At 72.5% G+C, this 114,844-nt stretch carries 105 protein-coding genes, 4 pseudogenes and 1 riboswitch; of the genes and pseudogenes, 76 read left to right on the forward strand and 33 right to left on the reverse strand.

Annotated elements, in window-relative coordinates; genetic code table 11:
• Positions 1-90 precede the first annotated feature (90 nt).
• The 12 genes from proS (at position 91) to ABZS42_RS13145 (ending at position 8,576) form a co-directional block, all read left to right on the forward strand.
• Positions 91-1,497 carry a proline--tRNA ligase gene (gene proS / locus ABZS42_RS13090; protein ID WP_355144762.1) on the forward strand — a complete coding sequence of 469 codons (1,407 nt, stop codon included), beginning with the start codon at positions 91-93 and terminating at the stop codon, positions 1,495-1,497.
• A 73-nt stretch (positions 1,498-1,570) separates the two neighbouring features.
• Complete coding sequence (locus ABZS42_RS13095; protein WP_355144764.1) at positions 1,571-2,218, forward strand: DUF402 domain-containing protein; 648 nt, start codon at positions 1,571-1,573, stop codon at positions 2,216-2,218.
• 244 nt (positions 2,219-2,462) lie between these two features.
• The gene (gene rpsP, locus ABZS42_RS13100) at positions 2,463-2,909 is read left to right on the forward strand and encodes a 30S ribosomal protein S16 (protein WP_355144766.1); all 447 of its coding nucleotides are present in this window, start codon (positions 2,463-2,465) and stop codon (positions 2,907-2,909) included.
• Positions 2,884-3,144, forward strand: coding sequence for an RNA-binding protein (locus tag ABZS42_RS13105; RefSeq protein ID WP_174242547.1), 261 nt, complete (start codon positions 2,884-2,886; stop codon positions 3,142-3,144). Before rpsP ends, ABZS42_RS13105 begins: the two co-directional genes overlap by 26 nt.
• A gap of 2 nt (positions 3,145-3,146) precedes the next feature.
• The gene (gene rimM / locus ABZS42_RS13110) at positions 3,147-3,701 is read left to right on the forward strand and encodes a ribosome maturation factor RimM (RefSeq protein ID WP_355144967.1); all 555 of its coding nucleotides are present in this window, start codon (positions 3,147-3,149) and stop codon (positions 3,699-3,701) included.
• A 41-nt stretch (positions 3,702-3,742) separates the two neighbouring features.
• Complete coding sequence (gene trmD / locus ABZS42_RS13115) at positions 3,743-4,516, forward strand: tRNA (guanosine(37)-N1)-methyltransferase TrmD (RefSeq protein WP_355144969.1); 774 nt, start codon at positions 3,743-3,745, stop codon at positions 4,514-4,516.
• 142 nt (positions 4,517-4,658) lie between these two features.
• Entirely contained in the window at positions 4,659-5,015 is a 357-nt protein-coding gene (gene rplS, locus ABZS42_RS13120; protein WP_076470520.1) for a 50S ribosomal protein L19, read from the forward strand.
• Positions 5,016-5,196: 181 nt separating this feature from the next.
• The gene (gene lepB, locus ABZS42_RS13125) at positions 5,197-6,069 is read left to right on the forward strand and encodes a signal peptidase I (RefSeq protein WP_355144769.1); all 873 of its coding nucleotides are present in this window, start codon (positions 5,197-5,199) and stop codon (positions 6,067-6,069) included.
• Positions 6,070-6,079: 10 nt separating this feature from the next.
• Positions 6,080-6,712 carry a signal peptidase I gene (gene lepB / locus ABZS42_RS13130; RefSeq protein ID WP_355144771.1) on the forward strand — a complete coding sequence of 211 codons (633 nt, stop codon included), beginning with the start codon at positions 6,080-6,082 and terminating at the stop codon, positions 6,710-6,712.
• A gap of 48 nt (positions 6,713-6,760) precedes the next feature.
• On the forward strand, positions 6,761-7,288 hold the full coding sequence (locus ABZS42_RS13135; protein WP_355144773.1) for an NUDIX domain-containing protein: 528 nt from the start codon (positions 6,761-6,763) through the stop codon (positions 7,286-7,288).
• Positions 7,282-8,256 (forward strand): ribonuclease HII, encoded by a 975-nt coding sequence (locus tag ABZS42_RS13140; RefSeq protein ID WP_355144775.1) that lies wholly within the window; start codon positions 7,282-7,284, stop codon positions 8,254-8,256. The genes ABZS42_RS13135 and ABZS42_RS13140 overlap by 7 nt, the downstream gene beginning before the upstream one ends.
• Positions 8,253-8,576 (forward strand): DUF2469 domain-containing protein, encoded by a 324-nt coding sequence (locus ABZS42_RS13145; protein WP_007075222.1) that lies wholly within the window; start codon positions 8,253-8,255, stop codon positions 8,574-8,576. Before ABZS42_RS13140 ends, ABZS42_RS13145 begins: the two co-directional genes overlap by 4 nt.
• Positions 8,577-8,734: 158 nt before the next feature.
• Here ABZS42_RS13145 and ABZS42_RS13150 read toward each other — a convergent pair whose 3' ends face one another.
• Together ABZS42_RS13150 and ABZS42_RS13155 are read right to left on the reverse strand one after the other, a co-directional pair.
• Positions 8,735-9,865, reverse strand: a complete 1,131-nt coding sequence (locus ABZS42_RS13150; RefSeq protein WP_355144777.1) for a sulfite oxidase — start codon at positions 9,863-9,865, stop codon at positions 8,735-8,737.
• A 184-nt stretch (positions 9,866-10,049) separates the two neighbouring features.
• Positions 10,050-10,685 (reverse strand): class I SAM-dependent methyltransferase, encoded by a 636-nt coding sequence (locus tag ABZS42_RS13155; protein WP_355144779.1) that lies wholly within the window; start codon positions 10,683-10,685, stop codon positions 10,050-10,052.
• A gap of 134 nt (positions 10,686-10,819) precedes the next feature.
• Between ABZS42_RS13155 and ABZS42_RS13160 the strand changes: the two genes are divergently transcribed.
• The gene (locus ABZS42_RS13160; protein ID WP_355144781.1) at positions 10,820-11,539 is read left to right on the forward strand and encodes a M23 family metallopeptidase; all 720 of its coding nucleotides are present in this window, start codon (positions 10,820-10,822) and stop codon (positions 11,537-11,539) included.
• Here ABZS42_RS13160 and ABZS42_RS13165 read toward each other — a convergent pair.
• From ABZS42_RS13165 to ABZS42_RS13185, 5 genes are all read right to left on the reverse strand, one after another.
• Positions 11,513-12,694 carry an aminotransferase class V-fold PLP-dependent enzyme gene (locus ABZS42_RS13165; protein WP_355144783.1) on the reverse strand — a complete coding sequence of 394 codons (1,182 nt, stop codon included), beginning with the start codon at positions 12,692-12,694 and terminating at the stop codon, positions 11,513-11,515. The genes ABZS42_RS13160 and ABZS42_RS13165 overlap by 27 nt on opposite strands.
• Positions 12,695-12,738: 44 nt before the next feature.
• Positions 12,739-13,758, reverse strand: coding sequence for a tyrosine recombinase XerC (locus tag ABZS42_RS13170; protein WP_355144785.1), 1,020 nt, complete (start codon positions 13,756-13,758; stop codon positions 12,739-12,741).
• A 10-nt stretch (positions 13,759-13,768) separates the two neighbouring features.
• Positions 13,769-15,040: a DNA-processing protein DprA gene (locus ABZS42_RS13175; protein ID WP_355144787.1), complete on the reverse strand. Its 1,272-nt coding sequence runs from the start codon at positions 15,038-15,040 to the stop codon at positions 13,769-13,771.
• A 67-nt stretch (positions 15,041-15,107) separates the two neighbouring features.
• Positions 15,108-16,628 (reverse strand): YifB family Mg chelatase-like AAA ATPase, encoded by a 1,521-nt coding sequence (locus ABZS42_RS13180; RefSeq protein WP_355144789.1) that lies wholly within the window; start codon positions 16,626-16,628, stop codon positions 15,108-15,110.
• A 36-nt stretch (positions 16,629-16,664) separates the two neighbouring features.
• Positions 16,665-17,024, reverse strand: coding sequence for a YraN family protein (locus tag ABZS42_RS13185; RefSeq protein WP_355144791.1), 360 nt, complete (start codon positions 17,022-17,024; stop codon positions 16,665-16,667).
• Positions 17,025-17,257: 233 nt separating this feature from the next.
• Between ABZS42_RS13185 and ABZS42_RS13190 the strand changes: the two genes are divergently transcribed.
• From ABZS42_RS13190 to frr, 5 genes are all read left to right on the forward strand, one after another.
• Complete coding sequence (locus tag ABZS42_RS13190) at positions 17,258-18,643, forward strand: hypothetical protein (RefSeq protein WP_355144793.1); 1,386 nt, start codon at positions 17,258-17,260, stop codon at positions 18,641-18,643.
• 258 nt (positions 18,644-18,901) lie between these two features.
• The gene (rpsB, locus tag ABZS42_RS13195) at positions 18,902-19,768 is read left to right on the forward strand and encodes a 30S ribosomal protein S2 (RefSeq protein ID WP_355144795.1); all 867 of its coding nucleotides are present in this window, start codon (positions 18,902-18,904) and stop codon (positions 19,766-19,768) included.
• Positions 19,769-19,903: 135 nt separating this feature from the next.
• Entirely contained in the window at positions 19,904-20,731 is an 828-nt protein-coding gene (gene tsf / locus ABZS42_RS13200) for a translation elongation factor Ts (RefSeq protein WP_355144797.1), read from the forward strand.
• Between the two features lie 161 nt (positions 20,732-20,892).
• Positions 20,893-21,660 (forward strand): UMP kinase, encoded by a 768-nt coding sequence (gene pyrH / locus ABZS42_RS13205; RefSeq protein WP_355144799.1) that lies wholly within the window; start codon positions 20,893-20,895, stop codon positions 21,658-21,660.
• Between the two features lie 82 nt (positions 21,661-21,742).
• A complete protein-coding gene (gene frr / locus ABZS42_RS13210; RefSeq protein WP_355144800.1) occupies positions 21,743-22,300 on the forward strand; it encodes a ribosome recycling factor in 558 nt (185 codons plus the stop codon).
• Between the two features lie 73 nt (positions 22,301-22,373).
• On the opposite strand, the gene ABZS42_RS13215 is transcribed toward frr, so the two are convergent.
• Positions 22,374-22,526 (reverse strand): hypothetical protein, encoded by a 153-nt coding sequence (locus ABZS42_RS13215; RefSeq protein ID WP_355144802.1) that lies wholly within the window; start codon positions 22,524-22,526, stop codon positions 22,374-22,376.
• Between the two features lie 503 nt (positions 22,527-23,029).
• Here ABZS42_RS13215 and ABZS42_RS13220 point away from each other — a divergent pair.
• From ABZS42_RS13220 to ABZS42_RS13230, 3 genes are all read left to right on the forward strand, one after another.
• The gene (locus ABZS42_RS13220; protein WP_355144804.1) at positions 23,030-24,538 is read left to right on the forward strand and encodes a phosphatidate cytidylyltransferase; all 1,509 of its coding nucleotides are present in this window, start codon (positions 23,030-23,032) and stop codon (positions 24,536-24,538) included.
• A gap of 145 nt (positions 24,539-24,683) precedes the next feature.
• Positions 24,684-25,832, forward strand: a complete 1,149-nt coding sequence (gene rlmN / locus ABZS42_RS13225; RefSeq protein WP_355144806.1) for a 23S rRNA (adenine(2503)-C(2))-methyltransferase RlmN — start codon at positions 24,684-24,686, stop codon at positions 25,830-25,832.
• A 31-nt stretch (positions 25,833-25,863) separates the two neighbouring features.
• Positions 25,864-27,216: a DivIVA domain-containing protein gene (locus ABZS42_RS13230; RefSeq protein ID WP_355144808.1), complete on the forward strand. Its 1,353-nt coding sequence runs from the start codon at positions 25,864-25,866 to the stop codon at positions 27,214-27,216.
• Positions 27,217-27,339: 123 nt separating this feature from the next.
• Here the strand turns inward: ABZS42_RS13230 and ABZS42_RS13235 are convergent, their stop codons facing one another.
• Positions 27,340-27,564 carry a DUF2631 domain-containing protein gene (locus ABZS42_RS13235; protein WP_355144810.1) on the reverse strand — a complete coding sequence of 75 codons (225 nt, stop codon included), beginning with the start codon at positions 27,562-27,564 and terminating at the stop codon, positions 27,340-27,342.
• 290 nt (positions 27,565-27,854) lie between these two features.
• On the opposite strand from ABZS42_RS13235, the gene ABZS42_RS13240 reads away from it, so the two are divergent.
• Complete coding sequence (locus ABZS42_RS13240; protein WP_355144812.1) at positions 27,855-29,426, forward strand: Rieske 2Fe-2S domain-containing protein; 1,572 nt, start codon at positions 27,855-27,857, stop codon at positions 29,424-29,426.
• A 145-nt stretch (positions 29,427-29,571) separates the two neighbouring features.
• Positions 29,572-30,191: pseudogene (locus tag ABZS42_RS13245) on the forward strand (TMEM175 family protein).
• 207 nt (positions 30,192-30,398) lie between these two features.
• Here the strand turns inward: ABZS42_RS13245 and ABZS42_RS13250 are convergent.
• Both ABZS42_RS13250 and ABZS42_RS13255 read right to left on the reverse strand, forming a co-directional pair.
• The gene (locus ABZS42_RS13250) at positions 30,399-31,994 is read right to left on the reverse strand and encodes an NAD(P)/FAD-dependent oxidoreductase (RefSeq protein ID WP_355144814.1); all 1,596 of its coding nucleotides are present in this window, start codon (positions 31,992-31,994) and stop codon (positions 30,399-30,401) included.
• Positions 31,995-32,010: 16 nt separating this feature from the next.
• Positions 32,011-32,424: a hypothetical protein gene (locus ABZS42_RS13255; protein ID WP_355144816.1), complete on the reverse strand. Its 414-nt coding sequence runs from the start codon at positions 32,422-32,424 to the stop codon at positions 32,011-32,013.
• Between the two features lie 133 nt (positions 32,425-32,557).
• On the opposite strand from ABZS42_RS13255, the gene ABZS42_RS13260 reads away from it, so the two are divergent.
• On the forward strand, positions 32,558-32,992 hold the full coding sequence (locus ABZS42_RS13260; RefSeq protein ID WP_355144818.1) for an MMPL family transporter: 435 nt from the start codon (positions 32,558-32,560) through the stop codon (positions 32,990-32,992).
• A 653-nt stretch (positions 32,993-33,645) separates the two neighbouring features.
• Here the strand turns inward: ABZS42_RS13260 and ABZS42_RS13265 are convergent.
• Positions 33,646-33,789, reverse strand: coding sequence for a hypothetical protein (locus tag ABZS42_RS13265; protein ID WP_355144820.1), 144 nt, complete (start codon positions 33,787-33,789; stop codon positions 33,646-33,648).
• A gap of 202 nt (positions 33,790-33,991) precedes the next feature.
• Here ABZS42_RS13265 and ABZS42_RS13270 point away from each other — a divergent pair, with 202 nt between their 5' ends.
• From ABZS42_RS13270 to ispG, 4 genes are all read left to right on the forward strand, one after another.
• Positions 33,992-34,492, forward strand: coding sequence for a YcxB family protein (locus ABZS42_RS13270; protein WP_355144971.1), 501 nt, complete (start codon positions 33,992-33,994; stop codon positions 34,490-34,492).
• 200 nt (positions 34,493-34,692) lie between these two features.
• A complete protein-coding gene (gene dxr, locus ABZS42_RS13275) occupies positions 34,693-35,904 on the forward strand; it encodes a 1-deoxy-D-xylulose-5-phosphate reductoisomerase (protein ID WP_355144822.1) in 1,212 nt (403 codons plus the stop codon).
• Entirely contained in the window at positions 35,904-37,154 is a 1,251-nt protein-coding gene (locus ABZS42_RS13280) for a site-2 protease family protein (protein ID WP_355144824.1), read from the forward strand. Before dxr ends, ABZS42_RS13280 begins: the two co-directional genes overlap by 1 nt.
• A 9-nt stretch (positions 37,155-37,163) precedes the next feature.
• The gene (gene ispG / locus ABZS42_RS13285; RefSeq protein ID WP_355144826.1) at positions 37,164-38,336 is read left to right on the forward strand and encodes a flavodoxin-dependent (E)-4-hydroxy-3-methylbut-2-enyl-diphosphate synthase; all 1,173 of its coding nucleotides are present in this window, start codon (positions 37,164-37,166) and stop codon (positions 38,334-38,336) included.
• A gap of 119 nt (positions 38,337-38,455) precedes the next feature.
• Here ispG and ABZS42_RS13290 read toward each other — a convergent pair whose 3' ends face one another.
• Positions 38,456-39,031 (reverse strand): PadR family transcriptional regulator, encoded by a 576-nt coding sequence (locus ABZS42_RS13290; protein WP_355144973.1) that lies wholly within the window; start codon positions 39,029-39,031, stop codon positions 38,456-38,458.
• A 160-nt stretch (positions 39,032-39,191) separates the two neighbouring features.
• Here ABZS42_RS13290 and ABZS42_RS13295 point away from each other — a divergent pair, with 160 nt between their 5' ends.
• From ABZS42_RS13295 to ABZS42_RS13305, 3 genes are all read left to right on the forward strand, one after another.
• Positions 39,192-40,403 carry an MFS transporter gene (locus ABZS42_RS13295; RefSeq protein WP_355144828.1) on the forward strand — a complete coding sequence of 404 codons (1,212 nt, stop codon included), beginning with the start codon at positions 39,192-39,194 and terminating at the stop codon, positions 40,401-40,403.
• A gap of 55 nt (positions 40,404-40,458) precedes the next feature.
• Entirely contained in the window at positions 40,459-41,298 is an 840-nt protein-coding gene (locus ABZS42_RS13300; protein ID WP_355144830.1) for a GNAT family N-acetyltransferase, read from the forward strand.
• Positions 41,299-41,507: 209 nt separating this feature from the next.
• Positions 41,508-45,014 carry an ABC transporter ATP-binding protein gene (locus ABZS42_RS13305; RefSeq protein WP_355144832.1) on the forward strand — a complete coding sequence of 1,169 codons (3,507 nt, stop codon included), beginning with the start codon at positions 41,508-41,510 and terminating at the stop codon, positions 45,012-45,014.
• Positions 45,015-45,109: 95 nt separating this feature from the next.
• Here the strand turns inward: ABZS42_RS13305 and ABZS42_RS13310 are convergent, their stop codons facing one another.
• The 4 genes from ABZS42_RS13310 to ABZS42_RS13325 all read right to left on the reverse strand — a co-directional run bounded on the left by ABZS42_RS13310 (position 45,110) and on the right by ABZS42_RS13325 (position 49,442).
• Positions 45,110-46,177 (reverse strand): NADH:flavin oxidoreductase/NADH oxidase, encoded by a 1,068-nt coding sequence (locus tag ABZS42_RS13310; RefSeq protein WP_355144834.1) that lies wholly within the window; start codon positions 46,175-46,177, stop codon positions 45,110-45,112.
• Positions 46,178-46,282: 105 nt separating this feature from the next.
• Entirely contained in the window at positions 46,283-47,578 is a 1,296-nt protein-coding gene (locus tag ABZS42_RS13315) for a dicarboxylate/amino acid:cation symporter (RefSeq protein ID WP_355144975.1), read from the reverse strand.
• Positions 47,579-47,782: 204 nt separating this feature from the next.
• Positions 47,783-48,484, reverse strand: coding sequence for a DUF998 domain-containing protein (locus ABZS42_RS13320; protein WP_355144836.1), 702 nt, complete (start codon positions 48,482-48,484; stop codon positions 47,783-47,785).
• Positions 48,477-49,442 (reverse strand): glutathione S-transferase C-terminal domain-containing protein, encoded by a 966-nt coding sequence (locus tag ABZS42_RS13325; RefSeq protein ID WP_355144838.1) that lies wholly within the window; start codon positions 49,440-49,442, stop codon positions 48,477-48,479. The genes ABZS42_RS13320 and ABZS42_RS13325 overlap by 8 nt, the downstream gene beginning before the upstream one ends.
• 119 nt (positions 49,443-49,561) lie before the next feature.
• On the opposite strand from ABZS42_RS13325, the gene pcaF reads away from it, so the two are divergent.
• The 7 genes from pcaF to ABZS42_RS13360 all read left to right on the forward strand — a co-directional run bounded on the left by pcaF (position 49,562) and on the right by ABZS42_RS13360 (position 58,431).
• The gene (gene pcaF, locus ABZS42_RS13330) at positions 49,562-50,767 is read left to right on the forward strand and encodes a 3-oxoadipyl-CoA thiolase (RefSeq protein ID WP_355144840.1); all 1,206 of its coding nucleotides are present in this window, start codon (positions 49,562-49,564) and stop codon (positions 50,765-50,767) included.
• Positions 50,768-50,878: 111 nt separating this feature from the next.
• Positions 50,879-51,688 (forward strand): SAM-dependent methyltransferase, encoded by an 810-nt coding sequence (locus tag ABZS42_RS13335; RefSeq protein WP_355144842.1) that lies wholly within the window; start codon positions 50,879-50,881, stop codon positions 51,686-51,688.
• 5 nt (positions 51,689-51,693) lie between these two features.
• On the forward strand, positions 51,694-53,859 hold the full coding sequence (locus ABZS42_RS13340; protein WP_355144844.1) for an EAL domain-containing protein: 2,166 nt from the start codon (positions 51,694-51,696) through the stop codon (positions 53,857-53,859).
• Positions 53,860-54,048: 189 nt separating this feature from the next.
• A complete protein-coding gene (locus ABZS42_RS13345; RefSeq protein ID WP_355144846.1) occupies positions 54,049-54,555 on the forward strand; it encodes a DUF456 domain-containing protein in 507 nt (168 codons plus the stop codon).
• Positions 54,556-54,859: 304 nt separating this feature from the next.
• Entirely contained in the window at positions 54,860-56,221 is a 1,362-nt protein-coding gene (locus ABZS42_RS13350) for a glutamine synthetase family protein (protein WP_355144848.1), read from the forward strand.
• An 81-nt stretch (positions 56,222-56,302) separates the two neighbouring features.
• Positions 56,303-57,658, forward strand: a complete 1,356-nt coding sequence (locus ABZS42_RS13355) for an aldehyde dehydrogenase family protein (RefSeq protein ID WP_355144977.1) — start codon at positions 56,303-56,305, stop codon at positions 57,656-57,658.
• A gap of 5 nt (positions 57,659-57,663) precedes the next feature.
• Positions 57,664-58,431 (forward strand): 3-oxoacyl-ACP reductase, encoded by a 768-nt coding sequence (locus ABZS42_RS13360; RefSeq protein ID WP_355144850.1) that lies wholly within the window; start codon positions 57,664-57,666, stop codon positions 58,429-58,431.
• Positions 58,432-58,580: 149 nt separating this feature from the next.
• On the opposite strand, the gene ABZS42_RS13365 is transcribed toward ABZS42_RS13360, so the two are convergent.
• Positions 58,581-58,895: an STAS domain-containing protein gene (locus ABZS42_RS13365; RefSeq protein ID WP_355144851.1), complete on the reverse strand. Its 315-nt coding sequence runs from the start codon at positions 58,893-58,895 to the stop codon at positions 58,581-58,583.
• 94 nt (positions 58,896-58,989) lie between these two features.
• Between ABZS42_RS13365 and map the strand changes: the two genes are divergently transcribed.
• Complete coding sequence (gene map / locus ABZS42_RS13370) at positions 58,990-59,847, forward strand: type I methionyl aminopeptidase (RefSeq protein ID WP_355144853.1); 858 nt, start codon at positions 58,990-58,992, stop codon at positions 59,845-59,847.
• Complete coding sequence (locus tag ABZS42_RS13375; RefSeq protein ID WP_355144855.1) at positions 59,844-60,557, forward strand: VIT1/CCC1 transporter family protein; 714 nt, start codon at positions 59,844-59,846, stop codon at positions 60,555-60,557. Before map ends, ABZS42_RS13375 begins: the two co-directional genes overlap by 4 nt.
• A 34-nt stretch (positions 60,558-60,591) precedes the next feature.
• Here ABZS42_RS13375 and ABZS42_RS13380 read toward each other — a convergent pair whose 3' ends face one another.
• From ABZS42_RS13380 to ABZS42_RS13410, 7 genes are all read right to left on the reverse strand, one after another.
• Complete coding sequence (locus tag ABZS42_RS13380; protein WP_355144857.1) at positions 60,592-61,329, reverse strand: nucleotidyltransferase domain-containing protein; 738 nt, start codon at positions 61,327-61,329, stop codon at positions 60,592-60,594.
• Between the two features lie 123 nt (positions 61,330-61,452).
• Positions 61,453-61,959, reverse strand: a complete 507-nt coding sequence (locus tag ABZS42_RS13385) for a nitroreductase/quinone reductase family protein (RefSeq protein WP_355144859.1) — start codon at positions 61,957-61,959, stop codon at positions 61,453-61,455.
• 104 nt (positions 61,960-62,063) lie between these two features.
• A complete protein-coding gene (locus ABZS42_RS13390) occupies positions 62,064-64,853 on the reverse strand; it encodes an FtsX-like permease family protein (RefSeq protein WP_355144861.1) in 2,790 nt (929 codons plus the stop codon).
• On the reverse strand, positions 64,850-65,575 hold the full coding sequence (locus ABZS42_RS13395) for an ABC transporter ATP-binding protein (RefSeq protein ID WP_355144979.1): 726 nt from the start codon (positions 65,573-65,575) through the stop codon (positions 64,850-64,852). The genes ABZS42_RS13390 and ABZS42_RS13395 overlap by 4 nt, the downstream gene beginning before the upstream one ends.
• A gap of 5 nt (positions 65,576-65,580) precedes the next feature.
• Entirely contained in the window at positions 65,581-66,180 is a 600-nt protein-coding gene (locus ABZS42_RS13400; protein ID WP_355144863.1) for a PadR family transcriptional regulator, read from the reverse strand.
• Between the two features lie 70 nt (positions 66,181-66,250).
• Positions 66,251-66,700, reverse strand: coding sequence for a ferritin-like domain-containing protein (locus ABZS42_RS13405; RefSeq protein ID WP_355144865.1), 450 nt, complete (start codon positions 66,698-66,700; stop codon positions 66,251-66,253).
• Positions 66,697-67,146, reverse strand: a complete 450-nt coding sequence (locus ABZS42_RS13410; RefSeq protein ID WP_355144981.1) for a hypothetical protein — start codon at positions 67,144-67,146, stop codon at positions 66,697-66,699. The genes ABZS42_RS13405 and ABZS42_RS13410 overlap by 4 nt, the downstream gene beginning before the upstream one ends.
• Positions 67,147-67,376: 230 nt before the next feature.
• Between ABZS42_RS13410 and rimP the strand changes: the two genes are divergently transcribed.
• From rimP to ABZS42_RS13510, 20 genes are all read left to right on the forward strand, one after another.
• Complete coding sequence (rimP, locus tag ABZS42_RS13415; protein ID WP_355144867.1) at positions 67,377-68,051, forward strand: ribosome maturation factor RimP; 675 nt, start codon at positions 67,377-67,379, stop codon at positions 68,049-68,051.
• Positions 68,048-69,091, forward strand: a complete 1,044-nt coding sequence (gene nusA / locus ABZS42_RS13420; RefSeq protein WP_355144869.1) for a transcription termination factor NusA — start codon at positions 68,048-68,050, stop codon at positions 69,089-69,091. The genes rimP and nusA overlap by 4 nt, the downstream gene beginning before the upstream one ends.
• A gap of 15 nt (positions 69,092-69,106) precedes the next feature.
• Entirely contained in the window at positions 69,107-69,439 is a 333-nt protein-coding gene (locus tag ABZS42_RS13425; protein ID WP_355144871.1) for a YlxR family protein, read from the forward strand.
• Between the two features lie 93 nt (positions 69,440-69,532).
• Entirely contained in the window at positions 69,533-72,556 is a 3,024-nt protein-coding gene (infB, locus tag ABZS42_RS13430; RefSeq protein WP_355144872.1) for a translation initiation factor IF-2, read from the forward strand.
• A 90-nt stretch (positions 72,557-72,646) separates the two neighbouring features.
• Positions 72,647-72,940: a DUF503 domain-containing protein gene (locus ABZS42_RS13435; RefSeq protein WP_355144874.1), complete on the forward strand. Its 294-nt coding sequence runs from the start codon at positions 72,647-72,649 to the stop codon at positions 72,938-72,940.
• A 161-nt stretch (positions 72,941-73,101) separates the two neighbouring features.
• On the forward strand, positions 73,102-73,611 hold the full coding sequence (gene rbfA, locus ABZS42_RS13440) for a 30S ribosome-binding factor RbfA (protein WP_355144875.1): 510 nt from the start codon (positions 73,102-73,104) through the stop codon (positions 73,609-73,611).
• Between the two features lie 86 nt (positions 73,612-73,697).
• The gene (locus tag ABZS42_RS13445; RefSeq protein WP_355144983.1) at positions 73,698-74,678 is read left to right on the forward strand and encodes a bifunctional oligoribonuclease/PAP phosphatase NrnA; all 981 of its coding nucleotides are present in this window, start codon (positions 73,698-73,700) and stop codon (positions 74,676-74,678) included.
• A gap of 100 nt (positions 74,679-74,778) precedes the next feature.
• Positions 74,779-75,186 (forward strand): hypothetical protein, encoded by a 408-nt coding sequence (locus tag ABZS42_RS13450; RefSeq protein ID WP_355144877.1) that lies wholly within the window; start codon positions 74,779-74,781, stop codon positions 75,184-75,186.
• On the forward strand, positions 75,186-75,395 hold the full coding sequence (locus ABZS42_RS13455; protein WP_355144985.1) for a DUF6186 family protein: 210 nt from the start codon (positions 75,186-75,188) through the stop codon (positions 75,393-75,395). The genes ABZS42_RS13450 and ABZS42_RS13455 overlap by 1 nt, the downstream gene beginning before the upstream one ends.
• 621 nt (positions 75,396-76,016) lie before the next feature.
• Positions 76,017-77,336, forward strand: coding sequence for an MATE family efflux transporter (locus ABZS42_RS13460; RefSeq protein ID WP_355144879.1), 1,320 nt, complete (start codon positions 76,017-76,019; stop codon positions 77,334-77,336).
• A 126-nt stretch (positions 77,337-77,462) separates the two neighbouring features.
• Positions 77,463-78,347: a tRNA pseudouridine(55) synthase TruB gene (truB, locus tag ABZS42_RS13465; protein ID WP_355144881.1), complete on the forward strand. Its 885-nt coding sequence runs from the start codon at positions 77,463-77,465 to the stop codon at positions 78,345-78,347.
• Between the two features lie 82 nt (positions 78,348-78,429).
• A complete protein-coding gene (locus ABZS42_RS13470; RefSeq protein ID WP_355144883.1) occupies positions 78,430-79,359 on the forward strand; it encodes a bifunctional riboflavin kinase/FAD synthetase in 930 nt (309 codons plus the stop codon).
• 247 nt (positions 79,360-79,606) lie between these two features.
• A complete protein-coding gene (gene rpsO / locus ABZS42_RS13475) occupies positions 79,607-79,876 on the forward strand; it encodes a 30S ribosomal protein S15 (RefSeq protein WP_043962418.1) in 270 nt (89 codons plus the stop codon).
• A gap of 227 nt (positions 79,877-80,103) precedes the next feature.
• Positions 80,104-82,455, forward strand: a complete 2,352-nt coding sequence (locus ABZS42_RS13480) for a polyribonucleotide nucleotidyltransferase (RefSeq protein WP_355144886.1) — start codon at positions 80,104-80,106, stop codon at positions 82,453-82,455.
• A 93-nt stretch (positions 82,456-82,548) separates the two neighbouring features.
• Positions 82,549-83,940: a pitrilysin family protein gene (locus ABZS42_RS13485; protein WP_355144888.1), complete on the forward strand. Its 1,392-nt coding sequence runs from the start codon at positions 82,549-82,551 to the stop codon at positions 83,938-83,940.
• Between the two features lie 79 nt (positions 83,941-84,019).
• Positions 84,020-84,793, forward strand: a complete 774-nt coding sequence (dapB, locus tag ABZS42_RS13490) for a 4-hydroxy-tetrahydrodipicolinate reductase (protein ID WP_355144890.1) — start codon at positions 84,020-84,022, stop codon at positions 84,791-84,793.
• Between the two features lie 135 nt (positions 84,794-84,928).
• Positions 84,929-85,342, forward strand: coding sequence for a GNAT family N-acetyltransferase (locus ABZS42_RS13495; RefSeq protein ID WP_355144987.1), 414 nt, complete (start codon positions 84,929-84,931; stop codon positions 85,340-85,342).
• A gap of 480 nt (positions 85,343-85,822) precedes the next feature.
• A complete protein-coding gene (locus tag ABZS42_RS13500) occupies positions 85,823-86,245 on the forward strand; it encodes a hypothetical protein (protein ID WP_355144892.1) in 423 nt (140 codons plus the stop codon).
• Between the two features lie 63 nt (positions 86,246-86,308).
• On the forward strand, positions 86,309-86,530 hold the full coding sequence (locus tag ABZS42_RS13505; RefSeq protein WP_355144894.1) for a hypothetical protein: 222 nt from the start codon (positions 86,309-86,311) through the stop codon (positions 86,528-86,530).
• 346 nt (positions 86,531-86,876) lie between these two features.
• Positions 86,877-87,419, forward strand: coding sequence for a carbohydrate ABC transporter permease (locus ABZS42_RS13510; RefSeq protein ID WP_355144896.1), 543 nt, complete (start codon positions 86,877-86,879; stop codon positions 87,417-87,419).
• A gap of 31 nt (positions 87,420-87,450) precedes the next feature.
• Here the strand turns inward: ABZS42_RS13510 and ABZS42_RS13515 are convergent, their stop codons facing one another.
• Positions 87,451-88,056 (reverse strand): GNAT family N-acetyltransferase, encoded by a 606-nt coding sequence (locus ABZS42_RS13515; RefSeq protein ID WP_355144898.1) that lies wholly within the window; start codon positions 88,054-88,056, stop codon positions 87,451-87,453.
• Between the two features lie 35 nt (positions 88,057-88,091).
• On the opposite strand from ABZS42_RS13515, the gene ABZS42_RS13520 reads away from it, so the two are divergent.
• Complete coding sequence (locus tag ABZS42_RS13520) at positions 88,092-89,369, forward strand: glycosyltransferase 87 family protein (protein ID WP_355144989.1); 1,278 nt, start codon at positions 88,092-88,094, stop codon at positions 89,367-89,369.
• On the opposite strand, the gene ABZS42_RS13525 is transcribed toward ABZS42_RS13520, so the two are convergent.
• Complete coding sequence (locus tag ABZS42_RS13525) at positions 89,268-89,822, reverse strand: GNAT family N-acetyltransferase (RefSeq protein WP_355144900.1); 555 nt, start codon at positions 89,820-89,822, stop codon at positions 89,268-89,270. The two genes, ABZS42_RS13520 and ABZS42_RS13525, sit on opposite strands and share 102 nt — an antisense overlap.
• Before the next feature lie 80 nt (positions 89,823-89,902).
• On the opposite strand from ABZS42_RS13525, the gene ABZS42_RS13530 reads away from it, so the two are divergent.
• The 4 genes from ABZS42_RS13530 to ABZS42_RS13545 all read left to right on the forward strand — a co-directional run bounded on the left by ABZS42_RS13530 (position 89,903) and on the right by ABZS42_RS13545 (position 94,617).
• The gene (locus ABZS42_RS13530) at positions 89,903-91,132 is read left to right on the forward strand and encodes a crosslink repair DNA glycosylase YcaQ family protein (RefSeq protein ID WP_355144902.1); all 1,230 of its coding nucleotides are present in this window, start codon (positions 89,903-89,905) and stop codon (positions 91,130-91,132) included.
• A gap of 101 nt (positions 91,133-91,233) precedes the next feature.
• On the forward strand, positions 91,234-91,746 hold the full coding sequence (locus tag ABZS42_RS13535; RefSeq protein ID WP_355144991.1) for a DUF2752 domain-containing protein: 513 nt from the start codon (positions 91,234-91,236) through the stop codon (positions 91,744-91,746).
• A 203-nt stretch (positions 91,747-91,949) separates the two neighbouring features.
• Positions 91,950-92,876, forward strand: a complete 927-nt coding sequence (gene dapA, locus ABZS42_RS13540; protein ID WP_355144904.1) for a 4-hydroxy-tetrahydrodipicolinate synthase — start codon at positions 91,950-91,952, stop codon at positions 92,874-92,876.
• Between the two features lie 52 nt (positions 92,877-92,928).
• Positions 92,929-94,617, forward strand: coding sequence for a ribonuclease J (locus ABZS42_RS13545; RefSeq protein WP_355144906.1), 1,689 nt, complete (start codon positions 92,929-92,931; stop codon positions 94,615-94,617).
• 51 nt (positions 94,618-94,668) lie between these two features.
• Here the strand turns inward: ABZS42_RS13545 and ABZS42_RS13550 are convergent, their stop codons facing one another.
• A complete protein-coding gene (locus ABZS42_RS13550) occupies positions 94,669-96,363 on the reverse strand; it encodes a YbjN domain-containing protein (RefSeq protein ID WP_355144908.1) in 1,695 nt (564 codons plus the stop codon).
• Between the two features lie 29 nt (positions 96,364-96,392).
• Entirely contained in the window at positions 96,393-96,872 is a 480-nt protein-coding gene (locus ABZS42_RS13555; RefSeq protein WP_355144910.1) for a YbjN domain-containing protein, read from the reverse strand.
• A gap of 113 nt (positions 96,873-96,985) precedes the next feature.
• Here ABZS42_RS13555 and ABZS42_RS13560 point away from each other — a divergent pair.
• The 3 pseudogenes from ABZS42_RS13560 to ABZS42_RS13570 all read left to right on the forward strand — a co-directional run.
• Positions 96,986-98,467, forward strand: a pseudogene (locus tag ABZS42_RS13560) (DNA translocase FtsK 4TM domain-containing protein); the annotation flags it as partial.
• A gap of 279 nt (positions 98,468-98,746) precedes the next feature.
• Positions 98,747-99,733: pseudogene (locus ABZS42_RS13565) on the forward strand (LAGLIDADG family homing endonuclease); the annotation flags it as partial.
• 135 nt (positions 99,734-99,868) lie between these two features.
• Positions 99,869-100,930 (forward strand): annotated as a pseudogene (locus ABZS42_RS13570) (FtsK/SpoIIIE domain-containing protein); the annotation flags it as partial.
• Between the two features lie 130 nt (positions 100,931-101,060).
• On the opposite strand, the gene ABZS42_RS13575 reads toward ABZS42_RS13570, so the two are convergent.
• A complete protein-coding gene (locus tag ABZS42_RS13575) occupies positions 101,061-101,306 on the reverse strand; it encodes a hypothetical protein (RefSeq protein WP_355144912.1) in 246 nt (81 codons plus the stop codon).
• A gap of 168 nt (positions 101,307-101,474) precedes the next feature.
• Positions 101,475-101,789, reverse strand: coding sequence for a multidrug efflux SMR transporter (locus ABZS42_RS13580; RefSeq protein ID WP_355144914.1), 315 nt, complete (start codon positions 101,787-101,789; stop codon positions 101,475-101,477).
• 58 nt (positions 101,790-101,847) lie between these two features.
• Positions 101,848-101,912: riboswitch (guanidine-III (ykkC-III) riboswitch) on the reverse strand.
• Between the two features lie 126 nt (positions 101,913-102,038).
• Here ABZS42_RS13580 and ABZS42_RS13585 point away from each other — a divergent pair.
• The 7 genes from ABZS42_RS13585 to ABZS42_RS13615 all read left to right on the forward strand — a co-directional run bounded on the left by ABZS42_RS13585 (position 102,039) and on the right by ABZS42_RS13615 (position 108,516).
• Positions 102,039-102,962, forward strand: a complete 924-nt coding sequence (locus ABZS42_RS13585) for an ornithine cyclodeaminase family protein (protein WP_355144916.1) — start codon at positions 102,039-102,041, stop codon at positions 102,960-102,962.
• Between the two features lie 113 nt (positions 102,963-103,075).
• Positions 103,076-104,623 carry a 30S ribosomal protein S12 methylthiotransferase RimO gene (gene rimO / locus ABZS42_RS13590; RefSeq protein ID WP_355144918.1) on the forward strand — a complete coding sequence of 516 codons (1,548 nt, stop codon included), beginning with the start codon at positions 103,076-103,078 and terminating at the stop codon, positions 104,621-104,623.
• 77 nt (positions 104,624-104,700) lie between these two features.
• The gene (gene pgsA / locus ABZS42_RS13595) at positions 104,701-105,300 is read left to right on the forward strand and encodes a CDP-diacylglycerol--glycerol-3-phosphate 3-phosphatidyltransferase (RefSeq protein WP_355144920.1); all 600 of its coding nucleotides are present in this window, start codon (positions 104,701-104,703) and stop codon (positions 105,298-105,300) included.
• Positions 105,301-105,448: 148 nt separating this feature from the next.
• Positions 105,449-105,979, forward strand: a complete 531-nt coding sequence (locus tag ABZS42_RS13600; RefSeq protein ID WP_355144922.1) for a CinA family protein — start codon at positions 105,449-105,451, stop codon at positions 105,977-105,979.
• A gap of 230 nt (positions 105,980-106,209) precedes the next feature.
• A complete protein-coding gene (locus ABZS42_RS13605; RefSeq protein ID WP_355144924.1) occupies positions 106,210-106,665 on the forward strand; it encodes a helix-turn-helix transcriptional regulator in 456 nt (151 codons plus the stop codon).
• Between the two features lie 194 nt (positions 106,666-106,859).
• Positions 106,860-107,723 (forward strand): PspA/IM30 family protein, encoded by an 864-nt coding sequence (locus ABZS42_RS13610; RefSeq protein WP_355144926.1) that lies wholly within the window; start codon positions 106,860-106,862, stop codon positions 107,721-107,723.
• 22 nt (positions 107,724-107,745) lie between these two features.
• Positions 107,746-108,516 (forward strand): hypothetical protein, encoded by a 771-nt coding sequence (locus ABZS42_RS13615; RefSeq protein ID WP_355144928.1) that lies wholly within the window; start codon positions 107,746-107,748, stop codon positions 108,514-108,516.
• A gap of 107 nt (positions 108,517-108,623) precedes the next feature.
• Here ABZS42_RS13615 and ABZS42_RS13620 read toward each other — a convergent pair whose 3' ends face one another.
• Positions 108,624-112,265, reverse strand: coding sequence for a hypothetical protein (locus ABZS42_RS13620; protein WP_355144930.1), 3,642 nt, complete (start codon positions 112,263-112,265; stop codon positions 108,624-108,626).
• Positions 112,266-112,527: 262 nt separating this feature from the next.
• Complete coding sequence (locus ABZS42_RS13625) at positions 112,528-113,406, reverse strand: zinc finger domain-containing protein (protein ID WP_355144931.1); 879 nt, start codon at positions 113,404-113,406, stop codon at positions 112,528-112,530.
• Between the two features lie 110 nt (positions 113,407-113,516).
• On the opposite strand from ABZS42_RS13625, the gene ABZS42_RS13630 reads away from it, so the two are divergent.
• The gene (locus ABZS42_RS13630) at positions 113,517-114,770 is read left to right on the forward strand and encodes a hypothetical protein (protein ID WP_355144933.1); all 1,254 of its coding nucleotides are present in this window, start codon (positions 113,517-113,519) and stop codon (positions 114,768-114,770) included.
• The last annotated feature ends 74 nt before the right edge of the window (positions 114,771-114,844 follow it).

Genomic DNA, 114,844 nt, shown 5'->3' on the forward strand with positions numbered 1-114,844 from the left:
GGGTGGGGGTGGGGCGGTGGAGGGGGACGCGGGGGGTGGTGGGGCTCCCGGGGGCAGTTGCGCGGCGGGTGGCGCATAGGATGTGCGGTCATGGCACGCGTGCTCACTCCCCGTGCGGAGGACTTTCCCCGCTGGTACCAGGACCTGATCGCCAAGGCGAAGCTGGCCGACAACGGCCCGGTCCGGGGGACCATGGTGATCCGACCGGCCGGCTACGCCATCTGGGAGCGGATGCAGGCCGAGATGGACGCTCGGATCAAGGCGGCCGGCGCGGAGAACGCGTACTTCCCGCTCTTCATCCCGGAGAACTACCTCAAGCGCGAGGCCGAGCACGTCGAGGGCTTCTCGCCGGAGCTGGCGGTGGTCACCCACGGCGGTGGAAAGCAGCTCGCCGAGCCGGTCGTGGTGCGCCCCACCAGCGAGACGGTGATCGGCGAGTTCATGGCCAAGTGGGTCGACTCGTACCGGGACCTGCCGCTGCTGCTCAACCAGTGGGCCAACGTGGTCCGCTGGGAGCTGCGCCCCCGGATCTTCCTGCGTACCAGCGAGTTCCTCTGGCAGGAGGGCCACACGGCGCACGCGACGCGGGAGGACGCGCGCGCGTACGCCCGGCGGATCCTACACGAGGCGTACGAGGACCTGATGGTCAACGTGCTGGGCATCCCGGTCGTCGTCGGGCTCAAGACCACCCGGGAGCGGTTCGCCGGGGCCATCGCCACCTACACCTGCGAAGGCATGATGGGTGACGGCAAGGCCCTCCAGATGGGTACCAGCCACGAGCTGGGGCAGAACTTCGCCAAGGCCTTCGACATCAGCTACTCCTCCGCCGAGGGCGGCCGGGAGCACGCCTGGACGACCTCCTGGGGCACCTCCACCCGGATGCTCGGCGGCCTGATCATGGCTCACGGCGACGACAACGGGCTGCGGGTGCCGCCGAAGCTGGCTCCGGTGCAGGCGTACGTCATGGTGGTCAAGGACGGCGAGGGCGTGGGTGAGACGGCGGCCAAGCTGCGCGACGCGCTGCGTGACGCCGGCGTGCGGGTGGCGTTGGACGATCGCACCGACACCCCGTTCGGCCGCCGCGCGGTGGATGCCGAGCTGCGTGGCTACCCGGTACGCGTCGAGGTCGGCCCGCGCGACCTGGCCGCGGGCAACGCGGTGGTGGTCCGCCGTACCGACGGCTCCAAGTCGCCGACGCCGGTGTCCGACGTGGTCGGCGCCGTGCTGGCCGCGCTCGCGGCCGACCAGCAGGCGCTGCACGACCAGGCACTGGCCTACCGGGAGTCGCACACCACCGAGGTGAGCACCCTCGCCGAGGCGATCGAGGCGGCCGGCACCGGCTGGGCCCGGGTGCCGTGGTCCGCGGTGGGTGTCGAGGGTGAGGCCGAGGCGAACGGTCAGGGCGTCACCGTGCGCTGCCTGCTGCGGGCCGACGGCTCGGTTCCCGACACGCAGGACGAACCCGACCTCCACGCCATCCTCGCCCGCTCCTACTGAGGTTTCACCGAGGGCCCTTCCCGATGCCTGTGGTAGCGGGAAGGGCCCCTGTCAATGCCGGGGGTTGAGCGACGTGCGTTTCGAGACCGGGCGGCTGATCATGCACCGCAACGTGCGACGGGGCCGGATCGGCTGGGTACGACCGGGACGCGTGGTCAGCGACGACGAACGGGGCCTGCTGGTCTGGGTCGCCCCGGACTCGCCGGTGGCGCACGAGGTCACCGAGGCGGGGCGGGACATGCGGGCGATGCCGTTCGCCGAGTGGGTCACCTCGTCGTACCGGCTGAAGCTCGGCCGGTGGAACGGGCCGGGGCTGCTGAAGTTCCTGCCCGCAGGTGCCGCCCACTCGGTCTGGTGGTTCTCGGACGCGCAGGGCCGGTTCGCCCACTGGTACGTGAACCTGGAGGAACCGGGCGTGCGCTGGGACGACGGCGCCGTCGCCGGAGTGGACGTGATCGACCAGGACCTGGACGTGGTGGTCCGCCCGGACCGCAGCTGGCAGTGGAAGGACGAGGACGAGTTCGTCGAGCGGCTCGCCTATCCGGACGACTACTGGGTGGCCGATGAGGCGGCCGTGCGGGCCGAGGGCAAACGCGTGATCGCCATCGCCGAGGCCGGAGAGTTCCCGTTCGACGGCACCTGGTGCGACTTCACCCCGCCCGCCGAGTGGGTCGCGCCGGAGGCGCTGCCGGTCGGCTGGGACCGGCCTCCGGTGCGCTGACCGTGGCATGGCTCACCCGTTTCGGCGGCGCGAGCGGGCTCGTGACGCCTCCGGTGTGAGCGATCGGTATCGGATCTGGCAGAATGGGGCGCTGGTATCCGGCGCGCGCTCCGGCGCCCTCTAACCCGGGCGCGTCGCCAGTCCACCGAGTAGTCTCCGGCCCAACCCCACTGTGCCGGTCGGCGCTCACCCGTGCACACCGCCCCACCGGGGCCGGTGAGATCGCAACAGGAGCGAAACAACCGTGGCCGTAAAGATCCGGCTTCTGCGGATGGGCAAGATCCGCAACCCGCAGTACCGCATCGTCGTCGCCGACTCGCGCACCAAGCGTGACGGGCGGGCGATCGAGTTCGTCGGGATCTACCAGCCGAAGGAAGACCCTTCGGTGATCGAGGTCAAGTCGGAACGGGTCCAGTACTGGCTGTCCGTCGGCGCCCAGCCGAGCGAGGCGGTGCAGCGGCTGCTGGAGCTGACCGGTGACTGGCAGAAGTTCAAGGGCCTCCCCGCGCCGCCGCCGCTGAAGGTGGCTGCCGAGAAGGCTGACCGGACGGCGGCCTACGAGGCTGAGGCGAGGGCCGCGGCCGGGCTGGGCACGACCGAGGCGAAGCCGGCGAAGAAGGCGGCCAAGGCCGCCGAGGCGCCGGCCCAGACCGAGGAGCAGGCCGGTGCGGACTCCGGCGAGCAGGCCTGACGTGGCACTGCGTCCCGCGTTGGAGCACCTCGTCAAGGGGATCGTCGACCACCCGGACGACGTGCGCGTCCGGCTGGTCGACTCTCGTCGAGGTAAGCGGCTCGAGGTCCGCGTGCACCCTGAGGACCTCGGCACGGTGATCGGGCGGTCCGGCCGGACGGCCAAGGCGCTGCGCCAGGTCATCGGCTCCATCGGCGGGCGCGGCGTACGTGTCGACATCGTCGATTCGTACTGATGCTGCTCATCGTCGGCAGGATCGGTAAGCCGCACGGGATCCGCGGTGAGGTCACCGTGGAGGTGCGGACCGACGAACCGGATGTGCGGTTCGCCCCAGGCGCGGTGCTGCGCACCGAGCCTGGGGCGACGCCCCGTGCGCCGGCCGAGCCCGGCCCGGGTGTGCCGTTCCGGGTCCCGGCCGAGTTGGTCGTCGAGTCGGTGCGTTGGCACCAGGGGCGGCTCCTGGTCGCCTTCGAGGGTGTTCTCGACCGTGATGTCGCCGAGGCGCTGCGCGGCACCCTCGTCGCGGTGGAGCGTTCCGAGATCGCTCCGCCGGAGGACCCGGAGGAGTTCCACGACCATCAGCTCGTGGGGCTGAGCGTGGTCACCCCGACCGGCGAGCGGCTGGGCGAGGTCGCCCGGATCGACCACGCCCCCGCCTCCGACCTGCTGGTGCTGCGTCGCCCCGAGGGGAAGACGGCGCTGATCCCGTTCGTCAAGGCGATCGTTCCCCAGGTCGATCTCGCCGGGGGTCGCGTCGTCGTCGACCCGCCCGGCGGGCTGCTCGACCTGTAAGGGCCGTGAAGCAGGCCCTGGACCCGCTGGAGCACCCCGTCATGCGCGTCGACATCGTGTCGATCTTCCCGGAGTACTTCTCGCCGCTGGAGCTGTCGCTCATCGGCAGGGCCCGGACCAACGGCACGTTGCGGCTGGCCGTGCACGACCTGCGCACCTGGACCCACGACGTGCACCGCACGGTCGACGACACGCCGTACGGCGGCGGGCCGGGCATGGTGATGCGACCGGAACCGTGGGGTGAGGCGCTGGATGCCCTCGTGCCGCCGGAGGCGACCCCGCCCCGGCTCCTGGTGCCCTCGCCCGCGGGCGCGCCCTTCACCCAGGCGATGGCGCACGAGCTGGCCGCCGAGCAACACCTGCTCTTCGCCTGCGGGCGGTACGAGGGCATCGACCAGCGGGTGCTCGACCACGCCGCGACACGGATGCCGGTCACCGAGGTCTCCCTCGGCGACTACGTGCTCTTCGGCGGCGAGGTCGCGGTGCTGGTGATCCTGGAGGCGGTGACCCGGCTGCTGCCCGGGGTACTCGGCAACGCGGGCTCGCTGGACGAGGAGTCGCACGCCCACGGGCTGCTGGAAGCGCCGGTCTACACGAAGCCGCCGAGCTGGCGGGGGCACGACGTGCCCGACGTGCTCCGCTCCGGCGACCACGGCCGGATCGCCCGCTGGCGGCGCGAGGAGGGGCTGCTGCGTACCGCTTCGCGCCGCCCGGACATGCTCGACGCGATCGACCCGGAAAACCTGGACAAACGGGACTGCGCCGCGTTGGATCGGGCCGGATTTCAGCTGCCCCCGGGGGATGTGGCAAAGTAGAGGGGTTGCCGCAGCCGGCCGCGCCGCGGAGGGCTGCGAGGATCCTCGACCGGGGTCGGCTCGATGACCGCCATCCGGGGATCAGAATCACCCATTCGCGCACCGACTGACGGTGCGCCGTGAGCCTTACGAGGACGCAGCGATGAACATCCTGGACGCCCTTGACGCCCAGTCGAAGCGGGTCGACCTTCCTGACTTCCGCGCCGGTGACACCGTGAAGGTGCACGCGCGAGTCGTCGAGGGCAACCGGTCCCGTGTCCAGATCTTCCAGGGCGTGGTCATCCGCCGCCAGGGTGACGGGCTCCGCGAGACCTTCTCGGTCCGCAAGATCAGCTTCGGTGTCGGTGTCGAGCGGACCTACCCGCTGAACAGCCCGGCGATCGACCGGATCGAGATCGTGACCCGCGGTGACGTCCGGCGGGCCAAGCTCTACTACCTCCGCGAGCTGCGGGGCAAGAAGGCCAAGATCAAGGAGAAGCGGGAGAAGCAGCCGAGCTGACTTCCCGCTCGCCACGCCTGAGCTGCACCTATGCCGCGCCGGACCCATCGCACTACCCTGGGCGGCGCGGGCGCAGCGAGGCTATCGCCCCGCGACGCCGCGGGGAGCCGTCCACTGCCGCCCGTGGAGCCTCACCGAGGCTCCCGGGCGGTGGTGTCGTTTCTGCGGACTGGGGAGTGGCGTGGCGCAGCCGATTGACGAGGACGGCACCGTCGACCCCTGGCGCCGCCGGGTCCGCCGTAGCCGCCGCCAGATGCCGCTCTGGCAGGAGTTGCCGCTGCTGCTCGTCGTCGCGTTCTGCCTCGCGGTGCTGATCCGCACCTTCCTGCTCCAAGCCTTCTTCATCCCCTCCGGCTCCATGGAGGACACGCTGCTCGTCGGCGACCGGGTGCTGGTCAACAAGGTCGTCTACGACGTACGCGACCCGGTACGCGGCGAGGTGGTGGTCTTCCGGGGCACCGACCGCTGGGCGCCGCAGGTCGACGGGGAGCAGCAGATCGGCTTCGTGAGCAAGCTCGGCCGCACCGTGGGTGACCTGGTCGGGGTGAGCCGCCCCGGCGAGAAGGACTTCATCAAACGGGTCATCGGCGTGCCGGGGGACCGGGTGCGGTGCTGCGACGAGCAGGGCCGGGTCACGGTCAACGGCACCCCGTTGGACGAGACGTACGTCATCCAGGACTCTCCGCTGGACGTCCCGCCCAACCCCAAGGAGTGCCGGTCGCGGCGCTTCGACGAGGTGGTGGTCCCGCCGGGCCAGATCTTCGTGATGGGCGACCACCGACTGGTGTCCCAGGACGCCCGCTGCCAGGGGCCGGTGCCGATCGACAACGTGATCGGACGGGCCTTTTTGGTGGTCTGGCCGTCGTCGCGGTGGAGCACCCTTTCCGTCCCGGCGACGTTCGGCCACGTCTCGGGGCCGGTCGTCGCATCCCCGTCCGGGCCGCCTCCCGTACGGCCGACTCCGGACGGCGGCGCGCTGCTGATCCTGCCGCTCACGGTCGTGCTGGGCCGTTCTCGCGCGTTCCGGTCGGTGCCGTTCAGCCGAGGGACGTAGGCTCCTTGGCGTGATTGACGAGCAGACCGACAAGCCGCGCAGCTCCTTCTGGAAGGAACTGCCGATTCTGCTGGGTGTGGCCATCCTGGTCGCGGTGCTGGTGCGCTTCTTCGTGCTGCAGACCTTCTTCATCCCCTCCCAGTCCATGGAGAACACACTCCAGATCGATGATCGGGTGCTGGTCAACAAGCTGGTGTACGACTTCCGGTCACCGCACCGTGGCGAGGTGGTGGTCTTCAAGGCGCCGGTCGAGTGGAGCGGCCGGGAAGGTGAGGACTTCATCAAGCGGGTCATCGGCGTCGGCGGCGACCACGTCGTCTGTTGCGACGAGGACGACCACCTGGTGATCAACGGTCAGCCGCTGGTCGAGCCGTACATCTTCTCCAAGGACGGGCAGCAGGACCGGCCCGCGGACCAGGAGTTCGACGTCACCGTGCCCGAGGGGCGGCTCTGGGTGATGGGCGACCACCGGTCGGCCTCGGGAGACTCGCTCGAACACTGGCAGCAGTCCGGTCAGGACATCACCGAGGCCACCATCGACGAGGACGAGGTCGTCGGGCGGGCGTTCACCATCTTCTGGCCCGTCGACCGGGCCCGGTGGTTGAGCGTGCCGGACCAGTACGACTCGATCCCGAATTCCTGAGCCCGGGCGGGCGTGGGCGATGGGCGGCCGGTCTGGCAGGCTGGGGCGGTGACCGTCTACACCCCTCGACGTGCGGCCCGGGTGCTTCTGGTCGACACGGACGACCGGGTGCTGCTCTTCGCCGGCTTCGATCCGGCTCGCCCCGAGCACCGTTACTGGTTCACCCCGGGCGGCGGGCTCGACCCGGACGAGTCCCCGGCCGCCGGCGCGGCGCGCGAGCTGGCCGAGGAGACCGGGCTTCGGCTGACCCCGGCCGAGCTGGGTGAGCCGGTCTGGCAGGACAAGATCGAATACCCCTTCGACGGGGTCTGGTACCGCCAGGAACAGGAGTTCTTCCTGGTCCGGGTGCCGTCGTGGGAGGTGGACACGGCGGGCTTCAGCGACGTCGAGCAGGCCAGCGTCACCGGGCACCGCTGGTGGTCGGCCGCGGAGCTGGCGGCGAGCGACGAGCTGCACTACCCGGTGGAGCTCGTCGCCATCCTGTCCCGCGTGCTCGCGGCCCCGGCCCAGCCGGCGGGTCCGATCGCCGGGGGCGCCGTCTCCACGGGCGGACCGGTGGACGGCGCGCCGTGCTGACCCCGCCACGCACGATCGTGCGCCGGGAGGCCGGGCTGTACGCGCTGGAGCGGGCGCTGCAGCGACGTGGCTTCCAGCACGTCGCCGGAGCCGACGAGGCCGGCCGGGGAGCCTGTGCCGGCCCGCTGGTCGCCGCCGCGGCGATCCTTCCGGAGGGCCGGCGTGGCGAGATCGAGGGTCTGGCCGACTCGAAGCTGCTCACCCCGGCGAGCCGGGAGCGGGTCTACGACGAGGTGGTCGCTCGGGCGCTCGCGTACGCCGTGGTGATCATCCCGGCCGAGGAAGTCGACGCCCGGGGGCTGCACGTGTGCAACGTCGCCGCGATGCGCCGCGCGCTCGCGTCGCTCGCCACCCGACCGGAGTACGTGCTGACCGACGGGTTCGGGGTGGACGGGCTGGACGTGCCGGGCCTGGCGGTCTGGAAGGGTGACCGGGTGGCGGCCTGCGTGGCAGCGGCCAGCGTGCTCGCCAAGGTCACCCGGGACCGGATCATGGTGGAGTTGGACGGGACGTACCCGGCGTACGGCTTCGCGGAGCACAAGGGTTACATCACGCCGGAGCACACCGCGGCGCTGCGCGAGCACGGCCCGTGCCGCGAGCACCGCTTTTCGTATGTGAACGTGGCGAGCGTGTCGGGTCGGGACGGCAGTCCCCCACGGGCCCGCCGCCCGGTGGCTGCCGGCCGCCGCGCGCCCACCGGCGAAGCTCCGGAGACACTCTTCGGCGACGACGGTGGCCCGCTCCTCGGCGGCGCCGCGGTAGTGCTCGACGAGGCGCCGGGAGCGCTTCTGGGCGACGATTCGGGAGCACCTTCGGGGGAGGGACCGGCCGCGCTCGCCGATGGGGCGGACGAGCCGATGGAGCGCTCCTGCCCGGCAGGGAGTACCGTCGGCGTGGCGTTGGGCGAGCGGCCTCGACCGTCGGCGCCGGTGGGGGAAGATGTGGTCATGGAAGGCGGAGAGCGATGAGCGCGGAAGATCTCGAGAAGTACGAAACCGAGATGGAGCTGCAGCTCTACCGGGAGTACCGCGACATTGTCCGCCAGTTCTCCTACGTCGTGGAGACCGAGCGCCGCTTCTACCTGGCGAATCAGGTCGACCTGCACGTGCGCAACTCCGACGGCGAGGTCTACTTCGAGGTCGAGATGCACGACGCCTGGGTGTGGGACATGTACCGCCCCGCCCGGTTTGTCAAGAACGTCCGGGTCATGACGTTCAAGGATGTGAACGTCGAGGAGCTTGAGAAGCCGGACATCTCGCTCCCCGCAGACTCGGGCTTCGGCGGCTGACCCGCAGATCCCCTACCGGCGGGCGCCGCCGGGCATCGTAGCGTCGGAGTCCCCACCCGCCGCCGCACACTGCGGACCGACCAGCTCGCCTGGCACCGCCGGTCTCCGAGATCCACGGTCGTCCCGGCCGGACCCGGGTCTTCGACGGTCGGGAGCGGTTACTCCGGGACCACCGCCACCTCGACGCGCTGAACCATGTTGTTGGCGAAACCGCCCCGGTTCCACGGCTGCTCCACCGGCTGGGTACGCCCCGACGCGTCCGTCGCCCGCGCACTCAGGACGTAACGGCCCGGCTGGGGCGACCACTCGTAGTGCCAACGCCGCCAGGCGAAATCCCCGTCGGTCGACTCGTCCAGAGTGGCCGGTGCCCAGGTCGCACCGTCGTCCGTGCTCACCTCGACCGACACCACCGGCGCGTGACCCGACCAGGCCCGACCGTCCACCGTGCATGGTCCCGGCCGGACCACCCGGGTGCGGGACATGAAGTCGGGGAAACCGGGCGGGCGCACCAGGGCGCGCGGCTCGATCCGGGTCACCGGCACCCCCGGGTCGTCCGGGTTCTGCCGCAGCCGGTACGCCTGCGCGTTCTGGTAACCCTGGAACGGTTCGGTCGACACGCTGATCGAACGGAGCCACTTGACGTGTGCCATCCCGTACCAGCCGGGCACGATCAGCCGCAGCGGGGCGCCGTGCTGCGGCAGCAGCGGAACGCCGTTCATCTCGTACGCCAGCAGCACCTCCTCACGCAGCGCGTCCGCGATCGGCAGCGCCCGCTGGAAGTCCTGCTCGACACCGCGCTCGATGCCGTGGTCCGCACCGGTGAACACCACGTCGACCGCGTCCGCGGCGACGCCCGCCTCGCGCAGCAGCGGAGCCAACGGCGTACCGGTCCATTCCGCGTTCCCGACCGCCTCCACCAACCAGGGCTGGCTCACCGGCCGGGGCTCGAGCAGCGCGCGCCCGTTGCCGGCGCACTCCAGGGTGACCCGCCGGGTGACCCGGGGACGCTCACGCAGTTCGGCCAGGGTCAGGGTCAGCGGCCGGTCCACCGCGCCGTCGACGGTGAGCGCGTGCGTCGCCGGATCCAGCTCCGGGATGTCGTAGTGGATCAGCAGGTAGTGCAGCCCGGCCGGAGTGACGTCGTAGCGCAACGCCTCCAGCGGGATGCCGTGGTTGCGGGCCGCCAACTGGAGCTCCTCGGCGCTGATCCCCGCGCCGGGCTCGGAAAGCCGGGAAGGGCCGCTGACCTCGGTCGCAGCCGGCAGATCCGGGTCGTCAACGGCCGTCACGGTGATACCCCCGTCCCCACGGCGGCTACTCCACCGTGCCCGCCCCAGCTTAGGACGGGTCGCCGCGCCGCAGTACACCCGCAGCAGTGCGGGGTGTGGTGGACGACACAACCGTGCGGCCGCCCGGTCCACGTTCGCGCCGTCGACGACCTCGGGCGCAGCGCCGTGCCCGGCTCGACCCCGCTCAGGTGCGCTCGACGAACTCGAACATCCGCTCGCCGACGGGGAGCGGCCGGGGCGCACCGAGGAAGCGGTGCACGCCCACCCCGACCCGGTCGGCCGGGGAGGTCACCGCGATCGAGGTGAACCCCTCCGCCACGAACCAGTCACAGATCGTGGGCACCAGGTCGGGCGTGCGACGGTGCCGGGTCCAGAAGACCGTCCCGCCGGTCCTACAGAGTGCCGCGCAGTGCCGGACGGTGGCGCGGATGTCCGCGTCGGAGATGTTGCCGAAGACGCCGCACACGAGCACGAGGTCGGCCGGAGCGAGGTCCGCGTACGCGTCGGTGCGTGCGGCGTCGTCCACCACCACCTGCACCCCGGTCAGGCCGGCGGCCCGTGCCGCGGCGGCGGCGATCTCGGCGTTGCGGGGATCCAGCTCGACCAGGCGGGCCGTCACGTCGTCCCGGCGTGCATGGGTGGCGAGCACGGGGATCAGGTCCCGGCCCTGACCGGCGCAGAGACTGACGGCGCGCAGCGGGCCGGCGGGTGCCTGGTCCAGCGCGTCGTGGAGCTGCCGTCGCACCTGCGCCAGTCGCCGGGCGAGTGCCGAACCGGGTCGGTCGTAGTCGTCGTGCCAGGCGTACCAGTCCCGAGTCACCGCGCCAGCCTAGGCGAGCGCGACACCTAGCACAGCGACCACGGGAGCTGGGCGCTGTCCACAGGGCGTCCCGTTGTCCACAGCGGAGTCACGAGCCGAGGCGCTGCTCGCCGACACCGGGCAGACTGCGATATATGCGACTGCCTCCACCACCCTGTAGCGCCTCGTCCGGTCGTGCCGCCTCGCCGGGTTTCGCCGCCTCGCAACAGCACCGTCCCCGCCTGTTGCGCCGCCGCACCGCGCGACGCTGGCTGCCGGTTCCGGTGAGCGTCGTGCTCCTCCTGGTCACGCAGCCGGCCGCGGCGGCCCCGTCCGCGGTTCTCGACGGCCCGCCGGACGGCGGACCGGTCCGGGCGACGCCGGCGAGCCGTACGCCGATGTCGGCCGCGGACGGGTTCCGGTGGCCGGTCGACGCGCCGCCCCGGCCGGTGCGCCGCTTCGACCCGCCGCCGCTGCCGTGGCTGCCGGGGCACCGCGGCGTCGACCTCGCTGTCGCGGTCGGTGCGCCGGTGCGCGCCGCCGGCCCCGGCACCGTGCTGTTCGCCGGGATGGTGGCCGGGCGGCCGGTGGTCACCGTCGGGCACGCCGACGGTTTGCGGACCACCTACGAGCCGGTGCGGCCGACGGTCGCCGCCGGCGACCCGGTTCCCGCCGGGGCGCCGCTCGGCGTCCTGCAGGCCGGTCACGCGGGCTGCCCGGCGGCCGCCTGCCTGCACTGGGGGCTGCGCCGGGGCGAGGAGTACCTCGACCCACTCGCGTTGCTCGGCCTCGGGCCGGTCCGGCTGCTCCCGCTCGACGGGTCACGGTCGCCGGCCGGCACGGCCGCCTCAACGCTGGGCGAGCAGCGGTGGTAGCCGGACAGCCAGACGTTCGTACTCGTCGGCCCGGTTGTAAACCTGCCCGCAGAGGCGCAGCCAGCCCCGACCGTTCCAGGACATCACCGCCACCTCGGTGGCGAGCCGCTCGGCGATGTGCTGCTGCAACGCGCGGGCCGCGTCGATGGTGGTGGCCAGGGCGGGCGGCAGCGGGATGAGCCGCATGGCGACCTCAGGTCCGCCGGGCTCCGGCAGCAGGTCCGGCGCCACCCCGAGGGCGTCCCCGACCACCCGCTGGCCGTACGCGGCCAGCCGGGCGTTGTGAGCGCGTACCCGCTCGACGCCGAGACTGCGCAGCGTGAATGCGCCCACCGGGGCGGCCAGCCACGCGGTGTAGTCCTGGGTCGCCTGCCACTCCAGCCGGTCCGGGAAGCCGGCCTCCTGCTCCCAGGAGACCACCAGCGGCTCGATCCGGTCCCGCCACTGAGGCGTCACGACCAGCACGGCGGTGGCGCGTGGTGCGAACGCCCACTTGTGCAGGTTGCCCACCCAGAAGTCGGCGCCGATGCTCGCCACGGTGGTGGGCAGCATCCCGGGCACGTGCGCCGCGTCCACCAGCACCGGCACCCCGCGCTCGTGCGCGACCGCGACGATCGCGGCGGCCGGGAAGAGGCGGGCGGTCGACGAGGTGAGCTGGTCGATGACGAGCAGGCGCGTCCGGCCGGGGCGCAGCGCGTCCCGCACGGCCTGGACGATCTCCTCGTTGGTCGCGGCCAGCGGAACCGGCAACACCCGGCTCGTCGCCCCGGTACGCCGGCACTCCCGCTGGATGGAGAGCGCGACGGCGCCGTAGCCGTGGTCGGTGCTCAGGATCTCGTCGTCGGGGCGCAGCCCGAGCGACTGGAGCACCACGGCGACGCCGGTCGTGGCGTTGCTGACCAGCGCCGTGCCGTCGGGGTCCGCGCCGATGAAGGACGCCAGGTGCCGGCGGGTGTGCGCCACCCGATCAACGAGTCCCTGGGTGAAGAAGCGCAGCGGGTTGGCTTCCATCTCGTCGCGCAGTCGCTGCTGGGCGCGCTGCACGCTGATCGGTACCGCGCCGAACGAGCCGTGGTTGAGGTGACTGACCGCCGGATCCAGGGAGAAGAGCAGGCGGGCACCCGGAATCGGCTCCGGTGGCTGCGGGACGCTCACCCCGTGATCGTAACGGTGGGTGGATCATCGACGGCGGCGATCGGTCAGGCGCGCGGGTGGGCCTGGCGGTAGGCGGAGCGCAGCCGCTCCACCGAGACGTGCGTGTAGATCTGTGTGCTGGCCAGCGAGGAGTGACCGAGCAGCTCCTGCACCGCACGCAGATCCGCACCGCCCTCCAACAGATGGGTGGCCGCCGAGTGGCGCAGCCCGTGCGGACTGGTCCGGGGAAGGTCCGCCGCGTCCGCGTAGCCGCCGACGATCCGGCGCGCCGTCGTCGGGTTGAGCCGACCGCCGCGCGCGCCGAGGAACAGCGCGTCCTGCGAGTGCGGTGCGGCCAGCGCCGGGCGGCCGTGGCGTACCCACTCGTCGAGCGCGCGTTGGGCAGGCACCCCGTACGGCACGGCCCGTTCCCGGCCGCCCTTGCCGAGCACCCGGATCACCCGCCGCCCGTGGTCGATGTCGGCGAGGTCCAGTCCGCACGCCTCGCTGACCCGTACGCCGGTGCCGTAGAGCAGCTCCAGCAGCGCCCGGTCCCGAGACAGCAGAGGATCATCGACGCCGTCACCGCCAGCGACTCGACCTGGGGCCTCGACCAGCGCGGCCGCCTGATCGGCGCGGAGCACGCCGGGTAGCTCCCGGTGCGCCCGCGGGCTGGCCAGCATGGCGCCCACGTCGGCCGGTAGCAGGCCGGACCGGTGCGCCCAGGCACTGAACACCCGGGCTGAAGCGGCCCGCCGTGCCAGCGAGGTGCGGGCGGCACCGGCCGTCCGCAGCCGCGCCAACCAACTGCGCAGCACGGCCAGGTCCACGGTCGCGACGTCGACGCAACCCATCCGCGCGGCGTGGTCGAGGAGCGACACCACGTCGGTGACGTACGCCCGCACGGTGTGCGCGGAGCGGTTACGGACCTGGGCCAGGTGATCGGCGAAGTCGTCGACGGCGTCGCGTAGCGGAGGAGGCAGCGCCTGGTGGACCGCCCGGGTGCCTCGTGCCGCACGGCTCGCCGCCGCACCACCTCGGCGCGGGGCACCACCGCTCGCCGCGGGCCGGTCGTCGGCTGGCATGGCGCACAGCCTACGGGCCCGCGGGACGCTCGGCCGTTGACCGGGGCGGGCGAGCCAGCGCGTAGCCGTCCTCGCGGCGGACCACCATGGCGAGTTCTTCGAGCAGGGACAGCTTTCGCATCGCCGTCCGGACGTCCACGCCGGCCCGAGCCGCCAGTCGCTCCAAACCCACCGTGCCGCGGCGGGGCATCGCCTCCAGCACCGATCCGGCGTCGTCGTCGAGCGTGTCGAGGGGGCGGCCCGGCCCGCGTGCTGGAGGGGCCAGGTCCACGCCGATCCGACCGACCTCCTCCAAGACGTGCGCCACGCCGGTGACCAGGCGCGTCTTCGAGTGCTCCCGCAGCAGCTCGTGGGCGCCGACGGACATCGCCGACGTGACCGGACCCGGCACCGCCATGGTCGGACGATCGATGGCGAGGGCCCGGTGCGCGGTCTGGGTCGCGCCGCTGCGCGCCGACGCCTCCACGACCACCGTCCCGACCGTCCCGGCGGCGATGACCCGATTGCGGATGAGGAACCGGGGCCGCAGCGGCTCGGAGCCGGGTGCCCACTCGCTCACCAGCAGTCCGGTGTCGGCGATCCGCTCGAAGAGCGCCGCGTTGCCCATCGGGTACGGCCGGTCCACGCCGCAGGCGAGCACCGCCACGGTGAGGCCGCCGGCGTTGAGCGATCCCCGGTGCGCGGCGGCATCGATACCGAACGCGCCGCCGGAGACCACCGTCCAGCCCCGGTCCGCCAACCCGTAGCCGAGCTCGGTGGCGACGTACGTGCCGTAGCCGGTGGCGGCCCGGGCACCCACCACGGCCACCGAACGCTCCAGCGCCTCGGCCAGCGGCCACGAGCCACGTACCCAGAAGCAGAGCGGCGGTGCCGTCTCCGTGTCCACCCGGCGCTGAGCTTCGGCCAGGTGGAGGCGGCGCAGGTCGACCAGGCGCGCCGGCCACTCCTCGTGCTCCGGCGTGACGATGCGCGCGCCGAGTCGCGCCGTGCGTTGCACCGCCTCGGCCGCGAAGGCGCGCGGGTCGTCCCCGGCGACCCGGGCGGCCACTGCGGCGCGCAGCTTCCGGTCCGGCGCGCCACCATCGAGAAGCAGCTCCAGCGCGGCCACCGGGCCGAGCTCGTTCACCAGTTGATACACCGACCGGGTGCCCGGCTCGGTGAGCCAGGCCAGCGCGATCCGGGCCAGCGTCCGTTCCTCACGTTCGCTCGTGCCGGCACTCCGCTCCGCCGCCGCGCCGGTATGAGGCACGTCCGGACCGAGCTTGGCGATTCGCTCGCTCATGCCCGTACTCCGCTGCACCGCGTGCCCGTGTGAGGCACGTCCGCACCGAACTCGATGATTCGCTGGCTCATGTCGCATCTCCCGTCCGCAGTTGAATGGCCTCGAGCACGTCGTCCCGGACCGGCCGAGACCGCCCGTCCAGGTCCGCGATGGTCCAGGCCAGCCGGATGACCCGGTCGAAGCCCCGCGCCGAGAGCGAGCCGGAGTCGAGCCGGGCGCGTAACTCCGCCGTGTCGGACCCGGGCAGCCGCCACGGTGGCCGGCGCAGGTCCGGCCCGGGGACCTGCCCGTTGAGTCGGTGACCGAGCCCGGCCCACCGCTCGGCGGCCGCGTCTCGGGCGGTCGCCACGCGGCGTGCCACCGCCGCCGACGACTCCCGGTCTCCCTCACCGGCCATCAGCTCGGCGGCTCGTACCGCCGGCAACTGCACCTGCACGTCGATCCGGTCCAGCAGCGGCCCGGAGAGCCGGCCGAGGTATCGCCGGCGGGCGAGCGGGCTGCACTCGCAGTACGCGTCGCCGGCCGGCTTCGCGCACGGGCAGGGATTGGCGGCCAGCACCAGTTGCGTCAGCGCCGGGTACTCGGTGCCGCCCCGGCTGCGCGCGAGTTGGACCCGGCCGTGCTCCAGCGGCTGGCGCAGCGCCTCCAGGGCGCCCTTGCTGAACTCCGGTGCCTCGTCGAGGAAGAGCACCCCGCGATGGGCCAGCGACACCGCGCCCGGACGGGCGAGCCCGGAGCCCCCGCCGACCAGCGACGGCACGGTCGCCGTGTGATGCGGTGCCTGGAACGGGGGACGGCGCAGCAGCCGACCCCCGGGCGGGAGCAGCCCGGCGATGGAGTGCAGCGCGGTGACCTCCAACGCGGCGTCGTCGTCCAGCTCGGGCAGGATCGACGGAAGGCGCTCGGCGAGCATGGTCTTGCCGGCGCCCGGCGGCCCGAGCAGCGCCAGGTGGTGCCCGCCGGCGGCGGCGACCTCGAGGGCTCGTCTGCCCAGCTGCTGCCCGGCCACGTCGGCCAGATCGGGCCCGTCGCCGACCGGCGGCTGGTCGGCGACGGGCGGCTCGATCAACGGGGACCCGTCGCGTACGAAGGAGACCAGCCGGTGCAGCGTGTCGACGGCGCGTACCCGCACGCCGGGGATGACGGCCGCCTCGGCCGCGTTCCCCACCGGGACGATCACCCGCTCGATCCCGGCCCGGGCCGCCGCGGCGACCATCGGCAGCACCCCGCGCACCGGTCGGACGGTCCCGTCCAGACCCAGCTCGCCGAGGACCACCATCCGCTCCAGGGGGAGCAGCGGAAGCTCACCCGATCCGCCGAGCAGAGCCGCCGCGATAGCCAGGTCGAACGCCGAGCCGAACTTCGGCAGAGTGGCCGGTAGCAGGTTCAACGTGATTCGCCGGTTGGGCCAGCGCTGACCCGAGTTGACCACCGCCGCGCGTACTCGGTCGCGGGCCTCGTGCAGCGCGGTGTCCGGTAGCCCGGAGATCACCACCGCCGGCAGTCCGGCGGCCAGGTCGGCCTCCACCTCCACGAGGTGACCGGCCATCCCGACCAGCCCCACGCAGAGCACCTTCGCGTAACTCACCGGGCAGCACCCGTCCGTACGGCACGACCGGCCATCTCAGAACGCGCCCTTCAGGTGCTCGACGCGAGCCGGGCCGGCGTCGGCGAGCCGTACCGAGAGCACGTCGAAGCGGATCTCGTCGGCCGTCGTGCCGGTCTGCGCCAGCCAGCGGGCGGCGAGGCCACGCAGCCGACGGGCCTTGGCCGGTACGACCGCCTCCGCCGGGCTGCCGAACTTGCCGCCCCGTCGGGTCTTCACCTCACAGAAGGCGAGTACCGGGCCGTCCCAGGCGATGATGTCGATCTCACCGGCCGGGCAGCGCCAGTTTCGGGTGACCGGGCGTAGTCCCGCTCCGATCAGGTGCCGGAGGGCGCACCGCTCGCCGTACGCGCCGACCGCCTGGTTCCGCGTCGTCATGGGCCGGGACGATGCCGCCTCGCGACCGGGTTCGGCGACCCTTCGCCGGCCTGGCTGTGGACGACCCTGCCGCTGTGGACAGCCGGACGATCAAGCCGTCCCCGTGTTATGGCGACCGTCGGTCGAGCCGCTGCTGCCGGTGGCGAGTGGCAGCTGCCGATGGTGCACGTCGGCAAGTCGACGGACCGGGGTGGGCTGACGGCGGTCGAACCGGGTCGCATACGGTGCCGGACGTGGACGGACGACGGAGCTTCCCCGACGATCAGGAATTGCGCTGGTACGCCGACGAGCGCGACCGCGGCTACGAGCCGGAGTGGCCCGGCCCGGACGAGCGCCACCGGGACGAGGAGGTCCGCGTACCGGAGCAGCGCGGTGCCGCCGAGGAGCCCCGGTACGGCGACGGCGCCGGGTACCGCGAGCCGGCCCGTTTCGGTGCGGACACCGAGCCCGCCCGGTTCGGTGCATCCGACCGGCCGGGGCGGGGTAGCACGGCGGAGAGCGATTCCGGCCGGTTGGCGGCGGCCGAGTCGGAGACCGGCCGGTTCGGCTCGACCGGGTCCGAATCCCTGCGTTTCCCGGCGGTGGACGCCGACGGTGGTCGGGTCGACCAGGCCGACGCCCGGTTCGGGACGACGGACCCGGGGTTCGGCGTCACCGAGCGGGAACCCCGGCGACGGGCCGTTGTCGAGCCGGAGCGGTTCAGCGCCGCGGGCGAGCCGGTGCGGTTGCCGGTGGGTCAGCGCGAAAACGACGATCCGGCACGTTTCGGTGCGGCGGCGCGCGCGGACGACCAGTCCACCCGGTTCCCGGTCAACCCGCGCCTGCCCGACGAGCCGGGCCGGTTCGGCGAGGCCGTGCGGTCGGAGGACGAGGTGGCACCCTTCGGTGCGGCCGGTGCGGCCGGTGCGGCCGGTGCGGCCGGGGACGAACGGGTGGATTCCGCCGGCCGCCGGGCGGACCGCGTCGCGCGGGCCGGTACGGACACGGACGTCTCCGGTGAGCTGACCGGACGTCGGGCGGCGCGGGAGGCCGCCGCCGTGGACGTCTCCGGTGAGTCGACCGGACGGCGGGCCGCCCGGGAGAGTACGGGCTCGGACGTGGCGCGGGAGGCTGTGACGGCCGGCCCGGCCGAGTCCGCCGACCCGGTGCAGCCGTCTCCGTTGGGCGGCTATCCGATCGTGGATCCCAACCGGGCGGCGGAGCCGCCGCACCCGCTGGATATGCCGACGGGCGTGATGCCGCCCGTCGCGCCGCGAGCCGATTCTCCGGCGTACCCGTCGGGTGGCCTGCCGGACGCGGGGCGCCCGACCGGCGACGGGGTCTACCGGACGCGCCGTCCGGTTCTGGCCATCTTCTTCGCGCTGCTGGTCGTGGTCTTCGAGGCGCCGGCATTGCGGTTGCTCGCCGACGGAGTGACCGGAGACCCGGTCTCCGCCGGGAACGTGGTCGCGGGAACCTTCCTGGTGGCCGGCCTGCCGATCTTCGCGATCGGGCTGTACGGGCTCCGTACCGGTGGATTGTCCCTGGCCGAGGGGAGTCGGGGCTGGCTGCGGCCGCCGACGGCCTACCTGACCGTGGCCCTGGTGCTCTTCGTGGCGGCCGCGCTCGCGGCCGGCTGATCCGCCTCAGCGCATCGGACCTTCGCGCGGCTGCGGCCGCGCACCCGCGGGCCGTGGGGCGGGCAGGGGGCGTACACTGGTCGACTGGCGACCGCCTCGCGCGGTCGACCTCGCGTGCCCTCTCCACGGTTCGTCGTGGGGCGACGGCCTCCCTGGTCCCGATCTTGGTCGGGTCCACCATGGGCCGGCGACCAGGCGCCAGGACGCCCGGCCACCGGCCGGGCGTGACAACCAGGGACCTTGAGGAGTACCCCAACCATGGCCGTCGTGACCATGCGTCAGCTGCTGGAGAGCGGTGTCCACTTCGGGCACCAGACCCGCCGCTGGAACCCGAAGATGAAGCGCTTCATCATGACCGAGCGCAACGGCATCTACATCATCGACCTGCGCCAGACTCTCGACTACATCGAGAAGGCGTACGACTTCGTGCGCGGCACCGTCGCAGAGGGCGGCAGCATCCTCTTCGTCGGCACCAAGAAGCAGGCCCAGGAGGCGATCTCCGAGCAGGCGACCCGGGTCGGCCAGCCGTACGTGAACCACCGCTGGCTCGGTGGCATGCTGACCAACTTCCAGACCGTGTACAAGCGGCTGCAGCGGATGAAGGAGCTGGAGGCTCTCGGTGACCTGAGCGGCACCGCCGCCGGTTACACCAAGAAGGAGACCCTGCAGCTCTCCCGCGAGAAGGGGAAGCTGACCCGCACCCTGGGTGGTCTGCGGGACATGCAGAAGCTCCCGGCCGCGATCTGGGTGGTCGACACCAAGAAGGAGCACATCGCCGTCGACGAGGCCCGCAAGCTGGGCATCCCGGTGATCGCGGTGCTCGACACCAACTGCGACCCGGACGAGGTCGACTTCCCGATCCCGGGCAACGACGACGCGATCCGCTCGGCCGAGCTGCTGACCAAGGTCGTCGCCGCCGCCGTCGCGGACGGTCTGATCGCCCGCTCCGGCCGTCGCCGCGGCACCGACGAGAAGCCCGAGCCGGGTGTCGCCTCCGACGAGCCGCTGGCCGAGTGGGAGCGCGAGCTGCTCGAGCAGCCGAAGAAGGCCGACGAGCAGGAGCAGCCGGCGGCGGCCACCGCCGCCGAGCAGGAGCAGCCGGCGGCGGCCACCGCCGCCGAGTGACCGTACGTCGCTGCCTCGCCGTCGGTTCCGTATCGGCGGCGGGCAGCGGCCGCCCGGGCGGGCACATTCGGCCCGGATCCGGGTAATCGGCCCCTCCGACCATCCACACGTCGTCTCAACATCGAAGAGAGAGCCATGTCCCAATTCACCGCCGCGGACGTCAAGAAGCTCCGCGACCTCACCGGCGCCGGCATGATGGACAGCAAGAAGGCGCTGACCGAGGCCGAGGGCGACTTCGACAAGGCCGTCGAGATCCTGCGCGTCAAGGGCGCCAAGGACGTCGGCAAGCGGGCCGGTCGCACGGCCGCCAACGGTCTGATCGCGCACTCCGGCCAGGCGCTGCTCGAGCTCAACTGCGAGACCGACTTCGTGGCCAAGACCGAATCGTTCATCACGCTGGCCCAGCGGCTGGTCGAGCACGGTGTCCGGGCCGGTGTCAGCAACGCCGAGGAGCTGCTCGCCAGCGAGCTGGACGGTAAGACCGTCGCCGAACTGATCCAGGAGCAGTCGGCCAAGATCGGCGAGAAGCTGGTCCTCAAGCGGTTCGTCAAGCTCGACGGCACCACCGCCGTCTACCTGCACCGCAAGGCCCAGGACCTGCCCCCGGCGGTCGGCGTCCTGGTCCAGTACGCCGGCAAGACCGACGAGGCCGGCGACGCCGACGCGCGTGGCGTGGCCATGCAGATCGCCGCGATGCGGCCGCAGTACCTGACCCGTGACGAGGTGCCGGCCGACGTCGTCGATTCCGAGCGGCGCATCGCCGAGCAGACCGCCCGCGAGGAGAACAAGCCCGAGGCGGCTCTGCCGAAGATCGTGGAGGGCCGGGTGAACTCCTTCTTCAAGGACTTCGTCCTGCTGGAGCAGTCGTCGGTCACTGACAACAAGAAGTCGGTGAAGCAGGTGCTGGCCGAGGCCGGCATCGAGGTCACCCGCTTCGTGCGGTTCGAGGTCGGCCAGGCCTGAGCCGCCACCGGGCGCCTCGGCGCCCGTGGGTAGGGAACGTCGACGAGGAGGTCGCCGGTGTACGTGACAGGCACCGCGGCCTCCTCGTCCCATAGGGTCGGCAACGGCAGTTTCGGCGGTACGCGGCGCACGGCGCGCCGGTGTGGGAGAGGGCGGGTCGGATGACGCAGGTTGTGAATGACCGGACGCTGGCGGTGGAAGACCCCACCGCCCCGCCGCCTGGCCGGGCTCGTCGGGTGGTGCTCAAGCTCTCCGGCGAGGTCTTCGGCGGTGGCGCGATCGGGGTCGACCCGGACGTCGTCCAGGCCATCGCGCGACAGATCGCCACGGTGGTTCGTCGAGGCGTGCAGGTCTCGGTGGTGGTCGGTGGCGGCAACTTCTTCCGCGGCGCCGAGCTGCAGAAGCGCGGCATGGACCGGGCTCGCGCCGACTACATGGGCATGCTCGGCACGGTGATGAACTGTCTCGCTCTCCAGGACTTCCTGGAGAAGGAGGGGATCGAGACCCGGGTGCAGAGCGCCATCACCATGGCCCAGGTCGCCGAGCCGTACATCCCGCTGCGTGCCATCCGGCACCTGGAGAAGGGACGAGTGGTCATCTTCGGCGCCGGCGCCGGCATGCCGTACTTCTCCACCGACACGGTCGCCGCGCAGCGCGCGCTGGAGATCCACGCCGACGTGGTCCTGATGAGCAAGAACGGCGTCGACGGTGTGTACACCGCCGACCCGCGGATCGACGCCACCGCCAGCAAGTTCGACTCGATCACCTTCTCCGAGGTGCTGCGCCGCAACCTTCGCGTGGCGGACGCGGCGGCGTTCAGCCTCTGCATGGAGAACGGCCTGCCGATGCTGGTATTCGGCGCGCAGGGGGAGGACACCATCGTGCGCGCCGTCGGTGGCGACAAGATCGGCACCTTGATCACCGCCTGAGCGGTCGCCCTCCGGCGACGGCAGCGGTCCTCCGACACACAGCAGAGCCCACCACGAGCAACAGAAGGAGGCGAGGAGACCGGTGATCGACGACACCCTCCTCGAGGCCGAGGAGAAGATGGAGCGTGCGATCGAGCACGCGAAGGAGGAGTTCGGCGCGATCCGGACCGGCCGGGCGAATCCGGCCATGTTCTCCAAGGTGATCATCGACTACTACGGCACGCCCACTCCGCTGACCCAGATGGCCTCCGTCGCGATCCCCGAGCCGCGCATGGCCATCATCAAGCCGTACGACACCTCGCAGCTCAACGCCATGGAGAAGGCGATCCGCGACTCGGACCTCGGGGTGAACCCGAGCAACGAGGGCAGCCAGCTGCGCATCGTGCTCCCGCAGATGACCGAGGAGCGCCGCCGCGACATGATCAAGGTGGCCCGGCACAAGGGTGAGGAAGCCAAGGTGGCGATCCGCAACGTGCGCCGCCGCGGCAAGGAGGAGCTGGACCGGATCGTCAAGGATGGCGAGGCCGGCGAGGACGAGGGCCGCCGTGCCGAGAAGGAGCTGGACGACCTCACCCAGCGCTTCGTGGCGACCGTCGACGAACTGATCAAGCACAAGGAAACCGAGCTGCTCGAGGTGTGATCGCCCCACCCGCCGGGCACCGCAGGTGATCCGAGGCCCGTTCCCGACGTGGGAACGGGCCTCGTCGCGTACGTCAGCAGGGGATCCGGACGGTCCTCGTGGTCTCGGTCAACTGCTCGCTGGTGTACGCGTCGCGCAGGGCGAACTGTACGGTGGCCCGACCGGCGCGCAACACCGGATCGAGCCGGGTGAAGCCCATCGAGAGCTCGCCGTGCCGCCGTCGCACCGAACCTCGGCGGCGCCACGCCCCGAGGTGGCCCAGAGCGTCGGCAGACCGTGCTGCACCAGCGAAGCCGGCAGCAGGTAGTCGCCGGTGGGGCAGTTTCGGGCGGTGCCGATGACCGAGGTCGCCGGGTACGCCTCCTCTTGGAAAGGCGGCTGGAACAGGTACAGCGGACCATGGGACGGTGTCGGCGTCAGTACCTGATCGCGCACGCCAGGAGTCGGATCGGCGACTGCGGTGGCGGCCTGACGATGGTCCGGCGGGTCAGCCTCGCCCCTCCGCGGCGGCCATCGGCCCGGCGGCGACGCCAGGTCGGCCCGAGCCTCGTCCGCCGTGCCCGGGCGGCCGGTGCAGTAGGCTCGGCACGATTCCCGGCCACCTGACGGTGACCGTCGGGGATCGACCGCCCGTCGGGCCGGTCAATCCGAAGGAACAGTCGTACGTGTGTAGGGGATGCTTGTGGTCTTGCGTCATGTGGTGGTCCTCGTGCCGCGTCGCGGTGCGTGATGTCCCACCTCGACCCCTACGGCGGCGCTGAGCCCCGAGGCTGGGACCGGCCGGAACGGCCGGTGGCCCTGCCGTGGCCGGATCCGGAGATCGATCCGGGGCAGTGGGCGCGAAACCCCGGCGCCGGTTCGGAGCTGCACGCCGAGCCGCGCTCCCGCTCCCGGCCGCACGCTGACCCGTACGACGACCGTGGCAGGCCGTACCCGCCGGATCCGTACGACGACGGGCAGCACCCGGGCCCGTCGCGCCCGGACCGAGGTGGACCGCAGCGCACCGGTGAGCGGGACCCGTACCAGGGCCGCCGGCCCGACCCGTACGGCGACGCCGACCCCTACCGGCCCGACCCCTACCGGGAGCGGTACGGCGAGGATCCGCACCCTGACCGGTACGACGATCCGCACCCTGACCGGTACGAGGACCGTGGCCGCGACCCGCACCGGGAGCGGTACGACGAACCCCGTCGTCCCGACGAGCGCGGGTATCCCGACGAACCGGCCGGACGGTACGACGTCGATCCGACTGGCGGCCCCGCCCGGTACGACGACGACTCCGGCTTCCCGACGGCGCAGCTCGAGCCGATCCGGGCGGAGATCACCGCCGACCCGGATCCCGAGCCGGAACCGCCCCGAGGCCGGCGGGGGCCCGGCAAGCGGCGGGCCAGCGCGGACCGTCCCGCCACCCAGCAGGCGTCCGGCCGGGCCGGCCGCAACCTGCCGGCCGCGATCGGCGTCGGCCTCGGGCTCGGCGCCGTCATCCTGCTGACGCTCTTCCTCTACCCGCCATCGTTCCTGGCGGTGATCGTCGCCGCCGTGTCCGTGGGTGTCTGGGAACTGGCCCGGGCGGTACGGCGCAGCGGCGCGAACCCGCCACTGGTGCCGCTGATCGCCGGCGGAGCGCTCACCGTGGGGCTGGCCTGGTTCGCCGGCCCGGACGCGCTCAGCCTGGGCCTGCTGGTCACCGTGCTCGGCACGATGATCTGGCGGCTGGGGGACGGTCCCGGTGGCTACCAGCGTGATCTGACCGCGGCCACCCTGGTCGCGGTCTACGTGCCGTTCCTCGGCGGGTTCGCGGCGTTGCTGGCGGCGGCGCCCGACGACGGTCCGTGGCGGATCCTGGCCACCCTGATCGCGGTGGTGCTCTCCGACACCGGCGGGTACGCCGCGGGCGTCTTCCTGGGTAAGCATCCGATGGCCCCCTCGGTCAGCCCGAAGAAGTCCTGGGAGGGCTTCGGTGGGTCTCTGACGGCCGCGGCGCTCGGCAGCGCGCTGCTGATCTGGCAGGTGTTCGACGTGGCCCCGTGGTGGGGCGCGCTCTTCGGTGTCGCCGTCTCCTGCGTCGCGGTCCTCGGCGATCTCGCCGAGTCGATGATCAAGCGGGACCTCGGAGTGAAGGACATGAGCAACCTCCTGCCCGGGCACGGCGGGCTGATGGACCGGCTCGACTCGATTCTCTTCGCGGTGCCGGTCGCGTATCTGCTGCTGGCCGTCCTGGTGCCGGTGGCCGGGTGAGTTCGCGGGGCGCCGGCGGGGTGCGTCGCCGTGCCGTCGGCGGGGTGCGCCGCCGTGCCGTCGGTGCCCTGACCAGAGGGTCGGGGTCGGTTCGGCACCTCCGGACAGGTGCGCACGCCGTTCGGCGTGACAGACTGGACCCGCCATGACGAGCCTGCCCTTGATCCCCACCGCGCCCGACAAGCCCGCGCGTCGCGCCGCCATGCCCCAGCAGCACCTCGCCGACCTCGACCTGGCGGGCCGCCAGGCGCTCGTCGCCGAGCTCGGCGAGCCGGCGTTCCGCGCGAAGCAGATCTCCAACCACTACTTCGGCCGGCTGGTCCGTGATCCGCAGCTGATGACCGACCTGCCCGCCGCCACCCGGGAACGGCTGGCCGACCGGCTGATGCCCCGGCTGCTCACCTCGGTTCGGGAGCTGACCTGCGACGACGGCGCAACCCGTAAGGCCTTGTGGCGGCTGCACGACGGATCGCTCGTGGAGAGCGTGCTGATGGGCTACCAGGACCGGGTGACCGTCTGCATCTCCAGCCAGGCCGGCTGCGGCATGGCCTGCCCGTTCTGCGCCACCGGCCAGGCGGGGTTGACTCGCAACCTCTCCACGGCGGAGATCGTCGACCAGGCCGTCTACCTCGCCGGCGTGGCCGCTTCCGGCGCGGTGGCCGGGTCCCCGGCCCGCCTGTCGCACGTGGTCTTCATGGGCATGGGCGAGCCGCTGGCCAACTACTCCCGGGTGGTCGCGGCGATCCGCCGGCTGGTTGCCCCGGCCCCGGAAGGGCTCGGCCTGTCCCAGCGGCACATCACCGTCTCCACGGTCGGTCTGGTGCCGGCCATCCGCCGACTGGCCAGCGAAGACCTCTCTGTGACCCTTGCGCTGTCGTTGCACGCCCCCGATGATGATCTGCGCGATGAACTGGTGCCGGTCAACCAGCGCTGGAAGGTAGCCGAGGTGCTGGACGCAGCGTGGGACTACGCCGCCCGGACGGGACGCCGCGTGTCGATCGAGTACGCAATGATCAAGGACGTGAACGACCAGCCGTGGCGTGCCGACCTGCTCGGGCGGCTGCTGGCCGGCAAGTTGGCCCATGTGAATCTCATTCCGCTCAACCCGACGCCGGGCAGCCGCTGGGACGCGAGCCCGAAGCCGGTCGAGCGTGAGTTCGTTCGGCGCCTGCGCGCCGCCGGGGTGTCCACCACGGTGCGGGACACCCGAGGGCGCGAGATCGACGGCGCGTGTGGGCAGCTCGCCGCCGCGGAGGACAGCGACATCGACCGCGCCGCAGCGGCATCGGCGTGACCAGGCGGGGCGAAGGAAACCAGGAGACATAGTGGCGAGTCAGGGTCAGCGCTTCCGGCGTAAGGCGGTCCGCCGGGGATACAAGGTCGACGAGGTGGACGCCTTCCTCGACCGGGTGGAGGCGACGCTCGCCGGCCAGCCGGTGGGCGCGCCCGTGGCCTCCCAGGAGGTCCACGACGTCGTCTTCCGGGTCCGCTTCAACGGCTACGACGAGTGGCAGGTCGACCTGCACCTCGACCGGGTCGAGCGCCAGCTGGCCGAGATGGAGGAGCGCGGCGGCGTACCGGGGCGCGGCGGGGACTCCGGCATGGGCGACCGGCTCGGCATGCCGGATCGGATGGGTCCGCCTGACCGGATGGGTCCCCCTGACCGGATGGGTCCCCCTGACCGGATGGGTCCCCCTGACCGGATGGGTCCCCCTGACCGGATGGGTCCGCCCGACCGGATGGGTCCGCCCGACCGGATGGGTCCGCCCGACCGGATGGGTCCCCCTGACCGGATGGGTCCGCCCGACCGGATGGCCCCCCCGGATCGGATGGGTCCGCCGATGCGTGACGAGCGGGGCATGCCTCCGGTCCCGCAGCCGCCCCGGCCGATGCCCGCGCAGGCCGGCCCGCCCACCGATCGTTACGGGCGCTACGACGAGCCGACCGGCGCCTTCTCCGGCGGGTACGACGCCCCACGCGGTGGGTACGACGGTCCGCGCCCACCGGCCGGCCCCGGCATGCCGATGGGCCCCGGTGGCCCGGGCGGTGCACCCCTTCCGCAGCGCGGCCTGCCCTCGGCTCCGAGCGGGTACGGCCCGGAGGAGCCACGCTTCGACGGCTTCGAGGCCGGCCGACGCGCCCGCCCCGACATGACCGCCGAGATCCGGATGCCCGAGCGGGATCCGCGCGAGATGATGCCCGAGCGGGATCCGCGCGAGATGATGCCCGAGCGGGATCCGCGCGAGATGATGCCCGAGCGGGATCCCCGTGACATGCGTCGTGGTCCGGCCGGCCCGCCGATGCCTCAGCAGGGCTTCGGTGGAGCGCCGATGGGTGGCCCGCCGGCCGTGCCCGGTCCGCCGCCCATGGCCGGCCCCCCGGTCGGCGGCCCCCCGATGGGTGGTCCGCCGATGGCCGGTCCGCCCGGGAGCGACCTCTACCGGGTCGACCAGATCCGCCGCAGCTTCCAGGTGCGCCGCTTCGGCAGCGGGTACGACCCGGACCAGGTCGACCGGTTCTTCGAGAGCCTGCTCGGCGGGATGGCCGGCCGCAATCAGATGCCGGTGAACCCGAAGGACCTGGACACCCTGCGTTTCGGCCTGGTGCCCGGCGGCTACTTCGAGGCGGAGGTCGACGCCGCGCTCAAGGACGTGCAGGACATCCTCTTCGGCCGCTGACGCCCGCGAGCAGCAGGTGGCCCGAACGGCCACGCCGCGCACGACGAGGGCCCGCCCTACCCGATCGGGAAGGGCGGGCCCTCGCGCATGGTCACACCGGGTGGACCCGCCGCCGGCGCCGGGTCAGGACCGCAGGCCGGCGCGACGCAACACGGCGTCGCCGATGACGATGGCCAGAAGCAGTGCGGCCAGGCCGACCAGCCAGATCTCCTCGACCTTGCCCTCGTGGTTGCCGCAGAACGCCATGATCACCAACACCGCCGCCGACAGCACCGCCCCGATCCGTGCGGACTTGCGGTGCCCGGGCTTGTGCTGATCTGGCGCGGTTACCGGCTCACTTCCTGCCACTGTCGGTCCTTCCCTCGCGATCGGATCTCCGGTTAGTCTGGCACGCCCCGTACCGGCCGCGGCGCAGGGTCCGACCTGAACGGGGGCACGCGTGACCCGTGAGGGCCGCCGGACGTCACTCAAGGGTGCGTACGGAGCGGGGGGACCGACGACCGGCGGCCGGCCGAGAGTGACCGGAGCGTCCAGCCGGCGGACGGCACGGCACTACCGGCGTCGCGGACCGGGGGCCGCAGTCACTCCGGTAGCGTTTGGCGTACACCTTGATACGTCTTTTTGAGGGGGAAACTGCGGTGCGAGTGACCGGTACCGGGCACGCCAGCATGCGGATCGACACGGCCGCGGGCAGCATCCTGTGCGACCCGTGGGTCAATCCGGCCTACTTCGCCTCCTGGTTCCCGTTCCCCGACAACTCGCAGCTCGACTGGGAGACCCTCGGCCAGGTCGACTACCTGTACGTCTCCCACCTGCACCGGGACCACTTCGACGCGAAGCACCTGCGTGACTTCGTCTCGAAGGACGCGACCGTGCTGCTCCCCGAGTTCCCCACCTCGGAGATGGAGGACGAGTTCCGGGCGCTGGGCTTCACCAAGTTCATCAAAGCCCCGAACGAGCAGGTCGTCGAGCTGCCCGGTGGCCTCAAGGTCATGATCCAGGCGTTGACCAGCCCGACCGACGGGCCGATCGGTGACTCGTCCCTCTGGGTCGAGTACGACGGGGTGCGGCTGCTCAACCAGAACGACGCCCGACCCACCGACCTGAGCGTCTTCGCGAAGCTGGGTCACGTGCACGCGCACCTGCTCCAGTTCTCCGGCGCGATCTGGTACCCGATGGTCTACGAGCTGCCCCAGGCGGCCAAGACCGCGTTCGGCAAGCAGAAGCGGGACCGGCAGTTCGACCGCACCTGGCGTTACATCGACGACCTGAAGGCCGACCACGTCTTCCCGATCGCCGGCCCGCCGTGCTTCCTCGACGACGAGCTGTGGCAGTTCAACGACATCTTCGGCGACGAGGGGAACATCTTCCCCGACCAGTCGGTGTTCCTGGCCGAGTACGCCAAGGTCGGCGGCACCAACGGCATCGTGTTGCTGCCGGGCAGCGTCGCCGAGGTCACCACCGAGGACGCGACCACGACCCACCCGGTTCCGGTCGAGGAGTTCTTCGCGAACAAGGTCGCCCACCTGGAGGAGATGCGGGAGCGCAAGCGCCCGATCATCGAGGCGGAGAAGGCGTCCTGGCGGCACCCCGAGGTCGACGTGCTCGGTGAGATGAAGCGTCGCATCGAGCCGTTGCTGGACGAGTCGATCTACCTGGCGAAGGGGGTCGGCGGCCCGGTCCGCTTCGACCTGGTGGGCTACGACGGCACCAGCGTCGAGTCGATCGTGGTGGACTTCCCGGGCAAGGAGGTCCGGCCGTACGCGGACGAGAAGGTCCGCTACCGGTTCCGGACCGAGCGGGCGCTGATCGAGCAGCTGCTGCACAGCGGCGAGGTGGACTGGGTCAACTCGCTCTTCCTGTCGTGCCGCTTCTCGGCGGCGCGGATCGGGCAGTACAACGAGTTCGTCTACGCGTTCTTCAAGTGCCTCTCGGAGGAGCGGCTCCAGTACGCCGAAGGCTGGTACGACGAGCACGAGCGGGCCGTCGACGCGGAGGACATCACCATCGGCGACTGGGTCGTGCAGCGGCGCTGCCCGCACCTGAAGGCGGACCTGAGCCGGTTCGGCATCGTCGAGGGGGATCAGCTCACCTGCCAGCTGCACGGTTGGCGGTTCGACCTGGCCAGCGGCCGTTGCCTCACCAGCGTCGGCCACAAGATCCGTGCGCATCGCGCAGACGCTGCCCCGACCCCCGAAGCCGCGAGCTGATTCCGGTCCCGTCGCGCCCTGTCCGGGCGAACATGGACATGTGGTGAGCCGTTCGTAGCGGACGCCACAACTTCATGATCGGCGGGAGCGGGGCGTGACCGAGGGGGACGACGAGTCACGGTACCGGTACGGACGGGACCGTGAGATGGCCCGGGACGCGTCCCGGGTGGAGGCGTTCAGCGACGCGGTCATCGCGATCGTGCTGACGCTGATGGCGGTCGACCTGCTCCAACTCGGCCCGGCCCGCAGCCACGGGTCGGGCCTGGTCGGGGCGCTCCGGCACGAATGGCCGGCCTACCTCGCGTACGTGATCACGTTTGCGATCGTCGGTCAGGTCTGGCTCACCCACCACAACATGTGGCGGTACGTGGTCCGGGTGACCAGGTGTTGCTCGTGTTCAACCTTGCCCTGCTGCTCTTCGTGGCGGCCATCCCGTTCGCCGCGGACCTGCTCGCGGACCACCTGCGCGGTAGCGCCGCCGACCAGCGGCTCAGCGCCGGGCTCTACGTCAGTGCGGTGCTCGGCGAGGCCCTCTTCTTCAACCTGAGCTGGTGGTGGGCTCGCCGCCGCGGCCTGCTGCACGCCGACCTCGATCCGCGGCTGGCCCAGGCGGTCGCCCGTCGATTCCTGCTCGGGCCGCTGCTCTACCTGATCGCGTTCGCCTTCGTCTTCGTCAACCCGATCCTCAGCCTGATCCTCTATCTGCTGCTGGTCGGCGTCTACCTGATCCGCGGCCCCGGCGACCTACCCTCCTACGCCCGCTGACCACCCCAACCGGACCCCGGACTCCCGCGTCGGAGCACCCCGGACTCCCGCGTCGGAGCACCCCGGACTCCCGCGTCGGAGCACCCCGGACTCCCGCGTCGGAGCACCCTGGACTCCCGCGTTGACCATGAAGTTGTTGTCGCGACGCGCCGTGACGGACGGCAACAACTTCACGATCACGCGGGTGAGTGAGGTTGGGGTGGGGGGTTAGCGGGTTAGGTCGTGGAGGATGCGGTGGGCGGCGTTGTGGCCGGCCGCGCCGATCACGCTGCCGGCCGGGTGGCAGCCGGCGCTGCCCGCGTACACGCCGTCGACACCTGTCGCGTAGGGCATCCGGTCGGTGAAGGAGACCGTGTTGTCCACGTGGTGGATATGACCGCCGGTGATGCCGAAGTGCTCCTCGATGCCGGGCGGCGGCAGCGGCACGGCGTCCGCGATCAGGTCGCCGGTGCCCGGCGCGTACCGCTCGCATATCGCGACGAGCTTCTCCACATAGCCGGGCAGCGCCGCCTCCCACGTCGTGCCCGCCAGGTCGTACGGCACCGACTGGACGAAGAGCGCCGACGAGTGGTGCCCCCCGGCGTCGGAGAGCGACGGGTCGACGGTGGTGTGCAGGTACCACTCGATGGTCGGCTCCTCCGGCAGCCGCCCCGCCCGTACGTCGTCCCACATGGCGCGCAGCGCCGCCATCGGCGGCTCGCCGCCCCCGCCGACCAGTGAGGCCGAGCCGGGCAGCAGGTGGATTGTCGAGCCGAACGGGCTGGGCGCGTCCGCCGGCAGGCAGGAGAAGCGCGGCAGCCCGGTCAACGCCAGGTTCAGCTTGAGCGTGCTCCCGGTGCGCCGGACCGCCGCCATCCGCTCGCCGAGCGGCGCTGGGAGCGCGCCGTCGGGGAGCAGGCCCATCAGCCGGTACGGATCGCAGGCGCCGAGCACCACCCGGGCGGCCACCTCCCGGCCGTCGGCCAGGACCACGCCGCTCGCCGCGCCGCCGTCGAGCGTGATCGCCTGGACCGGCGCGTCGGTCAGGATCCGCGCCCCGGCGGCCCGGGCAGCGTCGGCGAAGGTACGCGAGACGGTGCCCATGCCACCCTCGGCGATCATCCAGGTGCCGCCGGACCCGGGAAGCCGGCACATGTTGTGCACCAGGAAGTTGTGCCCGGTGCCGGGGTCGTCGGGCCCGGCGTTCAGCCCGGAGAGGCCGTCGGTGACCGCGTACATGCTGACCAGCAGCTCGGAGCGGAACTCGAAGCGGGCCAGGTAGTCGGCGACCGAGCCGCGGACCAGGTCCACGAAGACCTGCCGCAGCGCCGGTCGGACGTACCGCTCGGCGGTCTCCTCGACCGGTAGCGGCTCGGCCAGCCAGGCCGGCGCGAGATCGTCCCGCAGTGCGGCCAGTTCGGCCTGGAGGGCGTCGTCGGCGGCCACGTCGGCCGCGGAGAAGTGCTCGGTGAGCTGGGCGCGGGTGGCCGCGGTGTCGCTGCCGAAGAGCAGGTACGGCGACCCCAGCCCGCCCGGCGTGGGCAGGAAGTAGTGCGGGTCGCGGCGCAGCACCGGGATCCGCACGTCGAGGGTGGCGAGCAGCTCCGGAGGCATCAGCCCGAGCAGGTAGGAACCGGTGGAGTGGCGCAACCCGGGCACCTTCGGGAACGGGTTCTCGGTGCGGGTCGCGCCGCCGATCATGTCCGCCGCTTCTAGCACCAGCACGTCCAGCCCGGCGCGGGCCAGCAGGATGGCGGAGACCAGGCCGTTGTGCCCGGCACCGACGACCACGACGTCGGCGCGGGCGGGAAGTTCACTGCTCATGCCGCGGCAGCCTAACCTAGCGGGGGTCCGATTCCGCCCGCTCGGAACCGGTCGGCAGCCGGAGCGTGAAGGTCGAGCCCAGCGCCGGTGGCGCGACGTACGGCAGGAGTTGCTCCCGCCGGCTGCTCCCGACGCACGCCCGTACGGCGCGACTTTCCTCCTGGTCCAGCTCGGCGTCGGGCTTCGGGCCGGTGGGGCCGGGCGCCCACGGCCACGTCCAGTCGGGGGCGATCCGCACCTCGGGCAGGTGCCGGCGGGCCAGGCAGGTTTTCACCAGGGCGTTGAGCTGGGCCAGGGCCTTGCGCTCGATGGGCGTCGACGCCTCCAGCGCCGCACGGGAATCGGCACAGAGCGCGCTGCCGGTCAGGTCCGTTCCGGGGGTGTCGATCCGGGGCCGCCCACTCGGCCCGTCCACGACCGTGGCCTCCATCTTCGCCCTGGTCCGGAGGCAGCGCAGCGCCTCGTCCGCCCGGTGGCGCAGTGTTGCGCGTTCCGCCTCAGGCAACCGGTAGGGGCCGACCGCGCGGGGGTCGACGCGGTCGGTCGACGGGGTGCCCGCCCGCGTGCCCAGCCCCGGTGTCAGCGCGGCGTCGACACCGGTCCCCTGGTCCGATCCGCCGCCCTACGAGGTGTTCCTGCTCTCCCGGGTGCGCGAGGAGTGGGATCGCACCGGCGACAACACGGCCTCGGTGGCCGCGGGGCTTCAGCGAACCGGACGCATCATCACCGCTGCCGCGCTTCTGCTGATCGTCGTGGTGGCCGGCTTCGCGAGCGGCAGCATGGCGTACATCAAGCTGATCGGGGTCGGCATGATCGTGGCGATCGTGGTCGACGCGACGCTGGTCCGGGCGCCGCTGGTGCCGGCCACTATGCGGCTGCTCGGCCGGTGGAACTGGTGGGCCCCGGGCCCACTGGGCCGGGTCTACCGCCGTTACGGCCTGCGTGAGTCCGACGCTCCGACAGGCGGGGAGCGCCGCCGGTCCGCGTCCACCAGGTAGTGGCTTCCGCCGGCGAGCGCCGGTTGGCTCAGCCGAAGGACTTCCTGATCCTCCGGCCGTTCAGCTGTGGAACGCCATAGCTCAGTTCAAGGCGAGAATCGGCGGCATTACGGTTCGTACCGCGACCGGTCAGGACCACACGATTGTGGAGTCGGCGGAGTTGATTCGGCGCGGGGAGCCCGACGGCGTACGTGGTATTACGACGGAGCAGCTTTCTGAGATTCAGCAGGCATAGGGTGTTCCGGGGCTTCCGTCGGCTGTCGGTGCCGCCTCGAGGAAGACGCAGGGTGAGGCGATCAGGAAGATTTTTGGAGAGGCAGCGGCGGATATATGTCTAGAAGCTAATGAGTCGCAGTCCCGATTTCGTTACGACGAGCATCTGCTCTCGTTGATCCGGGAGCCGGCTGCCCGTTCCTACCTGTCGAACCAGGGTCTTCCTCGAACGAGTCCGCCGTTCCATCCCGTTGATGCGCGCTCATGTACTGCCGAGGGTCGTGACTTCATCATCATCGGTAGTGACGGTGATGACAATTTCGGTTCGTACTGTGTCGACGTCGACACGGGTGAGCTTGTGATCTTGACCCTTCGTGGGGACGACGGAATCGGGCATGTCAACGCGTCGCCGGAGGCGTTCACCGGCTGCATCTCAAAGTTCAGCCGGCGATGCCCGTACGGGGGATGGTGAGACGTCCCAGGAGGAACTCGAGCTGATCAGCGCGGAGCTGGGTCGCGCATTGCTCGATATTGATGACCCGGTTTTCGACGAAGATCCGGCATTCTGGTGCAATCTGCTGCACGATGTCGCGATCGGAGACTACGCAGAGGTGTGAGGTGCGAAGAAGCGACTGCCGCGCCCGGCAACTGTCATGGCATTGCGCGTGCGGGCTCGGCTTGCGGTGATCGCCGGGAGGGGCACCAGCGTGCGGTCCGATCCGTGGCCCGAGGCGGAGGCCTGCAGGGCGGTGGCGACGACGTGGCCCCGTATCGTCGGCGGCCGTGATGATCAGTTTTGAGACGCAGCCGGACCGGCGTCTGTTGGCGGTGGCGTTGCGCCGCACGATGCGCGCGGCCCTTCGCCTCTTCGCGGCCTGCGGCTTCATCCTGCTCCTGCCGGCCGCGGTCGCCCTGCTCCTCAGCGACGAGCCGGTGGTGGCGGTGGGTTGGCTGCTGGGAGCGGTCATCTTCTGGGCCGTGCCGTCGTTGCTCGTACGCGGCGGGGTCCGGGCGAGCTGGAAGCTGTACGGCATCCCGATCGCCTGGCAGTTCTCCGACGAAGGCGTGCGAATGGGTTCGGCGCTGATGGAGAGCCTGATCCGCTGGGAGGCGCTGGAGTCGGTCGAGCCGATCCCCGGCCAGCTGCTGCTCAAGGTCAATCGGCAGCAGGTCATTCCGGTTCCGATCGCCGGGCTGACCCCGTCCGACCTGGACACGCTCGTAGGTTTTCTGGGTGGCCGGGGCCTGCTTCCCGCCGGAGCCCTCCCGCCCGCTCGACTTCATTGAAGTCGCGGTGTCCCAAGGCCGCCGATGCCCCGACTTCCGTGACCTCGTGTCGATCATCGTCGCCGTGTCCGGCCGTGGGCCGTGTCGGGCCGTGGGCCGTGTCCGGCCGTGTCGGGTCGCGCCGACAGCTCCGGAGCAGGTCAGCAGGGAAGATTGAGGCTCTCAGCGGACGTACAGCGCGGCTGGGGAAGAATGGCCGGGTGACTTCCGCGCGAGAACTCGTCCTGCTCGGGTCGACCGGCTCGATCGGCACGCAGGCCATCGACATCGTCCGGCGCAATCCCGAGCGGTTCCGGGTGGTGGCACTCGGCGCGGGCGGCGGCAACGTCGAGCTGCTCGCCGCCCAGGCCCTCGAACTCGGTGTCGAGGCGGTCGGCGTGGCGAAGGCATCCGCCGCCCAGGATCTCCAGCTCGCCTTCTACTCCGAGGCCAGCCGGCGTGGCTGGGCCAGCGGCGACTTCAAGCTACCCAAGATCATCGCTGGGCCGGACTCGATGGCCGAGCTGGCCCAGTGGCCCTGTGACGTGGTTCTCAACGGCGTGGTCGGCTCGCTCGGGCTGGCGCCGACCCTCGCGGCGCTGCGCGCCGGCCGTACGCTCGCGCTCGCCAACAAGGAGTCGCTGGTGGCCGGCGGCCAGCTGGTCAAGGCCGCGGTGACCCGGGCGGGACAGATCGTGCCGGTCGACTCGGAGCACTCCGCGCTCGCCCAGTGCCTGCGCGGCGGTACCCGGGGCGAGGTGCGCCGGCTGGTCGTCACGGCGAGCGGCGGCCCGTTCCGGGGCAAGCGGCGCGACGAGTTGACCCGGGTCACACCCGAGCAGGCGCTGGCGCACCCGACCTGGAACATGGGACCGGTCGTCACGATCAACTCCGCGACGATGGTCAACAAGGCGCTCGAGGTGATCGAGGCGCACGAGCTGTTCGACGTCCCGTACGCCGACATCGCGGTGATGGTGCACCCGCAGTCGGTGATCCACTCGATGGTCGAGTTCGTCGACGGCTCCACCCTCGCGCAGGCGAGCCCGCCGGACATGCGGCTGCCGATCGCCCTGGGCCTCGGCTGGCCGGACCGGGTGCCCGACGCGGCCGCCGCGGTCGACTGGACGACCAGCCACACGTGGGAGTTCGCTCCGCTCGACGACGAGGCGTTCCCGGCGGTCGCCCTGGCCAAGGCGGCCGGCCAGGCCGGCTGCTGTCGCCCGGCCGTGTACAACGCGGCGAACGAGGAGTGTGTGGCCGCGTTCGTGGCCGGCCGGCTGCCCTTCCTCGGCATCGTGGACACCGTCGCGAGGGTGCTGGACGACGCTCCGGACTTCGGCGAACCAGGTACCGTCGAGGACGTGCTCGCGGCCGAGTCGTGGGCGCGTACGCATGCGCAGGAGATCATCGCCGCGGCGGTGGAAGGAGCTTGATGGCATACCTGCTCGGGGTGGTGCTCTTCGCCCTGGCGATCCTCATCTCGGTGAGCCTGCACGAGGCGGGGCACATGATCACCGCCAAGGCGTTCGGGATGAAGGTCACCAAGTACTTCGTCGGCTTCGGTCCCACCCTCTGGTCGTTCAAACGGGGCGAGACCGAGTACGGCGTCAAGGGTGTCCCGCTCGGCGGCTTCTGCAAGATCGTCGGGATGACCCCGCAGGACGACGACGTCGACCCGGCTGACGAGCCGCGGGCCATGTGGCGCTACCCGGTCTGGAAGCGGACGATCGTGATGTCCGCGGGCTCGATCACGCACTTCGCGCTCGCCCTGGTCACTCTCTGGATCCTGGCCGTCTCGGCGGGCCTGCCCAACCCGAACTTCCCGAGCACGGAGGAGCAGATCCGCCAGGAGCCGGCGATCGTCGCGCTCAGCGACTGCGTGGTGCCGGAGAACGCCGCCCGGGCCTGCGTGCCCGGCGACGCGGCCAGCCCCGCCGCCCAGGCCCAGCTCCACGACGGCGACCGGATCACCTCACTCAACGGCCAGCCGATCAACAACTACGGCGAGCTGCTCGTCGCGCTGCGGGGCGTCCAGCCCGGCAGCACCGCGACCATCGGCTACGTCCGTGACGGGCAGCCGGCCGAGACCCGGGCGACGCTCGCGCGCACCGAACGGCCGCCGCTGGACGACCCGAACGGCGCCGTCGGCCCGGTCGCCGCGCTCGGGGTCGGGCTCATCCCCAGCACGCCCACCCGGGTGACGTACGGGCCGGTCGAGGCGTTCGGCGCCACCGCCGACTTCACCGGGGACATGGCCGTCGGCACCCTGCAGGCGCTGCAACGGATCCCGCAGAAGGTCCCGGCGCTTTGGGACGCGATCACCGGCGGGGAGCGGGACGTCGACACCCCGATCAGCGTGGTCGGCGCGAGCCGGCTCGGCGGCGAGGCGGTGGAGAACAACGCCTGGCTGGTCTTCTTCATGCTTTTCGTGTCGCTGAACTTCTTCATCGGCGTGTTCAACCTGCTGCCGTTGCTCCCGCTCGACGGCGGCCACATCGCCATCAGCTGGTTCGAACGGGCCCGCTCCTGGATCTACGCCCGGGTCGGTCGCCGCGACCCCGGGCGGGTCGACTACCTCAAGCTCATGCCCTTCACGTACGCGGTGATCCTGATCGGTGGCGTGTTCACGCTGCTGACCATCACCGCGGACGTGGTCAACCCGATCACGCTCTTCTCAAGGTGAGTGTTTGAAGTGACCGCAGTCAGCCTCGGTATGCCTCCCGTGCCGCCTCCGCCGCTCGCACCGCGCCGGGCCAGCCGCCAGATCATGGTCGGCTCCGTACCGGTCGGTGGCGGCGCGCCGGTGTCGGTGCAGTCGATGACCACCACGCTCACCGCCGACGTCAACGCCACTCTGCAGCAGATCGCCGAGCTCACCGCCAGCGGCTGCCAGATCGTCCGGGTCGCGGTGCCGTCCCAGGACGACGTCGAGGCGCTGCCCGCGATCGCCAAGAAGTCGAAGATCCCGGTGATCGCGGACATCCACTTCCAGCCGAAGTACGTCTTCGCCGCGATCGACGCGGGCTGCGCGGCCGTCCGGGTCAACCCGGGCAACATCCGCCAGTTCGACGACAAGGTCAAGGAGATCGCGAAGGCGGCCGGCGACGCCGGGGTGCCGATCCGTATCGGCGTCAACGCCGGCTCGCTCGACAAGCGGCTGCTCAGCAAGTACGGCAAGGCCACCGCCGAGGCGCTGGTCGAGTCGGCGCTGTGGGAGTGCTCGCTCTTCGAGGAGCACGGCTTCCGCGACATCAAGATCTCGGTGAAGCACAACGACCCGGTGGTCATGATCCGGGCGTACCGGCAGCTCGCCGAGCAGTGCGACTACCCGCTGCACCTCGGCGTCACCGAGGCGGGCCCGGCCTTCCAGGGCACCATCAAGTCGGCGGTGGCGTTCGGCGCGCTGCTCGCCGAAGGCATCGGTGACACCATCCGGGTCTCCCTCTCCGCGCCGCCGGTGGAGGAGGTGAAGGTCGGCAGCCAGATCCTGGAGTCGCTCGGCCTGCGTGAGCGTGGCCTGGAGATCGTCTCCTGCCCGTCCTGCGGGCGCGCTCAGGTGGACGTCTACAAGCTCGCCGAGGAGGTCACCGCCGGCCTGGAGGGGCTGCCGGTGCCGCTGCGCGTCGCCGTCATGGGCTGCGTCGTCAACGGCCCGGGCGAGGCCCGGGAGGCCGACCTCGGCGTCGCCTCCGGCAACGGCAAGGGGCAGATCTTCGTGAAGGGGCAGGTCATCAAGACCGTGCCCGAGGGGCAGATCGTGGAGACGCTGATCGAGGAGGCGCTCCGGCTGGCCGAGGAGATGGGCGCCGAACTCCCCGAGGAGCTCCGCGGGCTCACCGCCACCCCCACCGTCACCGTCCACTGATCCCCACCCCCGCCGAGCGGGGCACACTTACCCGGAAAGAGTGGTCATTCCCGCGGGAATGACCACTCTTTCCGGGTATTCGGCCCCTCGCCCGTCGACGTGGCGGCGGACGCCTTGGGTCACTCGGATTCGGCGAGGATGGCGTAGAGCTTGCGGCGGGTCTCGGCGAGCACCTGGGCGGCCCGCTCGCGCTGGTCGTCGGTGCCGGTCATCATCACCTGCCGCAGCGCCTGCATAGCCTGTGCGCCGGCGTCGCGGATCTCGTGCCAGCTGTTCACCGTGTCCTGAGCCAGTTCCGCCCACGGCGGGTTCTGGGCGGCCTCGGCCGCCTCGGCGCGGCCGGTCTCCGTGACCGTGAACCGCTTCCGTCCACCGCCGGAGTCCTCGGCGGCGGCGATGACGCCCTCGTCCTCGAGCAGTTGGAGCGTCGGGTAGATCGAGCCCGGACTGGGCCGCCAGGCCCCGCCGGTGCGGGAGTCGATCTCCTGGATCATTTCGTAGCCGTGCATCGGACGCTCGGTGAGCAGCGCCAGCACGGCAGCGCGCACGTTCGGGCGGTGCCGCCTGCCGCCCCGGCCCCGCCCGCCCCAGCCGTGACCGCCGCCGTGACCGTGCGGCATGGGCGGGACGGGCGGGAAGCCGAATCCGCCCCGCATCCGGACCTCGTGCATGGCTCCGTGCATGGCTCCGTGCATCGCTTCGTGCATCGCTTCGTGCATCACGTGGTGCCGTCGATCGAATCGCATGCTTCCTCTTCCCATTGGCGTATCGCTGATGCATCGACGATATATCGGCAACGTGTCGTCGACAAGCGGAATCTACAAACCGTACGTACGTCTGGCTAGGCTGCGAATCGTGCGACTGCTTCCCGACCCGGGGCCGGCCCGGACCCTCGCCCTCTCCACCCTGATCAACACCGTCGGCCGTGGCACCTGGCTGACCGCGAGCGCGCTGTTCCTGACCCGCTCGGTCGGCCTGACGGTGGCCCAGGTCGGCCTCGGGCTCACCCTCACGGCGCTGGTCAGCCTGATCGCCAGTGCCCCGATGGGCTACCTCGCCGACCGGCACGGCCCGCGTGGCCTCCAACTCGCCGCGCTGCTCGCCTCCGCCGCGTGCACCGCCGCCCTGGTCGGCGTCCGGTCGTTCCCGACCTTCCTCGTGGTCGGCATGCTCATGGCGGTCGCCGACGCGGCCAACCGGGGCGCCCGGGGCGCGCTGATCGCCGGCGCCGTCCCCGCCGAGCAGCGCGTACGAACCCGCGCCTACCTGCGCGCCGTCACCAACGTGGGGATCTCGGTCGGTGCGGTGGTCGCCGGCGTCGGCCTCGCCGCCGACACCCGGCCCGCGTACGTGGCGCTGATCCTGCTGGACTGCGTGACCTACCTGGTCGCGGCGGCGATCCTGCTCCGGTTGCCGGTCGTCCCGCCGGTCCCGGCGCCCACCCACGGGCCACGGCTGATCGCCCTGCGGGACCGCCCGTTCCTCGCCTTCACCGTGCTCGACGGCCTGATGTCGATGCACTTCGGGCTGCTCAACATCGCCCTGCCGCTCTGGATCGCCGAACGCACCACCGCGCCGCACTGGCTGATCTCCGCCTGCATGCTGGTCAACACGGTGATGGTGGTGCTCTTCCAGGTCCGCGCCTCACGCGGCACCGAGGAACTGGCCGGGGCCGGCCGGGCCGCCCGTCGGGCCGGCGTGGTGATCGCGGCCGCCTGCCTGCTCTTCGCCGCCAGCGGCGGCGTACCCGGCCCGGTCGCCGTGGTGCTGCTGCTCGCCGGGGCACTGGTGCACGTGGTGGGGGAGCTGTGGCACTCCGCAGCCGGCTGGGGCATCTCGTTCGGCCTCGCCCCGGCCGACGCCCAGGGGCAGTACCAGGGCGCGTACGGGATGGGCATGCAGCTCGGGTCGATGGTGGCACCCGCGGTGGTGACCACGCTCGCCGTCGGGTGGGGCGTACCGGGCTGGTTGGTCCTCGGTGTGTTCTTCCTGCTCGTCGGTGCGCTGGTGCCCCCCGTGGTGCGATGGGCCGAGGGCACCCGGGTGGCCGTACCACTGGCCGCGTGACGCGGAGTCGGTACTCAGCCCGCGGGCCGGGGGGCGGATCTGGCACGCTGGAGGCGTGCTGACGGTGCCGGTACGGCAACTGGGGGAATCGGAACGACGCGCGGTCGAGCGCCTGCTCGACCTCGACCCGTACGCGGGCGCGCAGGTCGCCGAGCGGGTCGCCGCGCGCGGTCTCTCCTGGTGGCGGGCCGAGGGTCGGATCCTCGGCTACGGCACCCGCCGCAACCTGGAGTCGATCTGCTGGCTGGGCGGCAACCTGACCCCGGTGCTCGCCACCGAACCGGCCGTCGAGGCGTTCGCCGACCTGCTCGCCGGCGAGGAGCGGCTCTGCTCGTCGATCGTCGGCCGGGCCGACGCCGTACTCGGGCTCTGGGACCGCCTTTCCGAGGTGTGGGGACCTGCCCGGGACGTACGCCCGAACCAGCCGCTGCTGGCCACCGAGGCGCTGCCGGTGGTCCCCGCCGATCCCGAGGTGCGCCGCGTACGCGCGGGGGAGGTCGACCGCCTCTTCCCGGCCGCCGTGGCGATGTACACCGAGGAGGTCGGGGTCTCGCCCCTGGCCGAGGACGGCGGGCGCAGCTACCGGCGGCGGGTCAGCGAACTGGTACGCGCTGGCCGGGCGTACGCCCGCTTCGTCGACGGCCGGGTGATCTTCAAGGCCGAGCTGGCGGTGGTGACCCGGCGCACCGCGCAGATCCAGGGGGTCTGGGTGGCGCCCGAGTGGCGGGGCCGGGGCATCGCCACCGCGGCCATGGCCGCCGTGGTACGCGACGCACTGCTGCGCGTCGCGCCGACGGTCAGCCTCTACGTGAACGACTTCAACCTGCCCGCCCGCCGGGTCTACGAGCGCTGCGGGTTCCGCCCGGTCGGCACGCTCGCCACCGTGCTGTTCTGACCACGTGAGCCGGCCCGGCCTGACCGTGTGAGCCCGGCCGGACCTGACCCGGCGTGAGCCCGGCCGGACCTGACCCGGCGTGAGCGTTCGCCGTGACCGCGTGAGCCTGGTCCGAGCGGGACCGCCGCAGCGAAAATGCGTTGATCGCCGAGGCCAGTCGGGTGACGCTGGAGTCACCGCCCCACCCGACCAGAGTCCGGAGGACTTTCATGCGCCTGCTCCGAGACCTCTGGGCGACCGCACCACGCCGGATGACGGCGGTCCTCCTGCTCATCGTTGTCGGTGCCGGCGGTCAGGCGGCCGCCTCCGCGCTCGCCGGACCGGTGCTGGTGCACCACTCGACAGGCTGGTTCACCGCGCTGGCCGCCGCGCTGGTCGCCGCCGTCCTCACCGACCTCGTGGTGGGGCTGCTGATGGCCGGGCTGACCGCCGACTGGTCCGCCGACGTCCGGCGGCGGCTCTGCCGGGTGGCGCTCGGGCAGGATCTGCCGACCCTGGAGACCACCCCCGTCGGCGAGCTGCTCGACCGCATCGACAACGACGTCTACCAGGTCGCCGCCGAACTGCGGAACACCGGCGTACGGCTGATCCAGGGTCTCGCGGTGTGCCTGCTCGCGACGGCGAGCGCGCTGTTCGTCTGGTGGCCGGCCGGCGTGGGAATGGTCGTGCTGACCACGCTGCTCGCCGTCGTCCTGCGCCGGCCCGCCGGGCGCATCGCCCCGGCGCGGATGGCCGAGGAGGAGGCCTGGTCCGACCTGGCCGCCGTGATGGAGGAGGCGGTGCACGGCCAGGACGACGTCCGCACCAGCCTCGCCCGGCCTTACGTGCTGCGCCTCTACGCCCGGCGGGCCGCCGAGGTGATCGCCCGGGCCGGCCGGGTGTTCCGCATGTCGGCCCAGGTCACCGCGATCGCCGCCGGTGGCATCCGGGCCGGGATCGCCGCCGTGGTGCTCGCCGGGGCGTGGGCGCTGGCCAGCGGCCGCATCGACGGCGCCCGGCTGACCGCGATCTGGCTGCTCGCGATCGCCTTCGGGGCGACGGTCGAGCACATGGCCCGCTGGGTGCCGCACCTGCAGTACGCGCTCGGCGCCTGGGCCCGGGTGCTGCTGCTCTCCGCCGCGCCGCAGGAGCCGACCGGCGGGGTGGCGCCGACCGACGGCGACCTCACCGTCCGGGGATTGACCTTCCGGTACGCGTCCGACGACGAGCGCGGCCCGGCGCTGCGCGACGTCCGGCTGACCTTCGCCCGCGGGCGGTCGTACGCCCTGGTCGGACGTACCGGCTCGGGCAAGTCCACGTTGGCCAAGGTGCTCACCCGGGCCGTGGACGTGCCGCCGGGGACCGTCTTCCTCGGCGACACCGACCTCGTCGACCTGGACGTCGAGGAGTTGCGCCGGTGGATCGCGGTGGTGCCGCAGCGTACCGAGATCCTCGCCGGCACGCTGGCCGAGAACGTCGCGCTCTTCGACCCGGACCTGCTCGACGACGCGAGCCGGGCGCTGGCGGAGCTGGGGCTGGCCGGGTGGATCGCCGAGCTGCCCGACGGGGTGCACACCCGGCTCGGCGAGGGCGGTCACGTGCTCTCCGCCGGGCAGGAGCAACTGGTGGCGTTCGCCCGGATCCTGGTCCGCGATCCCCAGGTGGTGATCCTCGACGAGGCCACCGCCCGGCTGGACCCGGTCACCGAGACCCGGGTACGGCAGGCCACCGAGCGGCTGCTCACCGACCGCATCGGCATCGTGATCGCGCACCGGCTCTCGTCGGTGCGCCGGTGCGACGAGGTGGTGGTGCTCGCCGACGGCGAGGTGCTGGAGGCCGGGCCGCTGCAGGAGTCGGCGCGCTTCGCCGAGCTGCTGGCCACCGCGGGCGCGTACGCCGGCACGGGCGGGCGCGGCGGGGTGGACCTGCTGCCGGCGCCGGCCACGCTGTGGGAGCTCACCGAGTCGACGGAACCTGTCGAGCCGGCCGGACTCGTCGAGCCGGCGACGGCTGAGCGTCCGGCCGCCGTACCGAGGACCGACCCGCCGCCGGTGCCCCCGCCGCCACCCGCGCGGACCATGCGGCAGATCCTGCGGCTGGGTTTCAACGACCCGCGCTTCGGGCTGGCCTCCATCGCGATGTTCATGGTGCTGACCCTGCTCGGCCTGGACGGTTCGGTGCTGCCGTGGCTCTGGGCGGATGTGGTCGACGGTGGCGACCCGTGGCTGCCGGCGCTCGGCATCGCGGCCGCGCTGCTGGTCGTGCTGCCGCTGCCCTACCTGACCAACCTGCGGTTCCCGCAGTGGTGGATCCGGCAGATGCTGCGGATCAGCCTGCGCCTGGTGCACGGGCAGACCGGGCCGCGGCGGGTCAGCGGACACACCCCGGCCGAGGTGGTCGCCCAGGGCGGTGACACCGAGCGGGTGGTGCAGCTCGCCGACAACCTGATGGACCAGTTCATCTCGTTGGTGATCGTGGTCACGATGACCGTGGTGACCGGCAGTTTCGTGCCGGCGCTGTTCTTCGTGGGGACGATGCTGGTCTCCGGGCTGGCGGCGACGCTGTTCGCGCCACGGTTGGAACGCAGTGCCCGTGGCACCGTGAAGGCGCGCGCCGCGTTCGCCACCGCCCTGGTCTCCTCGCTGTCCGCCGCCCGTACGGTGAAGCTCGCCGGCGCGAGCGCGCCGGTGCTGGCCCATCTGGCGGCGCTGGACACGGTGCGCAGCGACCGGCAGCGCCGGGAGATCGCCATGCAGGTGTGGGCGAGGTCCACGCCGTCGGTGGTCAGCGGGCTGCTGCCGATCGGCGCGTGGGCGCTCTACCTGGCCGGCGGGCTCTCCGCCGGCGCCGTGCTGGTGGCGGTCTCCACGCTCGGGGCGGCCCGCTGGTTCGCCTGGACCACTGCCTCACTGGTCTCCCAGTACCCGTCGGCGCGCGTCTGGACCCGGCGGACGGTGGCGATGAGCGGGATCGCCGACTACGCGGCGGCGGTGCCCGCGGTGGACCTGGCCGCCGGGACGGCGCCCGCGCCGGAGCTGCCGCCGCGGCGGCCGCTGCACCGGTTGGAGCTCTGCCGCTTCGGGGCCCTGCACTCGGACGGGACGCTCGCCGTCCGAGACGTGGATCTCACCGTCGAGCGTGGGCAGCTGGTGCTGGTCGTGGGGCCGGTCGGCTCGGGCAAGTCGTCGCTGCTGCGTGCACTGGCCGGCATCGTGCACCACACCGGTCGGCTGAGCTGGAACGGGGAGCCGGTAACCGAGCCGGAGCTGTTCCTGCGACCCAACCAGGTCGGGTACGTGGGGCAGCTACCCCGGGTGCTCTCCGGCACGGTCGCGGAGAACATCGCCCTCGGGCACGAGGTCGACGCGTCGGCGGCCGTCTCCACCGCGCAGCTCGAGCACGACCTGTCCGCGGCCGGCGGTGGACTGGGACTGTTGATCGGGCACAAGGGCACCCGGCTCTCCGGTGGGCAGTTGCAGCGGCTCGCGCTGGCCCGGGCGTTGGCGCCGCGTACGGAGCTGCTGGTCGCCGATGACGTGTCGTCCGCGCTGGACGTCACCACCGAGCTGGCGCTCTGGGCGGCGCTGCGCGAGCACGGGGTCACGGTGGTCGGTTCGACCTCGAAGCGGGCGGCACTGGTCCGCGCCGACCACGTGGTGGTGCTGATCGGCGGCACCGTCGCGGCCCAGGGCCACTGGCGCGACCTTGAGCCCGACTGGTCCCACCTGGCCGGCTGACGCCCGGCGGCCCACTTCTGTTGATCAAGAGGTTGGCGTCGGATCGGGTCGTTCCGGTGACGCAAACCTCTTGATCAACACGTTGAGGTGGGGGGTCAGGCGGCGCGGAGGTATTGGGCCGGCCAGGTGGGGGTGGTGCCCAGCTTGGCGGCGGCGTGCAGCGGCCAGTACGGGTCGCGCAGCAGCTCCCGGCCGAGCAGCACCAGATCGGCTTCGCCGTCTGCCACGATCTGCTCGGCGTGCTCCGGTTCGACGATCAGCCCGACCGCACCGGTCGGCACGCCCGCCCCGCGGCGGATCCGTGCGGCCGCCGGCACCTGGTAGCCCGGGCCGAGCGGGATCTGCTGGGCCGGGCTGACCCCACCCGAGGAGGCGTCGACCAGGTCCACTCCGACGCCGGCCAGTTCCGCGGCGAGCGCCACGCTGTCGTCCACCGTCCAGCCGCCGGCCACCCAGTCGGTGCTGGAGATCCGGGTCAACACCGGCACGTCCTCACCCACCGCGGCCCGTACCGCCCGGGCCACCTCCAGGGTGAGCCGCATCCGTCCGGCCCGGTCACCGCCGTACTCGTCGGTGCGCTGGTTGCTGAGCGGGGAGAGGAACTCGTGCAGCAGGTAGCCGTGCGCCGCGTGGATCTCCACGGCGGCGAAGCCGGCGTCCACCGCCCGGGCGGCCCCGGCTGCGAACGCCTCGACGACGTCGGCGATGCCCGCCGTCCCCAGCTCCGCGGGCGTCCGGTAGTCCGGTGCGAACGGTGCCGTGCCCGGAGACACCGGCGTCCAGCCACCGTCGGCGTCCGGCACCCCGCCGTGCTCGGGAGCCCACGGCCGGTAGGTCGAGGCCTTGAACCCGGCGTGCGCCAGCTGCATCGCCGGTACCGCCCCGCGCGCGGTGAGGAAGGCCGTGATCGGACGCCACGCGTCCACGTGCGCCCCGGACCAGATGCCCGTGTCCTGCGGGCTGATCCGCCCCTCGGGCAGCACCGCGCTCGCTTCGCTGATCACCAGGCCGACCCCGCCGACGGCGCGGGCGCCCAGGTGCACCAGGTGCCAGTCGCTGGGCAGGCCGTCCGGGCCGGCCGTGTACTGGCACATCGGCGACATCGCGATGCGGTTCGGCAGGGTCACCGCGCGCAGGGCCAGCGGCGAGAAGAGAGTGCTCATCGCGTTCGTCCTCTCAGAGATGCGAAGGAGGGCCTCGGATGCGAGGCCCTCCTTCGGCTCACGGTTGTGGGTCCGTCATCGCCTCCGGCGACAGACGGCACCTGATCATGCCGGTACCGGGGTGAGCCCCTCCTTGCGGCTGCCCGCCACCGGCTCCGCGTCGATCAGCTCGCGGCGGCCCGCCGCGTCGTACGCGGTCCGGTCTAGGGTGCCCTCGCGGGCCGCGACGACGATCGGCACGAGCGCCTGACCGGCCACGTTGGTGGCGGTCCGCATCATGTCCAGGATCGGGTCGATGGCCAGCAGCAGACCGGCGCCGGCCAGCGGCAGACCCAGCGTGCTGAGGGTCAGGGTGAGCATCACGAGCGCGCCGGTCAGCCCGGCGGTGGCGGCCGAGCCGACCACCGAGACGAACGCGATCAGCAGGTAGTCGGTGACGCCGAGGTGCACACCGAAGACCTGTGCCACGAAGATCGCGGCGAGAGCCGGGTAGATCGCGGCGCAGCCGTCCATCTTCGTGGTCGCGCCGAACGGCACCGCGAACGAGGCGTACTCGCGGGGCACGCCGAGCCGCTCGACGGCCTTCTGGGTCACCGGCATGGTGCCCACCGAGGAACGGGAGACGAAGGCCAGCTGGATGGCGGGCCAGGCACCGGCGTAGAAGCGCAGCGGGTTGAGGCGACCGGCACCCACCAGCAGCAGCGGGTAGACCACCACCAGCACGATCGCGCAGCCGACGTAGACCGCCGTGGTGAACTTGGCGAGCGGGGCGAGCAGGTCCCAGCCGTAGGAGGCGACGGCGTTGCCGATCAGACCGAGGGTGCCGATCGGGGCGAGCCGGATCACCCACCAGAGCGCCTTCTGGACGATCTCCAGCAGGGCGCGGTTGAGCGCCACGAACGGCTCGGCCTTCTCGCCGACCAGCAGGGCGGCGGCGCCGACGACGATCGCCAGGAACACGATCTGGAGGACGTTGCCCTCGACGAACGCGCCGATCGGGTTCGTCGGCACGATCCCGGTGAGGAAGTCGGTCCAGGAGCCGGCGTTCTTCGGCTCGGTGGCGCCGGCGACGTCCAGCGTGACGCCCCGGCCCGGGTTGGTGAGCAGGCCGAGGCCGATGCCGACACCCACCGCGATCAGGGCGGTGATGCCGAACCAGAGCAGCGTCTTCAGCGCCAGCCGGGCGGCGTTGGCCACCCCGCGGAGGCTGACCACGCTGACGACGATCGCGGTGAAGACCAGCGGCGGTACGGCCAGCTTGAGCAGCTGGATGAAGAGGCCGCCGACGGTGTGCAGGGTGCTGGTCAGCCAGCTCAGGTCGTTGGAGCGGGCCACGAAGCCGAGCGCCACGCCGAGGACGAGGCCGAGCAGGATCTGTACGGAAAAGGGAATCTTGCGCAGGCCGATAGGCATAAGGATGTGTCCAAGGGTCTGGTGGGGTCGGTCAGAGCAGCGTCAGGAGACAGGCTGCCCTGGACAGACGCCGCTGGCCTGCAGTCGGAGATCGACGTACAGGCGCACGGTCAGGCACCAGATGTTGGTCATCGTTCTAGGACGATACGCCGGGAGTGCCGACGGCGGAAGTGTCGATGACGGTGACGATCCTTACAAAGGCGGCAGTCGATGGTCGGCACCTCGCGACGGGGGTGAACCCGCCGCGCGGGTCGGCTCCGCGTGGTACGCGAGCCCGACCGCGATGGCCGCGGCGAGCCCCCAGAGCACCGCGATCGCGAGCACCACCCGCTCCAGCACACCCACCAGCGTGCTGCGCCCCACCAGCAGCATCGCCAGACCGATCGCCGCGCAGAGCGGCAGCGCCAGCGCTGCCGCGACGGCGGAGAGCTGTCGCAGCCGCCCGCCTGCCGCGCGGCAGAGCGTGACCGCGACCATCGCGAGGACGACCGCGGCGGTGGCCGCGATGCTCGCTCCGCCGTGCACCAGGTCGGCCACGGTGGCGCGCTCGAACGGCGGTAACGGGCAGCCCGCGCTGCACGTGACCGCGCCGGAGAGCGCCGTGCTCGCGCTACCGGCGCCGAGCAGCACGGCGGCCGCCCGCAGTCGCGGGGGCAGCGCCACGGCGAGCAGCAGCAACCCGGCCGCCAGGGCGAACACCCCGATCCGGTACGTCGGCGCATGACCACTGCCGGCGATGCCGGCCTCGCTCACGTACCCGCCGAAACCCGGGCCGGGACCGGCCAGCACGGCGGTGGTGACCGCGCCCGCCCCGGCGAGCGTGCAGCCGGCGGCGGCCGCTGCGGCGGCGGTGCGGAGAGTGATCGGCGACCCGGGCCGGTCCGGCTCAGCCACGTCCGTGCGGCGTGGTCCAGCCGGAGTTGTCCGGGCCGACCGGAACGATCCCGGTCGGGTTGATCTCACGGTGGGTGGCGTAGTAGTGCCGCTTGATGTGGTCGAAGTCCACCGTCTCGCCGAACCCGGGCGTGGCGAACAGGTCCCGGGCGTACGCCCAGAGCACCGGCATCTCGGTGAGCTTCTGCCGATTGCACTTGAAGTGCCCGTGGTAGGCCACGTCGAAGCGGACCAGCGTGGTGAAGAGTCGGACGTCGGCCTCGGTGATCGAGTCGCCCATCAGGTAGCGCTGCCCGGTCAGCCGCTCGGACAGCACGTCCAGCCGGGCGAAGAGCGCCTCGTACGCCTCGTCGTACGTCTGTTGGGAGGTGGCGAAGCCACACCGGTAGACGCCGTTGTTCACGTCCCGGTGGATCTCCGCCATCAGCGCGTCCATCTCCGGCCGTAGCTGCACCGGGTAGAGCTCGGGTGCGTCCGGGGCGTGGAAGCGCCGCCACTCCGTGGAGAAGTCGAGGGTGAGCTGCGGGTAGTCGTTGGTGACCACCCGCTGGGTGACGGTGTCGACCAGCGCGGGCACGGTCACCCGACCGGAGTAGTCCGGGTCGGTGGCGAGGTACGCCTCGGAGAGGAAGCCGATGCCGAGCACCGGGTCGAACCCGTCCGGGTCGAGGGTGAACCGCCAGCCCCGCTCGTCGCGGATGGGGTCGACGGTGCCCAGCGAGATGACATCCTCCAGACCGAGCAGGCTCCGGACGATCCGGGCCCGGTGCGCCCATGGGCAGGCGCGGCACCAGATCAGCCGGTAGCGGCCGGCCTCCAGGGGCCACCGCCCCTGCTCGTCGGGCCCGCCGCCCGGTGGGGACGTCGAGTGCGGCGTGACCCGGTCGGTGAACCGGTTGGCCTGGCGGACGAACTCACCGCTCGCACCGACTTTCGCGTTGAACTGGGCCCGGGCCATGCCGTCAACCTATCCGGTCCCGCCGCCGATATCCTGGCTGCCGGGGCGTTCCCCCGCGACCCGGCGGACGCTCGCCCCCCGCCCGAGGACCCGCCTCTTCCACCCCCGGAGGACTCCCGATGACCGTGGCATACCTGGTGGCCGGTGTTCGTACCCCGATCGGCCGCTACGGCGGCGTCCTGGCCGGCGTACGACCGGACGATCTGGCCGCGCACGTGATCCGCGAACTGGTCGACCGCCACCGGACGGTGGACTGGGCGCGGGTGGACGACGTGATCCTCGGCTGCGCCAACCAGGCGGGCGAGGACAACCGCAACGTCGCCCGGATGGCCGCGCTGCTCGGCGGGCTGCCCGAGCAGGTGCCGGGCAGCACCGTCAACCGGCTCTGCGGCTCTGGCCTGGACGCACTGGCCACCGCCGCCCGGGCGATCGTGGCCGGCGAGGCCGAGCTGATCGTGGCCGGCGGAGTGGAGAGCATGAGCCGGGCGCCGTTCGTCATGCCGAAGGCCGGCACGGCGTACTCCCGGGCGGCGGAGATCTACGACACGACCATCGGCTGGCGGCTGGTCAACCCGCTGATGAAGAAGCAGTGGGGCATCGACTCGATGCCGGAGACGGCGGAGAACGTGGCCGCCGAGTTCGGTGTCGACCGGACGGCGCAGGACGAGTTCGCCCTCCGCTCGCAGCAGCGCGCGGCGAAGGCGCAGGCCGACGGCCGACTCGCCGAGGAGATCGTTCCGGTCACCGTGCCGGCCGGCAAGCGTGAGACGAAGCAGGTGGACGTCGACGAGCACCCGCGGGAGACGTCACTGGAGAAGCTCGCCGCGCTGCCCACGCCCTTCCGCGAGGGCGGCACGGTCACCGCCGGCAACTCCTCCGGCGTCAACGACGGCGCGGTCGCCCTGCTGGTCGCGTCCGAGGCGGCGGTCGACAGGTACGGCCTGACCCCGCTGGCCCGGGTCACCGGCGCCGCGGCGGCGGGCGTACCGCCCCGGATCATGGGCGTCGGGCCGGTGCCGGCAACCCGCAAGCTGTTGGACCGTCTCGGACTCGGACTCGGCGACGTCGACGTGATCGAGTTGAACGAGGCGTTCGCCGCCCAGTCCGTGGCCGTGCTGCGCGAACTCGGCCTGCCCGAGGACGCCGAACACGTCAACCCCAACGGTGGCGCCATCGCGCTCGGCCACCCCCTCGGTGCGAGCGGCGCCCGGTTGGCGCTCACCGCCGCGCTCGAGCTGCGCCGCCGTGGTGGGCGGCGGGCGCTGGCCACCATGTGCATCGGGGTCGGACAAGGCATCTCCCTGATGATGGAGTCCGCGGCCTAGAGTGTTCTTCACCACACCCTCCGCGGGTCGGTCGGTGGGCCGCGGGGTGCCGGCACGCATCCCGACGCCTGTGCCGACCCGCCCCAAGGCGAAGAACTGGGGAGCGCGCAGATGCCGGATGCAATCCCGACCGAGATCGACCTGACCCGGCCGAGCGCCGCCCGGGTGTACGACTACTTCCTGGGCGGCGCGCACAACTTCGAGATCGACCGGCGGCTCGCCGAGCAGATCGCGGCCATGACGCCACACCTGCCGGCCACCATGCGGGCGGGGCGGGAGTTCCTGCGCCGGGCCGTACGGGTCCTGCTGGACGCCGGCATCGACCAGTTCCTCGACATCGGCTCCGGCATCCCCACCGTGGGCAACGTGCACGAGGTGGCCCAGCAGGCCGATCCGAAGGCGCGGGTGGTCTATGTGGACATCGACCCGGTGGCGGTCGCGCACAGCCGCGAGCTGCTCGCCGGCAACGAGCTGACCACCGTGCTCCACGCGGACCTGCGGGAGCCGGAGCGGATCCTCACCGAGGCTCGCGGCCTGCTCGACCTCAGTCGTCCCGTCGGCATCCTGCTTGCCGGAGTGGTGCACTTCATCCCCGACGCGGACCACCCCGCGGAGCTCCTCGCCACCCTGCGGGCCGCCGCCGCACCCGGCAGCCACCTGGTCATCTCCCACTCGACCTTCGAGGACCAGCCGCAGGAGATGCTCGACGCGCAGCGGTTGTCGGCCCGTACCGACACCGAGATCACCCTGCGGTCCCGGGCCGAGATCACCGGCTTCTTCGGCGACTGGACCCTGCTCGAGCCGGGTGTGGTGCACATGCCGCTCTGGCGCCCCGACTCACCGTCCGACCCCGACGATCGCCCCGAGCGGTTCGGCGCGTTCTGCGGGGTGGCCCGCAACGACCGGCCGGCCGTCGGCTGACCGTGATGGCCGGCGTCCCGCACCCCTCCGGGGACGACGTCAGCCGGGCCGGCGCGCAGGAGTACGCCGCCGAGTGGGCTCGCGCCGTACGCCGCTTCGGTTTCGTGCCGCTCAGCGCGGCCGAGACCGAGCGGCTGCTGCTCGTGCACACCGTACGACTCGCGCGGGCGCTGCGCGCCGAGCCCTTCTCCGACCAGCCGGCCGAGGCTGTCGGACGGGCGCTGGTCGAGGCGCATCTGGCCGAGCCGCGGATGCTGGAGTGGTCGGTGCGCGCCCTCGGTGCGAACCTCGCGGCGCGGGTGGTTCCGAGCCGGGCGGCGACAGCGGACACGGGGGAGCGGGTCGCCGGGCTGCAGGGCGCGCTCGCGGCCGGCTTCGCCCGTGCGCTGCGCGACCGTACCTTCCTGCAGCAGGAGCGGATCGCCCGCTCGGCCTGGCAGGCACGTGACCAGGTGGAACGGGCGTTACGGGACAGCGAGGCGCGGTTCCGGGCGGTCTTCACCGGCGCGGCGATCGGGATCGGCGTCGCCGACCTCGACGGCCGGATCCTGGAGGTGAACCAGTCGTTCGCCGACATGCTCGGCTACTCGGTCGACGAACTGCGCCAGATCAACGTGACCTCGCTGTTCCACGCCGACGACGCCGCCGGGATGTGGGAGCTCTACCAGGGGCTGGTCGAGGGCGAGCACGATTCGATCCGCGTCGAGAAGCGTTACCACCGCAAGGACGGCAGCAGCCTCTGGACGGACCTGGCCGTCTCCCTGGTCCGGCAGGACGACGGCCGGCCGCGGTTCACCGTCGCGATGATCGAGGACATCACCGAGCGGTACGCCCTGCAGCAGCGGCTGCGTTTCCAGGCGCTGCACGATCCGCTCACCGGGCTGCCCAACCGGACCCTCTTCTTCGAGACGCTCGGCCGGCTCCTCGACACCGCCGGCCCGGAGCAGCGGATCGGCGTCTGCTTCCTCGACCTGGACGGGTTCAAGGCGATCAACGACAGCCTCGGGCACGACCTGGGCGACAAGCTGCTCGTGGTGATCGCCCGCCGGCTCGCCGACTGCGTCGCCGACCACGGACACCTCGTCGCCCGGATGGGTGGCGACGAATTCGTCATCCTGGTCGACGGTGGCGACGGGCTCGACGACGCGGTGGCCGTGGCGGACGCGGCGCTGGCCGCGGTCGCCACCCCGGTGCACATCGGCGACCAGCAGCTCACCGTCTCGGCCAGCGTCGGCATCGTCGAGTGCCCGGCCGGTGAGACCAGTGCGTCGGAGCTGATGAAGGCCGCGGACACCACCCTCTACTGGGCCAAGGCCGAAGGGCGGGGCCGGTGGGCGGTCTACGACCGGGAACGCAGTGCCCGCGACATCGCCCGCTCGGCGCTGGCCGCCAAGCTGCCCGCCGCCCTGGACCGGGGCGAGTTCGTCCTCCGCTACCAGCCGATCGTGTCGCTGCTCGAAGGGCGGATGCTCGCGGTCGAGGCGTTGGTCCGCTGGCAACACCCCGAACTGGGGTTGCTCGGCCCGGACCGGTTCATCGGGCTCGCCGAGGAGACCGGGTTGATCGTCCGGCTCGGCGAGTGGGTGCTTCGGCAGGCCTGCCACGACGCCGAACAGTGGCGGCGGCGGTTCCCGGACGCCCGCCTGGTGGTGAGCGTCAACCTGGCCGCCCGGCAGACCGACGACCCGGCCATCGTGGACACCGTCGCGGACGTGTTGGCCGCCAGCGGCCTGCCGGCCGAGCTGCTTCAGCTGGAACTGACCGAGAGTGCGGTGATGGGCACCGCCGGGGAGCCGCTGCGGGCGCTGCACCGGCTCGCGGCGTTGGGCGTACGGCTCGCCATCGACGACTTCGGCACCGGCTACTCGAACCTGGCGTACCTGCGCCGGCTGCCGATCCACTGCCTGAAACTGGCCGGCCCGTTCGTCGAGGGCATTCGGGGTGAGGACGCGGTGACGGCGGCCGACCATCGGGACGAGCGCATCGTGGACGCGCTGGTCCGGCTGGCGCACGCGCTGGAACTGTGGGTGACCGCCGAGGCGGTGGAGACGGGTGTGCAGGCCGAACGGCTCAGGGCGTTGCGCTGCGACACCGGGCAGGGGCGGCTCTTCGGTGCTCCGGTGCCGGCCGACCGGATCGCCGCCCGCCTGGCCGGTACGGAGGCGGCGTGAGCGGGCGGACCGTCCGGCACCGGGGACGCCGCCGCCGACAGGCGACGCCGCTCCGCGGGCGACGACCTGTTCGGGGGTGGGCGGTCGCCGGGCCGGACCCGGACATCCTTGGGCCGCTACCGGACGGTCGGCGGTGCCGGTGATGATCGAAGCCGTACAGCTCGCTGACGCGTACGAAGGGTGGCGCCGATGAGCCTGACGGACTCCGGGACGGCCGTCTCGGTCATCGCGGCCCTGGCGATCGTGGCCGGGCTGGCCGGCGTGATCGTGCCGGGCCTGCCGGCGCTGCCGCTCTGCTGGGGCGGGGTGCTGGTCTGGGCGATCTTCGGCGGCGCGGGCGCGGGCGCGGGCCGGTGGCTGGTGCTCGCCGCCGCGACGCTGGTCGCGATCGGTGGCACGGTGGTCAAGTACGCCTGGCCGGGGCGCAATCTGAAACGCAGTGGCGTGCCCACCTCGTCGCTGCTCGCCGGAGGGCTGCTCGGCCTGGTCGGATTCTTCGTCATCCCGGTGATCGGGCTGGTGCTCGGCTTCGTCGGTGGGGTGTGGGCGGCGGAGCGGCTGAGGCTCGGTGACTCGCGGCTCGCCTGGCCCGCCACGAAGCGCGCGGTCGCCGCAGCCGGACTGTCGATGCTGCTGGAGTTCCTCGCCGGCCTGGTGATCGCCGCGCTCTGGCTGGCCGGGCTGTTCCTGACCTGACTCCGGGCAGCGCCGGCGGTCGTCGTAGACCACGCCGGCCGGCAACGCCTCCGCAGTGCCCGGGACGGCGGCACGGGGCTTGTGTCGCGCACGGCGGATCGCCGTACGGGTGAGAGAGAGGTGACCGCCCCGCGCCGCCGCGCTGCCGGACGGTCCGAGCGCCCGGCGGTGGCCCGTCGCGATCGGGCCTGGTCACGGCTTCAAGGATGCGCCGCCGGTGGATCCGCGGCAACCACAATTCGCCCGGCCTGGGCATTGACCATCGTCGGGTTTGCCAGTAGACCTTGGGGATGGAGCCCCGCCGATGAGAGCGCCGCTGACGCTGGAGCAGCTCCGCGTCGCGGTCGCCGAGCGCGAGATCGACACAGTGGTGCTGGCGCTGGTCGACATGCAGGGCCGGTTGCAGGGCAAGCGGTTCCACGCCCCCTACTTCCTGGAGCACGTGGTCGCGCACGGCAGTGAGGGTTGCAACTACCTGCTCGCCGTGGACGTCGAGATGAACACCGTCGACGGGTACGCCATGTCGAGCTGGGAGCGGGGCTACGGCGACTTCGCGATGAAACCCGACCTGACGACGCTGCGCCGGGTGCCCTGGCAGCCGGGAACGGCGCTGCTCCTGGCCGACCTGGAGTGGCTGGACGGCTCCGGCCCGGTGGTCGCCTCACCCCGGCAGATCCTCCGTCACCAGCTCGACCGGCTGGCCCGGCACGGGCTGACCGCGTACGCCGGCACCGAGTTGGAGTTCGTGCTCTACCGCGACTCGTACGAGGACGCCTGGCGGCGTGGCTACCGGGAGCTGACGCCCGCCAACCAGTACAACGTGGACTATTCGCTGCTCGGCACGGCCAGGGTCGAGCCACTGCTGCGGCGCATCCGCACCGAGATGGCCGACGCGGGGCTGACGCCGGAGAGCGCGAAGGGCGAGTGCAACCTCGGCCAGCACGAGATCGCCTTCCGCTACGACGAGGCGGTCGCCTGCGCCGACCACCATGTCGTCTACAAGAACGGCGCGAAGGAGATCGCCGCCCAGGAGGGCATGGCGATCACCTTCATGGCCAAGCCGAACGCCCGGGAGGGCAACTCCTGTCACATCCATTTCTCGCTGCGTGACGTCGGCGGCGATCCGGCGCTGCTCGGCGACGGGCCGGCGAGGCTGAGCGTGACCGGTCGGCGGGTGCTCGCCGGGCTGCTCACCACGATGCGCGAGTTCAGCCTCTTCTTCGCGCCGAACGTCAACTCGTACAAGCGCTACCAGCCGGGGTCGTTCGCGCCGACCGCGCTGCGCTGGGGCACCGACAACCGCACCTGCGCGCTGCGGCTCGTCGGGCACGGCCCGGATCTGCGGGTGGAGAACCGGGTGCCCGGCGCGGACGTGAACCCTTACCTCGCGATCGCCGCGCTGGTCGCCGGGGCGGTGCACGGGATCGAGCAGGAGCTGGAGCTCGGCGAGGAGTGCACCGGAAACGCGTACGCAGACCCGTCCGTCGAGCGGGTGCCGGGCACGCTGCGGGACGCGCTCACCCTCTGGGAGCGCTCCGCGCCGGCCGCCGAGGCGTTCGGTGCCGAGGTGGTCGCCCACTACGCCAACCACGCCCGGGTCGAGCTCGCCGCCTTCGACGCCGCGGTCACCGACTGGGAGCTGTTCCGTGGCTTCGAACGCCTCTGAGCCGCCCACTCGCCCCGTCCGGTGTGGCCGTGCCGGCGTCCCCACCTGCGGCACCGGGTCGGCGGCGGTGGGACGGTGGGTGTGACGACGCTGGTGAACCCGGCCACCGGGGAGCAGATCGGCGAGGTCGCGGCCACCACGCCGGCGGAGGCCGACGCGGCGGTTGCGCGAGCCGCGAGGGCTTACGAGCGGTGGCGGTGGACGACGCCGGGGGAACGGGCGCGGCTGCTGCGCCGGTTCGCGGCCGTCGTCGACGCGCACCTGGCGGAGCTGGCGCAGCTGGAGGTACGCAACAGCGGGCACCCGATCGGCAACGCCCGCTGGGAGGCCGGCAACGTTCGGGACGTGCTCGACTACTACGCCGGCGCCCCCGAGCGGCTCACCGGCCGGCAGATACCGGTGCCCGGCGGGCTGGACGTCACCTTCCACGAGCCGCTCGGCGTGGTCGGGGTGATCGTGCCGTGGAACTTCCCGATGCCGATCGCCGCCTGGGGCTTCGTACCGGCGCTCGCCGCCGGCAACACCGTGGTGCTGAAACCGGCCGAGCTGACCCCGCTCACCGCGCTGCGCCTGGCCGAGCTGGGCCGCGAGGCGGGCCTGCCCGCGGACGTGCTCACCGTGCTACCCGGCGAGGGCGCGGTGGTGGGGGAGCGGCTCGTCACCCACCCGGCGGTACGCAAGATCTGCTTCACCGGCTCGACCACCGTCGGCACCCGGATCATGGCGGGCTGCGCGGCACAGGTGAAGCGGCTGACGCTGGAGTTGGGCGGGAAGTCCGCGAACGTGGTCTTCGCCGACGCCGACCTGGCGAAGGCGGCGGCCACCGCGCCGTACGCGGTCTTCGACAACGCCGGCCAGGACTGCTGCGCCCGCTCCCGGCTGCTCGTCCAGCGCTCGGTGTACGACCGGTTCCTGGAGCTGCTCGAACCGGCGGTGCGCGCCTTCCGGGTGGAGGACCCGGCCCGGGAGACGGCCGAGATGGGCCCGTTGATCTCGGCGGTCCAGCGGGAGCGGGTGGCCGGGTACGTCGACGCAGCGACGGTCGCGTTCACCGGAGTCCGGCCGGACGGCCCCGGCTTCTGGTACGCCCCGACGGTGCTGCTCGCCGACTCGCCGGCGGACCGGCACTGGCGGGAGGAGGTCTTCGGTCCGGTCGTGTCGGTGCTGCCGTTCGAGGACGAGGCGGACGCGATCCGCCTCGCCAACGACACCGACCACGGACTCTCCGGCTCGATCTGGACACGCGACGTCGGCCGGGCGTTGCGGGTGGCCCGGGCCGTCGAGTCCGGCAACCTCAGCGTCAATTCGCACTCCTCGGTGCGCTACTGGACTCCCTTCGGCGGGATGAAACGCTCCGGCCTCGGCCGCGAGTTGGGCCCCGACGCGCTGCACGCATTCACCGATGTGAAGAACGTCTTCATCGCGACGGAGGAGTGAACAGGGTGCGGGATCGGTTGCGGGACCGGGTGGCCGTGGTCACCGGCGCGGGCAGCGGGATCGGGCGGGCCACGGTGCGGCGGTTCGCCACCGAGGGCGCCCGCGTGGTCTGCGTGGACATCGACGCGGACGCGGGCGAGCGGGCCGCGGCCGAGGTGGGTGGCGAGTTCGTCGCCGCGGACGTCGCCGACGAGGCGGCCGTTCGGGCCCTGTTCGACGGGGTGGTCGAGCGGCACGGCCGGGTCGACGTGGCGTTCAACAACGCCGGTATCTCCCCGCCGGACGACGACTCCATCCTGGAGACCGGGCTCGACGCCTGGGAGCGGGTGCTGCGGGTCAACACCACGAGCGTCTACCTGTGCTGCAAGTACGTGATCCCGCACATGCGCCGGCAGGGCGGGGGCTCGATCATCAACACCGCTTCGTTCGTGGCGTTGATGGGCGCGGCCACCTCGCAGATCGCGTACACCGCGAGCAAGGGCGGCGTGCTGGCGATGACCCGGGAGTTGGGTGTGCAGTTCGCCCGGGAGGGGATCCGGGTGAACGCCCTCTGCCCCGGCCCGGTCGCGACCCCGCTGCTGCTCGAACTCTTCGCCGCCGACCCGGAGCGGGCCGCCCGCCGGCTGGTGCACGTGCCGATGGGCCGGTTCGGTGCCCCCGAGGAGATCGCCGCGGCGGTGGCGTTCCTGGCCAGCGACGACGCGTCCTTCATGACCGCCACGCAGTTCGTGGTGGACGGCGGAATCACCGGCGCGTACGTCACCCCGCTCTGACGCCGTCCTCTCCCCGCGGTGCGCGGGCGACAGCCCGTCCGGCCGCGCCGCGACCCGAAACAGCGCACCGCGGGTGACGCCGCGCCGCCGGTTGCAGGAGTGAGGGTGGAACCCCGCCGGCGTGGCCGGGCGGTGGGCCGCGCCGCCGGTCAGTCCGGTCGCAGCCAGCCCTGACCGCCGAGGCCGGAGATGTCGAGCACCCGGCGGACCTGCCGGGACGGCAGTACGGTGAGCGCGTCGGGGAGCTGCCGGGCGAGCCGGACCAGGGCGTGGATCGCGGCCGAGTCGAAGAACGTGACCGCACGTAGGTCGAGCGTCACCCGGGCGGCGGGTTCGCGCAACGCCGTCTGGAACATCGTGTCCGCGGTGGCCATGTCGACCTCGCCGGTCACCGTGACTCGGACGTGGTCGTCGGCGGCCTCGACGGTGGCCGAGAAGACGGGCGGCGGCGCCCCTAGATCCACCCCACAACCATGGCACAGCGGGGCAGACGGGGCAACAAGCGTCGGACCGCAACCGCGACGAGACCGGGCCGGATCGCGGCGATAGGCTTGTTCCATGAACGTCCGTGCGCCGCTGACCCCAGGCACGCTCTCCCCGATGCGAGCTGTTCCCGGCCGCATCACCCGCCCGGAGTACGTGGGCAAGAAGGCGCCCAAGGAGTGGCGTGGGTCGCACGTGCAGACCCCGGAGACGATCGAGAAGATGCGGGTCGCCGGCCGGCTGGCCGCGCAGGCGATCCAGCTCGCCGGGGAGCACTGCAAGCCTGGCGTCACCACCGACGAGATCGACCGGGTGGTGCACGAGTTCCTCTGCGACCACGGCGCGTACCCGTCGACGCTCGGTTACCGGGGCTTCCCGAAGTCGTGCTGCACCAGCCTCAACGAGGTCATCTGCCACGGCATCCCGGACTCGACCGTGCTGCAGGACGGCGACATCATCAACGTCGACGTCACGGCGTACCTCAACGGGGTGCACGGCGACACGAACGCCACCTTCTGCGTCGGCGAGGTGAGCGAGGAGTCCCGGCTGCTGGTCGAGCGGACCCACGAGGCGATGATGCGGGGCATCCGGGCGGTCGCCCCGGGGCGGCAGATCAACGTGATCGGCCGGGTCATCGAGTCGTACGCCAAGCGGTTCGGCTACGGCGTGGTACGCGACTTCACCGGCCACGGCATCGGCGAGTCCTTCCACAGCGGGCTCTACGTGCCGCACTACGACAGTCCCCGGCCGACCGAGGTCATCGAGCCGGGCATGACGTTCACCATCGAGCCGATGATCACCCTCGGCACGTACCAGTACGACATGTGGGACGACGGCTGGACCGTGGTCACCAAGGACCGGAAGTGGACGGCGCAGTTCGAGCACACCATCCTGGTGACCGAGGACGGCCACGAGATCCTGACCCTGCCGTGACCGATGGTCCGGCCGCGTTGCGTGAGGCGCACCACGCGGACGTCTCCGGTGGCTGGCTGCGGCCGGCCGTGTTCGGAGCGATGGACGGGCTGGTCACCAACATCGCCCTGATCGCCGGCGTCGGCGGCGGCGGGGTGTCGCCGCGCAGCATCGTGCTCACCGGCGCGGCCGGGCTGGTGGCCGGCGCGATCTCGATGGGGCTGGGCGAGTACACGAGCGTCCGGTCGGCCAACGAGCAGGTCGCCGCGGAGGTGGCCAAGGAGCGGCGGGAGCTGGAGCGGCACCCCGAGGCGGAGGCCCGGGAGTTGGCCGACGCGTGGGTGGCCCGAGGGCTGCCCTGGGACCTCGCCCAGCAGGTCGCCGAGGCGGTTCGCCGCAACCCGGAGGAGGCGCTGCGGGTGCACGTCCGGGAGGAGTTGGGCGTGGACCCGGACGACCAGCCCAGTCCCTGGGCGGCGGCGATCTCGTCGTTCTTCTTCTTCTCCGCCGGGGCGCTCGTGCCGTTGCTGACCTACCTGCTCGGCTTCACGAACCTCTGGCTCGCCCTGGGTGTCGGCGGGCTCGGCCTCTTCACCGCCGGGGCGGTGGTGGCCCGGTTCACCAACCGACCCTGGTGGTCCGGCGGGCTCCGTCAGCTCCTGCTGGGTGCCCTGGCCGCCGCCGCCACGTACGGCATCGGCACCCTGATAGGCACAAACGCCCTCGCCTGACCTCCGGTGGGCATGCCGGTCGGAAACCGGAAGGTCAGGGGGTGAGGAGTTCGTCGACAGTGCCGTCGACGGGCCGGCCGCGGGCGGCCAACTCCTCGGCCTGCCGGGTCAGCACCGCGCCCACCTCGGTCATGTCCGCACCGGCCAGGCCGGTACGCCGAACCGCGTCCCCCGGGTCACGGAAGTAGGTGCGGGCGAGCAGGCCGTTGACCGTCGCCGCCGCCAGCCGGGCCTCACCGAGCATGAGCAGGGCCTGGTCCGTCTCGTACCACTCGGCGAGCTTGGCGGCCCGGGCGTGCGCCGCGTACCCCCGGTACCAGGCATGGCGGGCGGCGGAGCTGAACTCGGCCGGCCGGGCGCGGGCCAACCGGCCGAGGTGCTCGTCGCGCAGGGTGCGCACCCAACCGGTCGGGTCGTGCAGCGGCCGGGTGGTGACGTACCGGTCGGCGGCCAGCGGCCAGCGTGAATCGATCACCCGGGCCTGCCGGAGGTAGTCGTCGGCGCCGGCCACGGTCAGGTCGACCAGCACCTTGTTCACCCGGCGGGTCGCCGGGACCGGCCCCGCACCCGACCGGTAGGTCACCACCAGCACCCCGACCTCGCCGTCACCGCCGCCGTCGTCGTCGCCGTGGGCCAGCGGACCGTGCACCGCGACGGCGAGCACATCGGCGGGAAAGCGGCGTTGCGCGGCCTGCGCCACCTGCTCGGCGACCGTCCACCGGGGGTCGGCCAGGTGCCGGTCTACCTCGACGTCCTCGCTGTCGGCATTCACGCCGGCCACTCCTGCGACGTTTGTGGACCATCGTCCGCTGCCCGGTCAGGGGTTGACTGCGGGCCCGCGCAGCCGGCCCCTGTCGACCGCAGGCGCCGCCGGCCGGTCACGCCCGCCCCGCTCTCACCACCCTAGTGCGGGGTCACCGTCGACCTGCGCGCCGCGCCCGGCCGGAACCAGCCGGAAGACGCGGATCTCCCGGCCACCGGCTCGCCGCTCGTACGTCCGGTACGCCGGCCACTCGGTGACCAGCAACTGCCAGAGACGGTCACGTTCGGCGCCGACGGCCAGTTCGGCACGTACCTGGATCCGGCGACCCTTCACGGCCACCTCCGCGGCCGGCTCGGCGAGCAGGTTCATCGACCAGCCGGGCTGGTGGGGCCGACCCCAGTTCGAGCCGACCACCACGTACGCGTCGCCGTCCGGCACGTAGAGCAGCGGGTTGCTCCGTGGCTTGCCGGAGCGGCGGCCGGTGGTGGTCAGGATCAGGGAGGGGACGAGCCCGAGTGCGACCACCCGACCTCGGGTGAGCCGCCCCACGGCCCGATCGGCCGGCACCAGGAGGCGGGCGGCGGCGCCGAACCAGCGGTGGTGGCCGATGCGGCGGGTGATGGCTCCGAGCACGGACACGCGGACAGTCTGCCGCCTGCCGGGTTCCGGCGACATCCCTCGGACGGCCGTCCCCTGGGCACGGCACGCGGTCACCGCGGGCCGAAGGCGGATGGAACCACGGCTCAGTCGAGGCGCCGCTCGATCGGCAGCCGGGACCGGGTGAACAGTCCCGCGCCGAGCATCGCCACCAGTGGCACCACCACGAGGACGCCGAGTGTCGCCCAGGGCGCGACGAGCGGGTACGGATCCTGGATCGGCCAGGTGTCCGCGTACTGCCGGTTCCGCGAGGCGAGGATGATGACGGCGGTGCCGAGGCCGGCCACGATGCCGAGCACCGAGCCGAGGCCGGCGATCACTCCGGCCTGGCAGAGCGCGAGCATCCGGCGTACCCGCGGACTGGCCCCGACCGCCCCGAGGGTGGACAGATCGGCGCGCCCCTCGGCGGCGGCGAGCCCCGTCGCGATCCCCGCCGCGCCCACGGTGATCATGCCTGCCGCGGCGACGAGCAGGAGCAGCCGCGGGTCGCCGAGGAACGGCCGGTCCCGGTTCACATCCAGGACGAACTCGCCGTACGGCCGCAGCGCGTCGACGAGCCGTTGCTGCTGTTCCTCGTCGGGCGCGTCCGGAACCGGGATCGCCCACGACCTGGTGTACCAGGTCAGGCCGAGCCGGGTGGCCGCCGCGGGGGAGAGCAGCAGCCGGGTGGGCCCGCCGGCGTCGGACAGCGCGTAGCCGGTCAGCACGCTCACCGTGCGGGCCGTGGGCTGTGTCCCCCCGGTCTGGAGGGTGCGGTCCACGGCGACCGCGAGGGAGCCCCGGTGCAGGTAGCGCGGATCGGTCACCACCGCGCCACCGGCCCGCAGTACGGCGGTGGCCGCCGCGGTCTGCTCCGCCGAGGCGCCGGTGAGCACCGGCAGCGTGGTGCCGTCGTCCACGAGCACCTGGAAGTACTCGCGGTCGAGGTCGGGGTCGGAGAGTTGGCAGCGGGGGTCGGCGCGGGCGAGGCGGCGCTGCTCCACGCTCAGCCCGTCGCCCGGCCGCCAGGGGCAGACCTGTTCCGGCGGGAGCACCGGTTCGACCGAGCAGGTTTCCAGCGGTCGGTGCGCCGGATCACATCCGGCGAAGTCCAGCGGCGCCACGGTGTCCGCGCCGAGGTGGGCGCGGGCCGCCGAGGCGACCTCGGCGAGCGGTGGTGGCCGACCGTCCTGCTCCGTCCAGAAGAGCTGCGCCGTCCCGTCGGGCACGCCGGGCTGAAAGTTCTCGGCGTCCCTGGCCGAGTCACTGGCCAGGTAGGTGCCGAGTGCGACGCTCGCGGCGACGGCGGCCATCACGGCGGAGATGGCGGGTGCGGCGGACGACCGGTTGCGGCTCGCGTCACGCAGTGCGATCCGCGGTGCCAACGGCAACGCCCGGCCGAGGCGGGCGAGCAGGCCGATCAGGGTGGGGGTGCAGAAGACCAGGCCCAGCTCGCCGAGGATCAGACCGATGAGGATCACCCAGCTGCGGGTCTGGGTGGCACCGAAAGCAGCGATCAGGGCGCCGCCGGCCGTCAGGGCCGATCCGAGCGCCAGCCACCGGCCGTGGCCGCGCGGCGGAGTACGCCGGCCGGCCAGTCCGGCCACCACGTCCTGCCGGGCCGCGGTCCAGGCCGGCGCCAGCGCGGCGAGCACTCCGGCGAGCACCGCGACCCCGCCGATCGTCACCAGGGCCACTGGCCAGCAGCGGTACCCGCCGAAGCGGGCGCCGAAGATGTACTGCTCGACGAGGGGACGGGCGGCGAACGCCGCCGCCACGCCGAGCAGCAGCCCTGCCGCGGCGCCCAGGACACCCAGCACCACCCCGTCGGCCAGCACCACCCGGCGCAGCTGTGCGGCATCGCCGCCGGCCACCGCGACCAGGGCGAGGTCGCGGCGCCTCCGGCGTACGCCGACCGCGAAGGCGGGTCCGACGAGCAGCACCACCTCCAGCAGGCCCAGCCCGCTGATCAGCCCGCCGGTGCCCAGGTCACTCATGTCCCCGGTGCCCGCGCCGGGCCAGGCGCGCAGGAACGGACGCTCGTCGCCGCCGGCATGTCCGACGACGACGAGGCCCCGCTCGTTGAGCCGCTGGACGAGGTCGGCGTCCAGCGGTTTCGGCAGGTCGACCAGCCAGCTCGTCTCGGTCGCCCCGGGCTCGGGAGGCGCGACCGCGGACGGGTGCAGGGCGATGAGCGGGCCCAGGTCGTCCGGGAACTCGACCACCCCGACGACGCGGTAGGTGTCGCCGCCGCCGAGCACCGTGTCCCCGAGCCGGGCGTGCAGGTCCCGTAGGCCGGCCCGGCTCGCCGCGATCTCGTCGGCAGCGAGCGGGGCCCGTCCCTGCTGTAGCCGCGCCGCGCCCCGGGCGAGCGGATCGGTGAGATCGAGCGCCCGGCCGACGAAGCTGTTCGTGCGGCCGTCCACCCGGAGGTCGACCGGAATCCATCCGCGCACCTCGGCGGCCCGGCTCCCCGGTCCGAGCAGCTGCGTGACCAGTTCGGTGGTGGGCGGTACGCCTGTGGTCAGTCCCTCGTCGTCACGGGGGAACCAGTGCTCGCCCCACTCGTCCTGGACGACCGGGGCGCCGCCGACCCAGTTGAGCTTGGCGTCGGCGATGCCGAGCTGGCGGGAGATCCGCTCGTCACGGGTCAGCTCCGACATGTCGTAGCTGGCCGCGATGAAGGTCAACACCAGCACCGGCAGTGTGATCATGGCCAGCACCAGTCCGGTGCGGCCGCGGGCCCGTCGCGTCTCCCGGCGGGCGATACGCAGCGCCGCCCGCCACGACCCGACCAGTTCGGCGCCGCGCCGTCGGCCGTCGACTACGGACGGCGGTGAGTCCGCCGGCCGTGCGCCGGCCCGGAGGCGGATCCGGCGGCCGGGGCGTACGGTCACCGGCCGCTGCCGCTCAACAGCTGCTCGACGCTGCCCAGCGGTGCCGTCGAGTCGACCAGCACCCCGTCGCGTAGGAAGATCACCCGGTCCGCCCAGCCGGCGTGCCGCGCCTCGTGGGTGACGAGCAGTCCGGCCGCGCCGGCGTCCACCCGGCGGCGCAGCAGATGCAGCACCGCCTCGCCGGTCTGCGAGTCCAACGCGCCGGTCGGCTCGTCGGCCAGGACCAGCCGCCGGTCACCGACCAGCGCCCGGGCGATCGCCACCCGTTGCTGCTGACCGCCGGAGAGCTGGTCCGGGAAACGGTCGCCCAGTTCGGGCAGGCCGACCTCGGCGAGCGCGGCCAGGGCCAGCGTGCGGGCGCGCCGTACCCCGGTGCCGTCGAGCTCCAGTGGCAGCGCCACGTTCTCCACCGCGTTCAAGCTGCCCAGCAGGTTGAGGTCCTGGAAGATGTAGCCGACCCGGCGTCGGCGCAGCTGGGCCAGGCCGCGACGGTCGAGTGCGGCGAGCGGTTGCCCGTCGACGTGTACCTCCCCCGCGGTCGGACTGTCGAGGCCGCCGGCCAGCGCCAGCAGGGTCGACTTGCCCGACCCGGACGGGCCCATCACGGCGACCAGTTCGCCGGGCCGCACGGCCAGACTCACCCCACGCAGGGCGGGTACGGCGGCCGGGCCGGTGCCGTGGGTGCGGTGGACGTCACGCAGCTCGAGGACGGCGTCGTCCACTCCGCTCACCGCCGCGCCTCCTCGTCGGTCGGTAGCACCGCCTCGGCGGAACCGTCCACTTCGACCGGCGGTCGCCGTCCGGGAACGCTCGGCCGGTAGCGCACCAGGCTGGTCTCGCAGTGGTCCAACCAGCGCACCTCGGCCTCCGCCTGGAACACCATGGCGTCCAGCACCAGCCGCCAGGGCAGCTCCTCCGGCTGGTCGCTGGCGTACTTCAACCGGGTCAACTCCTGCAACGTCCGCATGGTCGCGGCGCGCTGGGTCTGCACCACCGACCGTACGTCCACGCCGGGGGTGGTGAGTGCCAGGGCCAGCTTGATCGCCAGCTCGTCGCGGGGCCGGTCGGTCCGGCTCACCGGGGTGGCGAACCACAGCGTGAGGTCGGCCCGGCCGGCGTCGGTGATCTCGTACGGGCGCTGCCCGGCTTCACTTTCCGGCAGGGAGCGCACCAGCCCGTCCCGCTCGAGACGGGCGAGCGTGGTGTACACCTGCCCGATGTTCAGCGGCCAGGTCGAGCCGGTCGACTCCTCGAACGCGGCTCGCAGCTGGTAGCCGTACATCTGGCCGCGTTCGAGCAGGGCGAGCAGCCCGTGACGGATGGACATGGCCCGGAGTATGCATACCTGGTATGCGACCCGCAACCGATGGTGATCTGCACCGCTCCCGGCGGCCTGCTCAGGTGGGCCGGCCGGGGAACGGCACGGTCAGCGGGGTGATCTTCGCGGTCCGTCGCCAGCGGGTGGCCCGCACGGCGTAGTCGACCAGGGCGTCCAGCGCCTGGTCCCGGTCGCTGCCGCTGGTGGCGGCGAGCGCCGCCCGCCAGTGCGCCGCGGTGCGCTCCTCGACCTCGATCGCCAGCCGCAGCGCGCTCGCCCGGTCGGTGATCGGGAACGGCAGCGTGTATCCGGCCTGGTCCGGCGGGACGGTGGCGCCCGCCGTGCTGAGCTGCACCACCAGCGCGTCCCGGCGGCGCCGGTGCGCTGCCTCGGCCTGCCGGGCGGCCGTGCGAGCCGAGCCGGAGAGCCGTACGCCGATCGGACCGTACGCGAAGATGGCCGCGTACTCGGCGCTGAGCGCCGCGGCGAGCGCCTCGGCGGGCGTGGGCGGTGCGCTGTGCTCGCTCACTTCAGGGCCTCCAGGTGGGTGGCGCGGGCCGCCGCGATCGAGCCGACGAGCGCGGCACGTGCCGCGGGCGCGGCGGCGCAGGCCGTCACGGCGGCGTCCCGGCCGACGCGTTCCCGCTGTTGGAGCTCGGCGATGGCGGCGTCCGGGTCGGTGCCGGTGGTGCCGCTCGGTGTCGCGCCGGCCGACGGTAGGTCGACCCCCAGGACCCGGGCGAGTTCGGCGGCGTGCGCCTGGTGCGCCTCGGCGATCGGGGTGAGCCGTGCGGCGAGGTCGGCGTGTGCCGCGGCGGCGGCCCGGTACGCGGCGGCGAGCGCCAGCGACTCGTCGAGCAGCGGCCGCAGCGGGTCGGGCGGCCGGGGCGCCGCATCCTCGCGGCCGAAAGGGTCGCAGCCGGTCAGCGGCGCCGCCGCGGCACCGAGGGCCAGCAGCCCTCCGGCGCGCAGCAGATTGCGCCGGGAATGCCGGGATGCGTCGATGCGCTGTGCATTCATGCCTCTCACCACCGCACAAGTCAACACCATCCGCCGCAGTGGGTGGGGCATCGCTGTCGGTGCGCCGCCCGGCCGGGTGGCAGCCCGGCGCGTTACGCTCTGCGCAGCCACCGGGCGCGTCCGCCCCGGTGGCGTGCCGGCATGGGGCGGGACAAGGGTCACCGTCTGGTAGGAGAGGGTGCGAGATGACGCAGCGTGGCCGTGCGACCAGGTCGACGGGGCGGCCCCGCGGCGCGGAGCGCCCCCGCGGTGGCGACCTCGGCGCCCGGCGCAACCGGTTGCGGGACGTGATCGAGCCGGTGATCGCCGAGGCGGGCTACGACCTCGAGGACCTCTCCGTCTCCCGGGCCGGCCGACGGCACGTGGTGCGGGTGATCGTGGACGCCGACGGCGGGATCAACCTGGACGCCGTCGCGGATGTCTCCCGGGCGGTCTCCGCCGCGCTCGACTCCGCGGAGGAGACGGGTGGTGACATCGTCGCCGGCGAGTACCAGTTGGAGGTCAGCTCGCCGGGTGTGGACCGGCCGCTCACGCTGCCCCGACACTGGCGGCGCAACGTCGGCCGGCTGGTCAGGGTGACCACCCGGGCCGCGGTGGCGCTGCCGGAGCAGCGTGGCGAGCAGCCGGCCGGCGACCGGCAGGTGACCGGCAGGATCGTGGCGGCCGACGACGAGCGCGTGGTGTTGGAGACCGACACCGGCCGCGCCGAGTGGGCCTACGCCGAACTCGGCCCGGGGCGGGTGCAGGTGGAGTTCAGCCGCCTCGACGAGATCGATGAGGCGGACGAGTTCGGTGACACCGGCGAGACCGGTGATTCAGACGAGATCGACGACGAAGATGTGGAGGACGAGGAGAGGTGAACATCGACCTCGCGGCGCTGCGCGCACTCGAGCGCGAGCGGGAGATCCCGTTCGACACGATCCTCGCGGCGATTGAGACCGCGTTGCTCACCGCGTATCGGCACACCGAAGGCGCCGAGCCGCACGCACGAGTGGAGATCGACCGCAAGTCCGGCGCGGCCTCGGTGTACGCGCAGGAACTGGACGACGAGGGCGCGGTGGTGCGGGAGTGGGACGACACTCCGCACGACTTCGGCCGGATCGCCGCCATGACCGCCAAGCAGGTGATCCTCCAGCGGCTGCGGGAGGCCACCGACGAGGCCCACTTCGGTGAGTACGTCGGCCGGGACGGTGACCTGGTCACCGGCGTGGTGCAGGCGCACGAGGCGCGGGCCGAGAAGGGCATCGTCAGCGTCGACCTGGGCAAGCTGGAGGGTGTCCTGCCGCAGTCCGAGCAGGTGCCCGGCGAGCGTTACGTGCACGGCGAGCGCATCCGGTGCGTCGTGGTGCACGTCGCCAAGGGCATGCGCGGGCCGCAGATCACCCTGTCCCGGTCCCACCCGGGGCTGGTGAAGAAGCTCTTCGCGCTCGAGGTGCCGGAGATCGCCGACGGCACCGTGGAGATCGGTGCGATCGCGCGTGAGGCAGGTCACCGTACAAAGATCGCTGTTCGCTCCACCGCGCCGGGTGTCAACGCCAAGGGCGCCTGCATTGGCCCGATGGGTCAGCGGGTCCGGGCCGTGATGAGCGAGCTGCACGGCGAGAAGATCGACATCATCGACTGGTCGGACGACCCGGCCACCTTCGTCGGCAACGCGTTGTCGCCGGCCAAGGCGTTGCGGGTCGAGGTGGTCGACCTGGCCACCCGGACCGCCCGGGTGACGGTGCCGGACTTCCAGCTCTCGCTCGCGATCGGCCGGGAGGGGCAGAATGCCCGCCTGGCTGCCCGTCTGACCGGTTGGCGCATCGACATTCGTTCCGACGCGGAGCAGGCCGCACCGGCCAGTCGGAGCGGAGCTGATCACGTGCGGGAGCCGGGCAGCGCGATCTCCGGCAGCTAGGGGTAGACTTCCTCAGTGGCACGACGCGCGCAGCCGGAGCGCACCTGTGTGGGTTGTCGGCGGCGAGCGCCGGCCGGCGAACTGCTGCGGGTCGTGGCGGTCGGCGACGAGGCTGGTTACAGTCTCCGGCCCGATCCAGCCCGCAGACTGCCGGGTCGGGGAGCGAACATGCACCCGGATCCGGCCTGCTTCGCGCTGGCAGTACGGCGGCGCGCCTTCGGGCGGGCGCTGCGCATCGCCGAGGTCGTCGACCACGGTGAGCTTGCGGAGCACATCGATGCGCCAACCACGACGTCCGGTCATCCCGACCGGGCGCGGGTCGCTAGCAGGGTAGGACGACCGACATGAGCACACGATGAAGTCGCAGAAATGACCAGGCTTCAAGTGCACGAGTGAGGTCGCTGCGGGTGCTGCCCGCACGACCTCGGAGTGAGGAGTGCAGTGGCAGGTAAGGCCCGCGTACACGAGCTTGCAAAAGAGCTCGGGGTCGAAAGCAAGACCGTTCTCGCCAAGCTCAAGGAGATGGGCGAGTTCGTGAAGTCAGCGTCCAGCACCGTTGAGGCGCCTGTCGCCCGACGGCTGCGGGGCGCATTCGTCGCGTCCGCCGGTGGTTCGTCGGCGCCGTCCGCCCCGGCGGCGGCCGCCCCGAGCCCGGCCCCGACCCCGACCCCGACGCCATCCCCGACGCCGACGTCGGCGCCGACCCCGGGTACCCCGCGGGTCTCGGCCCGGCCCATGCCGCCCCGGCGGCCGGCGGCGGCTACCCCTGGACCGAAGCCCAAGGGCCCGGTCCCCGGCCCGCCGCAGCCGGCGACCCCGGTCGCCAAGCCGGCGAGCGCGCACGACATCGAGGTGGCGGCCGCCGAGGCGCGCGCCGCCGCTCTCAAGGCTGAGCAGGAGGCCGCGGTCAAGGCCGCGCAGGCCGCCCGCCAGCAGCAGCGGGAGAACGTCCGCCGGGAGCCTCCGGCCGAGGGCGGTCCCCGTCCGGGTCCGCGTCCGGGTCCGAACGCGGCACCGCCGCGTCCGGGTACCCCGGCCGCCGGTCGTCCCGGTGGCCCGACCCCGGGCCCGGGTCCCCGACCGGGTGGTCGTCCGCCGGCGCGCGGCGCCGGTAACAACCCGTTCGGCATCCAGGGCGGCCAGCAGCGGCCGCCGGCCGCTGGTGGCGGCGGTCCCCGGCCGAGTCCGGCCGGCATGCCGCCGCGGCCCAGCCCGGCCTCGATGCCGCCGCGGCCCAGCCCGGCCTCCATGCCGAGCCAGCGTCCCACCACCGGTCGCCCCGGCGGCCCCGGTGGCGGTCGTGGTGGCCCCGGTGGCGGCGCGGGTCGTCCCGGTGGTGGCGGCGGCTTCCGTGGCGGTCCCGGCGGTGGCGGCGGCGGTGGCGGTGGCTACCGCGGCGGTCCCGGTGGCGGCGGTGGCGGTGGCTACCGCGGCGGTCCGGGTGGCGGCGGCGGTGCTCCCGGCGGCGGTTTCCGTCCGGGTGCCCCGGCCGGTGGTGGCGGTCGCCCCGGTGGCGGCGGTCGTGGCCGTGGCGGTGGCGCCGCGGGTGCCTTCGGGCGTCCGGGTGGTCGGCCGACCCGTGGCCGCAAGTCCAAGAAGCAGCGCAGACAGGAGTTCGACAACCTGTCGGCCCCGACCATGAGCTCGGGTGCCCCCCGGGGTCAGGGTCAGGTCGTCCGGCTCTCCCGTGGCGCCTCGCTGTCGGACTTCGCCGACAGGATCAACGCCAACCCGGGCTCGCTGGTCCAGGAGATGTTCAACCTGGGCGAGATGGTGACGGCGACCCAGTCCTGCTCTGACGACACCCTGCTGTTGCTGGGTGAGCACCTTGGCTTCAACGTGCAGATCGTCAGCCCGGAGGACGAGGACCGTGAGCTGCTCGCGCAGTTCAACATCGACCTCGACGCCGAGGTCGCGGAGGACCGTCTGGTCAGCCGTGCGCCGGTGGTGACCGTCATGGGTCACGTCGACCACGGTAAGACCAAGCTGCTCGACGCGATCCGCAAGGCGAACGTGGTTGCCGGCGAGGCGGGTGGCATCACCCAGCACATCGGTGCCTACCAGGTCCACGTCCCGCACGACGGCGAGGATCGGGCGGTCACCTTCATCGACACCCCGGGTCACGAGGCGTTCACCGCCATGCGTGCCCGTGGTGCCCAGGTCACCGACATCGTGGTGCTGGTGGTCGCGGCCGACGACGGCGTAATGCCTCAGACGATCGAGGCGCTCAACCACGCCAAGGCGGCGGACGTGCCGATCGTGGTGGCGGTCAACAAGGTCGACAAGCCGGAGGCGAACCCGGACAAGGTCCGCCAGCAGCTGACCGAGTACGGCCTGGTCGCCGAGGAGTACGGCGGCGACACGATGTTCGTCAACGTGGCCGCCAAGCCGGGCATCGGCATCGAGGACCTGCTCGAGGCCGTCCTGCTGACCGCCGACGCGTCGCTGGAGCTGACCGCTCCGATCGACGGGCCGGCGCAGGGTGTGGCCATCGAGGCGCACCTGGACAAGGGCCGCGGTGCGGTGGCGACGGTGCTGGTGCAGAAGGGCACCCTGCGGGCGGGCGACTCGATCGTTGCCGGTGGGGCGCACGGCCGGGTCCGGGCGATGCTCGACGAGAACGGCAACGCGGTGGCCGAGGCGGGTCCGGCCCGTCCGGTGCTGGTGCTCGGTCTGACCGCGGTGCCCGGGGCGGGTGACACGTTCCTGGCGGCCGAGGACGATCGCACGGTGCGGCAGATCGCCGAGCAGCGGCAGGCACGGCGGCGGGCGGCGTCCTTCGCCAACTCGCGTGGCCGGGCCACTCTCGAGACGCTCATGGAGCAGCTCAAGGAGGGCGAGAAGACCTCGCTCAACCTGGTGCTCAAGGGCGATGTCTCCGGTTCCGTGGAGGCTCTCGAGGATGCGCTGTTCAACCTCGACATCCCCGAGGAGGTCCAGCTCAGGATCATCCACCGGGGCGTCGGTGCGATCACCGAGAGCGACGTCATGCTCGCGAGCGCCTCGACCGAGGCGGTCACGATCATCGGCTTCAACGTCCGGGCCGCCAACAAGGTCCGGGAGATCGCCGACCGCGAGGGCGTGGAGATTCGGTACTACACCGTCATCTACCAGGCCATCGAGGAGATCGACGCGGCGCTCAAGGGGCTGCTCAAGCCGGAGTACGAGGAGGTCGAGCTCGGCACCGCGGAGATCCGCGACGTGTTCCGCTCGTCCAAGATCGGCAACATCGCCGGTTGTATCGTCCGCTCCGGTCTCATCCGCCGCAACGCGAAGGCGCGTCTGTTGCGGGACGGGGCGGTCGTGGCCGAGAACCTCACGATCAACTCGTTGAAGCGGTTCAAGGAAGACGCCACGGAGGTCCGGGAGGGCTTCGAGTGTGGTCTGACCCTGGGGGGGTTCAACAACTTCCAGGTCGGCGACATCATCGAGACCTTCGAGATGCGGGAGAAGCCGCGGGTCTGATCCCGTGCTGACACGCTGATCAAGGGGTTTACGCCGCACGGCGTAAACCCCTTGATCATGCGGGGTGGACTGCGGGTATCGTCCGGGGCGATGTTCACCGGAACCGCGGTCTTCGACCTGCTGCTGCCCGGCGACTCCCGGTCGCTCAAGGCGAAGAGATCATACGTACGACCCATCGTCGCGGCACTGCGCCGCTTCGAGGTCTCCGCCGCCGAGGTGGGGGCGCTCGACCTGCACGGTCGGGCACAGGTGGCGGTGGCCGTGGTGGCCGCCGAGGCGTCGCACGTCCGCGAGGTGCTCGACTCGTGCGAGCGCCTGGTCGTCGGCCGCCCCGAGATTGAACTGCTGTCGGTCCGTCGTCGGCTCTACGGCGAGGACGACTGAACTGCGGCCACGGCCGGTGTCGTCCCCTCGGTGGCGCCGCCCCCGGCTCCGCGCGCCGGGGGAGACCGCGCGGGTAGTGTTCGAGATGTTGGCCGGTCGGGCCGGCGGCGCGTCAGGTGGCCGTGTCCCGGCCGGGAGCGGGACACCGTGGAGGTGGCGAGATGACGGATCCGGCCAAGGTACGCCGGCACGCGGAGCGGGTGCGCGAACTGGTCGCGTCGGTGGTGCGGAGCCAGATCAAGGACCCGCGGCTCGGCATGATCACCATCACCGATGCCCGGATCACTGCTGACCTGCGCGACGCCACGGTCTTCTACACCGTACTCGGCGACGCCGCCGCGCAGGCCGGCACGGCCGCCGCGCTGGAGAGCGCGAAGGGCATGCTGCGCAGCACGGTGGGCAAGGCTCTCGGGCTGCGGCACTCGCCGACCCTGACCTTCGTCCTCGACGACGTCCAGGACCAGGTGAAGCACATCGACGACCTGCTCGCGGCGGCCCGCAGCGCCGACGCCGAGGTGCAGCGGATCGCCGCCGGCGCCCAGTACGCCGGTGAGGCCCAGCCGTACCGGCTCGACGAGGACGACGAGGCGGGCGCCGAGGACACCGAGGACACCGAGGACACCGAGGACGCCGAGGCCGACAACCCGCCAGCCGGCGGGGAACGGCGGTGAGCGGGTCGTCCGGCACGGCCGCCGTCGTCGAGGCGACCCCGGTCGACTCCGGCCCGGGCGCGGGCGACTGGGCGGCTGCCGAGTCGCTGCTGCGGAACCTGTCGCCCGACGCGCGGGTACTGCTGATCTGCCACGTGAATCCGGACGGGGACGCCCTGGGCAGCATGCTCGGCTTCGCGCTGGGTCTGCGCCGGCTCGCCGTACGCGGAGTGCAGGCGACCTTCCCGGGCCCTCCGGAGGTGCCCGTGCCGTTCCAGGGCCTGCCGGGGCTCGACCTGCTGGTGCCGGCGACCGAGGCGTACCCGGATCCGGATCTGGTGATCTGCTTCGACGCGGCCAGTGAGTCGCGCCTGGGTGAGCTGGTCGACCGTCTGGACACCGCAGGTGCGTCGCTGGTGCTCGATCACCACGCTTCGAACACCCGCTTCGGCGGGGTGAACCTGGTCGACCCGCACGCGGCCGCCACCTCGGTGGTCGTCGAGCAGCTGCTGGCCCGGCTCGGCGTCGGGTTGGACGCCGGGATCGCCGAGTGCCTCTACGTCGCGCTCACCACCGACACCGGTTCGTTCCGCTTCGAGGCCACCACTCCGGCGGTGCACCACCTGGCCGCGCGACTGCTGGCCACCGGGATCCGTCCCGGCGACATCTCTCGGCGGGTCTTCGACACCCGCCCGTTCGGTGCGGTGCGGCTCTTCGGCGAGGTGCTCGGGCGGGCCCGGCTCGAGCCGGCCCCGGCCGGCGGCCGAGGGCTGGTCTGGACCTGGGCGACCCTCGACGATCTGGCCCGGCACGATCAGCGCCCGTACGTCCTCGAGGCGTTGATCGACTCGGTGCGCTGCACGGCCGAGGCGGACGTCAGCTGTGTGCTGAAGCAGACCGCGCCCGGCGAGTGGGCGGTCTCGCTGCGCAGCAAGGGCGGGGTGGACGTCAGCCGTGTGGCGCTCGCGTTGGGCGGCGGCGGGCACCGCTTCGCCGCCGGATTCACCGGACGGGGTACGGCCGAGGAGGTCGTCGAACGTATCCGCGGGCAGCTCGACGCCGCCGTGATCCGGTCCGCCGCTTCCTGATCCGGGTTCGGCCCGGGCGCATCGCCCTCGTCGGCCCGGCACCGCGTGTTGCGGTGCCGCCGGCCTTTGCGCGGGCGGCGGGCGCAGGGAGAATCATGGGATGGAGCAGCCCCGCGAGCTCACTGTCGAGGCGCCGCGCGCCTGGGACCGTCCCACCTTCTCCATACCGGTGCTGGCCTGCCTCTCACTGGTGGGTGGCCGGTTCGCCTCCTTCTCCACCGAGGCCAATCTCTACGTCCTCGGCACCGGCGGCCTACTGATCTGGCTCGGTCTGAGCAATCGGGTGCCACGTCGGCCCGCCCCGACCCGGCTCGGCTCGGGCGCCGTCTGGTGGGTGTTGCCGATCGTGGTGTTCGGGGTCTTCGAGGGCGTCACCTTCGTGGTCGCGGCGGGCGACGACTTCCCCACCTTCTCCCGGTTGGCCGATCCGCTGATCGAGGGCCAGTTGATCCGTTCGGTGGCCTGGTTCGCCTGGCTGGGCGCGTTCTGGGAACTGGTGCGGCGATGATGCGGGCGTTGGCCATCGGTGGTTTCCTCAGCGCGCTGGCGTTCTTCGCCGTCCTGGAGTGGCTGGCCCGCCGGGAGGGTTCCCGGATCCCGACCCTCGGCGAGCTGTGTGCGTACGTGATGCGCTACGAGGTGGGATCGGTGCCGGTGGGCCGGATCGGACTCTTCGGCTTCTGGTGGTGGCTGGGCTGGCACTTCCTGGCGCGTTGACGGCGCAGTCCTGACCGTCCGAATGTCGGGAACCGCACGCGACCCGGCTGACTGAACGCTAATTTGGGAAACGGCTCGCGTCGTGCCCATCGGCGCAGGCCGTGGGGGTGGTGCCGCACCCGGTCCCGCCTCCTTCCAGGGTCGACAGACCCGGGCCCGCGCCGCCCGACCGGCCGCTCCGGTGACCCCGGACCGCCGCAGCGGTGCTTCGCAGGATCGCCCCGTGCCGGCCGCCGCTCGCCGGTGGCTCACGCCCTGGAAGGGAGCACCACGATGCAGAGCAAGCCCAAGCCCGAGCCCAAGCCCGTCGACGAGGCCCGCGAGCAGGCCCGCCGCGCACTGCAGACGTCGATGGACACCCGTCAGTGACCCGTACCGGCCGGCGATGACGCTGCCGACGCCCCGCGCCGGCAGCGTCACCACCTTTTCCGGAGGCCGGCGAGCCCGTGCCCGACCTGTCGGCTTCGGTTGATCGACTCGAGGTCATGGAAGTCGGGGCAATACCTGGCAGGTGACACCCCGGCTTCGTGGAAGCGGAGTCGATCAACGCGGGCCGCGCGCGACTGGTAAGTGCCCACCGGTATTGCGATCCTTACGCCGCCCATGCCAGGATCGGCGGCGATGACACAGACCGCCCCCGCCCCGACCGTCGCCGCGCGACGGATCGCCGGACTCGCCCTCCCGGCGCTCGTCGTACTCGCCGCCGAGCCGCTCTACGTCCTGGTCGACACCGCGGTGGTCGGTCACCTCGGCCAGGAACCGCTCGCCGCGCTCGCCGTCGGCGGCACGGTCATGTCGCTCACCGTGTGGCTCGGCACCGTCATGGCGTACGGCACGACGGGGCGATCGGCCCGCCGGTTCGGCGCGGGGGATCGGGCCGCCGCAGTGGCCGAGGGCGTGCAGGCGTCCTGGCTCGCGTTCGGCGTCGGCGTGCTGGTCGCCGTGGCCATGCAGCTCGGCGGCGGGCCGTTGGCGCGTACCCTCGTCGGAGCTCCCGGCGAGGTGGCCGACGCCGCCGCGCAGTGGCTGCGGATCGCGGCGCTGGGCGCCCCGGGACTGCTGCTCGCCGCCGCTGGCAACGGCTGGCTGCGCGGCGTCCAGGACACCCGCCGCCCGCTGCTCTTCGTGCTCGGCCCCAACCTGCTCTCCGCGGTGCTCTGCCCGCTGCTGGTCTACCCGGCAGGGCTCGGCCTGGCGGGCTCGGCGATGGCCAACGTCCTCGCCCAGACCCTCGCCGGTGGGCTCTTCGCCGCCGCGCTGGCCCACGAGCGGGTCTCGCTGCGGCCCCGCCCCCGGCTGATCCGCCAGCAGTTGGCGCTCAGTCGGGACCTGCTGATCCGGGGTGCGGCCTTCCAGGCCAGCTTCCTCTCCGCGACCGCCGTTGCGTCCCGCTTCGGCACGGCGGCGGTGGGCGCGCACCAGATCGTCCTGCAGCTGTGGTTCTTCACCGCGCTGGTCCTCGACGCGCTGGCGATCGCCGCGCAGTCGTTGGTCGGCGCGGCGCTCGGCTCTGGCGACGAGGCCGGCGCCCGTGCGTTGGCCCGCCGGATCGGCCTGCTCGGCGGCGTCTGCGGGGTGGCCTTCGCGGTGTTGATCGGCGCGGGAGCCGGCATTGTGCCGTCCCTGTTCAGCTCCGACCCGTCGGTACGCGACCAGGCCATGGTGGCGTGGCCGTGGTTCGTCGCGATGCAGCCGCTGGCCGGGGTGGTCTTCGCCCTCGACGGCGTGCTGATCGGCGCGGGCGACGTGCGTTACCTGCGCAACCTCGCCGTGGTGGCGGCGCTGGGCGGGTTCCTCCCCGCGATCTGGCTCGCCTACGGGCTCGACCTCGGGCTGGGTGGGATCTGGGCGGGCCTCACCCTCTTCGTGGTGCTGCGCCTGGTCGCGCTGCTGCTCCGGCTGCGCTCCGGCGGCTGGGCGGTCGTCGGCGCGGTCCGCTGATCAGCGTTCGGTCACGGCCGGCGCCGACCAAACGGGACTCGGCTGGCCGGCGGTGGCGGTGACGTCCGCCGCCGACCACGGTGTCGACGCGTTGCCCGCCGGTGGCTTCTGGCAGGCTTGGCGGCCGTGAGCGCAGACGGCCTGATCGTGGTGGACAAGTCCGGCGGCATGACGTCGCACGACGTGGTGGCGCGGATCCGCCGCCTGGCCCGGACCCGGCGGGTGGGGCACGGCGGCACGCTCGACCCGATGGCGACCGGTGTGCTGGTCATCGGAGTGGGCCGGGCCACCCGGTTGCTCACCTACGTGATCGGTGCAGGTAAGAGCTACACCGCGACCATCCGGCTCGGGCAGGCGACAGTCACCGACGACGCCGAGGGCGAGGTCGTCCGCACCGTCCCCGCCGGTCAGGTCACCGACGAGGCCGTCCGGGACGCGCTCGCCGCGCTGACCGGCGAGATCGACCAGGTGCCCAGTGCGGTCAGCGCCATCAAGATCAACGGGCAGCGGGCGTACAAGCGGGTGCGCGAGGGGGAGACCGTCGAGCTGCCGGCCCGCCGGGTCACCGTCTCCCGGCTGGAACTGCTCGCCGTCCGGCGGGACCAGCCCGACGTGGTGGACGTGGACGTGGACGTCACCTGCTCGTCCGGCACGTACATCAGGGCCATCGCCCGGGACGCGGGCCTCGCGCTCGGGGTGGGCGGACACCTGACGGCGCTACGACGTACCGCGGTGGGGAGCTTCTCCCTCGCGGAGGCCGCCACCCTCGACGAGCTGGAGCAGCGGGCCCCCGACGTGGTCAACCTGCCGCTCGCCGCGGCGGCCGACCGGTTCTTCCCACGCCGGGACGCCACCGCCGCCGAGGCCGCGGTGCTCTCGCACGGCGGGCCGCTGGACCCGGCCGGCATCGCCGGTCCGTACGCCGTCTTCGATCCGGCCGGTGGCCTGATCGCTATCGTCAGCGAGCGGGAGGGCCGGGCGCGGGCGGAGATCGTGCTCGCTCCGGCCTGACGGGCGGCAGCCGGCCGACGCCGGCATTGATGGAGGCAGCGGGCGCCGGGGAACCGGTGCCGGAGGCAGGGGGAGGAGCGGCATGCAGCGGTGGCGGGGGTACGACGCGGCGCCCGGTGGATGGGGGCGGTCGGTCGTCACCATCGGCGTCTTCGACGGTGTGCACAGGGGGCACCAGGCGACCATCGGTCACACCGTCGCCCGGGCGCGGGAGTTGGGCGTGCAGTCGGTGGTGGTCACCTTCGACCCGCACCCGGCCGAGGTGGTCCGGCCCGGCTCGCACCCGGCGGTGCTGACCGAGCCGGCCCGTAAGGCCGAGTTGATCGAGGCGCTCGGCGTCGACGTGCTCTGCGTGGTGCCGTTCACGCCCGAGTTCTCCCGGCTCTCCGCGGACGCGTTCGTGCACGACGTGCTGGTCGAGCACCTGCACGCGGCGCGGGTCGTGGTCGGCGACAACTTCCGCTTCGGGCACCGGGCCGCCGGTGACGTTGCTTTGCTGGAGCGGCTGGGGCGGACCTTCGGCTTCGCGGTGGAGGGCGCGCCGCTGGTGTCCACGGACGGCACGGTCTTCTCCTCGACGTACATCCGCTCCTGCGTCGACGCCGGTGACGTCGGCGCGGCGGCGGCGGCGCTGGGCCGGCCGCACCGGGTGGAGGGCGTGGTGGTCCGTGGCGACCAGCGCGGGCGCGAGTTGGGCTTCCCCACGGCCAACCTGCTCTGCCACCGGTACGCGGCGATCCCCGCCGACGGGGTGTACGCGGCCCGGCTGATCCGCCGGGGCCAGCGGGAGCCGTTGATGTCGGCGGTGTCGGTCGGCACCAATCCCACCTTCTCCGGACGGGAGCGGCGGGTGGAGGCGTACGCCCTGGACTTCTCCGGTGATCTCTACGGCGAGCGGCTGGCGCTGGACTTCGTGGCGCACCTGCGCGGCCAGGTCCGCTACGACTCGATCGAGCCGCTGATCGCGCAGATGCGGCAGGACGTGGAGCGGACCCGCAAGGCGCTCGGCTGACTGCCCCGGCTCGGTCGGCGCACCGCTGGTCGGCGGGTCGCTCCGGTATCGGCGCGGCCGCCCGCGTGCCACCCCACCGCCCTTGCCGGGCGGACCGGGCCACGGCTGGTAGTCTGGCGGGGACGTCGGATGGCCGACGGGGCCTCGCGTGCCTGCTCGACGCCGCGGGTGCGAGGTGCCGGTCCGACTCCGGTCCATCGACCGGAGTCACGGACATCAGTGATCAACCCATCGAAACAGGGAGAACATGGCGCTCGACCAGGAAGCCAAGGCCAAGATCCGTGCGGAGTACGCGACCGCCGAGGGCGACACCGGTTCGCCCGAGGTGCAGGTCGCGGTCCTCACCAAGCGGATCGCCGAGCTCACCGAGCACCTGAAGGTGCACAAGCACGACCACCACAGCCGCCGTGGGCTGCTGCTGCTGGTCGGCCGTCGCCGCCGGCTGCTCAACTACGTCCAGAAGAAGGACATCAACCGCTACCGGTCGCTCATCGAGCGGCTCGGTCTGCGTCGGTGACGTGACGGGGGAGTGGCCATCCGGCCGCTCCCCCGCTCCGGTACCGCAGGAAGAGAACAGGGCAGCGCGACCAATCGAGTAGGGAGCCGGTCAGCGTACCGGTCTCCGGTAGTGGCCCCCGGGGTACCCGGCATTCCGCCGTGGCCCGGGCGCTTCGATCGAAGACCGGCCGTCTGATCAGCTTCCCGCGTCGCGAGCCCTCCGATGCGAAGGAGCATTACCGCACCATGACCGAGACCAACCTCGGCACCGAATCCCGCACCGCTGTGATCGACAACGGGTCCTTCGGCACCCGTGAGATCACCTTCTCGACCGGCCGCCTCGCCCGTCAGGCCGCCGGCTCGGTCATCGCCCAGCTGGGCGAGACCGTCGTCCTCTCCGCCACCACCGCCGGTAAGCACCCGAAGGAGCAGTTCGACTTCTTCCCGCTGACCGTCGACGTCGAGGAGCGGATGTACGCCGTGGGCCGGATCCCCGGCTCGTTCTTCCGCCGGGAGGGCCGGCCCAGCGAGGACGCGATCCTCACCTGCCGGTTGATCGACCGGCCGCTGCGCCCGTCGTTCGTCAAGGGCCTGCGTAACGAGGTCCAGGTCGTCGAGACCGTCCTCGCGCTCGACCCGCAGCACCCGTACGACGTGGTGGCCATCAACGCCGCCTCGATGTCGACCAAGCTCTCCGGCCTGCCGTTCTCCGGCCCGATCGGGGCGACCCGGGTTGCGCACATCGACGGCCAGTGGGTTGCCTTCCCGACCCTGGAGGAGCTGGCCCGGGCCACCTTCGACATGGTCGTGGCCGGCCGCACGCTGGAGGACGGCGACGTCGCGATCATGATGGTCGAGGCCGAGGCCACGCCGAACGCCGTCGCCCTGATCTCGGCCGGCGCCACCGCCCCGACCGAGGAGATCGTGGCCAGTGGTCTGGAGGCCGCGAAGCCGGCGATCCGCGAGCTGTGCCGCGCGCAGAGCGAGCTGGCCGAGGTCGCCGCCAAGCCGGTCACCGAGTTCCCGGTGTTCCTGGACTACCAGGACGACGTGTACGACGCGGTCGCCGAGCTGGTTCGTGACGAGGTCGCCGAGGCGATCACCATCGCCGGCAAGGCCGACCGCGAGGAGGCCCTGGACCGGGTCAAGGCCCGGGTCGCCGACGAGCTGGCCAGTCGGTTTGAGGGCCGGGAGAAGGAGCTCAGCGCCGCCTTCCGGTCGCTGACCAAGTCCGAGGTGCGCAACCGCGTACTGCGCGAGCAGGTCCGCATGGACGGCCGCGGCCCGCGCGACATCCGGCCGCTGACCGCCGAGGTGGGCGTGCTGCCGCGGGTGCACGGCTCGGCGCTGTTCGAGCGGGGCGAGACCCAGATCCTGGGCGTCACCACGCTGAACATGCTGCGCTTGGAGCAGACGCTGGACACGCTCTCCCCGGAGAAGTCCAAGCGCTACATGCACAACTACAACTTCCCGCCGTACTCCACCGGTGAGACCGGCCGGGTCGGCTCGCCGAAGCGGCGCGAGATCGGCCACGGCGCGCTCGCCGAGCGGGCACTGATCCCCGTGCTGCCCTCGCGCGAGGAGTTCCCGTACGCCATCCGGCAGGTCTCCGAGGCGCTCGGCTCCAACGGCTCCACCTCGATGGGTTCGGTCTGCGCCTCGACGCTGGGCCTGCTCAGCGCCGGTGTGCCGCTGAAGGCGCCGGTCGCCGGCATCGCCATGGGCCTCATCTCCGACGAGGTCGACGGCAAGACCCAGTACGTGACACTGACCGACATCCTCGGTGCCGAGGACGCGTTCGGTGACATGGACTTCAAGGTCGCCGGTACGCCGGACTTCGTCACCGCGCTCCAGCTCGACACCAAGCTCAACGGCATCCCGTCGGACGTGCTGGCCGCCGCGCTGCAGCAGGCGAACGAGGCCCGGCAGGTCATCCTCGGCGTGATGCGGGCGGCGATCGACGCTCCGGCCGAGATGTCGGACTATGCGCCTCGGGTCACGACCGTCAAGATCCCGGTCGACAAGATCGGCATGGTGATCGGCCCGAAGGGCCAGACCATCAACGCGATCCAGGACGAGACCGGCGCCGACATCTCCATCGAGGACGACGGCACGATCTACGTCGGCGCCACCAATGGCCCGTCGGCCCAGGCGGCGGTGGACCGGATCAACGCGATCGCCAACCCGACCCTGCCGAAGACCGGCGAGCGATTCCTCGGCACGGTGGTCAAGACCGCCGCGTTCGGCGCGTTCATCTCGCTGCTGCCCGGCCGGGACGGTCTGCTGCACATCTCCAAGGTGGGCGACGGCAAGCGGGTCGAGAAGGTGGAGGACTTCCTCAACGTGGGTGACCGCGTCGAGGTGGAGATCGCCGACATCGACCAGCGCGGCAAGATCTACCTCGACAAGGTGCGCCCCGAGGGCACCGAGGCGCCGACGGCCGCTCCGGAGGCCGTCGATGGCGAGCGTCCGGCCGGCCGCGAGCGGGCTCCGCGCGAGCGGGGTGACCGTGAGCGCGGTGGCCGCGGCTCGGAGCGCGGCGAAGGTGGCGAGGGCGGCGGCGAGTCGCGCCCGCGTCGTCGGACCCGGCACAGCTGATCACCGACCGGCCGGACGGTGCCCCCTGCGGGCGCCGTCCGGCCGGTTTTTTCTCGTTCCACCCACCCCTCGTCAAAGTGAGAGCAGGTTTGCGTGAGTCGGGCCCAGCGTGCGCCGTTCCCTGCGCGTCGACGGGAGGTGGCGGCGGCCGGGACACCGCGTTCCGGCGCCACCGGCCGGGCGGATACCCGGACCATCAGCGAGGACCCGCTGGGCGGCACGGTGCGACGTACCGTGCTCCCCAACGGGTTGCGCGTGCTGACCGAGGCGATCCCGGCGATGCGCAGCGTGTCGTTCGGGATCTGGGTGTCGGTCGGCTCGCGGGACGAGACCGGCCCGGACTCCGGTGCCGCGCACTTCCTGGAGCACCTGCTCTTCAAGGGCACCCGCAAGCGCAGCGCGCTGGAGATCTCCTCGGCGATCGAGGCGGTGGGCGGCGAGACGAACGCCTTCACCACCAAGGAGTACACCTGCTACTACGCCCGCGTGCTGGACGAGGACCTGCCGCTGGCGATCGACGTGATGTGCGACCTCGTGACCGACTCGGTGCTGGACGCGGCAGACGTGGAGACCGAGCGCGGCGTGATCCTCGAGGAGATCGCCATGCACGACGACGAGCCCGGTGACGAGGTGCACGACCTCTTCGCCCGCGCCGTCTACGGCGACCTCCCGCTGGGCCGGCTGATCTCCGGTACGGAGGAGACGGTCACCGCGATGACGCGCCCGCAGATCCAGGACTTCTACCGCCGGCACTACACCGCCCCGCAGATCGTCATCGCCGCCGCGGGCAACCTGGACCACACGGCGGTGGTGGACCTGGTCCGGCAGGCGCTGCAGGGCACGCCGCTGGACGCCGATCCGGGCACTCCGGCGCCGCACCGTCCGGCAACCCCGGCGGTACGCACCCGTCCCGCCGCCACGCTGGTGGAGACGAAGGAGACCGAGCAGGCGCACCTCATCCTCGGCTGCCCGGGCATCGACCGGATCGACGATCGACGGTTCGCCCTCGGCGTGCTCAACAACGTCCTCGGCGGCGGCATGTCGAGCCGCCTGTTCCAGGAGATCCGCGAACAGCGAGGGCTGGCCTACTCGGTCTACTCCTACGCCAGCCAGTACGCCGACAGCGGCCTGTTCGCCGTCTACGCCGGCTGCGCCCCGGGCAAGGTGGACGAGGTCCTGGAACTGACCCGCGCCGGACTGGCCCGAGTGGCCGCCGACGGACTGACCGAGGCGGAGATCGCCAGGGGCAAGGGCATGTCGAAGGGCTCGTTCGTGCTCGGCCTGGAGGACACCGGCTCGCGGATGAGCCGGCTGGCCAAGGGGGAGTTGCTCTATGGCGACCTGATGCCGGTGAACGAGTTGCTCGCCCGGGTGGACGCGGTGACCATCGAGGACGTCAACGCGCTCGCCGCCGACCTGCTCGCCCGGCCGATGTCGCTGGCGGTGGTCGGTCCGTTCGGTACCGGCGACTTCGCGATCGGCTGACCCGACGTGCGGGTTCGGGATGACCGCACCTGCCGCCCGCCGGGGTCGGTCGCGTCCCGATTGGGATAGGTTGTGCCCCGTGAGTGAAGAGCAGGAGACAAACCCGGCCGAGCCGCTGCGGGTCGGCGTCCTGGGTGCGCGCGGCCGGATGGGTGTCGAGGTGTGCAAGGCGGTCGACGCCGCCACCGACCTGGACCTCGTGGCGACGATCGACCAGGGCGACGGCCTCCAGGTCGTCGCCGACGCCGCCGCCCAGGTGGTCGTGGACTTCACCACCCCGGACGTGGTCATGGACAACCTGCGGTGGTGCATCGACCAGGGCATCAACGCCGTGGTCGGCACCACCGGCTTCACCGAGGAGCGGCTGGAGCGGGTACGCGGCTGGTTGGCCGACCGGCCCGGCGTCGGCGTCGTGATCGCCCCCAACTTCGGCATCGGTGCGGTGCTGATGATGCAGTTCGCCGCGCGGGCCGCCCGGCACTTCGAGTCGGTCGAGATCATCGAGCAGCACCATCCCCGCAAACTCGACGCGCCGAGCGGCACCGCGACGCACACGGCCCGGCAGATCGCGCGGGCTCGCGCGGAGGCGGGCCTCGGCCCGGTGCCGGACGCCACGAAGGACGAGGTGCCGGGCGCGCGGGGTGCGGAGATCGACGGCGTACGGGTGCACGCCGTACGCGCCACCGGGCTCGTCGCGCACCAGGAGGTGCTGTTCGGCACCACCGGCGAGACCCTGACCATCCGGCACGACTCGTACGACCGGGCCTCGTTCATGCCGGGCGTACTGCTCGCCGTGCGAGCGGTGCGTAACCGTCCCGGCCTCACCGTGGGCCTGGACCCGCTGCTCGACTGAGCGCCGCTCGGCGGAAACCGTTCGCTGTCGTACCGTGGTCGCCTCTAGGCTGCCCCGGTGATCGATGCTGGGCACCGGGATCGGGACAGGCGCGCCATCACCCTGCGGTCGGTGGACGACGACAACTGGCGGGTGGTGGCCGATGTGGCGCCCCGTGACGACCAGCGGAACTGGGTGGCCGCGCTGGCCGCGCGGTACCTGCTGCTGACGATGCGTGGCGATGTGTGGAAGTCCCTCGCCGTGTACGCGGACGAGACGGTCGTCGGACACGTCATGTGGGGCGTCGACGGCGACGGCTCACACTGGATCGGCGGCATGATCATCGATGCCGCTGAGCAGGGTCGGGGGATCGGGCGGGCCACCGTGGCGACGCTCGCCGGATGGCTGGCGGCTCGGGACGGGGAGCCGCCGGTGCGGCTGTCGTACCACCCGGAGAATAGGGCGGCCGCCGCCCTATACACGTCCCTCGGCTTCCAGCCCACCGGTGCCGTGGAGGACGACGAGGTGATCGCCGAACTCACCCTGCCCTCGTCCGCTCCGAAGCGCTGATCACGAGGCTGACGGCGATCCGAGAGATCGAAGCCGCCAACCTCATGATCAACGATGTGGGTCAGTCGGCGACGGGATGATCGGCGGGGGCGGGGCGCTGGGCCGGGACGGTCGGCGCCGCGTCGACCGTGACGGTCAGGCCGGCCGGGAGGCCGCTGATCGTCGGCTGCCCGGCCCGGTCCACCGCCACGTCGACCCGGGCGCCGGCGACCGTCAGGCGGCTCCGCCGCGACCGCGCCGAGCCGTGCGCCGGCGAGCGGGGCGAGCCGGACCGCGCCGGCGGGCACGTCGGGGTAGAGCCCGGTGGCGGCCTGGAGCAGCAGCACCGCCCCGGCCGCGGCCCACGCCTGCGGCCGGCACGCCGCCGGGTAGGGCACCGGCCGGCCGAGCAGCGAGCGGTCGTCGCCGCCGTACAGCTCGGGCAGGCGGTAGTCGAACGCCTCGGCCGCGCCGAGCAGGCCGTCGGCGAGGGTGAGGGCGGTGTCCCGGAAGCCGGCCCGGGCCAGGTTGCCGAGCACGATCGCGGTGTCGTGCGTCCAGACCGAACCGCTGTGGTACGACAGCGGGCTGAACCCGGCGTCGTCGGTGGACATGGTGCGCAGCCCGAACACGCCGGCCAGCGCCTCGGTGCCGAGCAGCCGGGCCACCTGCGACTCTTCCTCCGCGTTGAGCAGGCCGGTGCCGAGCAGTTGGCCGATGTTGCTGGTCAGCGAGTCGACGGTCCGCTTGTCGCGATCCAGCGCGAGCGCCGGCGCTGGCCCGTACGGCCCGTCGACCCAGAAGGCCGCCCGGAACCGGCGCGCCAACCCGGCGGCGTGCTCGCGCCAGCGGTCCCCGCCGGAGCGGCCGAACGCGTCCAGCAGCCGGGCTCCGTTGACCGCCGCCTCGTGGGCGTACCCCTGAACCTCGGCGAGCACGATCGGCGGCGCGGCCAGGGCGCCGTCGCGGAACCGGACGGTGTACGTGATGAGCCAGGGTGAACCCGCCAAGACCAACCTCACCCCGGCCTACCTGTCGTACCGGACCGCGTTCCGGGAGTTCGACTACGGCTCCGGCGCGGCGATCTCGTTCGTGCTGTTCCTGATCATCATCGTGTTGACCCTGATCCAGCGTCGGGTGATCAGCGACCGAGACCCGGTCGACCGGCGGCGCGGCCGGTGGCGTCGACGCGTACCGGAAGGGTCGTGACATGGCCGTGCTGACCGCCCGCCGGTCGCGGCGACACCCGCGCGGCGGCGCCGCACCGGCCGCGGTCTGGCCTCCCGGATCCTGGGGTACGCCACGCTGATCCTCTTCGGGCTGGTCTTCCTCCACCCGTTCGTGATCCAGCTCGGCAACTCGTTCAAGACCGAGCCGGACGCGTCCGCCAACCCGCTCTCACCGTTCCCCGACCCGCTCTCGTTGGCCGGCTTCGAGCGGATCTTCGCGGGCACCAACTTCCCGCTGTGGCTGGGCAACTCGCTGCTGGTCACCGTGCTCGTGACGGTCGGCCGGGTGTTCTTCGACTCGCTGGCCGGGTACGCGCTGGCCCGGCTTGCGGTTCCGCGGCCGCGGCTGGCTCTTCGCCACGGTCGTCGCGGTCATGGCGGTGCCCCCGGTGGTGCTGCTCATCCCGAAGTTCCTGGTGCGCAACCAGCTCGGCATGTACAACAGCTACGCCGGGCTGGTCGTGCCGCTGCTCGCCGACGCGGCAGGCGTGTTCATCATGAAACAGTTCTTCGAGTCGGTGCCGGTGCGCGTCGAGGAGGCCGCCCGCATCGACGGTGCGAGCGTCTTCCGCACCTTCTGGTCGGTGGTGCTGCCGATGGCGAAACCGGCGCTGATCACCCTGACCATCCTGTCGTTCCAAGGCTCCTGGAACGAGTTCCCGCACAGCCTCGTGGCGGTGCAGGACCCGGACCTGTTCACCCTGCCGCGCGGTCTGGCCGACCTGGTCAGCGGATCGCTCGGCAAGGGCAGCCAGTACCCGCTCAAGCTCGGCGCCGCCCTGCTCGCCACGATTCCCGTGGCGATCATCTTCGTGGTGTTCCAGCGCTACTTCGTGCGCGACGCCAACGACGGCTCCGACAAGGGCTGAACCGAACGCCCCGGGCCCGCCGGCGGGTCGCTCAGTCGACCGGCGTGGCCGGGGCGGGCGGGGCGGGGGCGGGCTCGGCGGCGAGCGCCACGTGCAGGCGGAGCTGGGGGACCAGCATGTCGTCCACGTCGAGGGCGCGAGCCGCCCCGTCGGCCGACCAGCCGGTGCTGGTGAGGAACTTGCGGGTCGCCTCGTCGCCGTCGAACGCCCAGGCCACCGCACGGTCGAAGCCGTCGGCACGCCACAGCTCGACACTGGCGGCGAGCAGCCGGCTGCCGTGCCCGCGCCGGCCCCACCGTGGTTCCACCAGCAGATCGGTGACGGCCGTGACGCCGCCGCCGAGCGACTCGGCCGGCTCGTTCGGTGCGAGCGCCTCGGCGTCGGCGGGCCCGGAGGCGACGAACCCGACAAGATACGATTGCTCGGCCTGTTCGACGGCGACCAGCACCCGATGGGAGTCCGAGGGCGGTTCCTGCACCGCGGCGGTCCACCGCCGGGCGAGCCACGCCTCGTCCAGGTTCTCCAGGACGTGCCGGGGCAGGATCCGGCGATAGGCGACCCGCCAGGTCGCGAGCTGGATGCGTGCGATCTCGCCGGCGTCTTCCGGACGCGCCGGGCGGACGTACCCGAGAGCCATGGGACGTGAGCCTACGCAGGGCGAGGGAGGCGGCGATCGTGCAGGGTGCCAGTAGGACGGTCGCGCAGGTGGTGGGCGTGTCGCTGCTCGCCGTCGCGGTGAGCGCCTTCCTCTCCGTCGCGGCCGTCCGGCACGGCTTCTTCGATCTCCAGGTCTACTACGGTGCGCTCAACTGGTGGGTGCACGACGGTGGGGAGATCTACGACTACCTCCGGCCGCTGACCCAGTACGGCTTCACCTACCCGCCGTTCGCCGCCCTGGTCATGCTGCCGATGGCGTACCTCCCGTGGCTGGCCGCCATCGTCGTCAGCGTGGCCGCCACGGTCGTCGTGACCGTGGTGCTCTTCTGGTGGCTGATCGATCCGATCTCCCGGCGGGCCGGCTGGACCCGCTGGTTCGTCCTCGCCGTGGCGCTCTGCCTGGCCGCCGCGTACGAGCCGATGCGCGAGACGGTCAACTTCGGCCAGGTCAACATGCTGCTGCTCTTCCTGGTCGCGATCGATCTGCTCCGGCTGCTCCCGCGCGGCAACCGCTGGGCCGGCGTGGGCATCGGGCTGGCCACGGCGATCAAGCTGACTCCGGGCGTCTTCATCGTCTACCTGCTGGTGACCCGGCGCTGGCGGGCGGCCGTCACCTCGATGGTCACCGCGGCCGCGGCGACCCTGGTGGCCGCCGCGCTGTTCCCGGACGCCTCACGGGAGTTCTGGACCGAGGCGCTGTGGAACACCGGCCGGGTCGGCGAGTTGGCGTTCGTCTCCAACCAGTCGCTGCGTGGGGTGGTGGCCCGGCTCGACCCGGAGCACCCGAGCACGCTCGTCTGGCTGGTGCTGGTACTCGGCACGTTGGCCCTCTGGGCGTGGCGGTCCCGCGTCGCCGCGGCCGTCGGTGACGAGGCGACCGGGCTGGCGCTGACCGGCGCGGTGATGTGCCTGGTCAGCCCGGTGACCTGGGTGCACCACCTGGTCTGGCTGCTGCCGGCGCTGATCCTCCTGGTCGACAACGCGATGGCCGCTTCCGCCCGTACCCTGCGGCGCCGTCTGCTGCTGGCCGCCGCGTTCGTCGGGTACGGCCTCCTGATCAGCCGGATCGTCTGGTCCTGGGAGCAGGACTTCACCGGGCCCGACGGCTTCCTCGGCAGCAACACGTACGTGTGGATCAGCCTCGCGCTGCTGGCCTTCCTGCCGGTCCGCCGTTGGCTGGTCCCGCCCGGATCAGGCGACGAGGCGTCCGCTGTACCGCAGCTCGACGAGCCGGACGGGCGGGCGCCCGCCGCTGAGCGGAACCGGGTAGGTGGTCCACTCTCCGTCCGGTGACAGCCCGGCGCGAGCGTAGAACCGCCGGGCCCGATGGTTCTCCTCCAGTACCCAGACCCGGTAGCCGGTGAAGCCCAGGGACGTCAGCCCCGTACAGGCGGCGGCGAACAGGGCTCGCGCCGTACCGTCGCCCCAGTGCGCCGGGTCGACGTACAGGGCGAGAAGTTCGCCGCGGCTCGGGTCGAGGTTGGTCCGATCCTGGTCGACCCGGTACGGCCCGAAGGAGGCGAAGCCGACGATCCCCGCGTCGCCGGCCTCGGCCAGCAGGGTGGTGAACGGGTGCTCCGGTGCGGCGGTGCCGAGGTCACGTCGGCGCTGCGCCCAGGCGGTCACGTTCAGCCGGCCCAGCACCTCGTCCGGCATGATGTCGGCGTAACCGGCCTGCCAGCCTCGTACGTGCACCCGGGCGATCGCCTCGGCGTCGTCGGGCTCCTCGGGACGGATGGTCAGCACGCGTCCGTTCTATGTCTCTTTGGGTGAGCCGTCCAGTGTCCGCGCCGTGATGTCGGTGGGTTGGGCTAGGGTCGCCCGCGATGGCCGCTCCGGAATCGCTCTCGCTCGCCCAGGCCCGCCGGGTGGCGCTCGCCGCCCAGGGTTTCGCCGATCCCGCGCCCACCGGCATGCCCACCCGCCGTCATCTGCGCCGGGTGCTGGACCGGGTCGGGCTGATCCAGATGGATTCGGTCAACGTGCTGCAACGCGCGCACTACCTGCCGCTCTACAGCCGGCTCGGGCCCTACCCGACCAGCCTGCTCGACACGGCGGCCTACCGCCGGCCCCGCGATCTCTTCGAGTACTGGGGGCACGAGGCGTCCCTGGTCCCGGTCGGGCTGCACGCGGCGTTGCGCTGGCGGATGGCCCGGGCACACAGCGAGGCCTGGGGCGGCATGCGCCGGATCGCCCAGGAACAGCCCGAGCTGGTCGCCTGGGTACGTGACGAGGTGGCCGCCCGGGGGCCGCTGACCGCAGCCGAGATCGAGCACGACGCGCCCCGCGAGACCGGCAACTGGGGGTGGAACTGGTCGGCGGTGAAGCGGGCGTTGGAGTTCCTCTTCTGGGCCGGTGAGGTGAGCGCTGCCGAGCGCACCACCTCGTTCGCCCGCCGCTACGACCTGCCCGAGCGGGTACTTCCCGCCGCGGCGCTGGACGCCCCCACCCCGACCGACGCCGAGGCGTACCGGACGCTGGTGGCGGTGGCCGCCCGGTCGCTCGGGGTGGCCGCCGAACCGGAACTGCGCGACTACTTCCGCCTTCCGGTCGCCGGGGCCCGGCAGGCCATCGCCGAACTCGCCGAGTCCGGCGAGCTGCTGCCGGTCACCGTGACGGGTTGGCGACAGCCCGCCTGGCTGCACGCCTCGGCCCGGCTACCGCGCTGGGTACGGGGCAACACCCTGGTCAGCCCCTTTGACCCGCTGGTGTGGGAGCGCAGCCGCACCGAGCGGCTCTTCGACTTCAGCTACCGCATCGAGATCTACGTCCCGGCCCCGCAGCGCGTGTACGGCTACTACGTGCTCCCCTTCCTTCAGGGGGAGCGCTTCACCGCCCGGGTCGACCTGAAGGCCGACCGGAAGGCACGCGCGCTGCTGGTACCCGCCGCCTGGGTCGAGCCGGGCGCCGACCCGGGCGAGACCGCCGTGGCGCTCGCTGCGGAGCTCTACCGGCTCGCCGGTTGGCTCGGTCTCGACGCGGTGGCGCCGCCCGCCGCGGGCGACCTGGCCGGTCCGCTGGCCGCCGCGCTGCTCGGCGTCGCAGGTGTACGGTGAATCGCGTGACGAGCGTTGACGGACCCGCCGTCCCACCGCAGCCGCCCGGCGGCGCGAGCCCGCCACCCGGTGCGGTTCACGGAGCTGTCGCGGCTCCCGGTGTGACCGCACCGGCCGGCTGGCCGGTGGATGCCTCTGCGGCATACCCGCCCTATCCGGTGCCGGAGCCCGACCGGTTCACCCGGTTCGTGCTCCGGCTCTACGATCGCTCGCCCCGGTGGGCCGTGCCGCTGGCCGCGCTGGGCTGCGTGGGGTTGGGCATCGCCTACACGTTGATCAGCGATCCGACCCGGTCGGATCCGACGGCCGCGCCCAGTTGCCTGCTCAAGCTGACCACCGGCCTGGACTGCCCGGGCTGCGGCGGCACCCGCGCGCTCTGGTACGTCGTACACGGCGACCTGCCCGCCGCCGCCCGGCACCACTTCGCCTTCGTCTTCGCGCTGCCCTTCCTGGCATACCTCTTCGTCGCCTGGGCGGGTCGGCAGGCGTTCGGTTGGCGGTTGCCGGAGCTGCGCATCAGCAACAAGGTGATCGGCGGGTTCATGATCGCCTGGCTCGCCTTCTCGGTGCTGCGCAATCTCCCCTGGACCCCGTTCACGTCCCTCTACGTCTGACCCGCGGGCCCGACGACCGTGCGCCGGGCAGGCGACCGGCTGACCGGCGTCACACCGCCGGGCCCGGGCGGCGGCCCGGCCCACCACCACAGCCCACGGGAAGCCGGAGACGGCGCAGCTCCCGGTGAAGCCGATCGCGGGGACAGACCTCTCCTGAGCCCTTCCCCGGCGGGTGCTCCCGGGTCGTCCGCTAGGTTAAGAGGATGACGCACGACCACCCTGACACCCCCGGCCGGGCGGTGTCCCGTCCCTTCGGGCGGGTGCTCACCGCCATGGTGACCCCGTTCACCGCCGACGGCGAGCTCGACCTCGACGGTGCCGCCCGGCTGGCGAACCATCTGGTCGACGAGCAGGGCAACGACGCGCTGGTGGTCAACGGCACCACCGGCGAGTCGCCGACCACCAGCGACGCGGAGAAGGAGCGCCTGATCCGGGTCGTCGCGGAGGCGGTCGGTGACCGGGCCAAGGTCGTGGCCGGGGTCGGCACGAACGACACCCGGCACACCATCGAGCTGGCCGTGGCCGCCGAGAAGGCGGGTGCGCACGGGCTGCTGGTGGTGACGCCGTACTACAACAAGCCGCCGCAGAGCGGGTTGCTGCGACACTTCACCGCCGTCGCGGACGCCACCGGACTGCCGGTGATGCTCTACGACATCCCCCACCGGGCCGGGGTGCCGATCGCCGCCGAGACGATGGTGCGCCTCGCCGAGCACGCGCGGATCGTCGCGGTGAAGGACGCCAAGGGTGACCTGACGGCGACCAGTTGGGTGACCAGCCGCACCAACCTGGCCTTCTACAGCGGGGAGGATTCGCTCACGCTGCCCGCCCTGGCTGTTGGCGCGGTCGGCGTGGTCGGCACCTCCACCCACTTCACCGGCGGACTGACCAAGCAGATGATCGAGGCGTACGACGCGGGCGACAACGCCGCCGCGCTCGCCCTGCACCGCCGGCTGCTGCCGATCTACACGGGCATCTTCCGTACCCAGGGAGTCATCCTGGTGAAGGCGGGCCTGAGGGCGGCCGGTCTGCCGGCCGGGCCGGTGCGGCCTCCGATGGTCGACGCCACCGACGACGAGATCACCCAGCTGCGCGCCGACTTCGCCGCAGCGGATCTCAAGCTTTCCGAATGACCGAACGACACGACGGACGCCCGGTGACGGCGTCGCAGAATGAGGTGCAAGCGTGACCGAGGCGCACATCGAGGCGGAACTCCCCCCACCGCTGCCGGAGGGCGGGCTGCGGATCATCCCGCTCGGCGGGCTCGGCGCCATCGGTCGGAACATGACCGTCTTCGAGTACGACGGCAAGCTGCTGGTGATCGACTGCGGCGTGCTCTTCCCCGACGTCGAGCAGCCCGGTGTGGATCTGATCCTGCCGGACTTCGGGCCGATCCTGGATCGGCTCGACGACGTACAGGCGATCGTGCTCACCCACGGCCACGAGGACCACATCGGCGCGGTTCCGTACCTGCTCGCGCACAAGCCGGACATTCCGCTGGTCGGCTCGCAGTTCACCCTCGCCCTGGTTGAGGCGAAGCTCGCCGAGCGACGCATCCAGCCCTACACGCTCACCGTGCGGGAGGGCGGCCGGGAGCAGCTCGGCCCGTTCGAGTGCGAGTTCTTCGCGGTGAACCACTCGATCCCGGACGCGCTCGCGGTGGCCGTGCGTACCCCCGCCGGCCTGGTGCTGCACACCGGCGACTTCAAGATGGACCAGCTCCCGCTGGACGGCCGGATCACCGACCTGGCCGGGTTCGCCCGGCTCGGCGCGGAGGGTGTGGATCTGCTGCTGTCGGACTCCACCAACGCGGAGATCCCCGGCTTCGTCACGCCGGAACGGGAGATCGGGCCGGTGCTCGACTCGATCTTCGCGAAGGCCAAGGGCCGGATCATCGTGGCCTCGTTCGCCTCGCACGTGCACCGGGTGCAGCAGGTCTTCGACTCCGCCGCCGAGCACGGCCGCAAGGTCGCGCTGATCGGCCGGTCCATGGTCCGCAACATGGGCATCGCCCGGGACCTGGGCCTGCTCAACATCCCGGCCGGTCTGGTCGTCGGGATCGAGGAGGCGACCACGCTGCCTCCCGAGCAGATCGTGCTGATGTCCACCGGTTCGCAGGGCGAGCCGATGAGCGCGTTGGGCCGGATGGCCAGCGGCGACCACCGGCACATCACGATCGCGCCCGGCGACACGGTGGTGCTCGCCTCCTCGCTGGTGCCGGGGAACGAGACCTCCGTCTACCGGGTGATCAACCGGCTGGCCCGGGCCGGCGCGGTGGTCGTGCACAAGGACGTGGCCAAGGTGCACGTCTCCGGTCACGCCCCGGCCGGCGAGCTGCTCTACCTGCTCAACGTGGTGCGCCCCAGCAACCTGATGCCGGTGCACGGCGAGTGGCGTCACCTGCGCGCGCACGCCCGGCTCGGCATCGAGTCCGGGGTGGCCGCCGACCGGGTCGTGCTCTGCGAGGACGGCGACGTCGTCGACCTGGTCGAGGGGCGGGCCAGCCTGGTCGGCCACGTGAAGAGCCGGTACGTCTACGTCGACGGTCTCGCCGTCGGTGACGTGAGCGAGTCGCTGCTGACCGAGCGGCGGATCCTCGGTGACGGCGGGTTCATCGCGACCACCGTCGTGGTCGACTCGGTCACCGGCAAGGTGGTCGCCGGCCCGACTGTCTCGGCGAAGGGCTTCTCGGAGGATCCGGGGGCGTTCAACGGTGTCATTCCGTTGGTCACCGAGGCGCTGAACCGGGCCGCCGCGGACGGGATCACCGACCCCCACCAGCTTCAGCAGATCGTCCGACGCACGGTGGGGCGCTGGGTCAACGACGCGTACCGCCGCCGCCCGATGATCGTGCCCACCGTGGTCGAGGTCTGACCGGACCGACGCGCCACCGGCCCGGCCGCCACGGCACGGGCCGGCTGGCCGTCAGGGCAGCGCCGCGACCGCTTCGGCGTACGCGACGCCCGTGGTGATCGCCGCGTTCAGCAACACAGCGAGCTGAGCCGGGGCCACCCCGTGCGCCAGGTCCGTGCTGACGTCGCCGGCCAGCACCAGTTCACCGTCGGGGTCGTGCACGTACGCCTTCGGCAGCAGCCGGTCGTGGTTCCAGGCGTTGCAGAACGCGTACGCCTCGGCTCGGCGGGCGGCCGGGAGGCGGCGGGTGGCGAGCGACCGGGCGTGCAGGATCTCGCCCCGCTCCCCGAGCTGCCGGAACTGGATCACCGCGTCGCCCCAGCGGCCGACCACCGTCGCGCCGGACTCCACCGCGTACCGGTCGCCGCGCCGGTCCAGCGCATCGGTGATCATGGACAGCGTCAGGGGTGCCGGCTCCAGGTCGGCCGGCTCCGGATCGTCGTCCGGGCGCTCCGTCCCGTCCGCCGGGTCGTCTGCGGGCAGCGGCACCGGTACGGCCACCGGCCGTTCGGCCAGCCAGGCGGCGATCCGGCCGGACTGGTGCCCGGTGCCATTGCGGGCGTCGAAGCTGCCGGCCAGCTCGGTGGCCACCCCGAGCAGTACGCCGCCGAGCGTTGCGACATCGAGTTCGGTGACCGGCCGCTGCCCGTACGCCGGCCGGCGCACCGTGCGCCCGTCCAGCCCCGCCTCCACGGCGAGGTTGCAGACCAGCGCTCCGGCGGCGGCGAACTCCATCGCGGACAGATCGTCGTACGGGTGGTCGAGCCGGGGCAGCTGCTCGGCGAGAATGTCCAGGGCCCGGCCCGGGTGCCCGCCGAGCACACAGAACCGCAGGTGGGTGGCGAGGTGCGGGAAGGAACCCCGCTCGCCACGGTGCCGCCGGTACGCCCGGACGTGCGCGGCGCCGGCCCGCTCCGGTTCGCCCTGCCGCAGCCACGGCAGCAGCGCCGCGGTGAGCGCCCGCTCCGGCTGGTCCGTGCAGTCGACCGCGCCGTCGAGGACGTTGCGCAGCTCGTCCAGCGCGGCGGCCTGGTCGCCCCAGCCGGCCAGCAGTTCCGCCCGCCGCGTCGGTGCGCAGCCGGGGCAGCCACCGACCGGGCCGGGTTCGGCGGCCGCCCAGCGCTCGTACCACTCCCGGGCGGTCGGTTCGTCGCCCAGGTGGTCGGCGATCCGGCAGCGGAGCTCGGCCACCGCCTCGGCTTCGGCACCGATCCGGCGGGCCAGGTCGCCGACCGTCCGGGCCTGGTCGAGTCCGACGCGTGGGGTGCCGAGCAGCGCCTCGATCGCGTACCGCTGATAGCGCGTCAGCAGCTCGCCCTCGGCCTCGGTGAAGATTTCCGGGCGGCGGTCGAGGACGGCCAGGCAACGCCGGGCCGGTTCGACGAGCCGCCACCGTTCACCGTGGAGCAGGGCCGTCTCGATCAGCGCGAGCCGCGCCTCGACGGCGGACCGGTCGTCGCCGGCCGCGTCGGCCTGGGCGGCGATCCGTTCCAGCTCCACCAGCCGGGCCGGGCCGTCGGGCTGGTCGCGAATCTCGGCGAGCGCGGCCACCAGCTCGCGGCTGCGGCCGGCCGGCGTGCGGCCGTGCCCGGCGAGGCCGAGATCACCGAGCGGGGCGGTCCGTCCGCCGGGCCCGCGGGCACCACGGTCCGGGCGGCCGGCGGGGCCACTGGCGTCGCCGCCGCGCGGACCACCGGGCCCGCTCATCTGACGACGGGGGCGCCCGCCGGGACCACTCACGGCAGGGGCCCCCGGGGGAGTTGCCCGACCGCCGCGGCGAGCTGGCAGCCGGTGGAGATGCCGCAGTCGAGCAACTGGTTTAGCTGGTGCGGGGTGACGCCGCGTTCCAGGTCCGTGATCACCTCGCCGCAGACCCGGGCCGCACCGTCGTCGTCGACGTGTACGAAGGCCTTCGGCCAGAGTCGCTCGTGGTTCCACGAGTTGCAGAACTCGTGCAGCGCCGGGACCTGCTCGATGTGGAAGGCCGGCGCGACCATCGTGCGGATCTGCAGCAGTTCACCGGCCTCGCCCAGCCGCAGGAACCACACCAGGTTGTCCTCCCAGCGACCGACCAGCTCGCCGTCGGCGTCGGCGGTCACGGCGTACCCGCGGTTGCCCAGCACCGCGGCGATCAGCTCGCCGGTCAGCGGTCGCAGCCGTCGCGGGTGTCCGGCCAGCGGCCCGTCCGGACCGTCCTCGCTTCCCGGCGACGCCATCGGGCATCCCTTCTGAGGCAGATATCACGTCATGTGGCGGAGTCCGCGCTGCAACGCGCGGACACGACCCGGAAAAGCGGCGATCCACCGGGCCGCGCCGTTACGGTGATGCTATGGCGGGCCGTACCTCTCAGGCGAGCCGGCGGCGCGGCGCGTCGCCGCGCGGTGGGACGAACAACCGCGCCCGCCAACCGGCGAAGAAGACCCGGGCCCCGGTCCGGCGCCGCACCCGAGCCACCCGTCCGGGCCCCGCCGTCTACGTCGGACGGGCGCTCGGCGCGCTGTGGATGGGCCTGGCGCACGGGATGGGCTGGGCGGTCCGGGCCGCCGGCCGTCAGGCGGCGTCCGCCCGCGAGCTCGATCCGGAGCACCGGCGCGACGGGGCCGGGCTGCTGCTGTTCGGCCTCGCGCTGCTCAGCGCCGTGGGGATCTGGTTCTCCGGCGCGGGCCCGGTGGGGGAGCGGCTGGCCGACACCGTACGGCTCTTCCTGGGTGCGATCTCCGTGGTCGTACCGGTGCTGCTCGGGATCGGCGCATGGCGGCTGATGCGCCAGCCGGGCGACCCGGAGCACCGGGGCCGTGGGCTGGTCGGCTGGGGGTCGATGCTGCTCGCCACGGCGGCCATGCTGCACATCGGACAGGCGCCGGTCGACCCGGCGGAACGTGACTTCGCGGGTGGTCTGATCGGCGCCGGCATCGGCAGCCTGCTCGAGCGGGCGGTCACCGCCTGGGTCGCGATCCCGTTGCTCATCCTACTGCTCCTGTTCGGGCTGCTGGTCGTCACCGCGACCCCGATCAACAAGATTCCGGAACGGCTCGGGATGCTGGCCGGCACGTTGGTCGCCTCGCCCGCCAAGGCGGACGAGCCGGAGGAGGAGGCCCCGGCCAAGCCGGCCCGGAAGCGACCGGCGAAGCGTAAGCCCCCACCCGTCGACCCGGAGGCCTTCGAGGACCTCGACGGCGTCGACCTGCAGGACACCCTCGTGCTGACCCGTACGCCGCCGGCCAAGGTGCCGGTCAGCCGGAAGCCGGCCGAACCGCCGGAGCACTCGCCGCTGCCCACCCGGGCCGAGCAGCTCGCGCTGACCGGGTTGGCGGGCGACTACACGCTGCCGCCGGCCAACCTGCTGGGCAGTGGGGCGGCGCCGAAGAGCCGGAGCAAGGCGAACGACGAGGTGATCGCCGCGCTCACCGGCGTCTTCGACCAGTTCGATGTGGACGCCGCGGTGACGGGCTTCACCCGCGGTCCGACGGTCACCCGCTACGAGGTGGAGCTGGGACCGGGCGTCAAGGTCGAGCGGATCACACAGCTCTCCCGCAACATCGCGTACGCGGTCAAGTCGCCAGACGTACGGATCCTCAGCCCGATCCCGGGCAAGAGCGCGGTCGGCGTGGAGATCCCCAACACCGACCCGGAGAACGTCTCCCTCGGCGACGTCCTGCGGTCCCGGGCCGCCACCGCCGACCACCATCCGATGGTGGTGGCGCTCGGTAAGGACATCGAGGGCGGCTACGTGGTTGCCAACCTGGCTAAGATGCCCCACATCCTCGTGGCAGGCGCGACCGGGGCTGGCAAAGCTCTGGCTCTCGACACACCGATCGCCACGCCCACCGGTTGGTCCACGATGGCTGATCTGCGAGTGGGTGACCAAGTATTTGACGAACAGGGGCAGCCGTGCACCGTGGTCGCGGCAACGGCGGTGATGCACGGGCGCCCGTGTTACGAGGTCGAGTTCTCCGATGGCACAGTCATCGTGGCCGACGCCAACCATGAGTGGCGGACGACGACCCGGGCTGGGCGTACCCAGCGCAGACAACGGTGGAAGGACGGTTCCTACTGGACGGAAGCTGATCGTGAGCTGACGTCTCGCCGGATGCAGGTCGTGCTGGACGAGCCCGACCGGCCCGTATCCACCAACGAGGTGGTGACGGATCTCGGCGATCGGTTCCGGAACGTCCTCTACCAGGTGCTCAGCGAGGTACCGAGAGAGCAGACGCTCGGCCGGGTGCCCTATGACCGTGGCGGCCGCACGATCACTCGATGCGTGCCAACGTACTCCCGCCACCGCGTGTACGAGGCGCTGGCCCAACGAATTCTCGCTCCCGGCCGATCAGGCGGCAGGAAAGCCCACGACGAGAGGACTGTGACAACCCGGGAGATTGCGGCGACTCTGCGGGTCGGTCCCAACGGACAGTGGGCGAACCACGCCGTCGACGTGGCTCGGCCGCTGCTCTGCGCCGAGCAGGAGTTGCCCATCGCGCCTTACACCCTTGGCTGTTGGTTGGGAGACGGCACGACAGGCACGGCCGGTATCACGTGCGCCGAAGATGGGATTTTGGATCAAATCCGGTTAGACGGTTACGAGGTCGTCCGGCAACCCGGTGGTCGTATCCACTACACGATCTCCAATCGGCAGGAACGCGAACTCCGCCTCTTGGAAGCTCTGCGCCTCGTGTCGCAGGGCATGAGCGGACCGGTTGCGGCCCGTAAAGTCGGCGTCTCTGTCACTGCCGTGTACCTGGCCCGTAAGCAGAAGGCGGCGGACGGTGAGTTGCCGGCCGGGTCCGCAGGGATCACCGACCGAGCTCCGTACCGCACGATGTGTGCCCTGTTCCGTGAAATCGGTGAGAAGCACATTCCACCGGTCTATCTCCGGGCGTCCGAGAGTCAGCGGCGGGCGCTGCTGGCCGGCTTGTTGGACACCGACGGCACCGTGTCGAAGCGTGGAGGGGTGGAACTCGCACTCACCTGCGAGCGGCTGGCCCACGACGCTCTCGAGCTCATTCTCGGACTGGGTTACCAGGCGACCATGACCACGAAGGCGGTCAAGGGCAGACGTCCCGAGACCTCGACCTGTTACCGGATCCATTTCACGCCTGATGACAAAGTCTTCCGGCTCAACAGGAAGCTTGCCTGCCAGGTGACGGTGACCCGTCCCACCACATCGCGGCGCTACATCGTGGATGTGCGACCGGTGCCGTCGGTCCCGGTGCGATGCATCGAGGTGGACGGCCCGAGTCATCTCTTCCTGGCCGGTCGCACCCTCGTTCCGACGCACAACTCCAGCCTGCTGAACTCATTGCTGGTGTCGATCCTCACCCGGGCCACACCCGACGAGGTGCGGCTGTTGTTGGTCGACCCGAAGCGGGTCGAGCTGACCGGCTACGAGGGCATCCCGCATCTGGTCACGCCGATCGTGACGAACCCGAAGAAGGCGGCCGACTCGCTGGAGTGGGTCGTCCGCGAGATGGACATGCGTTACGACGACCTCGCCGCCAACGGGGTCCGGCACATCGACGACTTCAACCGCAAGGTGCGCAACGGCGAGATCAAGGCCCCGCCGGGCAGCGAGCGGGAGCTGCGGCCGTACCCGTATCTGCTGGTGATCGTGGACGAGCTGGCCGACCTCATGATGGTCGCGCCACGGGACGTGGAGGATTCCATCGTCCGGATCACGCAGCTCGCCCGGGCCGCCGGCATCCACCTGGTCCTGGCCACCCAGCGCCCCTCGGTCGACGTGGTGACCGGTCTGATCAAGGCGAACGTGCCGTCCCGGCTCGCGTTCGCCACCTCGTCGCTGGCCGACTCGCGGGTCATCCTCGACCAGCCCGGCGCGGAGAAGCTGCTCGGCCGCGGCGACGGGCTCTTCCTGCCGATGGGTGCGTCGAAGCCGATCCGCATCCAGGGCGCGTGGGTCACCGAGCGCGAGATCGCCGATGTGGTCAAGTTCTGCAAGGACCAGCGCGAACCGGAGTTCCGCTCGGACGTGCTGACCGTGGCGCAGGAGAGCAAGAAGAAGATCGACGCGGACATCGGTGACGACCTCGACCTGTTGCTGCAGGCGGTCGAGCTGGTGGTGACCTCTCAGTTCGGCTCCACCTCGATGCTGCAGCGGAAGCTGCGGGTGGGCTTCGCCAAGGCCGGCCGGCTGATGGACCTGATGGAGACGCGGGGTGTCGTGGGGCCTTCCGAGGGCTCCAAGGCCCGGGACGTGCTGGTCAAGCCGGACGAGCTCGAGGAGGTCCTGGTCGGCATCCGCGGCGGCGGCGACGACTGACACCGCCGGTGGTGCCGGCCGACCGGCTTCCGGCTGGTCACGACCGGTGGTGGTCGCCGGCCGGAGCCGACCGGCCTGGTGGGACACGACGGAACCCGCCGGCCGACCGGCGGGCTCCGGGTGTCGTCGGTCAGGAGTTGATGATCGCCATGGCGATGATGAAGCCGAGGATCGCGCCGATCACACTCGCGGCGGCCGCGTACCAGCCGAGCGGCTTGTCGCCGAGCACGGCGCCGACGATGCCGAGGATCACGCCGATCACCCCGAAGATCAGCGGGGACAGGAAGAGCGCGAGGACCGCGAAGACGAAACCCAGGATGGTGCAGACGCGCGCCGCGCTGCTGCGGGGGCGGGCGGTGGTCGGAATGTCGGCCATGACGTCCTCCGTGGTGAGAGCAGTGGCTGTCGGCCGATCACTACCCAGTTCGTCACCGCCGTACGCACCCCGGTCGATGCCGGTCGACCGGTTCCGCCGATGCGTGGGATCCGCAACGGCGTGGGCCGGTCGGGAACGGGCCGGCCCCTCGGCGGCAGCGGATGCGGCTCAGTGGAAGAACTTCAGCCCCACTACGCCGGCGATCACGAGGAAGAGGCAGAGGATCCGGGGCAGGCTGGTCGGCTCGTGCAACGCGAGCATGCCGACCAGGGAGGTGCCCACCGCGCCGATGCCGACCCACACCGCGTACCCGGTGCCGACCGGGATGTCGCGCAGCGCGTACGCCAGGCCGGCCATGCTGCCCAGCAGGGCCACCACGAAGACCACCGAGGGCAGGGGGCGACTGAACCCGGCGCTGCGGTCCAGGGCGATCGCCCACGCCGTCTCGAGCAGTCCGGAGAGCACCAGCACGATCCAAGCCATCGCCGCCACCTTTGCACAGCGCCCGGCTCAGGGGGCCGGGACGAGTCGGTTCACACATGTCGGGGCGTCTTCGCCTGACCGGGTACGCCCGCCGCTCGTCCGGGGTGGCCGAAACAGCGCCACCGGAGCCGACCGTAGCACCGCGCGCGGGGTGCGTGGCGATCATCGGGCCGGACGCGGGCGGGGGTGGGTCGACCACGTCACGACACGTTGACCTAAACCTCGCTTCAACTTGCAGTATTACCGGTCATGACCCTCTTCTACTCCGACGCGGAGGTGTCTACCGCGCTGGACGCCGCCACCACGGTCGACGCCATGCGTGCCGCCCTGCTGGCCGCGTACGACGGGCGGCTGGTCGCCCCGCCACGGGCCTCGGCGTCGCTGGACGGAGGTCGGATGGTGCTGACCGCCGGTCACCTCAGCGGCGAGTGGTACGGCTACCGCTCGTACGACACGTTCGGGCACCCGGAGTCCCAGCAGCTCGTGGTCCTGCACGACGGGCGGACCGGCGCGGTCCGGGCGGTGGCGGTCGGCGAGGAACTGGGCTCCAGGCGTACCGGCGGACTCGGCGGGGTGGCGGTCGCCGTCCTGGCCCGCCCGGACGCGGCGACCGTCGGTGTGATCGGCTCCGGACGGCAGGCCTGGACGCAGGTGTGGGCCACCGCCGCGGTACGCCCGGTGCGGGAGGTGACCGTGTACAGCCGCTCGGCCGCCCGGCGGGAGGCGTTCGCCGCCCGGGTCCGCACCGAGCTGGACATCGCGGCCCGGGCGGTGGACGACTCGACGACCGCCGTCGCCGGCCGGGACGTGGTGGTCCTCGCCACCACCAGCCCCACCACGGTGGTCGACGCCGCCGACATCTCGCCCGGCACGCACGTGAACGCCGTCGGGTTCAAGCAGCAGGACCGCGCCGAGTTCGGCCCGGACCTGCTCACCGCCGCCGACGTCCTGGCCACCGACTCGCCGGCCCAGGCCGGCGCGTACACCCCGCCGATGCTGGCCGCCGAGCCCCCGCACGCCGAGCGTCTGCGGGACCTCGGTGCGGTGCTCGCGGGCGCCGAGCCCGGCCGGACCGACCCGGAACAGATCTCGGTCTTCTGCTCGGTCGGCCTCGGCGGCACCGAGGTCTTCCTGCTGGACCACCTGGTCCGAGTCGGCGCGACGACGGTCTGAGCCGTCGCGGGCGCGACCGCGCCGGATAGAGGGGTGGGTGGTGATCAATGTCGCCCTCGCCCGCCCGGCGGGCCGCCGTTGACCGGCGCTCCGGGACGGCCCGGTACCCTCGGATGGTGTCTGCCACCTCCGCTTCCGACCACTCCAGCTCCGCACGTCTGGCGCCGCGCCGCGACGTGGAGCCCGCCGCCGAAGGCCGCCGCGTCGCCCTGCTGACCCTGGGCTGCGCTCGTAACGAGGTCGACTCGGAGGAGCTGGCCGCCCGGCTGCACGCCGACGGCTGGCAGGTCACCACCGACGGCGAGGGCGCCGACGTGGTGGTCGTCAACACCTGCGGCTTCGTGGAGAAGGCCAAGCAGGACTCGATCCAGACGCTGCTCGCCGCCGCCGACACCGGGGCCAAGGTCGTGGCCGCCGGTTGCATGGCCGAGCGGTACGGCCGGGAGCTGGCCGAGAGCCTGCCGGAGGCGCAGGCGGTGCTCAGCTTCGACGACTACCCGGACATCGCCGCCCGGCTCGACGCCGTGCTCGCCGGTGAGCACGTCGGCGCGCACACCCCGCGCGACCGGCGGGAACTGCTTCCGCTCACTCCGGTCGACCGCCGTGCGGCCGCGGTGTCGCTGCCCGGTCACGGCATCCCGACCCGCGCCGCCGTCGAGGCCGACGAGCACACCCCGGCTCACCTGCGCCCGGTGCTGCGCCGACGGCTGGAGACCGGCCCGGTCGCCTCGCTGAAGCTGGCCAGCGGCTGCGACCGACGCTGTGCGTTCTGCGCCATCCCCGCGTTCCGTGGGGCGTTCGTCTCGCGTACGCCCGACGAGCTGCTCGCGGAGGCCGAGTGGCTGGCCAAGACCGGCGTGCGCGAGCTGGTGCTGGTGAGCGAGAACTCCACCTCGTACGGCAAGGACCTGGGGGACCCGCGCGCGCTGGAGAAGCTGCTGCCGCAGCTCGCCGCGATCGACGGCATCGTCCGGGTCCGGGCGAGTTACCTCCAGCCGGCCGAGACCCGGCCCGGCCTGATCGAGGCGATCGCCACCACGCCCGGCGTCGCGCCCTACTTCGACCTGTCGTTCCAGCACTCCAGCGAGCCGGTGCTGCGCCGGATGCGCCGTTTCGGTTCCACCGACCGGTTCCTCGAGCTGCTGACCGCCGCCCGGGACCTCGCGCCCGGGGCGGGGGCGCGCAGCAACTTCATCGTCGGTTTCCCCGGCGAGACCCGGGCCGACGTGACCGAGCTCGTCCGGTTCCTCTCCGAGGCGCGACTCGACGCGATCGGTGTGTTCGACTACAGCGACGAGGATGGCACCGAGGCCGCCGGGCTGCCCGGGAAGGTCTCGGCCGCGACGATCAAGCGCCGGTACGACAAGCTCAGTGCCCTCGCCGACGAGCTGTGCGCGCAGCGGGCCGAGGAACGGCTCGGCTCGACGGTCGAGGTGCTGGTCGACTCGATCGACGACGGGGTCGTGGAGGGGCGCGCGGCGCACCAGGCACCCGAGGTGGACGGCTCCACCACCCTGGTCGCCCCCGAGGGTGGCGGCGTCGACCTGGCCGCGTTGCGCCCGGGCGACCTGGTACGCGCTACGGTGACCGGCACCGAAGGGGTCGACCTGTTGGCCGTACCGGATGAGATGATCTCGGCGGCGCCCGGCGCGGCACGGTGACGGCGGGCCCGGACGGAGCGGGGAGGCCACGTGGTGGGGTACGGCAGACGCCACGGCCGGCCGTGCGGGGTGAGCCGGTGACCGAGGCGACCGACTCCACGCCGGCTCGGGTGGTCGGCCCGGTGCCGCTGCTCAACGCGGCCAACGCGCTCACCGCGCTGCGGCTGGTGCTGGTGCCGGTCTTCGCCGCCACGGTGGTCGTCTCCGGCATGACCCACGCCGGCTGGCAGATCGCCGCCTGTCTGATCTTCGCGTTCGCCTCGGCGACCGACCTGGTGGACGGCTGGATCGCGCGCCGGTTCGGGCTGGTCACCTCGGTGGGGAAGGTGGCGGACCCGATCGCCGACAAGGCGCTCACCGGTGCCGCCCTGGTGCTGCTCTCCTGGTACGACCGGCTGCCCTGGTGGGTGACCGCGCTCATCCTCGTGCGTGAGCTGGGCATCACCGCGATGCGGTTCTGGGTGATCCGGCACGGCGTCATCGCGGCCAGCCGCGGCGGCAAGATCAAGACGGCGCTCCAGATCATCGCCATTGCCTGGTACCTCTGGCCGATGCCGGCCGCGCTCGCCCCGGTCGGCCCCTGGATCATGGGCGCCGCCGTGGTGGTGACCGTGGCCACCGGCTTCGACTACCTGGCCCAGGCCGTACGCCTACGCCGCCCCCGCCCCGACGCCTGACCCCAACCCGCCCCTTCCGGCGATCATGAGGTCGGCGGCGGGCACGGAGATCGAAAACGCCGTCAGTCCCACGATCGGCGGAAGTCCTGGGGCGAATGGGCGGTGGGGCGGTGCGGTTTGCCCCAGGTCGTGGGGGAAGGATGGGGGCATGGAGAGCGACGCGCACGGGGAACGGCCGGTCGGTAGCCCGGCGGCCGGGGTGGTGCACAGTTTGTCCCAGCGGCACGAGACGCTGGCGACCGTCGAGTCGCTGACGGGCGGGCTGCTCTCCGCCGCGGTGGTGGAGATCGCAGGGGTGAGCGGTGTCTACCGGGGCGGCCTTGTGGTCTACGCCACGGAACTGAAGTCGAAGCTGGCCGGCGTACCGACCGATCTGCTCGCCCAGCGCGGCCCGGTCGATCCCGACGTCGCGGTGGCGCTCGCCGAGGGCGGCCGGCAGCGCTGCGACGCCGACTGGGGTCTGGCCACCACCGGGGTGGCCGGCCCGGAACCGCAGGACGGCAAGCCGGTCGGGCTGGTCTACGTGGCCGTGGCCGGGCCGGGTGGCTCCTCGGTGCGGCGACTCGACCTGTCAGGTGGCCGGGAGCACATCCGCTCCGCCGCGGTGATCGAGGCGCTGCGCCTGCTCGCCGAGCGGATCCACGAGGTGGACGCCGCCGATCTGGCCGACGCCGGGTAGACCGCCAGGACGCCGACACCGGCCAGGCCGGCAGCGACGACGGCGGCGCCGACGCCGGCTCGGTGGACGTCGACGCCGGTCGGCCGCGGCGATCCGACGGGCGGGGCGGGATGTCGCCGGGCCGGGCAACGGGTACCGTTGTGGGAAGACTTCGTCGGTCGGTGCCGGCGCGGTCCACCGCGTTCGACCCGTGCCGCCGGGGAGAATGCGGTCGGAGAGGGGGAGGTGCGATGGTCCTGCTACGCCGAGTGGTCGGTGACGCATTGCGGGCACGCCGGCAGGGGCAGCACCGCACCCTGCGTGAGGTTTCCTCCGCCGCCAACGTCAGCCTCGGATACCTCTCCGAGATCGAGCGTGGCCAGAAGGAGCCGTCCAGCGAGCTGCTGGCGGCGATCTGCGACGCGCTGGGCGCGCGCCTGTCCGAGCTGCTGCGCGAGGTGAGCGACACTGTCGCGCTCGCCGAGCAGATGCCGAACGTGCTGGTGCCGGTGAAGGACGAGCCGGCGGGGTCCACCCCGGTGCCGTCGGCTCCGGCGGCCAAGGCCACTGGTCGGGGCGTTCGCCAGGTCAGCTCCGACGGCACGGTCGCCGTCTCCGTACGCCAGGAGTCTCCGCTCAAGGCCACCCTGCGCAGCACCCGGGTCCGCACCACCGAGCGCGACCGCGACGTGGTCTGCGCCGCCTGAGTCTCCTTCGCAGCCGTAGCCGCTCTCGCTCCCTCCGCGTAGGGTTGATCGCAGACGGTGTCGGTCGCCTGCTCGCCGGTACGGGTGCCGGTCTGGTGCCCGGCTGAGACGATGGGGAAGCTGCCGTGCCGGTGGTCCGTCGTTCCGTCCGGCTCGTGCAGGCGAACCGACGCTACTGAGGGGATACTGCGGAGATGGCGAACCCGTTCGTCAAGGGGTGGAAGTACCTGATGGCGCTCTTCGGCGCCCGGATCGACGAGCACGCCGATCCGAAGGTCCAGATCCAGCAGGCCATCGAGGAGGCGCAGCGCCAGCACCAGGCGCTCGTGCAGCAGGCCGCCGCGGTGATCGGCAACCAGCGACAGCTGGAGATGAAGCTCTCCCGGCAGATGTCCGAGGTCGAGCGCCTCCAGGCCAACGCACGTCAGGCGCTCGTCCTGTCCGATCAGGCCCGCGCCCGGGGCGACGAGGCCGAGGCCGGGCGGTACGAGCAGTCCGCGCAGACGCTGGCCACCCAGCTCGTCTCCGCGGAGCAGTCCGCCGAGGACTTGAAGACCCTGCACGACCAGGCGCTCGCCGCCGCCGGGCAGGCGCGTCGTGCGGTGGAGAACAACTCGATGATCCTCCAGCAGCGGCTCGCCGAGCGCACCCGGCTGCTCAGCCAGCTGGAGCAGGCGAAGATGCAGGAGGGCGTGGCCCGCTCGCTGGAGTCGATGTCGGCGCTCACGGCGCCCGGCACCACCCCCTCGCTCGACGAGGTCCGTGACCGGATCGAGCGCCGGTACGCCAACGCGATGGGCCGCGCCGAGCTGGCCGGCAACTCGACCGAGGGCCGGATGCTGGAGATCCAGAAGGCGACTCTCGACTCGGCCGGCTCGGCCCGGCTGGAGCAGATCCGGTCCAGCATGGCCGGTGAGCAGCTCGGTGTGCAGCAGCGGCAGGGCGGCGAGCAGCCCGCGGCTCCGGCGACCGACCAGGCCGCCGCCGCCCGCCTCGACGAACTCCGCGCGACCATGGCCCGCGAGCGCGGGACCGGGGACACCACCGCCGCCGGCTGAGCGGCCGGCCAGAGGGGGCAGGGTGGCAGACGAGCGTACGCGCTACTTCCGGCGACTGGCCCGACTTCGCCGGTCGGCCCGACGGTGGAGCGTGCTGGCCGGTGGCCTCGGCGGCGCGGCTGCCGTCCTGACCCCGTACGCCGGTCTCGGGCTGCCGGACGCGGCCTGGGTCGGTGCGGCGGGCAGTGCGGTGGCCCTCGCCGCGTGGCGCTGGATCGACCTGCGGGCCCTCGCCGCGCAGCCGGCACCTCCGCCGCTCGACCCGGCCGAGGCGGCCGCCCGATCCGCGGCCCGGCTGGTCGCCGCCGTCGAGCGGCTGCCGGCCGGATCCGGTGTGGTCGCCGAGGTACGTCGCGTCCGCGCCCGGGTGGCGTTGCGGGGCACCAGCGCGGCTGAGCCGTGGACCCGGCTGGACCGGGCGGCGCTCACCCTGGCCGGCATGCGGCAGCGGTTGAGCGGGCTGGCCGAGCCGGCCCTGCAGGAGGCCGAATTCGCCGACCATTCGCTGCGGGAACTCGCCCACCGGGTGGCGAGTGTGGAACGCGCGCTCCGGCTCGCCCCGGTCGACGCGCGGGCCTCGCTGGCCGACACGCACCGGGTCCTCACCGAGCAGCTGGAGAGCGGGGTGGCCGCCTACGAGCGGCTCGTGGTCGCCGCCGCCGGTTACCTCGCCGAGGATGCCCGCCCCGATGCTCCGCACCCGGCCGCGGCACGGCTGACCGAGGCGACCGACCTGCTGCACGGCGTCGCCGGCGCGCTCGCCGAACTGCGCACCCCCACCCCCCACCCCTAACCCGCACCGCCCCCACGGGTCGTCGGGACCTCGCGCACGGAGAGAGTGGCCATCCCACGCGGAACGGCCGCTCTTTCCGGAAAAGTGCCGCCACCGGTGGGGTGCGGTCACGGTGGGGTGGTGATCGTCGTCGGGGGAGTGAAGGGGGAGCTGCCCACCACGTTGAAGGCGCGGACCCGGTAGTGGTAGGTGACGCCGCGAGCCAGTCCCGTGTTGGTGAAGCTTCGTCCGGTGACCGTGAACGTGGCGACCGCTCGGCTGAACTCCCGGTCGAGGGCGCGCTGGACGCTGAACCCGGCGCCCGGCCCGGGCGCGGCCCCCGGTGCCCAGCCCAGAACCACCGTCGCGGTGTCGGGTTCCGATGCGCTGGTGGTGACGGTCACCGCGTCCGGCGTCACCGGAGCCGGCGGGGTGGTCACCGTGCCCACCGTCGACCACGGTGAGGCGGCGCCGAGATAGGTCGTCCGCACCCGGTAGTAGTACGTGGTGTTCGGTGCGACCGCCGGGTCCAGGTGGTTGTCACCGACCCCGACGGCAGTGGTGGCCGGGCCGCTGGTGAAGGTGGGATTGGTGGCCCGCTGTACGTCGATGCCGGTGGCGAAGGACCGGTTCGACCAGCGCAGTGCGACCCGCAGCGGGGCGGCCGGCGGGATCGCCGCGGTCAGCCCGGCCGGTGCGGTGAGCTGAACGGAGGCGGGCACGCTGTTCGACCAGGACGAGCAGCTGACGGCGTTCTCCGCGCGGATCCGGTAGTGGTACGTGACGCCCGGGGTGACCGTGGCGTCGGTGTACCGGGTGGCGGTGGCCGCCACGGTGATCGTGGTGACCCCGGTGGTGAAGGCCGCGTCGGTCGCCCGTTGCAGCAGGTGGCTGGTGGCCGGTGGGCGACCGCCGTTGCCGGTCCAGGCCAGGGTGATGCCGGGCAGCGCGGTGGCCGAGCCCGGCACCGGGGTGGCGGTCAGCCCGGTGGGTGCCTTGGGCGACACCCGAAGCACGAGCGGGCGGTTGGTGCCCAGGTCGCGGTGGCCGCCGAGCTGGCTGTGCCAGCGGTACTCCCAGCCGAGGTTCACCAGCTGGTTCACCACCAGGGCGGGCCGACCGTCGAACGGACTGACCGGGGTCGAGCCGGTTCGGGTGCCGGCCGGCCGGGCCGGGTCGAGCAGCCGGACGCTGTCACCGATCTTGAACGGCAGGGCCGGGGCGACCGGGCGCAACGCGACGACCACGTCCTCGCGAGGATTGACCCGGATGACCTCCTTCCAACCCAGCTCACCGGGCTCGGGTGGGCGGATCGTGCCGTCCCAGCCGACCCGGTTGATCACCTGGAGGTCGCAGCCGTCCAGGCGCAGCGCCTCGGTCTGCCGGCTGTTGCCCACGATCCGCCAGACCTGTGTGCCGTCGGCGGGGGCACCGATCGGCACCGCCGGGTCTGCCGCGAAGAGGATCTCGGTCGCCGGGTCGTCCGGACCGAGCGGCAGGGTGGCGGGGGAGCGCGGCCCGGCATGCGGGTGGGCGACGCCGAGGCGGACGGCGGCTCGGCCGTACCCGGGCTCGAAGACCTGCTGCACGGCCTTGACCGTGATCGGCACCGCGACCGGGACGGCACCGCCGGCCGGGGTGAACGTGACGGTCGCGGCGTGCACCGGGACCACCGTCGGGTGTGGCGTCCGGGTACCGATCGCCTCGTCGTACGCCGGCTGCGGCACGATCGGCGGGCGCTGGCTGGCCGCGTACGCCCGGGGCAGCCGATCGCGCAACCGGGCCAGGTCGTACGGCGCCGCCGGGGTGCCGCGTACGCGGAACTGGAGCAGGGTACGGGTGTTCGGGCCGTACCCGGCGCGGGTGGGGGGTGAGCCGCCCTCGGCGGTGCGGTCGGGCGCGTCGGTGTGGTGGTCGTAGCGGGGGTCGTAGCCGGGCAGCGGAGCGGGGCAGTCGTTGTAGAGGATCAGCGTGCCGCCCGGTGGCACGGTGGAGAAGTCCACCACCACGTCGGCACGTTCACCGGGAGCGAGCAGCAGCGCGTGTCCGTCGACGTTGAGCACGGTCGGGTCGCGCCGGTCGTACCGGTAGCCGATCGGGCGGTTGCGGATCACCACCGGCGCGGGCAGCAGGCCACCGTCGTTGCCGACCTGGATCAGCTCCGGGCCGGCCGCGCGCGGGTCGGGCACCCCGCCGTCGCGCCCGTCGGCCGGCCAGTCCACCGGCCGGCCGGGAGCCCGCGCCGCCGGCACCATCGGCACCTCACCCGCGTCGGCGTCGAGCAGGTTGCCCTCGTCGTCCCACATCGGCGCGTCCGAGCCGGCCCGGTACAGCTGGAGGTTGAGGCCCCGGTCCAGGCAGGCGTTGAGGATCCGAAACCGGTACGCCCGCGGCTCCACCTCCAGGTAGGGGTAGGCGACGCCGTTGACCAGCGGGGTGTCGCCGAACGCCTCGGGAACCGCGCTCGGGTGCGGCACCCCCGGGGTCAGCGGCGGCTCCTCGGCCGCGGCGACCGGATCGTGGTGCGGGTTCGGCACAGGCCCCGGGCCGCCGTCGTGGTCGAGGTCACGGTCCCCGCCGGCGGTACGCGACCAGGGCCCGTAGTCCCAACGGCCGGTCGGGTTGATCCCCGCGCGGTGGTACGGATTCTGCCGGGGCTGGTAGACGTGCGGGAACCACAGGCTGCCCCGCGCCCCCCAGCGGTCCCGGTCCCAGGTCGGGTCCTCCTCGGCGAGCTGGGTGTCGTCCGGTACGAACGTCTTGTCCTGGATCACCAGTGGCAGTTCGTCGCCGGGGAGCACCCCGTCGACCACGAGCTGCTCCTCCACCGGATCGGTGAGCAGGTAGAGCGCGATCTGCCCTGAGTAGACGGTCAGCCGGGACAGGCCGAGCGTGTTGTCGTGGAACCACATGAGCCGCCCGCTCTGCTCGTTCGGGTAGTAGAGCGTGGTGGCACCGGCTCCGGGCGGCGGCATGTCCGGCACGTGGTGCAGGCCGACTCCCGTCGGGTACGGGGTGATCTCGCCGGCCGGGGTGACCCACTGCAACGGGTTGCCCGCGCTGATCCAGCCGGTCTGCGCGCCCGCGAGGTGCAGCACCGCGCGGTTCTGCGGGTACGGCGCCGGGCCGTCCAGCGGGCCGATGCCGGCCCCGTCGACGGTCTCGTCGACCGGCAGGAAGAGTTCGCCGAACCGGCCGGTGGGCAGCTGGTTGATGAATTTGATCCGCACCGGCCGGCCGCGCCGGGCCCGGATCAGCGGGCCGAGGTGCCAGGGGCGGCCGGGGGGCGCGACCGTGTTGTGCCCGGACTCGTCGGTGCCGAGGTTGAGCTGCCGGTAGCCCCGCAGGCGGGTGGCGGGCAGGTCCCGGTGCAGCCGCTGGGCGTACTGCTGGAGTCCGATCTCGTAGTAGTCGCAGCCCGGGTACGTGATGGTGTCCGGCACCGCCACCGGCAGGTACCCGCCCAGTTGGGTGCGGCCGAGCGGACCCGGTCCGGGTAACGCGTCGACGAACTTGCGCAGGCCGGTCCCGGGCAGAACCTGCCCGTCGGCGTCGCAGGTGGGCAGCGGGCTGCGGGCGAAGTTCGGCACCGGGCCGAAGTAGCGCGGAACGGCGGCGGGATCCAGACTGGCCGGTGCGGCCACGACCGTCTCCTCGGCGGCCCGAGCCGCCGGCACGGTCGCTGCCTGTCCGTCGTCGGCGGAGCGGCCGTCGCCGCCGCGCGTCACGCGGTCCGCCCACGTGGTCCGGAGTCTGCGGAACATCGCCATGGCTCTCCCCGGGCTCGGGGCACGACCGTCGCCACCCCGGCGTGGCGGACCCGGTCGGGCCGGCTCTGCTGACGTCTGGTGAACGCCCAATCGCAGCATGCGACGTCAGGGTCGAGTTAGGAATTACCCAATCGTCCCAATCTGGGCAACGGGTGGTGCGCCTTCGGCCGGATGTTCCGTTGCGGGCTCCGACGGGCAGACGGGCAGGTCAGGGGTCCGACCGGGCGGTCGGGTCAGGCCCGGCGGCGCTGCGGTCGGCCCGTCAACGGGCCGGATCGGGCTGGCAGAGCGGGCACCAGTAGGTGACCCGCTCACCCAACTCCTCCTTGCGAATCGCCGTGCCGCACCGGCGGCACGGCTGGGCTCGCCGGCCGTACACGTAGGTGGTCTGCCCCCGGTGCAGCGAGCCGGTGCTGCTCTGTGTCCAGCGCCCCCGGTTGGCGGCGAGCAGCCGCTGCGCGAGGGCCACCAGGCCGGGCAGGTCGGGCACCGCGCGTACCGGCGTCGCCGGTGAGACACCGCGCAGGAAGAGCAGCTCGCACTTGTAGAGGTTGCCCACCCCGGCCAGGTTGTGCTGGTCCAGCAGGGCCTCGCCGACGGCGGTGTCGGGGTGGGCGGCCAGCCGCCGTACCGCCTCGGCCGGATCCCAGTCCGGACCGAGCAGGTCCGGGCCGAGATGGCCGAGCAGGCGCTCCTCCTCCGCGGTGGGCAGCAGCGCCAACTCGTGCAGGTGGTAGCCGACGGCCACGGCGTCCACGCTGCGCAACACCACCCGGATCAGGTGACCCGGGCGCGCGGCCCAGCGTTCCCCCGGCGCGTACGCCCGCCACGCGCCGTCCATCCGCAGGTGCGAGTGAAGCGTCCAGCGGGCTCCGGGCGCCTCCCCACCGTCCGTCGTGGCGCCCGGTGCGGCGGTGTTCGTGCCGGCGGGCGGGCCGGCCGGGGGGGCGGCACCGCCGGCCGGCGCTTCGAGGCGGAGCAGCAGGTGCTTGCCGCGGGCGACCGACTCGCGCACGGTCCACCCGGCCAGGTCGGTGGTGGCGAGCTGCGGCACCCGGAACTCGCTCGCCCTCAGCGTCGCGCCGGCCAACGCCCGGTGCAGGACGCGGGCGGTGTTCCAGACGGTGTCGCCTTCGGGCATCCTGCCATTCTCCCTCGGCCGAACCGGATTCGCATGTATCGCTATTTGTAGCGTGCTTACGCTTGATCTCCCGACATGGGCACTATCAGGAAGTTCTGAGGAGTTTGCCCATGAGACATGTTCATCGTCACCTCCGACCCGTCCTCCTCGCCTCGCTGATCGTCGCCCTCACCGCCGCGCTCATGCCCGCCGCCCGTCCGGCGCCGGCCGCTCCACCGCTCGCCATCGCCTTCTCCGCTCACACGACGGGCGGCGAGCAGTGGAGCATCGACCTGTCCGTGGTCGACGGCGACGACGTCAACGTCCGGCAAACCTCGGCCGGACTCCGGTTGCGCGACGCCCGGCCGAGCGCCGCGCGGCTCGCCCACCGCCCCGGCGGCGTCGCCGAGGGCATCCTCCACAGCGCGCCGCGCACCCTGACCGGGCCGGCCACCCGGGTCCGCGCCGACATCGCCGCACGGGTCGCGCCAGGCGCCACGCTGGAGACCCACGTGCGCGGCTGGCGCATGAGCGGGGGCTGGACCGAATGGCGCGCCACCACCGCCGTCTTCGACCAACCCGTCACGCGGGTGCAGACCCGGCTGGTCCTCACCGCCCGCGACTCCCGAGGCGTCGTCACGGTCCGCGCCGTACGACTCACCGCCGACGCGGTCGCCGCGGTCACGGCCGCCAACCCGGGCCGTACCTACCGCGTCTTCGCCACCCGGATCGGCCTGGTCGGCGAGGTGACCGCCAACGGGCGGATCATCCAGCCACGGGACCACTTCGTGGCGCTGCCGTCGCGGCGCGGGCTCGCCCCGAACAACACCGGCGACTACACCGCCCGGGTCTGCACCACCAGCGGCAGCCGCTGCACGTACGCCCCGGTCTGGGACGTCGGCCCGTGGAACACCCGGGACGACTACTGGAACCCGAGCGCGGTACGGGAGAACTGGAAGAACCTGCCGCAGGGCCGGCCCCAGGCCCAGGCCGCCTACCAGGACGGCTACAACGGCGGGCGGGACCAGTTCGGCCGGGTGGTGCTCAACCCGGCCGGCGTCGACCTGGCCGACGGGACCTTCTGGGACGGGCTGCTGCTCACCACGAACGCGTGGGTGGACGTGGCCTACCTCTGGACCGGCTCCGGTCCGCACGGCGTCGTCGGTGACGGGCCGCTCAACATCCGTACCGGCGCGAGCACCACGTACCCCTCCCGCGGGCTCGCCGCCCGCTACGCCAACGTGCCGATCCAGTGCTACGTGGCCGGTCAGACCGTCGCCGGTCCGTTCCGCACCACCAACCGGTGGGACCGCCTCGCCACCGGCCAGTACGTCAGCAACGCGTACATCTCCGCCGTCTACGGCGGCGCCGTGCCGCGCTGCTGAGCACGGCTCCGGGCCGGGACCGTGTGCCCCGGCCCGGGGCAGCCCTCGGCGGTGCCGGCGCGAGCCGTCACCGC

This window comes from Micromonospora sp. NPDC005367 (assembly GCF_040606825.1).
In the GTDB taxonomy this organism is placed as follows: domain Bacteria; phylum Actinomycetota; class Actinomycetes; order Mycobacteriales; family Micromonosporaceae; genus Micromonospora.

Bases quoted from the DNA above. Each gene is read 5' to 3' on its own strand.
- ABZS42_RS13280 (WP_355144824.1), top strand. From the start codon at position 35,904: ATGGCATACCTGCTCGGGGTGGTGCTCTTCGCCCTGGCGATCCTCATC.
- ABZS42_RS13600 (WP_355144922.1), top strand. From the start codon at position 105,449: ATGGAGAGCGACGCGCACGGGGAACGGCCGGTCGGTAGCCCGGCGGCC.
- ABZS42_RS13605 (WP_355144924.1), top strand. From the start codon at position 106,210: ATGGTCCTGCTACGCCGAGTGGTCGGTGACGCATTGCGGGCACGCCGG.
- ABZS42_RS13145 (WP_007075222.1), top strand. From the start codon at position 8,253: ATGAGCGCGGAAGATCTCGAGAAGTACGAAACCGAGATGGAGCTGCAG.
- ABZS42_RS13450 (WP_355144877.1), top strand. From the start codon at position 74,779: ATGGAGCAGCCCCGCGAGCTCACTGTCGAGGCGCCGCGCGCCTGGGAC.
- pyrH (WP_355144799.1), top strand. From the start codon at position 20,893: ATGACGCAGGTTGTGAATGACCGGACGCTGGCGGTGGAAGACCCCACC.
- ABZS42_RS13550 (WP_355144908.1), bottom strand. From the start codon at position 96,363: ATGAGCGGGCCCGGTGGTCCGCGCGGCGGCGACGCCAGTGGCCCCGCC.
- ABZS42_RS13530 (WP_355144902.1), top strand. From the start codon at position 89,903: ATGGCCGCTCCGGAATCGCTCTCGCTCGCCCAGGCCCGCCGGGTGGCG.
- ABZS42_RS13175 (WP_355144787.1), bottom strand. From the start codon at position 15,040: ATGAGCGAGCGAATCGCCAAGCTCGGTCCGGACGTGCCTCATACCGGC.
- ABZS42_RS13580 (WP_355144914.1), bottom strand. From the start codon at position 101,789: ATGGCTTGGATCGTGCTGGTGCTCTCCGGACTGCTCGAGACGGCGTGG.
- ABZS42_RS13335 (WP_355144842.1), top strand. From the start codon at position 50,879: ATGCCGGATGCAATCCCGACCGAGATCGACCTGACCCGGCCGAGCGCC.
- ABZS42_RS13340 (WP_355144844.1), top strand. From the start codon at position 51,694: ATGGCCGGCGTCCCGCACCCCTCCGGGGACGACGTCAGCCGGGCCGGC.
- ABZS42_RS13435 (WP_355144874.1), top strand. From the start codon at position 72,647: ATGTTCACCGGAACCGCGGTCTTCGACCTGCTGCTGCCCGGCGACTCC.
- ABZS42_RS13505 (WP_355144894.1), top strand. From the start codon at position 86,309: ATGAGCCAGGGTGAACCCGCCAAGACCAACCTCACCCCGGCCTACCTG.
- ABZS42_RS13160 (WP_355144781.1), top strand. From the start codon at position 10,820: ATGCGACTGCCTCCACCACCCTGTAGCGCCTCGTCCGGTCGTGCCGCC.
- ABZS42_RS13400 (WP_355144863.1), bottom strand. From the start codon at position 66,180: ATGTCCATCCGTCACGGGCTGCTCGCCCTGCTCGAACGCGGCCAGATG.
- proS (WP_355144762.1), top strand. From the start codon at position 91: ATGGCACGCGTGCTCACTCCCCGTGCGGAGGACTTTCCCCGCTGGTAC.
- ABZS42_RS13515 (WP_355144898.1), bottom strand. From the start codon at position 88,056: ATGGCTCTCGGGTACGTCCGCCCGGCGCGTCCGGAAGACGCCGGCGAG.
- ABZS42_RS13270 (WP_355144971.1), top strand. From the start codon at position 33,992: ATGATCAGTTTTGAGACGCAGCCGGACCGGCGTCTGTTGGCGGTGGCG.
- ABZS42_RS13460 (WP_355144879.1), top strand. From the start codon at position 76,017: ATGACACAGACCGCCCCCGCCCCGACCGTCGCCGCGCGACGGATCGCC.
- map (WP_355144853.1), top strand. From the start codon at position 58,990: ATGAACGTCCGTGCGCCGCTGACCCCAGGCACGCTCTCCCCGATGCGA.
- rbfA (WP_355144875.1), top strand. From the start codon at position 73,102: ATGACGGATCCGGCCAAGGTACGCCGGCACGCGGAGCGGGTGCGCGAA.
- ABZS42_RS13620 (WP_355144930.1), bottom strand. From the start codon at position 112,265: ATGGCGATGTTCCGCAGACTCCGGACCACGTGGGCGGACCGCGTGACG.
- tsf (WP_355144797.1), top strand. From the start codon at position 19,904: ATGTCCCAATTCACCGCCGCGGACGTCAAGAAGCTCCGCGACCTCACC.
- dapA (WP_355144904.1), top strand. From the start codon at position 91,950: ATGACGCACGACCACCCTGACACCCCCGGCCGGGCGGTGTCCCGTCCC.
- ABZS42_RS13345 (WP_355144846.1), top strand. From the start codon at position 54,049: ATGAGCCTGACGGACTCCGGGACGGCCGTCTCGGTCATCGCGGCCCTG.
- ABZS42_RS13575 (WP_355144912.1), bottom strand. From the start codon at position 101,306: ATGGCCGACATTCCGACCACCGCCCGCCCCCGCAGCAGCGCGGCGCGC.
- ABZS42_RS13250 (WP_355144814.1), bottom strand. From the start codon at position 31,994: ATGAGCAGTGAACTTCCCGCCCGCGCCGACGTCGTGGTCGTCGGTGCC.
- rpsB (WP_355144795.1), top strand. From the start codon at position 18,902: ATGGCCGTCGTGACCATGCGTCAGCTGCTGGAGAGCGGTGTCCACTTC.
- ABZS42_RS13185 (WP_355144791.1), bottom strand. From the start codon at position 17,024: ATGACGACGCGGAACCAGGCGGTCGGCGCGTACGGCGAGCGGTGCGCC.
- rpsO (WP_043962418.1), top strand. From the start codon at position 79,607: ATGGCGCTCGACCAGGAAGCCAAGGCCAAGATCCGTGCGGAGTACGCG.
- ABZS42_RS13555 (WP_355144910.1), bottom strand. From the start codon at position 96,872: ATGGCGTCGCCGGGAAGCGAGGACGGTCCGGACGGGCCGCTGGCCGGA.
- ABZS42_RS13480 (WP_355144886.1), top strand. From the start codon at position 80,104: ATGACCGAGACCAACCTCGGCACCGAATCCCGCACCGCTGTGATCGAC.
- rlmN (WP_355144806.1), top strand. From the start codon at position 24,684: ATGACGAGCCTGCCCTTGATCCCCACCGCGCCCGACAAGCCCGCGCGT.
- ABZS42_RS13290 (WP_355144973.1), bottom strand. From the start codon at position 39,031: ATGCACGGAGCCATGCACGGAGCCATGCACGAGGTCCGGATGCGGGGC.
- ABZS42_RS13350 (WP_355144848.1), top strand. From the start codon at position 54,860: ATGAGAGCGCCGCTGACGCTGGAGCAGCTCCGCGTCGCGGTCGCCGAG.
- ABZS42_RS13585 (WP_355144916.1), top strand. From the start codon at position 102,039: ATGACCCTCTTCTACTCCGACGCGGAGGTGTCTACCGCGCTGGACGCC.
- ABZS42_RS13470 (WP_355144883.1), top strand. From the start codon at position 78,430: ATGCAGCGGTGGCGGGGGTACGACGCGGCGCCCGGTGGATGGGGGCGG.
- ABZS42_RS13325 (WP_355144838.1), bottom strand. From the start codon at position 49,442: ATGGCCCGGGCCCAGTTCAACGCGAAAGTCGGTGCGAGCGGTGAGTTC.
- pcaF (WP_355144840.1), top strand. From the start codon at position 49,562: ATGACCGTGGCATACCTGGTGGCCGGTGTTCGTACCCCGATCGGCCGC.
- ABZS42_RS13455 (WP_355144985.1), top strand. From the start codon at position 75,186: ATGCGGGCGTTGGCCATCGGTGGTTTCCTCAGCGCGCTGGCGTTCTTC.
- ABZS42_RS13305 (WP_355144832.1), top strand. From the start codon at position 41,508: ATGCGCCTGCTCCGAGACCTCTGGGCGACCGCACCACGCCGGATGACG.
- ABZS42_RS13625 (WP_355144931.1), bottom strand. From the start codon at position 113,406: ATGCCCGAAGGCGACACCGTCTGGAACACCGCCCGCGTCCTGCACCGG.
- ABZS42_RS13255 (WP_355144816.1), bottom strand. From the start codon at position 32,424: ATGGAGGCCACGGTCGTGGACGGGCCGAGTGGGCGGCCCCGGATCGAC.
- ABZS42_RS13610 (WP_355144926.1), top strand. From the start codon at position 106,860: ATGGCGAACCCGTTCGTCAAGGGGTGGAAGTACCTGATGGCGCTCTTC.
- ABZS42_RS13220 (WP_355144804.1), top strand. From the start codon at position 23,030: ATGTCCCACCTCGACCCCTACGGCGGCGCTGAGCCCCGAGGCTGGGAC.
- rimP (WP_355144867.1), top strand. From the start codon at position 67,377: ATGACGCAGCGTGGCCGTGCGACCAGGTCGACGGGGCGGCCCCGCGGC.
- ABZS42_RS13310 (WP_355144834.1), bottom strand. From the start codon at position 46,177: ATGAGCACTCTCTTCTCGCCGCTGGCCCTGCGCGCGGTGACCCTGCCG.
- ABZS42_RS13630 (WP_355144933.1), top strand. From the start codon at position 113,517: ATGAGACATGTTCATCGTCACCTCCGACCCGTCCTCCTCGCCTCGCTG.
- trmD (WP_355144969.1), top strand. From the start codon at position 3,743: ATGCGCGTCGACATCGTGTCGATCTTCCCGGAGTACTTCTCGCCGCTG.
- rimO (WP_355144918.1), top strand. From the start codon at position 103,076: ATGGTGTCTGCCACCTCCGCTTCCGACCACTCCAGCTCCGCACGTCTG.
- rplS (WP_076470520.1), top strand. From the start codon at position 4,659: ATGAACATCCTGGACGCCCTTGACGCCCAGTCGAAGCGGGTCGACCTT.
- ABZS42_RS13170 (WP_355144785.1), bottom strand. From the start codon at position 13,758: ATGCCAGCCGACGACCGGCCCGCGGCGAGCGGTGGTGCCCCGCGCCGA.